This is a genomic window from Duganella sp. FT27W, from assembly GCF_009295655.1.
GTDB classification, from domain to species: Bacteria; Pseudomonadota; Gammaproteobacteria; order Burkholderiales; family Burkholderiaceae_D; genus Rugamonas; species Rugamonas zoogloeoides.
This window is the reverse complement of sequence record NZ_WHIV01000003.1, coordinates 633796-749138: the sequence shown is the minus strand read 5'-3', so window position 1 is coordinate 749138 and position 115343 is coordinate 633796. Positions and strand designations below refer to the sequence as shown.

The window sequence follows — 115343 nt, the reverse complement described above, 5'->3', positions numbered from 1 at the left end:
CGCCGTACAGGCGCGCGAAACCGGACACGTCGGCCGTCAGGGCCGCTGTGCCTGCCTCAGCCGCCGTTGCCGGTGCTGGTTCCGCTGCTGATTCTGGCAACATGCCTGCCGCCTTGAAGCGATCAGAGCTTGTTCTGGTAGACGTAGGCTTGCTGCTTGACGGCCGACTTCAGCTGGCGCTCCTGCTCGTCAAGCGAGATCGCCGGACGGTCCCACAGCAGGGCGCGGCCCTGTTGCTGACCAGCTTCGATCGCCGGATTCTTTGCTTTCAACTCTTTGATGAACAGCGTGTGGTCGGATTCGTACATCGAATGTTGTTTAGAGAGTTTCATATCGTCCGTATGAGTGGATTAGCAATGGCTATTTTACCGCGCCGCCGCGCCTCGGGGCGAATTTGATTATCGGCTGCGATCGGGCGGGACCTCAATGCAAAAAGCCGCACCGGTTGCGCGGGGCGGCTTTTCACTCACGGCACGAACAGATCGGCCGGGATTAGCGGACGACCGGACGTGCGTTAGGACGGTAGCAATCGGCTTTTGCAAGGCGGTTGTCGTGCTTGCCGGCGTGGGCAGCGGTTTGTGCTGGCGGCGTGGCAACGGCAGCGTCAACGCAGTTCACATCCTTGGTGTACTGGGCGCTGGCCATTTTGGCGTCCTGGCGGGTCTGGTAGCGTTGTTGCGGATCGGTCTGGGTGGCAGCGTGGCTCGGCAGGGTCGGGTGCAGTTCACCGGTGGTGGACGCGGCTTGCAGCGACGTGGTGCTGATCGGCGCGGCTTCCTGCGGGCTCAACTGGTTCGGCGTCAGCGCCGAATTTTGCGCAAAAACGCTGGCGCTCATGCACAGGGTGGCGATCAGGGCGGTCACTTTGGCGGTAGTCTTGGTGTTCATGTCAGCTCCTCTTGTTGCATTGAATGAGGCTTGATTATTTCATTCGACAGCAAGTTCAGCCGTAGGACACACGCTCATGCCCGCGTCGGACGGCAGGGCGCCGGGTTGCCATCCTGGTCCCATCGTAGCGTGATACCGCCCCTATCGCGCTTGCTGGCGCGATAGGGGCGGTCGAGGATGACCTCAGCACCCCGGGCTTACGGGCAGATACCCACCTTGTAATAGCCCTCGGCAGTCTGCGCCAGCGTGCTGCGGAAGAAAATGCTGGTCAGGCCCATCAGTTCGTTTGAACCATTGGCATAGGCCAGGCCGAACTTGTTGGTGGCGCGGCCTGCCTGGACGTGAGCGTAGTTGCTGGCGGTGACCGTGGTGCAGGTCCAGCCGCCGTTGCCGGTGCTGGTGGTGACCGTCAACGGCGCCGACTGCGCGCTCTCGCCGGCATTGCCTACCGACGTCACCGTGATGGTGTAGCTGGTGTTGGCAGTGAGGGCGCCGACGGTGTAACTGGTGCCAGCGACCGGCGACGACGTCACGCGCGAGCCATTCACGTACACGTTGTAGCCGGTGGCGGCGCCGGCGGCGTTCCAGGTCAGCGCCACGGTGGTGTCGGTGACAGCGCCGGCGGTGATGCCGGTGGGTGGCGTCAACGCCGGCTCGCTACCGACCGAGAACTGCGCGATATTGCAGGCAGCCGAGGTGCGGTTGGCAGTGTCGGTGGCGGTCACGGTGCCGCTGTAGTTGCCGGCGGCCAGGTTGTAGGTCTTGTTGAAGTTGGCGCCGCTGCCGGCGGTGTTGTCGTTGACGGCGGTGGGGCCGCTCAGCACCACCGTGTAGTTGCTGACGTTGCCGGTGGCCGCGCCGCTGACGCTGGCGCTGGTGGCGCTGATGGCGGCAGCCGAGCACGCTGTCATTTCCGGCCCGGTACTTTCACCGACGCGCAGGTTGTTCTTGTACCAGAAATCCATCACGAACGCCGGGTAGTTGACCTTGGTGTTGTCCACGAAGTTGACGTTCTGGCCGCCTTTGCCGGCCGGCCACGAGTGGCCCATGCCGGCCACCGTGATTTCGTGGGTGCGCACCTTGCCATTGCTGTCGCGGTAGGGGATGTTGGTGCCGCCGCCAGCAACGGTTTCCGCTGGCGCTGGTGTGAACGCGCCGCCATAGATCTTGCGCATCGCTTCCGTGGCAAGCGGGCCGTAGGCCTGGCCGACCGTGTAGTCAAACGTGCCCCAGATGGCGCCGGCGATCTGCGTGCTGAACTTGCTGGCGGCGCTGCCGGCCATCGCCTTGCAGCGCGATGCCGCGGTATCGGATGTGTAGCCGTTGGGCACGCTGCCGATCTGCAATGTAGTGGTCCCCGGTGTGGGGCCAGCGTTGATGCCCACGCCGGCAAACACGTCCGGCGCCAGGCAACCCATCACCATGGTCTGGCCACCGCCCGACGACAGCCCGGTCACGTACACCTGATTCGGATCGATCGCGTATTGCGGATCTTTCACGAAGCGGTCCACCAGGTCGAGCAGCACCTTGTCGTGGCCGCCGCTAGTACGGCTGTGGCTGGTATTCGCGTAGTCCCAGCAATGGTTGTAGTACACATTGCCGGTGGCGTTAGGCGCCAGGATCACGGCGCCATACTGGTCGCCCATGGCGGCCCAGTTGTAGCCGCCATCGTTGCCATTGATGACGTCGCCGGCAGCGGTCTGTTTGCAGCCGTGCAGGACCAGCACCAGCGCGCGCTTGCCGCCGATCTTGGGTTCGCTGGCTGGCCAGTAGAAGAAGCCGGTGAGATTGCCGCCGTTGGCGGTGTCGGCGGCCCAGGTTTGTTGCGCGCTCCACTTGCCGGGACCCGGTGTTGCGCTCCATGAGGGCCAGGCCCAGCATAGAAGGATACAGACGAGCGCGTGCCACAGCGTGCGCTGGAGGTGGTGAGTCATGATGGTCTCCGTTATAAAAAGAATGGTGTGCTAACCCAGCCAAAAGATGAATGGCTGAGGAAATATTAGTCCACGAAAATTTTCATACAAGCTCCCCCGTAGTTCTACTGTTGCGTGCGCGATTGGCGCAGCTCAACAAATTGCTGTAAAGGAGAAATTGAAAGCGAGCCTTATGGCATAAGGCGGCCTGAGCAGTTGGCGCATCTGTGGGACCATCATTTGGCGCCGGGTAGGTCTGGCTGGGACAGACGTTTACGTTTTGCTGCAGAGTGCGCTTGGATCGCAAGTCGGCATCTCAATTTCGGGTTGACTCTACCTTTGGAGTGGAGTCGCCGAGCAGTATTTCACAAGCGCTTGTTGAAATAAGTAGGAGGGTTACTCGTCCGCGAGTGGGAACGGTTCCTACCCGATTACTAGCCAGTGCTACCACGCGAGCGCGCGGCGCATCACCAGTGGCGGTGGTTCGAGCGGATTGGCGTGCGAGTATTCGAGTTCCTCGGCCAGCGCGAATTCGTACGACGCATAAAAATCCACGAGCTTGCGCTGGTCGGCGCGCACGGCCAGGCGCACTTCGTCCACGCCGCAGGCCAGGCCATGGTGGATCACCGCTTCAAGCAGGTGCTGCGACAGATTGTGACCGCGCCATGCCGGCAGCACGCCCATGCGGCACACCTCCCAGGTGCGGCTGCCGCCATCGAGCGGCAGCCAGCGCACGGAGCCTACCGGTTCATCATCGACCAATAAAACAAAGCCGCCGCCATCGCGCAGGTGGTCTGCAACAATGACGGCGGTTTCGCGGTGGCCGCTGGAAGTGACACTGACCTTGCCGGCCCACGCCGCGCGCGTGAGCGCGGCGATGAGCTGACTGTCTTCGTGGGTCGCTTCGCGGACGACAATCTTCATTTTAACGAATGCGCATGCCGGGTTCTGCGCCTGGCCATGGGTTCAAAATATAGATGCCCGGGTTGGCTTTTTCGTCCTTGGCCGATCCTGCCAGCACCATGCCTTCGGAGACACCGAACTTCATCTTGCGTGGCGCCAGGTTGGCCACCATCACGGTCAGCTTGCCCACCAGGTCTTCCGGCTGGTACATTGATTTGATGCCCGAGAAGACGTTGCGCAGGCGGCCTTCGCCCACGTCGAGCGTGAGGCGCAGCAGCTTGTCGGAACCGTCCACGTGTTCGCAGTTGACGATCTTTGCCACGCGCAGGTCGATCTTGACGAAATCGTCGATCGAGATCTGCGGCGCCAGTTCTTCCACGCCTTCAGGCATCGGCACCACCGGCGCGGCCACCGCAGGCGCGGCCTGCTTGGCGGGCTTCGCCGGTTTTTCAGCCGGAGCAGCTGCGGCTTGCTGATTTGGCGCGTCGAACAGGTCTTCGATCATCTTGGCATCGACGCGCGTCATCAGGTGCGTGTAGGCGCCGATGGTGCGGCCGAGCAGCGCTTGCGAGACAGCGCCGCTGGCAACATCGGTGTCAGCCCATACCAGCTGGCCGTCGTTCAGGAATTTCGCCACGTTGGCGGCCACGCCAGGCAGCACCGGCGACAGCAGGATGGTCAATTGGCGGAACAGGATCAGCGCCGCCGTGCACACGTCGTGCAATTCGGCCAGTTTGGCGTCGTCCTTGGCCAGGATCCACGGCTTGTTTTCGTCGACATACTGGTTGGTGATGTCGGCGATTTCCATGATTTCGCGCAGCGCCTTGCCGTACTCGCGGGCGTCGAAGTTGGCGGCGATATTGGCTTGCCGTTCCACGCCTTCAGGCGTGACCAGCGCGCGCTTGATCCACTCCTGTGCACCGGGCGACAGCGTGTCGGCCAGCTTGCCGTCGAATTTTTTGGCGATGAAACCGGCGCAGCGGCTGGCGATGTTGACGAACTTGCCAATCAAATCGCTGTTGACGCGGGCGACGAAATCGTCACCGGTGAAGTCCAGGTCTTCGACCTTGGAGTTGAGCTTGAAGGCAATGTAGTAGCGCAGCCATTCCGGGTTCATGCCGAGGTTCAGGTAGCGCAGCGGCGAGATACCGGTGCCGCGCGACTTCGACATTTTCTCGTTGTTGACGGTCAAGTGGCCGTGCACATTGACCTTGAGCTTGTCGATTACCGGGTGGCCGGCGAACTTCAGCATCGCGGGCCAGAACAGCAAGTGGAACGACACGATGTCCTTGCCGATGAAGTGGATCTGCTCGGTGGCCGGATCGTTGAGCAGCTCATTGAAGTCGATGCCCTGCTTGTCGCAGTAGTTTTTCAGGCTGGCCAGGTAGCCGACCGGCGCGTCGAGCCAGACGTAGAAGAATTTACCGGGTGCGTCGGGGATCGGAATGCCGAAGTACGGCGCATCGCGCGAGATGTCCCAGTCGGCCAGCTTTTCGCCGGACTCGCCCAGCCATTCGCTGACCTTGTTGACCATCTCCGGCTGCAAACGGCCCGGCGTGTTGAGCCAGTCCTTGAGGAACTGGTAGCAGCGCGGGTCGGACAGCTTGAAGAAGTACTGTTCCGAGTCTTTCAGTACCGGGGTGGCGTTGGTAAACACCGAGAACGGATTGATTAGTTCGGTAGGCTGGTAGGCCGCGCCGCACACTTCGCAGTTGTCGCCGTATTGATCCTTGGCGTGGCAGGTCGGGCACTCGCCCTTGATGTTGCGGTCGGCCAGGAACATGCCTTTGACCGGGTCGTAGAAGCGCGGCACGATCTTGGTCTGGATCAGGCCAGCTTCGCGCAGCTTGCGGTAGATGCCTTGCGACAGTTCGACGTTTTCCGGCGAGTCGGTCGAGTACCAGTTATCGAAAGCGATATGGAAGCCGTCGAGGTACTGGGCGCGGCCGGCGGCGATCTTGGCCACGAATTCCTGCGGCGTGATGCCTTCCTTTTCGGCGGCGATCATGATCGGCGTGCCGTGCGTATCGTCGGCGCCCACGAAGTGGACTACCCGTTGCGCTTCGCCGTCGCGCTGCATTCGCTGGAACCGTACCCAGATGTCGGCCTGGATGTACTCCATCATGTGGCCAATATGGAAAGCGGCGTTTGCGTAGGGCAGGGCAGTGGTGACGAACAGCTTGCGGGTCATGGTTGATGCACTTTGTGGGTGGAAAAGGAGCATTTTAACAGCGGTTCGGGTTGGCGGTCATCCCGCCGGACGGCCGGCCGAGGATTTTTGCCGCGATGCGCTAGAATGGGCGCATATTTCACGGAGAGCCTCATGAGTATCACAGTAGACGCAGTCAAAGCCGCCCTGTCGCAAGTTATTGACCCAAATACAACGAAAGATTTCGTCAGCGGCAAGGCCGTGAAAAATCTCAAAGTTGACAATGGCGACATTTCGCTCGACATCGAGCTCGGCTACCCCGCCAAAAGCCAGGTCGACAGCATCCGCCGCAACGTTATCGCCGCCTTGAAGGCCCTGCCTGGCGCCGGCAATATCAGCGTCGGTGTGAGCTCGAAGATCATTCCCCACAGCGTGCAGCGCGGCTTGAAGCTCATGCCCAATGTGAAAAACATCATTGCCGTCGCGTCGGGCAAGGGCGGCGTCGGTAAATCGACCACCGCCGTCAACCTGGCGCTGGCGCTGGCTGCCGAAGGCGCGTCGGTCGGCCTGCTCGACGCCGATATTTATGGACCGTCGCAGCCGATGATGCTGGGCGTGTCCGGCCGTCCGCAAACGGTCGATGGCAAGTCGATGGAGCCGATGGAAAACCACGGCGTGCAAGTGTCGTCGATCGGTTTCCTGATCGATCCGGACGAGCCGATGGTCTGGCGCGGTCCGATGGTCACGCAAGCGTTGCAGCAACTGCTGGAACAAACCAACTGGCGCGACCTCGACTACCTGATCGTCGATATGCCGCCAGGTACCGGTGACATCCAGTTGACGCTGTCGCAAAAAGTGCCTGTCACCGGCGCCGTCATCGTCACCACGCCGCAGGACATTGCGCTGCTCGACGCCCGCAAGGGCCTGAAAATGTTCGAGAAGGTCGGCATTCCGATCCTGGGCATCGTGGAAAACATGAGCACCCATATCTGCTCGAACTGCGGCCACGCGGAAGAAATTTTCGGCGCCGGCGGCGGCGAAAAGATGTGCAAGGATTTCAACGTGGACTTCCTCGGCGCGCTGCCGCTGACCATGTCGATCCGCGAGCAGGCCGATTCCGGCAAGCCGACCGTGGTGGCCGATCCCGATGGCCCGGTCGCGGCGATCTATAAAGACATCGCCCGCAAGATCGCGGTGCAGGTGGCGGAAAAGGCCAAGGATATGACCAGCAAGTTCCCGAGTATCGTTATCAAGAACGACTGATGATGCAGTGGCTGGCGGCGCCGCTCCGCCAGCCTTCAGCGGGATTTACCACGGCCATGCCACGCGGTTGCCCAACCCCTGCGTAACCGCCGCACTATATAGATATTCCCCCAGCACCAGGTCCTGCAACGCCAGCCCTGTCATATCGAACACCGTGACGTCGTTCTCCGCGCGCGTGAATGCGCCGCCGGTCAATACATCCCCCAGCTCCACGCATTCGGTATCCGCCGCCCACTGCATCTCGCCCAGCGCCAGCGCCTGTGTACGATCATCGGCCACCACGCGCGACCGTTCCAGCAAGCCCTCCGACAGTTCGCGCTTGCCGCGCGTATCGGCGCCTACGCAGGTGAAATGCGTGCCCGGCCGCACCGCATCGATACTGAATAGCGCACCGCCGCCCGGCGTGGCCGTGATGACGACGTCGCTGTTGGCCACCGCTAGATCTGCGTCTGGCGCGTGGCGTATGTTGCACATGTCGGACACGCTGCCCATGTTGCTCACGCTGGACACGTCGCCAACGCCGCGCATGTTGCGCTGGTCGGCCAGGGCAGCCTCGAACCGCGCATCCGGCTTGCCATCGCGCGACACGTAACGCACCGACGCCAGCGCGGGCAGGGCGCGCATGGCAGCTGCCACTTGGGCGCGGGCCTGCACGCCGGTGCCGAACACGGTCAGGCGGGTGCTGTCGGCGCGCGCCAGCAGCAGCGTTCCCAGTTCGCCGGCGGCGGCCGTGCGCGCGGTGGTGATGGCGTTGCCGTCCATCAGGCACAGCGGCCGGCCGGTGGCGGGATCAAACAGCATCACCGTGGCCTGGTGCGGTTCGCCACCGTGCAGCCGGTTGGCGGGCCAGAAGCCGGCCGCCTTGAAGCCCAGCAGGCGGCGCGCCGCCACGTCGCCGGACTTGATGCCGAATACACCGTCTGCCAGTTGTTCCCGCACCACCGGAAACACGCGTCCTTCGCGCCGGCTGTGCAGGGTAAAGGCGTCGCGCACCGCGTGCAGGGCGAGATCGGCGGTGAGCGGGGCGGCGATGGCGTCGCGGTCGAGCAGCAGCAATTGGGCGGTGTCGCGCATGATGGTTCCTGGTTGTCGATAGTGTTTGGCATTTTATCTAAAAATGGATAAACTGTCTTAAAAATCGACGAGGAGTGTACATGGAACTGAATCTGGAAACCCCGGCGCTGCTGCTGGACGAAGCGCGCATGCAGAACAATATGGCGCGCATGCAGGAGCGCATGAATCTTCTTGGCGTGGCATTCCGTCCGCATGTCAAAACCAGCAAGTGCCTGGAAGTAGCCAGGCGCCAGCTGGCGCTTGGTGCGCGCGGCATCACGGTGTCCACCTTGAAAGAGGCCGAGCAGTTTTTTGCGGCGGGTGTGGACGACATCCTGTACGCGGTGGCCATCGTGCCGAACAAGCTCGATCACGCACTGCGGCTGGTGCGCGCCGGGCTGCGCCTGACGTTGCTGGTGGAATCGGGCGCCATGGCTGCCGAGGTGGCGCGCCACGGCCTGGAGCATGGCGTGTGTTACGACGTGCTGATCGAAGTCGATACCGACGGCCACCGCTCCGGCATCGCCCCTGCTGACCCGCTGTTGCTGGACGTGGCAGCCGCCCTGACCGGCGGCGCGCGCTTCAAGGGCGTGATGACCCATGCCGGCAGCTCCTACGATCTGCGCACCCCCGAGGCGCTGGCCGCCATGGCCGAGCAGGAGCGCAGCCGCTGCGTCGATGCGGCCGAACGGCTGCGCGCGGCCGGCCATGTGTGCGAAGTGGTCAGCGTTGGCTCCACGCCCACCGCGCTGTCGGCCCGTCACCTCGATGGCGTGACCGAGGTGAGGGCGGGTGTGTACGTGTTCTTCGACCTGGTGATGGCTGGCGTGGGCGTGTGCGAAACCGGTGACATCGCCTTGTCCGTGCTGTGCACGGTGATCGGCCACCGCCCGCTTGAGGGCTGGATCATTACCGACGCCGGCTGGATGGCCATGAGTCGCGACCGCGGCACCCAGAAGCAGGCGCGCGATTATGGTTACGGCATGGTGTGCGATGCCGACGGCAACGCCATCGCCGAACTGGCATTCAGCCAGGCCAACCAGGAGCACGGCGTGTTGCAATGGACCGGTGACATCGTCGATCTGGCGGCGCGGTACCCGGTGGGCAGCAGCCTGCGTATCGTGCCCAATCACGCCTGCGCCACCGGCGCCCAGCACCCTTTCTATTATGTATTGCCGCAGGAGGGCGGTGTGCCGCGCAAATGGGAGCGTTTCAGCGGCTGGTGACGGAACCGCGTATCAAGGCTGTAAAATAGCGGTCTTTCTACCTCAGCTTTATTGATCCCGATGACCAACGCACCAGCCAAACCAGTCCGCACCCGTTTCGCCCCCAGCCCGACCGGCTATCTCCACCTGGGCGGCGCCCGCACGGCGCTGTACTCGTGGGCCTTCGCCCGCCACTTCGGCGGCACCTTTGTGCTGCGTATCGAAGACACCGACCTGGAGCGCTCCACGCCGGCAGCGGTGCAAGCCATCATCGAAGGCATGGAGTGGCTGGGCCTGGCCCACGACGAAGGCCCGTTCTACCAGATGCAGCGCATGGACCGCTACCGCGAAGTGCTGGCGCAGATGCTGGAAGCCGGCACCGCCTACCAGTGCTATTCGTCGCCCGAAGAAGTGGAAGCGATGCGCGAGCGCATGCGCGCCGCCGGTGAAAAGCCGCGCTACGACGGCACCTGGCGCCCGGAGCCGGGCAAGACCCTGCCGGCCATTCCCGAAGGCCGCAAGCCGGTGCTGCGCTTCAAGAACCCGCTCGATGGCGAAGTGACCTGGAACGATTTCGTCAAAGGCTCGATCACCATCGGTAACAAGGAACTGGACGACCTGGTGATCGCCCGCCCGGACGGCACGCCGACGTACAACTTCTGCGTGGCCATCGACGACCTCGACATGGAAATCAGCCACGTGCTGCGCGGCGACGACCATGTCAACAACACGCCGCGCCAGATCAACATCCTGCGCGCCATCGGCGCACCGCTACCGGAGTACGGCCACCTGCCGATGATCCTCGGTTCGGATGGCGCCAAGATGTCCAAGCGCAAGGACGCCGTCAACGTGATGGACTACCCGGCGCAAGGCTATCTGCCGGAAGCGATCCTGAACTACCTGGCGCGCCTGGGCTGGAGCCACGGCGACGAGGAAGTGTTCTCGATGGCGCAGATGATCGAATGGTTCGACGGTAGCCACCTGTCCAATTCCGCCGCACAGTTCAACATCGAAAAGCTGAACTGGCTGAACAACCACTATATCAAGCAGGCCGACAACGAACGCCTCGCTGCGCTGGCCAAACCGCGCATGCTGGACAACGGCGCCGAGTTCGACGGCGCGCCGGCGCTGGCGGTGGTGCTGGGCCTGATGAAGGAACGCACCAACACCGTCAACGAACTGGCCGACGCGTCGATGCTGTTCTTCCGCACGCCGCAGCCCGACGCTGCGCTGCTGACCCAGCACGTGACCGATGCCGTGAAGCCGGCGCTGGCGCAGTTTGCCGAGCGTTGCCAGACGGTGGAGTGGAACAAGGCCGCGCTGGCCGCCATGATCAAGGAAGTGCTGGCCGCGAACGGTTTGAAGATGCCGCAAATGGCCATGCCGCTGCGCCTGTTCCTGACCGGCCAGTTGCAGACGCCGGCGATCGACGCGGTGCTGGAAATCTTCGGTCGCGAGACCGTTGTGGCGCGCGTGGCGAAGTTCCTTTAATTATTAGTTGATTGCAGGGGCAAAGTTGCAAAAGGGTATTTGCATAATACGGAGCCTCTGCTATACTCTTGTCTCTCGCGCAAACGGGGGTATAGCTCAGCTGGGAGAGCGCTTGCATGGCATGCAAGAGGTCAGCGGTTCGATCCCGCTTACCTCCACCAGATTTGCAGAGATGATGTAGTAAAGTCAGTACCGTAGTGCCAGGGTCCCCATCGTCTAGAGGCCTAGGACATCACCCTTTCACGGTGAGTACGGGGGTTCGAATCCCCCTGGGGACGCCAGTTTCGCCAAAGCTGGTAGCAGTAAGTTGTTAGTGTTTTTGCGCCCGGGGGGTATAGCTCAGCTGGGAGAGCGCTTGCATGGCATGCAAGAGGTCAGCGGTTCGATCCCGCTTACCTCCACCAACAGCGCAAAAGCAGATGTAGTAAATGGTTTATATTGTTTTACCGTAGTGCCAAGGTCCCCATCGTCTAGAGGCCTAGGACATCACCCTTTCACGGTGAGTACGGGGGTTCGAATCCCCCTGGGGACGCCAGCTTGTTTGTGCTGGCAGTAGTAAAAAAGTAGATGTACGACAGAAGACTTTCTGCGCCCGGGGGGTATAGCTCAGCTGGGAGAGCGCTTGCATGGCATGCAAGAGGTCAGCGGTTCGATCCCGCTTACCTCCACCACTGCGTAGAGAGCACAGACACTGTCCCCATCGTCTAGAGGCCTAGGACATCACCCTTTCACGGTGAGTACGGGGGTTCGAATCCCCCTGGGGACGCCAGGTAGCAGTACAGCAAAGCCGCTCATCGAGCGGCTTTTTGCTTTTTAACTTTACGTGGTATTTTTGTTGAATTGAAAAAAACCAGCAAAAACAACGGTTTGTAGTTGCATTGAGCGCGGTACGCTGCTATGATTCGCGCCTTGGAAATGTCCCCATCGTCTAGAGGCCTAGGACATCACCCTTTCACGGTGAGTACGGGGGTTCGAATCCCCCTGGGGACGCCAGATATTTCCAAATATGTAGTGCAAGGCCAGTACGGACAGATTTCTGTCCCCATCGTCTAGAGGCCTAGGACATCACCCTTTCACGGTGAGTACGGGGGTTCGAATCCCCCTGGGGACGCCAGACAGCAACAAGAAAAAGCCGCCTCGTGCGGCTTTTTTTCATTCCGCCTTTCTTTATTCGCCTTATCCGCCACCATGACCATCCGCCTCGACCTGTTTTGCCGCGTTATCGACAACTATGGCGACATCGGCATCTGCTGGCGCCTGGCCCGCCAACTGCATGCCGAGCATGGCATCGCGGTGCGCTTGTGGGTGGACGACCTGGTCAGCTTCCGCCGCCTGCGCCCCGAAGTCGATACCGCAGCCGAAAACCAGATGGTGCAGGGCGTGGCCGTGCGCCACTGGCGCGACCAGGATGGCGTGTACACCGTGGACGACGTGGCCGATATCGTCATCGAATTTTTCGCCGTCGATCTGCCGCCATCTTATGTGGCCGCGATGGCGCAGTGCACACCGCGCCCCGTGTGGTTCAACCTCGAAGGGCTGACGGCGGAAGAATGGGTGGAGGGCTGTCACCGCCTGACGTCGCCGCATCCGCAACTGCCGTTGACCAAGCACTTTTTTTTCCCGGGGTTTACGGAGAAGACCGGCGGCTTGCCGCGCGAAGCGGCGCTGTTCGACTCGCGGCGCGCGTTCCTCGAAAATCCGGCGACTGCGGATGAATTTTTGCAGTCGCTCGGCGCCACGCCGGCCGAACTGGCCGCCACCCGCGTATCGCTGTTCTGCTACCCGTTCGCCCCGGTGGCGCCGCTGTTCGATGCGTGGCGCGATGGTGCTGAAGCCATCACCTGTTTCGTGCCCGAAGGCGTGGCGACCCAGGCGGTACAAGGCTTTCTTGGAACCGCCGCGATTGCCGGCGCGGCAGCTACACAGGGCAAGCTGACGGTGCGCGTGCTGCCGTTCGTGCCGCAGCCGGATTACGACCAGCTGCTGTGGGCGTGCGATGTGAACCTGGTGCGCGGCGAAGATTCCTGGGTGCGCGCGCAGTGGGCGGGCAAGCCGTTTGTGTGGCATATCTACGCGCAGGACGACAATTTGCACCACAAGAAATTGCGCGCCTTTTTGCAGCGCTACGCGGTGGGGCTCGATGCCGTGACGGCGTTTTCGCTGGCGTGGAACGGCGTCCACCTCCACGCCGACTGGCCCGCCCTGTGGCGCGGCCTGCGTGCGGAGACGCCGCAGATCGCCGCGCGCGCGGTGGCATGGGAGCAGCAGGTGGCCGCACACGGCGACCTGACTGCCAATCTGCTGGCTTTCGCGCAGTCGATCAGAGGTGCTTAAGCCACGGCCAAGATAGGCTGCGCCAGAAAACCCGGGTATAATGCCGGGTTAATCTCTAGAACATTTTTTACCCTGATCAATCGTGAGCTGATGGCCTTGCGCCCGGCGCAGATGATTTTTACGCAACTTAAATTTTTAAGTAAATTACTATGAAACCAGCAAAAGAAATTCGTGTCGGCAACATCATCATGGTCGATGCCAAGCCATTCATCGTGCTGCGCTCGGACGTCAACGGTTCGAGCCGCACCGGCTTCACCTACAAATGGAAGATGAAAAATCTTCTGACCAACAGCCCGCTGGAAAACGTGTTCCGCGGCGACGACAAGTTCGACGTCGTGGTTCTGGACAAAAAGCCAGTGACCTACTCGTACTTCGCCGATCCGCTGTACGTCTTCATGGACGCTGACTACGAACAGTACGAAATCGAAGAAGAAAACCTGGGCGACGCACTGAACTACCTGAAAGACGGTATGGAATGCGAAGCAGTTTTCTACGATGGCAAAGCCATCTCGGTTGAACTGCCAACCACCATCCAGCGTCAGATCGTGTACTCGGAGCCTGCAGTCAAGGGCAACACCTCGGGTAACGTACTGAAAGAAGCGCGCATCGAAAACGCCATCGAATCGAAGCAGTTCACGGTTCAAGTGCCACTGTTCGTGAGCCAGGACGACGTCATCGAAATCGACACCCGTACCAACGAATACAAAAAAATCGTTCGCAACTAATCGAGCGATCAAGCGCGAGCAATCGAGTAATCGAACGATCATCAGAAAAACGCCCTCCGGGGCGTTTTTTTTCGCCGGTACCGATAAGGCTTTGCTATATTCATGCAGCGCAGCAAATTCAATTGACAGGGGTGGGCATGGATCGCAGGCAGTTCGTTCGGATGGGCGTGGTGGCGGGAGCGACCGCAGGTGCGGTGGCAGGCAGCGGCAAGGCGCTGGCCGCAGTCAAGCCGACCAGTGGCGGCATTCTCGAAGCCGGCGTGCGTGAGCAACAGCAGCAAATGGAAGCAGGCAAGCTCACGTCGCACGCGCTCACCTCGCAGTACCTGGCCCGCATCCGCAACATCGACAAGGCCGGCCCGCGCATCAACGCCATCATCGAGGTCAATCCCGAAGCGCTCAAGCTGGCGCTGGAAATGGACCGCGAACGCACGGCCGGCCGGGTGCGCGGTCCGTTGCATGGCATCCCGGTTCTACTCAAGGACAACATCGCCACCGGCGACCGCATGAGCACCACTGCCGGATCGCTGGCGCTGGCCGGCGTGCGCGCCCGGCGCGACGCCCACGTGGCCGCGCAACTGCGTGCCGCCGGCGCCATCATCATCGGCAAAACCAATCTGAGCGAGTGGGCCAATATGCGCTCCACCCAGTCGGTGAGCGGCTGGAGCGCGCGCGGTGGCCTCACGCGCAATCCGTATGCGCTCGATCGCAATTGCAGCGGCTCGAGTTCCGGCTCGGGCGCGGCGATTGCCGCCGGCCTGGCCACGCTGGCCGTGGGCACCGAGACCGATGGTTCGATCGTCTCGCCGGCATCGATCTGCGGCGTGGTGGGCATCAAGCCGACCCTGGGCCTGGTGAGCCGCAGCGGCATCATCCCGATCGCCCATTCGCAGGACACGGCCGGGCCGATGGCGCGCACCGTGGCCGACGCGGCGGCGTTGCTGACCGCGCTCGCCGGCGCCGATCCGCGCGATGCGGCCACCCGCGAAACGAAGCCGGTCAATTACCTGGCCGCGCTGGAGCGCGGTGGCTTGCAGGGCAAGCGCCTGGGCGTGGCACGCAATTTCTTCGGCCGCAGCGTGGAGGTCGACGCCGTGATCGCCAAAGCGCTCGACGAGTTGAGCGCGCAGGGCGCAGTGCTGGTCGAGGTGGAAGTGCCCAACAGCGACGAGTATGGCGACTCCGAGACCGAGGTGCTGCTGTACGAATTCAAGGCAGGACTGGCGGCGTACCTGAAGGAATATGCGCCGCATGCGCAGGTGGCCAACATGGCCGACGTGATCGCTTTCAACCGCGCGCATGCGCAAGCAGAGATGCCGTACTTCGGCCAGGAGTACCTCGAACGCGCACAGGCCAAGGAAGGTCTGGACGCACCGGCCTACCGTGAAGCGCTGGCCAACAACGGCCGCTACGCGCGCACGGAAGGTATCGACCAGGTGATGAAGGAGCACAAGCTGGATGCGCTGGTGGCGCCCACCGGCGGCCTGGCCTGGCTGACGGATTTTATCAACGGCGACCATTACGGCGGCAGCTTCTCGTCGCCGGCGGCGGTGGCTGGCTACCCGCACATCACCGTGCCGGCAGGGCAGGTGCATGGCTTGCCGGTGGGGCTGTCGTTCGTGGGCGCGGCCTACAGCGAGGCGGCGCTGATCCGCATGGCGTATTCGTACGAACAAGCCACGCTGCACCGGCGCGCGCCGCAGTTCAAGGCCAGCGTTTCGCTGGCGGTGCGCTGAGTTTAGCGATGCAACACGTGGCGCAGCGTCGGTTCGATATTGCGCCGGTGGAGTTCGGCCACGATGTCTTCGAGCGTGGCGTGCTGCAGCAGCAGTCCTGACGCGTTGTCGTCATCGGCTGCCGGGGCTATGGTCGCGCTCTTGGCGGTGATCGCCTGGGCTGGCGCGGTTGCGTTGCCGGTTGCCGCTTGCAGCACCTGCATCGCATGCTCGAACTGTTCGGCGGTGATGCTGTCGAGACCATGCAGGAACGCGGCCTGCGCGCTGATCGGCGGCGGCATCTCCAGTCCCAGATCTTCGGCCAGCGACGCGCCCATGGCGGGGTTGATGAACGCGGCCCACAAGCCGCTGCGCTGGTGCAGGCAGGGCGGCAGTTCCACCACGGTGGCGCCGGGTGCCGCATCGAGGTCGGCGAAATATGCCTGGTGCAGCAGGGCGTGGAAGCGCTGAAGCCGCGCCAATGGTACCGGTTGCGCGAACGACAGCCACAGGTTGTACTTGTCGGCGCCGTTGACGCTGACCGCCGGCGCCGGCAATTTCAAATCCTGTTGCAGCGCGTTGGCCACGTCGCACAGCAGCAGCCAGTGCTGCTCGTCGGCGGCGCGCGGGAAATCGAGCGCCAGCGCGCGCGCCGTGGCGGTCGCCGTGCCGCCGTTGGTGGCAAGGTCGATGGCCAGGGTGGTGTTGGCGCGCAGGTGGTCTTCCAGCGCGGCGGTCACCGGGTACTGGTTGTCGGGGAGGTAGAGCCTTCTGAGCTCGGCGATGAGTTTTTCCATGATCGCTGCATTGTAGTTGATCGCGCCGCAGGTCCCGGTATTGATTACTCCACCTCGACCGGTGTGCGCCATTCCGTCAGATAGTGCTGCGGCGTCTTGCCCAGGATGCGGCGGAACATGGCGGTAAACGCGCTGGGACTCGCATACCCGAGTGCCGCCGCGATGGCGCCCACGCTGTGGCCTTGCGCCAGCCGGCCGAACGCCTCGGCCAGGTGTACCTGCTGCACCCACTGGCGGTAGTGCAGGCCGGTCTCCTGCGGGAATAGCCGGATCAGCGTGCGCGCGCTGGCGCCCACGTCGGCGGCATGATCCTCGATGGTGCGGGCGCTGCCCGGATCGGCCACGATGGCGTCGCACACGGCCACCAGGCGCCGGTCGCGCGGCCACGGGATTGCAATTGGCACCGTCTCCGCCGCTGCCAGTTCCGAGAGGATCAGCATGGCCAGGTGTTCGCCGCGGCCGGGAATCGGGTATTCGATCGGCTCTTCCAGCAGCGCCAGGATCAACTGCCGCAGCAGGGCGCTCACCTCGATCAGGCGGCAGGTGTTGCCGTAGCTGGCCGCCGCCGATGGTTCGATGTAGATGGTACGCATGGTTACCTTGCTCATCGAGGTCCAGTAGTGCACGACACCGGGCGGGATGAACAGCGCGCGACGCGGCGGCAGGATCCAGACACCGAGGTCCGTGTTCACCCGCATCAGTCCCGCCGTGGCGTACAGCAGCTGCGCGCGTTCGTGGCTGTGCGGCTTGACGGTGACGCCATGCTGTTCATCGCGCGCCATGGCAGTGACTACGCGCGGCACGCGCTGGTAGTCGCGGTGGTCGCTACTGCGTTCGGGAGGGGCCATTTGTCACCTTTTCGACGAAGATTGGAATATCCGGTGTTGCCGGCCATATTACACTTCCAGCTCTTCATAACAAGGTGTCTCCATGAACTCCACTGCTGCCACAGCCTCCGCGCCGCCACGAAGCGCGCCCGCTACCCAGTCCCAGACCGTCATGCAAATTCTCGGCGCGGTCGCTTTTGCGCACCTGCTCAACGATCTGGTGCAGGCCATGCTGCCGTCGATCTACCCGATGCTCAAGGCCGAATTCGGGCTGTCGTTCACCCAGGTCGGCCTGATCACGCTGACGTTCCAGTGCACCGCATCGCTACTGCAACCGTGGATCGGCCTGTACACCGACCGCCGTCCGATGCCTTACCTGCTGCCGGCCGGGATGGTGGCCACGTTCATCGGCGTGCTGATGATGGCGGTGGCGCACAGCTTCCCGGCGCTGCTGGTATCGGCCGCACTGATCGGCGTCGGTTCCTCGACCTTCCACCCCGAGGCGTCGCGCGTGGCGCGTACTGCGTCGGGCGGGCGTTTCGGCTTTGCGCAGTCGCTGTTCCAGGTCGGTGGCAACGTGGGTTCGGCGTTGGGTCCCGTGCTGGCCGCTGCCATCATTATCGGCCGTGGCCAGGGCAATATCGGCTGGTTCGCGGTGCTGGTCGGCGTGGCGTTCGCGGTGCTGGTGTACGTGAGCCGCTGGCACAGCGCCCACCTGGCCAGCTTGCCGCGCAAGAAGGCGGTCGTGGCGCAGTCGCCGCTGCCCAAGGCGCGCGTGTATGGCGCGCTGGCCGTGCTGGCGCTGCTGGTCTTCTCGAAGTACATTTATATGTCGAGCCTGAGCAGCTACTACACGTTCTACCTGATCGATAAATTCGGCGTGTCGGTGTCGTCGGCGCAGATGTATCTGTTCCTGTTCCTGGGGGCGGTGGCGGCAGGAACCTTCATGGGCGGCCCGATCGGCGACCGCATCGGCCGCAAGCGCGTGATCTGGATGTCGATCCTCGGTGCGGCGCCATTCACGCTGGCGTTGCCGTACGTGGACCTGTTCTGGACCGCAGTGCTGACGGTGGTGATCGGCTTCGTGATCTCGTCGGCGTTTTCCGCCATCGTGGTGTTCGCGCAGGAGCTCATGCCGGGCAAGGTGGGCATGATCGCGGGGATTTTCTTCGGTCTGATGTTCGGCGTGAGCGGCATCGGCGCGGCGGCCATGGGCCACATCGCCGACGTGGCCGGCATCGCCTACGTGTACAAACTGTGTTCGTACCTGCCGCTGTTGGGGATCCTGACGGTGCTGCTGCCGCATATCGAGCAGCACAAGCGCTGACGTAATAATGCCGGCTTGCGCCGGCATTATTTTTAAACCTCGATAAACCGCATCTTGAAGTTGCGGCCCTTGATGGCGCCGAAGTCGCCACCGAGCGGGTTGTTCTTGCTCAGCCGATCAAACGCCTCGTACGCTACCCGGCGGTCGAGCGCCACGTAGGTCTGGAACTCGAACACGTTGATCTTGCCCACCTGCTCCTTGCTCAGGCCCGCCTCGCCGGTGAGGGCGCCCAGCAGGTCGCCGGGACGCAGCTTGTCCTTTTTGCCGCCGCTGATCACCAGCGTCATCATCGGCGCCGGATCGACGCCGTAGTCGCCGCCGTCCAGGCTTTTCAGGTCGTACCATTCGACCGGCGCGCTCTGGTATTCCTCGATCAGCTTGACCCATTTTTTCTCGTTCGGCGCGCACAGCGACAGCGCCATGCCTTTTTCGCCGCCACGGCCGGTGCGGCCCACGCGGTGGATGTGCACTTCGGTGTCTTTCGAGACATCGACATTGATCACCGCTTCCAGGTTCGGGATATCGAGGCCGCGCGCGGCGACGTCGGTGGCCACCAGTACCGAGCAGCTGCGGTTGGCGAACAGCACCAGGATCTCGTCGCGCTCGCGCTGTTCCAGTTCGCCGTACAAGGCCAGCGCCGTGAAGCCCTGTTCGCGCAGGTGCTCGGTCAGTTCGCGGCACTGCACCTTGGTGTTGCAGAAGGCAATCGCCGACACCGGCTTGTAGTGGCCCAGCAGCGTGGCCACGGACTGGTTGCGGTTGTCGAAGCCGATCTCGAAGAACAGCTGCTCGATCTGGCTGTTGTCATGCTGCGCCTGCACCGTCACTTCGACCGGATCGACCAGGAAGGAATCGGTGGCGCGGCGGATGTCGTCCGGGTAGGTGGCCGAGAACAGCAAGGTCTGGCGGCGCTTCGGACAGGCACTGACGATGCCGGCGATTTCGTCGTAAAAGCCCATGTCGGTCATGCGGTCCGCCTCATCGAGCACCAGGGTTTCCACCTTGGACAGGTCGAGCGTGGCGCGACCCAGGTGGTCGCGCACGCGGCCTGGCGTGCCGACGATGATGTGGGCGCCATGTTCGAGCGAAGCGATTTGCGGGCGCATCGGCGAGCCGCCGGTGAGCACCAGCACCTTGACGTTGCCGGTGCTGCGCGCCAGGCGGCGCAGCTCATTGGCCACCTGGTCGGCCAGCTCGCGGGTAGGGCACAGCACCAGCGCCTGCACCGCGAACCACGCCGGATTGAGTTTATTCAGGATGCCCAGGCCAAAGGCGGCGGTCTTGCCGCTGCCGGTTTTCGCTTGCGCGATCAGGTCGCGGCCGGCGAGCACCGACGGCAGGCTTTGGGCCTGGATGGTGGTCATTTCCTTGTAGCCGAGCGTGTCGAGGTTTTCCAGCAGTGCGGGATTGAGCGCCAGGCTGGCGAAGGAGGTCGCGTCGTCTTGCTGATCGGGCGCGAAGGTGTCGGTGGATGTCATGGTGTCAGACCTGTTCAAAAAGGACGTTGGCACAGTCTAACAGGCTCCGTTCCGGCCCTGATGCTGTGTGAGGGAATGCTGAAGGTACTACTGGTAGAACTTAATCGGGTGCCCACACGGGCAGGCCGGTGAGATCGAGCTTGTCGTCGCGCACCCAGACCGGCAGGCCCGAGTTGTCGGTCGGCTCGAGCAGTTCGAGCTGTTCCTGCTTGAGGCCAGACCGGCGCGGACGTGGCGCTGGCGGCCGTTTGGCTTCCGGTTCGAGCGGCGCGGCCGGGCCGAAACCGGGCAGGTCGAACGTGGCGTTGTCTTTTTTATCTCTCATTGCGCAATCTCGTGCCCACGACGCATTTCCAAAAAGCGTCGCTCAAAACAAAAGCCCGGCTGCGAGAGTCGGGCTCAGTGAAGCGCGCAGTGTATCACAAAGCGCGTGGGCAAAAAACCTTTAGCGGAAGCTCAACGCGCCAGTCAAATCGCCTGGCGGCGTGGCGTGGTTGGCCGCAAACGCCTCGTTGCGCACCTTGAGCCCCTGCAGCAGCGGCAGGCCGTGCAGGCGCGTGATGAAGCGCAGGATCGACGTCGTATCGTAGAAGCTGTGATCGACCTGGCCCTTCTTCGAGAACGGCGAGATGACGATGGCCGGAATGCGCGAGCCCGGACCCCAGCGGTCGCCCTTGGGTGGCGCCACGTGGTCCCACCAGCCGCCGTTTTCATCGAACGTGATCACCACCACCATGTTGTTCCATTGCGGCGATTTTTTCAGGTGCTCGATCACGTTGGCGATGTGGGCGTCGCCCGATTCGATGTCCGAATAACCCGCGTGCAGGTTCAGGTTGCCCTGCGGTTTGTAGAACGTCACGGCTGGCAGCTTGCCGGCTACGGCTGCGGCGATGAATTTGTTCGAGATCGGGCTGTCACCGAGGCCGCCGTCGCGCAGGTGCTCGGCGCGCGCAGCGGTGCCGGGTGCGAACTGCTTGAAGTAGTTGAACGGCTGGTGGTGGAACTGGAAGTTAGGTTTGCTGCCGCCGCCCTTGCGATCGAGCGCCGCCTGCCAGCCGCCGCCATACCACGCCCAGCTCACGCCTTTGCGCGACAGCAGGTCGCCGATGGTGTCGTAGGTTTGCGGCGGCAGCGTGTTGGCGTCGGCCGGATCGGCAGCCAGCGGATCGCCGTCGTAGGCCGGGCGGATATAGCTGGGTTGATACGGCGGCGCCATGGTGTTGACCACGTAGCCGTCCGGCGTGATGGCGCCATCGTTGACGTAATGGGGTTTGCCGTCCAGCGCCGACTTGGGCGAGTCGGGTTTGACGGCCAGGCGCACGCCTTGCGGGCCGTCTTCGAGTACCGCGATTTTCTTTTTGGCGGCGGTGTCGGCGGCATTGAAGTATTCGTTGGCGCGGCCGGTGACCAGGAACTGGTGATTCATGTACGAGCCACCGAAGGCCGCCATGAAGAAGTTGTCGCACAGTGTGTACTGGCGCGCGATCTGCCACAGGTTGAGGTTTTTCGACGTCTCGCCGTAGTGGCCCATCACCAGCCCGCCGCTGTCGGCCCACGCGGCAAAGCCGTCGTTCTTGCCGCCGTTGATCTGCATCTGGTTGTTATAGAAGCGGTGCACCAGGTCGCGCGTGATGATCGCCTCGGGCAGCGGCTTGCCAGCCGTGTCGCTCAATTTGAACGGCGCGTTGGGCAGGTCCTTGATCTGGTCTTCCTTGATCAGGTAGTCGGTACCGCCGATGTTCTGCTGCTCGGGCACCATGCCGCCCCATACCTTGGGCAAGGTGGCAAGCACCGAACCATCGCGGTCGCGCTGCACATACGCGGCGGCCGGCACGTCGGACAGCGGCTGGGCGGTGCCGGGGAAGTCGGCGAACAGGTTGTTGAAGCTGCGGTTTTCCAGGTAGATCACGACCACGTTCTTGACGTTGGCCTTGAGCTTGGCGTCGAGCGGGCCCCTGGTGATGGCGGGCTTGGTGGCCGCTTCAGCCATCATGGGCAGGGTAGTAGCGATGCCGGTAGCGGCAGCAGCCTGGAAAATGCGCCGGCGTGAAGGGCTGGCGGGGGCATCCTGCTGTGCTGCCGTTGGTACTGCGCCCACTTGCTGGTCCTGATCGTTCACCGTTCACTCCTTCGAATTACTGAAAGGAATAATTGTGACAGTTTTGGCGGGATTTGGATATGTGACCGGGTTCATCCGGCTTTAATGTGCTTTGATTAGCGAAGATACTCGGGGCGCCAAAATGACACGGGCACCATGTGACCAGTCAGCATGGTATTGCTGGTTTCCATTTCGACGTAAATTTCGAAGAGCTGGACCGTGGCTGGGGTGAAGTGACCGAAGACGGTGCTGGCAAAGAAATGCGGTGCGTTGTGAATGCAGCAAACGTTCTGTCGAAGAAAATCATCAAGAGAAGCGCCACTCGCATCGGCGAAAAATCTCAGGAGGGAATTATGGAGCGTGGGGCTGGTTGCGGCAAGTAGTCCCAACTTCGATGAGAAGTTGGGGTGAGACAGGTCGAAACTGACGTGCATTACAAAGGTACTTGCAATGACAAAATTTCTTCCTTGGTCATTACGCGCCTCGGGCGTGGAATATCCGGCTTGGTGAACGCAGCGATCATTTCGGGCGTGAAGGGTACGCCATCAACGTAGACCACGCCATCGCGCTCCACGACAGTTACGTCATTACCGTAAGGTACGCGTTCCTCGCATACCTCGAATTGAGTGGGTGTCATGTTGAACTCCTGTATGGCTTGAATAAAAGCTGTATTGGCCGAGCCTGTTTTTAACGGGCAGTACACAGAGTTCAAGGCTAGCACATTGAGCCGGCTTGTGTAGAAAGCGAACATCCAAACGCAGAAAAACCGTTGATCTTCTGATGAAAATCAACGGTTTGCTGTATCTGGTTGCGGGGACAGGATTTGAACCTGTGACCTTCGGGTTATGAGCCCGACGAGCTGCCAGACTGCTCCACCCCGCGTCTGAGGCATGAATTATATACAGGTTCAGCCGATTGCGCAAGGACAGCTTTTCATGCTGCCCTGGAGTAAGGGTTTAGGCGGTTGCCAGGCGCCACAGCGATGTTACTTCGGCGGCGCGGGCTTTGTGCAGCGGATCGCTGGCGTCGGCGGCGCGCGGGTGGGTGGGGCGCACGTCGATGCGGTCCACTACCTTCAGGCCGGCTTCGGCGATCCACGCCAGCAACTCGGCGCGCGGGCGCAGGCCCAGGTGCTCGGCCAGGTCGGACAAGATCAGCCAGCCTTCGCCGCGCGGCGTCAGGTGTTCGGTCAGGCCGGCGAGGAAGCCGCGCAACATGCGGCTCTCTGGATCGTACACCGCGTGTTCGATGGCGGAACTCGGGCGGGCCGGCACCCACGGCGGGTTACACACGATCAGGGGCGCGCGGCCTTCGGGGAACAGGTCGGCCACTTTGAGCTCGATCTGCTGTTCGAGTTCCAGGCGTGTGATGTTTTCGCGGGCGCAGCTCAGCGCGCGCTGGTCCTGGTCGGTGCCGACTACGCGCTTGATGCCGCGCTGCGCCAGCACGGCCGACAGCACGCCGGTACCGATGCCGATGTCGAATGCCAGCGATGTATCGGATGGCAGCGGTGCCTCGGCCACCAGTTGCACGTACTCGCCACGCACGGGCGAGAACACGCCGTAGTACGGGTGGATGCGTGCGCCCAGCGCCGGAATCTCGACGCCGGTGCGGCGCCATTCGTGGGCGCCGATCACGCCCAGCAGCTCGCGCAGCGAGGCAACGAACGGTTCTTCGAATCGACCGTACGCTTCGTTGCAGGCCAGTTGCACGTCGGGTGCGCGGCGCAGCGGCAGCGTGTAGCCGTCTTCGAATGGCAACAGCAGCATGGCCAGGGTGCGGGCGCGTTGCGATTGGGCCTGGCGGTGCAGGTGGAATGCCTCGGTAGGCGTGGCCGGGGTTTTTGCCGGCTTGGCTTTCTTGGCGGGCTTGCTCTTGTGGTCGGCGCGGCGGGCCAGCGCCTGCAGCAGCTGGCGCGCGTTCTGGAAGTCGCCGCGCCACAGCAGTGCAGTGCCTTCGCACGCGAGGCGATACGCGACATCGGCGTTGGTGCGGTCGTCGGCGATGACCACGCGTTTTGGGGGCGGCATGCCCGCCTCGGAGCGCCAGCGGGCGCTGTGCTGCACGCCGTTTTCCTCCCAGTGGATTTGTTGCGGCGTAGGGGAGGCGGGGGTATTTGCGGACATGGCGGGCGATCGGTAAAGGTAATAAGCGGTAATAAGCGGATGGACGACGCAAGGCACGCAAAAAACGCCGGCGACGCGTTGCGTTCATCCGGCGTTGGCGTGGTTAGTGCGTGATACGGGTGCGTATTATACCGGGGCACGCGAGCAAGCCATCAGCGGGAAGCTAGCGGGCAGCTAGCGTGTCACCACCAGGCCGATGCCGGATCGTTAGCGGGCCGCAACCGGGATCGCTCGCGCGTCGATGCCGCGCTGTCAGCGCGCGGGCGTTTCCTCGGCCGGGGCGGTATCCGTTGTCGCAGCAGGCGTTGCTGCGGCAGCCGATGCTGCGGCAGCCGCTGCTGCGGCAGCCGATGCGTCCGGCACCGGTGCTTCGATCTGCGAGGTTGCCGCGTCAGGCTGTGTCTTGACCGGCATCGTCACGTCATCCACCGGCGCCTGCTCCCCGTAGGCGGCGGCCGATTTGGCCTTGTCGGCGGCCGAAGGCGCGGCGTAGGTGTCGGCGTTCTTGCTATCGACCAGGTTGAGCAGGCGCAGCGAGAGGCCGCGCAGGGTGTTGCGGTCAATATTGTCGCTGGTCTGGTCGGACTGGTCGCCGCTGCTGGACAGGGCCGACTGCAAATCGCGGCCGATCAGCTGGAACAGGTCGGCCAGCGTGCCGGGGAAATCGATATTCGGCACCTTGACGGTGGGCAGGTCGGCAAGATCGCTGCTCTGCGGCCTGGCGTCGGCCTTGTCGGCGGCGGGCTTGCCGGTCTGGCTGCCGGCGGCGGCATTGAGCTGGAAGTCGTATTTGACTTCCACTTCGAAGTCGAACTTGCGGCCGTCGGCGGTGGTGATGGTGCCCTTGCCGATGAAGTGCGAGCTGTCGGTCAGGCTCAAGCCGGCCAGCGTGCGCACGCCGTTGGCGTCGGACGTTTGCTGCACGCCCATCGCCACGCTGGACGAGGCTTCCAGGCTGGCCGAGTCGAAATCGATGGTGGCGCCCTTGGCGTCGTCGCCGAACAGCGCGTGGGTGAAGCTGCTGACAAAATCCTGCGCGAAATCGACGGTGGCATTGCCCAGCGAAGCCACGCGCTGCTGCATGTCCAGCGCGTTATTCGACAGCTTCGACAAGGTCGAGGCTTCGCCGGCCTTTTGCGTGGCAGGGGCGTTGGCGGTTTTACCCTCGGCCCGGGGACTGGCTGGATAGTAGTTTGCCGGCAGAGTGCGGGCGCCGAGTGCGGGGATGTTGGCCATGGCAGCTTCCGTTTGATAGTACTTCTATAACGGCCGGACTTTTCTGAACTTGAGGGTTTGCCGCTTTGTTAATGTTTAATGGTGGTGGGTCCAGCCTTCCGGCGCGGCCAGGTAGGAAGCCACGGCGTCTTTCTGGCCGATGGCGTGGTGCTTGACTTCACCGCATGGGCACACGCCCAGGTACGGCTGGATGTGCGAGCAGACCGACACTTTTTGCAGGCGTACCTGGACGGCCTTGGCGCACTTGGCGCATTTGAAGGTGAGGGTGCGTGGTGCTTTTAACATGATTAATCTGTGCAGGTTGGGACGAAAGGCGCGATTTTATCACTCACGCAGTCACATTGATGGTGGGCGCGGCGCCGGGTTCGATGGTGTAGCCGCGCTGCACGCGTTCACCTGGCGTGCCGTTGCCGCCATCCTGCTTTGCCAGTTCGGCCCTGGCCTGGGCTGCCATCTGCTGCGCCTGGGCGGCCACCGCGCGGTCGGCGCCGGAAGGATCGGCGGGTGCGGTGGCGGCGGCCTGGATCGAGGCCGCGCGGGCAATGGTTTCCTCGGGCGTGGCGCCGGGCGAGGTATCGATCTGCACCTCGCCGCCGATGGCGTAATTGACGCCGTTGGGGCCGCGCTGATAAGTGTAGGTGGCGCCGGAGATGGCCAGTCCTCCCGCTGCAGCCAGGTGGGCCTGCTCATGCTGGCGCACTTCGGTATCGCGTGCCTTGAGGTCTTCCACCATTTTGAGCGCCTCGGGCGTCAGGGTGGTGGTGCTGGAAGCGCCGGAGTCCTGCGACGTGGACGCCGCCGCAGGCGCGCCGGTGCGTGCCGGTGGCGTAAAACGCTCCGGCTGGCTGACGGCGGGGCTGATGGTGATGGCGCCTATGCTCATGGTGAACTCCCATGCAGGAGCTCAAATCATAGCACGGCTGAAAACTACACCACGCTGATGGTGCTGCGCCCGCCGGCAGCCGGCTGCACCAGGATCTTGGTCGAAATCCGCTCGGTCATTTCCTGCACGTGCGAGATCACGCCCACCTTGCGGCCCATCGCCTGCAAGCCGTCGAGGGCATCCATCGCCACCCGCAGGGTTTCGGCATCGAGGCTGCCGAAACCTTCGTCGATGAACAGCGATTCCACCCGCACCCGGTTCGATGATAGCGAGGCCAGTCCCAGCGCCAGCGCCAGCGAGACCAGGAACGATTCGCCGCCGGACAGCGAGTGTACCGAGCGCATTTCGCCGCCCATGTCCTGGTCGCGCACGAGCAGCGCCAGCGACGGGCTGGCCGGATTCTGGATCCGTTCGAGCTGGTAGCGGCGCGACAGGTGATTCAGGTGGGCGTTGGCGTAACCGAGCAGCACATCGAGCGTGAACTGCTGGGCGTAGTTGCGGAACTTCTTGCCGTCGGCGGAGCCGATCAAGTCGCTCATGCGCGACCAGCGCTGCTCGATCGCTTCCTGTTGCGCGATCTCGGCCAGCATCGATTGCGAACGCTGGCGCCTGGCGTCGTCCTGCGCCAGCACCAGTTGCACGGCGGCGGCGCTGTCCTGGGCGGCTTTGCGCTCGGCCAGCAAGGTGTTGAGGGCTGCGGCCAGCACGGTCACTGGCGCCGCTGCAGTGGCCAGCGGGTCGTCTGCTGCATCGGTGCCGGCATCGCTACCATCAGCGGTAACGCGCACCGGCGGCGCTGCCAGTTGGTGCTGCGCACGCTGGCGCTGGCGTTCGGCCAGCACCGTGGCCGCATTGTCGGCGGCGCGGTCGATGGCAGCCAGCGCCGTGCGTTCGACGTCGATGGCGGCCGGCGGTTGCGCCAGCAGTGCATGCAACTGGCCGAGATCTGCCACGCCGGCGTCGCTGTCGTTCGACGGCTGGCGTTGCTGAAAGTCGGTCAGCCATTGCGCCAGTTGCTGGCGGGCTGTGTCCGCTGCCGTGCGCAAGGTGCTCAACCGGTTGCCGGCCTGTGTTTGCGCCTCGTCGGCGCGCACCCGCGCTTGCGCAGCCTGCTGCGCTTCGTGCTGGCGGGTGGTCAGCAGTGCGCGCGCCTGCTCGATGGCGGCAGCCAGCATGTGTTCGACCGCGCCCACTTCGCGTCCGCCCCACAGCGCCATGCGCTGGTCCTGGGTTTCCTTCAGTGCGGCGTCGGCCTGGGCAAATGCATGGCGCACTCCCAGCGCGTCTTCGCCGGCACGGCTCACGGCGTCGTGCTGCGCCTTCATTTCGACGTCGAAGGTGGCCAGCGACGTGCTGCGCTGGTCATGGGCGTCGCGCTGCGCCAGCCATTGCCGGCTTTCGGCCTGGCGCGCCTCGTGGAAGCGTGCGGGGGCCGCGCTCCAGTCGTCCTTCCAGCCGTCGTTGGGCAGGTCGCCACCAGTAAATGCCGGGTCCAGGTCGGCCAGCAGGTCGCCCAGGGTTGCCATCACCTCGCCGCGCTGGTCTTCCAGCGCCTTGGCTTCGGCACTGGCCTGCGCCAGCGCGGTGCTGGCCTGCGCGGCGGTGTCGTGCAGCTGCTTCATGTCGGCCGCTGCCGCTTCGTAGGCTGCCTGCGCCTGGTCGCGCGTGATGCGGGCCGCGTTCATTGCCCGGTCCTGTTGTTCGATCGCCTGCAAATTGGCGCGGGCGGTGTCCAATTGCGCTGCGAACCAGTCGCGGCGCGCATGTTCGGCCGGTGGCGGCGCCGGGCTGTCGTCGGCCAGCAGCGGGTGGTCGCGCCAGGCGGCGCTGGCACGCTCCAGTGCCTGGGTCATGCCATCTGCTTCGGCTGTCAGCGCCGTCAATTGCTCGCCGCTGGCGTGCACGGTGGCGCGCTGCACGGCCTGCTGGTTGACGTTGACGTCGAACTGGCGGCGGCAGCGCGCCAGCTCCGCCTGCAGGCTGTCCAGCATGCCCTGCATGGCCGGATCGTTGTGGCGATACGGGTGATCGTGGGCGCCGCACACGGGGCACGGCGTGTCGTCGGTGAGCGTGGCACGCAGCTTTTCGACGGTTGCGCCCGACGCGGCTTGCGCCAGTGTCAACGAGCGTTCGGCCTGCGCCAGCGCGGCGGCCAGGCCGGTGCCTTCGTGCAGCGCCGTCGCCAGCAATTGTTCGGCGGTGGCGCTGGCGGTGCGCAGTTGCTGGCGCTGGGCCTCCAGATGGGTGTGGCGCTGCTGGCGCGTGTCCAGCTCGAACCACAGCTTTTCGGCGCTGGCCAGCAGCTCGCGGTGCTGCTGCCAGCCGCTGCGCGCGGTGTGCAACTGCTCGGCGTCGAAGGCGGCCAGCGCGGAGTTGGCGTCCTGGCGCCGCGCTTCCAGCGTTTCGAGCACGGTGGCCGATGTTGCCAGCCTGGCGGCGGCTTGCGCTTCGTCGTCGCGGTGGGCTTTGGCGGCGCGCTGCACGCGCGCCAGCTGGTCGCTCAGGCGTTCGACTTGGCCGGCGGCCTGACCGGCCTGCGCAAACAGCACATCCCAGCGGTCCCACGACTGCGCCAGGGTTTGCCATTGCCGGTGTTGCGCCAGCCACGTGGCGCCGGCTTCCACCTGCGCCTGCAGGCGGCGCCGTTCATCTTGCCGTGCTTGCAGCGCCGCCTTGGCGGTCGCTTCGGCGTGGTTGGCTGTTTCGCAGGCAGTCGAGGCCTGGCGCCAGGCCGGCAGCATCGCTTCCACGCGGGCATCGAGCGCCTTGGCCTGGTCGAGCTGCGGTCCGGCCGTGCGCTGCGCCTCTTCCGCTTGCTGCACTTGCACGGCGGCCTGCTGCTGGCCGGCGTTGGCGCGCTCCAGTTGCAGCGCGGCGTCGGCCATCGCCTGGGCGGCGGCGGCCAGTGCCGCTTCGGTGGCGGCGATGTCCGCTTCGATGCGGGCGATGTCATTGGCCAGCGGCCGCGCCGCCTGCACGGCGACCAGTTGGGCGAGGGCGGCGCGGCGTGGGCTGGCCGCTGCCACGTCTACCGCTGCCCGTTCGCACGCCTGGCGCGCGGCCAGTTCGTCCTGTTCCAGCTGTTCCGCCTGGCGATGCCAGCGCAGCTCCTGTTCCAGGTCGGCCTTGCGCTGTTCCAGCGCTTGCAATGTTGCGGTGGCGGCCACTGACTGCGCTTCGATCTCCGCGCGCTCGTCGGTGGAGAGCGGCTTCTGGTCGGCCAGGCGGGCGTTGAGTTTTTGCAGCGCCTGTTGTTCGAGCTTGGCGCGCTCGAAGGCGCGCATCGAAATCTCGGTATAGACGGTGCTGCCGGTGAGGGTTTCCAGCAGTTCGCCGCGCTCATTGTCTTCCGACTTGAGGAAGGCTGAAAACTCGTTTTGCGCCAGCAGCACGGCGCGCGTAAACTGCTCGAACGACAGGCCGATGCGGCGTTCGATCTCGCCTTTGACTTCGGTCTTGGTGGCGCCGATCGGCTGTAATGCCGGCAGCAGGTGCAAGGTCATGGCGGTCGGTTGCAGCGCGCCTTCCACCCGGGTGCGCGAGCGGCGCACGCTCCAGCGCGCGCGGTACGATGCGCCGTCGTTGCCGATGAAGTCCACTTCGGCGTAGCCGTCCGCGGTGCCGCGCCGCAGCAGCGTGCGCGTATCCTGGGTGGAGACCGTTTCGCTGCCCACGTCGGCCAGCATGCTGCGCCCCGACACCTTGAGCAGCCTTGGCGTGTCGTCGTACAGTGCCAGGCACAGGGCGTCGAGCAGGGTGCTCTTGCCGGCGCCGGTGGGCCCGCTGATGGCGAACAGGCCAGTGGAGGCGAGCGGCTCCTGCTCGAAGTCCACCGAAAATTCCCCTGCCAGCGACGCCAGGTTTTTACCGCCGATGCGCAAAATTCTCATGGCAGCATCAACTCCGCAAAGGCGCTCAACTGATCGGGCGGCGCCTCGTTGCCGAAGCGCTGCTGGTAAAGCTGGCGGAAGATGTCGTCGGGTTTCAGCTGTTCCAGGCGGTCGAGCGTCATCACTTCCGCATCGAGCACTGAGCCGCGCGCCGCACTCGACGTCTCGATCTTTGCCAGGCGCACCGGTTTGCCGTCCAGCGCCGCTTCGATGCGCGCGCGCAGGCCCGGTTCAGGTGCGTCGAGCCGTACCCGCACTTCCAGGAATGGCTGTTCTTCGGTAGGCGCGTCCGGCACGTCCAGCGCTGCCAGTTCTTCCAGCACCTGGCCGATCAATGCCGGCCTGGCCGGCACCCGCAGCAGTTGCACCGCGCGCGGAATGGCAATCGGCACGATTTCGCGCACCGCGTCGCCATCGAGATCGATGCGCAGCACCTGGTGCTGGTAGCCTACCTCGGCAAATGACAGCGGGATCGGGCTGCCGCAATAGCGGATGTGCTGTTGCTTGCCCACGGCCTGCGCCAGGTGCAAATGGCCCAGCGCCGCGTAGGCGATGGCCGGGTCGAAGATCCCGGCCGGCAGCATCTCGGTACCGCCGATGACGATGCGGCGTTCGGAGTCGGCCGACATCTGGCCATCGACCATGTGGCAGTGGCCCATGGCCACGATGGCCTGGCCGGGCTGGCGCCTGGTCAGCGCCAGTGCCAATGCCTGCTTGTAGAGCAGGGCGATGCCGGCCAGGTAGGGATCGGCCGCGCTGTCGGCGGTTTCGGCGTCGGCATCTGCCGCTTTGCGCGGCACGTCGCCGGGGCGCAGGAACGGCACGGCCAGGCACCACGCCTGCACCGAACCGTCGGCGCCGGTGAGCGGCAGCACCAGGGCTTCCAGGTCGATGGCGCCGTCCGCGTGGCGCTGCACGGCGCCGATCACGCGGGTGCCGTGCGCTTCGAGCAGCGGTCCGGGTGCTTCGAGGCGGCCCGGTGAATCATGGTTGCCGCCCACGACCACCAGGTTCAGGTGCGGCATGCGCTCTTTGGCGCGCTGCAGGAAGCGGTACAGCTGCTTTTGCGAGGCCGACGAAGGATTGGCGTTGTCGAAGATGTCGCCGGCGATCAGGAGCGCGTCCGCGCGCTCGGCCACGATGGTGTCGAGCAGCCAGTCGAGGAAGCGCTGGTGTTCGTAGTGACGTTCGAAATTGTGCAGGGATTGGCCAAGGTGCCAGTCGGAGGTGTGCAGCAGACGCATGAATTGAGAGTAAACAACCGGGAAAAACACAATATAGCGCATCCGGACTGTCAGCTACTTTGAAATCCTTATTAAAATAGTGACGGGCCGGATGTCCGGCCATCGATACTCACCGGGCAGAGGACCAATCTTGAGAAAAACGGAACCAGCATGATCCTGCCTCACGCGCCGGCCAACCTATTGAGTGCCGACGGCCAGCCGCTGCTGGGCCGCTATGCCGGCCAGACCGGTCATATCGATTGGGACGGCCTGGCGCCGCCGTACGCGCATGGCGCGCTGTGGCGCCGCCTGCACCACAAGCGCTGGCATTACGTGGCGCTGTGCACCGAGCGGGTGTTTTGCGGCGTGGCGATCGTCGACCTGGGCTGGACCAGCACCGCGTTCGCTTATGCGTTCGACCGCAACGACGGCGACATGCTGGCCAATTTTTCCGCTGACGGCCGCCTGGGCCGGCGCGGTCGGGTGGCCGACCATTCGGGCGGCGCCAGTTATTTCGAGTCGCCCAAGGGCCGCATCGCGCTCGAGCCGTCGGGCGCGGGCAGCTTTACGCTGTCGGTGGCGTGCGACCACCTGGAGATCGACGCCGAATTCGGCCCGCCCAACGCGCCGCTGTTGCTGGCTGTGGGCACGGTGGCCGGCGGCGCCGTGCATACCACGCAAAAATCATCGGGCATGCCGCTCAGCGGCGAAGTGCGTACCTGGCGCGAGGAATACGACCTGGCCGGCGGCGTGGCCAGTTTCGACTACTCCAACGGCCTGTTGGCGCGCAACACTGCGTGGCGCTGGGCCTCGGCGCACACGCTCGAACTGGGGTTCAACCTGCAGGCCGGCTATTTCGGCGCCAACGAGAACGCCCTGTGGCTCGACGGCCAGGTGCACGCGCTGGCGCCGGCCCGCTTCCTGTACGATGCAAAAGATCCGCTATCGACCTGGCATATTTTTACGGAAGACGATTTGCTCGAGCTGCACTTCACACCCGAGGGAGCGCGCCGCGACAACCGCAATAACCTGGTCGCAGCCAGCCGGTTTTTGCAACCGGTGGGCACGTTCACCGGCTGGGTGCGCAGCACGCCCGACGAGCCGAAACGCATCGTAACGCAAATGATGGGCGTGACCGAGGAGCACACGTCGCGCTGGTAGCAACTCACTGAAAAGGGCCGCATGAGCATCAAACATCTCGACCGCTTGCTGGCGCCCCGTTCCGTGGCTGTGATCGGCGCGTCCGGCAAGCCGCACCGCGTCGGCACCCGCGTGCTGGCCAACCTGGCTGCCGGCGGCTTTGCCGCGGCGGGGAAAATCTGGCCCGTCAATCCCAAGTACACCGAGTTGCACGGCATGCCGTGCTACGCGCGCGTGGCTGCGCTGCCCGAGGCGCCCGATCTGGCGATTATTTGCACGCCGATGGCCACCATCGTCGGCCTGATCGCCGAACTGGGCGCGCGCGGCACCCGCGCCGTCATTGTCATGACGGAAGTGAGCGGCCGGGCGCAGCGCCAGGCGTTATTGGACGCGGCACGCCCGCACCTGCTGCGCATCCTGGGGCCGGGCAGCATCGGCCTGCAAGCGCCGGCCCTGGGTCTCGACGCCAGCTTCACGCATGGGCCGGCGGGCGCGGGCAAGCTGGCGTTCGTGTCGCAAGCGGGGGCGCTGGCGGGGGCGGTGCTGGACTGGGCCGGCGAGCGCGGCATAGGCTTTTCGCAATTCGTCACGCTGGGCGACGATGTGGATGTCGATTTTGGCGACCTGCTCGACTACCTGGCCGCCGATGCCGGCACCGAGGCGATTTTGCTGTGCGTGGAAGACTTGCGCTCGGCCCGTAAATTCATGTCGGCCGGACGGCTTGCGGCGCGCGCCAAGCCGGTGATCGTGTTCAAGCTGGGGGCGCGCCAGGAGCTCGATGGCAGCGCGGACCTGGTGTTCGACGCCGCCATCCGCCGCGCCGGCATGTTGCGCGTGCACTCCACCGAAGATTTGTTCGATGCCGTGGCAACGCTGGCACGCCACCGTCCGCAGCGCGGCGAGCGACTGGCCGTGCTGACCAATGGCGCCAGCCTGGCGCTGGTCGCGGCCGATGCGCTGGCGGCAGGTGAACTGCGCCCGGCGCCGGTGTCGCCAGCTACCCGCAAGCGCCTGGCGCAGCAGGGGTTAGCGATTGCCGCCAGCAGTACTGCCAACTCGACCGCAAACTCGACGGCCAACCTGGCGATCAACCTGCCGGCCGATGCTCCGGTAGCGCAGTATGTGGCAGCGGCAGGAGCATTGCTGGCCGACGACCAGACCGACGCACTGCTGTTCCTGCACGCGCCCGCAGCGATGGTGACGAGCGACGCGGTTGCGCAGGCACTGGCGCCGCTATTCCAGGCCGGTGGCCGCAATGTGCTGTCCTGCTGGCTGGGCGGCGTCTCGGCAGCAAGCGCGCGGCGGCAGTTTGCCGACGCCGGCCTGCCCACGTTCGAGACGCCGGAGACGGCGGTCCACGGCTTTTTGCAGATGGCCCAATACCGCCGCAACCAGGCCTTGCTGATGGAAGTGCCGGCCGGGGTGCCGGGCACCGCCGCGCCGCCCCGTGCGGCAGCGCGCACGCTGGTCAAGGCGGCGCTGGCGACGCACCGCAAGGAACAGGAAAAAAACAAGGGGCCGGTGGTCCTCAGCGACGACGAGGCGCGCAGTCTGCTGGCCGCGTATGGCATCGCCCTGGCCACGCCGCAGCAGGCCGCGCTGGCCGGCCACACACCGGCGGCGGTGCGTATCGGGATCGGTATCGACCGCGTGTTCGGGCCGGTGGTGTTCTTCGGCCAGGGCGGGCTGGCGGCCGAGGGTTTGGCCGACCTCACGGCTGACCGCACGGCCGGGCTGCCGCCGCTGAACATGGTATTGGCGCGCGACATGGTGGGTCGTACCCGCATCTCGCGCCTGCTCGCGCAAGGCCAGACCGCCGCCGATGCCGAAGCGCTGGTGCGCACGCTGGTGCAGGTGGCCGACATGCTGACCGATGTGCCGGAGCTGGCGGAACTCGACCTCAACCCGGTGCTGGCGATCGGCGGCGCGGTGGTGGCGCTAAGCGCGCGCCTGCAACTGGCGGCGCCGCGCAGCCGCCGTACACTGGCGATCCGGCCGTATCCGCAGGAGCTGGAGCAAACGGTGGCGTGGAATGGCGGCGACATCGTGCTGCGGCCGATCCGGCCCGAGGACGCCGCGCAGCACCAGGCGTTTTTCCACGCGCTCGATGCCGACGACGTGCGGTTGCGGTTCTTCACCGCCATGCGCGAGTTGCCGCCGGCCCAACTGGCGCGCCTCACCCAGATCGATTACGACCGCGCCATGGCTTTCATCGCGACCCGGCCGCTTGCCGGTGGCGGCGCCGAAACCCTGGGCGTGGTGCGCGCGGTGCTTGACCCCGCCAGCCAGAGTGCCGAGTTCGCCATCATCATCCGGTCGGACCTGAAGGGAAAAGGGCTCGGCTACATCCTGCTCGGCAAGCTGGTCGATTACTTCCGCTCGCGCGGTACTGCCGAGATCGTTGGCGATGCGCTGGCCGAGAACCTCGGCGTGCAAAAACTGGTGCGCCATTTCGGCGGCGTGGTTTTGCCGCACCAGGAACCCGGCATGGTGCGTTTGCAACTGCCATTGAAGTAGATTTCGCCCGCAGACTGTTATATATTGGACATTCAATTCATGCACCGCGTTGGACCAGGTTTGTCTTGGGTCAAGGCGCAGGTGTCGGAATTATTTACACTTTCCACTTCCGCTCTCGCTGTCTCGCCATGGGCGCGCAACTTCAGTTTTGGGAGTCAGAATGTTAACAGCCACATATACCTTGGTTGCGCTGTCGGTGGAACAAGCCAGCGTCCGCCTCAGCCTGCAATCGTTCCAGCAATACGTCCGTAATACCTTGCTGCAGCAAAACAGCATCACGCTCTCGCAGCTCGAGTTCGCTTGCGAATCGCTGCACAAGCTCTACCAAGCATGTCACTGGCGCAAGACCGAAATGTACCTGATCCCCGCGCTGCGCCAGACCACCGAGCGTGCCGACCACCTGCTAGACGAACTCAACCGCCTGAACCAGTCGGCGCTCACCGCCATCCGCAACTTGCAGGAAAAGATGGGTATTTTTGCCGGTATGCAGGATTTTCGCGTCGAGCAAGTGTGCGACAGCATCGAAACTTTTTGTTCGTCCATGTTGAAGCGGCTGGAAAAGGAAGAACAGGAACTGTTTGCCATCGCCCGTGCGGCATTTGCCGGCGACACCTGGTTTTCCATCGCCAACCAATTGATGATGCACGACAAGCACCTGGAAGAAATGAAGCGCTGTGCCCCGGCCGCTGCCGCGCCACGTGCTGCGGTCCGCCAACTCACGGACGCCCAGATCACGATACCGGGGTTGCAGGTATTGCCGCTGGTGGACGATGACGAGGAAAAAGAGGACATGCAGCACACCCGGCCGGCACGATCGCGGCCGGCGGCACGCCACGGCTTGCTCGACGAAGCCATTGCCAAATAGCTTGCGCAACAGCCTGGCAAACTGAGACTGACCGCGTCGTCCCGTCAAGAATTACACGCCCGCTGCACGCCCGCCGGGCAAATTCCTTCTGCTTTGCTATGATGGTGGTTTATCCCACCTCCATAGCGCCCCATGTTCGATTTCATCTTTAAGCGCACTACCGCCCAAACCCAGGCCACGCCCAATGCTCCGGGCGCAGCGGCTGCGGGCGCCGCCGCCGCTGCGGCTGCGGATTCGACCAGCCGCCGCGACGAGCAGGCGCAACGCGCCGCCGCGCTGGCTGGCGACGAAGTGGGCGCCGTGGCCCTGATCCTGCAAAGCGAATTTGCCGGCGTGCGCCTGGCTGCCGCCGAACACGTGCAATCGCAGCCAGGACTGGAACAAGTGCTGGCCGCCATGCGCAATACCGACCGCCGCGTGGCCAAGCTGATGCAGGGCCGGCTCGACGCCATCCGCTACCAGCAGGCCGAGCTGCAAAAAGCCCAGGCCTGCCTCGAACAGGCCCAGCGCCTGCTGAAGGAAGAAAAGCTGACACCGAACCAGGTGGCCGAACTCGATCGCCAGTGGGCCATCACGTCGGCGGTGCCGGCCGTGGCCGAGCCGTATGCGACCGCCCGCGCAGCGCTGGCCGCACGCCTGGAAGCGCAAGTGGCGCTGCAGCGCAAGATCATCGATGCCATGGCCGTGGTGCGCCAGTTGCCGGATGCAGGACTGCCGGTGGACGAGTCCGAACAAACGCTGGCGCGCCACGCGGCCGACCTGGCCGACTACCAGCAGGCGCCCGAGCACGCGGCATTGCCACGCCATTTGCTGTCCGATTACAACCAGGCCCTCGAGCAGGCACGTACTGCGCTCGCTGCTGCCGGGCGCCGGGCTGCTGCAGCTGCTGTCACCGCCGTACCTGGCGGCGCTTCTGCTGGCGCTGCTCCCGACTCAACCGCGGCCTCCGGCGCCGACGCACCGGGCGCTACGGCAGCCGACACCCCAGCTACTGCGGCAGCCGATCCATCGGCCGCCAATGCCGCCGGTGCCGAAGCCAGCCCTGCTGCCACCGCCGCCGCTCCTGCGCCCAAGAAGGAACGCCCACCGAAGCCCCAGCAATCGAAGGAAGTGGAAAAGAAATTCCTCGAAACACTGGAGGCCATGGAAGCAGCCCTCGAGCAGGGCTTGCTGCACGCCGCTGCCGAGCACGACAAATGGCTCAAGGATCACAAGATCCGCCTGTCGCAACAGCAGACCGACCACCTGAACCATGTCCGTGCCGAACTCAAGCGCCTGGCCGACTGGGCCCGCTGGAGCGGCAATGTTTCGCGCGAGGAACTGGTCAAGGCCGTGGAAGAACTGCCGGTCCAGGGCCTGTCGATGAGCGAGCTGGCGCAAAAAGTGGGCAGCATGCGCGAACGCTGGAAGGAGCTCGACGCCGTCTCCGGCCACGCGCCCAAGGGCTTGTGGGAAAAGTTCGACGCCGCCTGTACTGCCGCCTACGCGCCGGCCGCCGCCCACTTCAAGCACCTGGCCGAGGAACGCCACGCCAACGCTGCCAAGGCGCAAGCGCTGATCGACGAGATCCGCGCCATGGCCGAGTCGGCCCATGACGGCGCCGACCTGAAAAACGTAGCCGCTGCCGTGCAGCGGCTGCGCCAGGTGTGGGGCCGCCTGGGCGCCATCGACCGCAAGGAAAAGCGCAAGCTCGACCAGGCATTCGACAAGGCCCTGGGCCAGTTGCAGGCGCCATTGTCCGAACAGCGCAAGATCGAAGCCGCCAAGCGCGAGGAACTGATTGCCGAAGCCGAACAGTTGCAGCCGGCCGACCGCCACACGCTCGACAAGCTGCGCCGTCTGCAGGAACGCTGGCAGGAGCTGGCCAAGGCGTTGCCGCTCGAGCGCAAGATCGAGCAGGCGCTGTGGCAGCGCTTCCGCACCGTGTGCGATGCGATTTTCGCCAAGCGCAAGGAAACCGCCCACGCTGCCGACCACGAGCGCAAAGCCCACCTGCATGCGCGCGAAGACCTCTGCAAGGCGCTGGAAACGGCCACCTTCAGCGGCGACGACAAAGCCCAACTGGCAGCCATCGCCCACACCCTGCGCGATGCGCAAACGGCGTGGAACGGCGCCGGCGTAGTGCCGCGCGCGGCCGAAGCCCGCATCAACGAGCGTTACCAGGCGGCAGTGGCCGGCGTGCAAGCGCAAGCCGACGCCATCAAGCGCCGTGCCGGCGCCGCCCAGGCCAATGCACTGCGCGACAAGCTGCGCCTGGTGCAGGCGCTGGAGCAGTCGATTGCAGGGCAGGGCGAGCAACTCGGTGCCGACGCCTGGCAAGCCCGCTGGACCGCGCTGCCGCCGCTTGGCGGCGACTACGACAAGGCGCTGCAAGGCCGCTTTGCGGCGGGCGTGACGGCCCTGGAAGCGGGACGCGAGTCGTACACCAGGCAGCTGGAAGCCAATCGCGCCAAGCTGCTTGACGAAGTGCTGCGCCTGGAGATCGTCGCCGGCGTCGATTCCGGCGCCGAGTTCGCGCGCGAGCGCCTGAAAATGCAGGTGGAAGTGCTGCAATCGTCGTTGAAATCCGGCCAGAAGCCGCTGTCGGCCACCGCCGCCTACCTGCAATTGTGCGCGATGCCGGCGCTGGCCGACGACCGCACCGTCAGCCGTATCGAGCAGCTGCTGCGCCGGATCGGCGGTTCGGAGCGGGCATGAGCGAGGGTAGTCAACTCAATCAGGTCCGGATCCAGACCGAAGACTTCGACCTGACCACGGAAGTGGCGCGCCTGCGCGCCGCCAATCCGAAGATCGGCGCGGTGGTGACGTTTGTCGGCGCGGTGCGCGACCTCAACGACGGCGCCTCCGTGGCCGAGATGGAGCTCGAACACTATCCTGGCATGACCGAACAGTCGATTGCGGCCATCATCGAGCAGGCCAGGGTGCGCTGGCCAACCTTCGGGGCGCTGGTGATCCACCGGGTGGGGCCGCTCAAGCCGCTCGACCAGATCGTGCTGGTGGCGGCCACGGCCGCGCACCGCGGCGAGGCCTTTGCCGCCTGCGAGTTCATCATCGATTATCTGAAGACCGACGCGCCGTTCTGGAAGAAGGAAGTCACGCCCGACGGCGCCCGGTGGGTCGATGCCCGCGTGAGCGACGACGCGGCGCTGGCCAAATGGCAGGGGGCCGCCTCTACCTGATGTTGTCAAATGGTTCTGGTCGCAGGTCTTGAAAAGTAGTCGTACAACCCTATCTGTGCGCTAACTCAAATCTATCGGAGCATCACCATGCGGCAAGATAAACTCACCACCAAACTCCAGGAAGCCTTGTCGGACTCGCAGAGCCTGGCAGTGGGCAATGACAACCAGTACATCGAGCCCAGCCACCTGCTGCTGGCGCTGTTGAACCAGGACGACGGCAGTGCCCGCTCAATCCTGCAGCGCGCCGGTGTCAACGTTGGCGGTCTTACCAAGTCGCTCAAGGATGCGCTCGACCGCAAGCCCAAGGTCTCGGGCACGGGCGGCGACGTCCAGGCCAGCCGCGAACTCGTTGGCGTACTCAACCTCGCCGACCGCGAAGCGCAAAAACGCGCGGACCAGTTCATTTCCAGCGAAATGGTGCTGCTCGCCCTCACCGAAGACAAGTCCGACGCTGGCACCCTGGCCCGTGAAAGCGGCCTGACGCGCAAGGCGCTGGAAGCGGCGATCGAGGCCGTGCGCGGCGGCGGCAAGGTCGATTCGCAAGAGGCCGAAGGCCAGCGCGAAGCCCTGAAAAAATACACGCTGGACCTGACCGAGCGCGCCCGCGCCGGCAAGCTCGATCCCGTGATCGGCCGCGACGATGAAATCCGCCGCGCGATCCAGGTCCTGCAACGCCGCAGCAAGAACAATCCGGTGCTGATCGGCGAACCCGGCGTGGGCAAGACCGCGATTGTCGAAGGCCTGGCGCAGCGCATCGTCAACAACGAAGTGCCCGACTCGCTCAAGGGCAAGCGCGTGCTCGCGCTCGACATGGCCGCGCTGGTGGCCGGCGCCAAGTACCGCGGCGAGTTCGAGGAGCGTCTCAAAACCGTGTTAAAAGAGCTGGCGATGGACGAAGGCCAGACCATCGTCTTCATCGACGAAATGCACACGATGGTCGGCGCCGGCAAGGCCGACGGCGCCATGGACGCGGGCAATATGCTCAAACCCGCGCTGGCCCGGGGCGAGCTGCACTGCGTGGGCGCCACCACGCTCGACGAGTACCGCAAGTACATCGAGAAGGACGCCGCGCTCGAACGCCGGTTCCAGAAAATCCTGGTCGATGAGCCGAGCGTGGAAGACACGATCGCCATCCTGCGCGGCTTGCAGGACAAGTACGAGCTGCACCACAAGGTCGCCATTTCGGACGCCGCCATCATTGCGGCGGCGGAACTGTCGCACCGGTACATCACCGACCGCTTCCTGCCCGACAAGGCGATCGACCTGATCGATGAGGCTGCGTCGAAAATCAAGATCGAGATCGACTCCAAGCCCGAGGTGATGGACAAGCTCGAACGCCGCCTGATCCAGCTGAAAATCGAGAAAGAAGCGGTCAAAAAGGAAAAGGACGAAGGCTCGCGCCGCCGCCTGGACCTGATCGAGGAAGAAATCGAGCGCCTGCAACGTGAACTGAACGACTACGAGGAAATCCTCAAGGCCGAAAAAGCAGTGGTGCAGGGCAGCACCCATATCAAGGAAGAGATCGAGCGCATCAAGCTGCAAATGGAGCAGGCCACGCGCGAGAGCAACTGGCAGCGCGTGTCCGAATTGCAATACGGCCGCCTGCCCGAGCTGGAAGCGGAACTGAAGCAGGCGGAAACGGCTGCGGCCAACGGCGTCTCTCTGGAAAAGAATACGCCGCCGAAGCAGCGCCTGCTGCGCACCGAGGTGGGCGCCGAAGAGATTGCCGAAGTGGTGTCACGCGCGACCGGGATTCCCGTCTCGCGCATGATGCAGGGCGAGCGCGACAAGCTGCTGCACATCGAGGAAAAACTGCACGAACGCGTGGTGGGCCAGGACGAGGCGATTTCGGCCGTGTCCGACGCCATCCGCCGCTCGCGCGCCGGCCTGTCCGATCCGAACCGGCCATACGGTTCGTTCATGTTCCTGGGGCCGACCGGCGTCGGTAAAACCGAACTGTCGAAAGCCTTGGCCGGTTTCCTGTTCGACACCGAGGAATCGATGATCCGCATCGACATGAGCGAGTTCATGGAGAAGCACTCGGTGGCCCGCCTGATCGGCGCGCCACCCGGTTACGTCGGTTACGACGAGGGCGGGTATCTCACCGAAGCCGTGCGCCGCAAGCCGTACAGCGTGATCCTGCTCGATGAAGTGGAAAAAGCGCACCCGGACGTGTTCAACGTGCTGCTGCAGGCGCTTGACGATGGCCGCATGACCGACGGCCAGGGCCGTACCGTGGATTTCAAAAACACGGTGATCATCATGACGTCCAACCTGGGCTCGCATAAAATCCAGGCGATGGAAGATTCCGATCCGTCAGTGGTCAAGCTGTCGGTGATGGCCGAGGTACGGTCGCACTTCCGCCCCGAGTTTATCAACCGGATCGACGAGATCGTGGTATTCCATGGCCTCGACGAGAAGAATATCGGCGCGATTGCCAAGATCCAGCTGGCGATCCTGGAAAAACGCCTGGGCAAGATGGACATGGCGCTCGAGATCACCGACGCTGCGCTGCAAAAGATCGCCGAGGCAGGCTACGATCCCGTGTATGGCGCCCGTCCGCTGAAACGCGCGATCCAGCAGCAGATCGAAAATCCGCTGTCCAAGCTGATTCTGCAAGGACGCTTCGGTCCGAAGGACGTGATTCACGTCGATGCGGAAAATGGCGAGCTGACGTTCAAGTAACAGGTAACGGCTGGCGTTCAGCCGTCATCCTCGCGCACGCGGGGATGGCGGCTTTCAGTACAACTTAGCTAAAAAACGCCGTCGGCGTACTGCCAAAGGTTTTCTTGAACATCGCCGAAAACGCCGACTGGCTCGCATAACCGAGCTGGGCTGCCACCTGCGACAGCGGCATGCCGCGCGCAATCAACGGCGCTGCGTGCGCCAGCCGTACCTGCTGGCGCCACTGCACAAAACTCATTCCCAGTTCGCGCTCGAACAACCGCGTCAAGGTCCGTTCGGATGCCCCCACCCGGCCCGCCCAATCCTGCAAGGTCAGCTCCACGCCCGGATCGTCGATCAGCGCATCGCACAGGGCTTTCAGCCGCTTGTCCATCGGCAGCGGCACGCGCATCGGCCGCACCGCGCAGCGCGTTACTTCATCGAGAATCATTTCGCTCAGCAGCCGTTCGCGGTCGGACTGCTCGTGCTCGTCGTGCTGCTCGAGTGCGGCGATCAGCTCGCGCAGCAGGTTCGATACGTGCACCACCTTGCAATCGTCGCCGGCAAACGGCGAGCGGCTCGCGTGTACGAACACCGGCCGCAGCAGCGTCGGTTCCAATACCGTCACCGTGTGCTCCATGTCGGGCGGGATCCAGATCGCCCGCTGCGGCGGCACGATCCAGCTGCTGTTGTTGGCGGTCACCCGCACCATGCCCTGCATGGCGTACGTGAACTGGCCGTACGGATGGTGATGCGGCAACAGCACCGCGTTGGCGGCCAGGTTGCGCCCGGCGATGGTGACTTGCCGTTGCAGGGTAGGGTAGACGCCTACCCGGTTGAACAGCGTGTGCGTGACGATCGGAGCTGGCATGGTGGCGAGGTTGTGGCGGAATCGCGCTAAAAGATGTCGTCCTATCTTAAATCAGACGGCGCGTTTCGGCCTACACTGGCGTTTCAAAATAGCAACAGGAGCGCACAATGGATGACAAACAATTATTCCGGCAAGACGCCCGGGTGATCAGCCTGGTCGGGCTGGCGCACGGCACTTCCCACTTTTATCACTTGATATTGGCGGCACTGATCCCGTGGCTCAAACCCGAGTTCAACCTGTCGTATGGCGAACTGGGCCTCTTGATGACGGTGTTTTTTGCCGTGTCCGGCGTGGGGCAGGCCATGGCGGGCTTCGTGGTGGACCGTTTCAGCGCGCGCGGGGTGCTGATGAGCGGCGTGGCGCTGCTCGGCCTGTCGGCGGTCGTGCTGTCGTCGGCGCAGAACTACGGCCAGTTGATGGCCGGCGCTTTCCTGGCTGGCTGCGGCAACTGCGTGTTCCACCCGGCCGACTACACTTTGCTCAACCAGCGCGTGTCAAAAAAACGGCTGGCGCATGGCTTCTCGGTGCACGGTATCAGCGGCAATATCGGCTGGGCGCTGTCGCCATTGTTCCTGACGTCGATGGCAGGCCGCACCGACTGGCGCACTGCGCTGCTGTGCGCGGCCGTGCTGCCGTTGTGCGTGCTGGCGCTGCTGCTCTGGAACCGCCACGCGCTGCGGCCGGAACCGGCGACCGCGCCCGCCACCGGCGCGGCAGTAGTCGCCGGAGCAAGTGCACTTGGCTTCCTGCGCCTGAAAGTGGTGTGGATGTGCTTTGCCTTCTTCGTGATTTCGGCGGTGGCCCTGGCTGGCGTGCAGACCTTTGCTTCCACCAGCCTGGTGAGCTTGTATGGCATGTCGCTGGCGTGGGCCACGTCGGCTTACACGTGTTTCATGCTGTCGTCGGCGGTGGGCATGGCGTACGGCGGTTTCCTCGGTGCAGGTAATGGCCGCCACGACCGCATCATCATCGGCGCTTTTGCGGCGGCAGCGGTGTTCGCGCTGATCCTGGCGGCAGCCGTGGTACCGGCCTGGATGGCGATTGTGCTGATGGGACTGGTGGGTTTTGCCACCGGTATAGCCGGCCCGTCGCGCGACCTGATGATACGGGGCGCGGCGCCAGCCAACGCCACCGGCCGCGTGTTCGGCGTGGTGTATTCGGGGCTGGACACGGGCCTGGCCATCGGTCCGCTGATGTTTGCGGCGTTGATGGATGCCGGCCATCCGGCTGGCGTGTTCGTCGGCATTGCCATCTTCCAGGCGCTGGTGATTTTTACCACGATTGGCGTGGGCAACAACAGCCGGTCCATGCTGGCGGCCAAGGCGGCGTGAGCTCGATCCGCTTGAAAAACCGTGAGTGTTGGGCGATTGCATCACTTTTAGGGATTATTTTTTAGATAAGTTCGGCTGTGGAACACAACCAAGGGCGCTTTTTGCGCCCTTTTTTCATCTGGCGGAAAATCAATTTCACATCGTGGGATTTCATGTGGGTTTGCAGCATCGACTTCTTTCATGCTGAGAAAAGCCTTTCCGTATCATGAAAAATGGTTTTTAGTATGTTGATTATTAAGGGATATATTTTAGTTATATGTCTTATAGAAGACTGCTCATGCGCTGCACAAAAAGGACTACTATAGTTCCAACAGCACGGCATTCTTTACCACCAAACTGAATCAACCTGAGGAGAACACCATGGCAACTCGTGAACAGCAAATCGCCGCCCTGCAACAGGACTGGGACACCAACCCACGTTGGAAGGGCGTTACCCGCACCTATACGGCGGAAGACGTAGTGCGCCTGCGCGGCTCGCTGCAGATCGAGCATACGCTGGCCAAGCGTGGCGCCGAAAAACTGTGGGACCTGGTCAACAACGAACCATTCGTCAACGCACTCGGCGCGCTGACCGGCAACCAGGCCATGCAGCAAGTCAAAGCCGGCCTGAAAGCGATCTATCTGTCCGGCTGGCAAGTGGCTGGCGACGCCAACGTGGCCGGCGAAATGTACCCGGACCAGTCGCTGTACCCGGCCAACTCGGTGCCACTGGTCGTGCGTCGCATTAACAACACCTTCCAGCGCGCCGACCAGATTCAATGGTCGGAAGGCAAGGACGACATCGATTACTTCGCACCGATCGTGGCCGACGCCGAAGCCGGTTTTGGCGGCGTGCTGAACGCCTACGAACTGATGAAGTCGATGATCGACGCGGGCGCCGCCGGCGTCCACTTCGAAGACCAGTTAGCCTCGGTCAAAAAATGCGGCCACATGGGCGGCAAAGTGCTGGTGCCCTCGCGCGAAGCCGTGGAAAAACTGACCGCCGCCCGCCTGGCAGCCGACGTGATGGGCACCTCCACCCTGGTGATCGCCCGTACCGATGCCGAAGCGGCCGACCTGCTGACGTCCGACGTTGACGAAAACGACCGTCCGTTCTGCACCGGCGAACGTACCGTGGAAGGCTTTTATAAAGTCAAACCGGGTATCGAGCAGGCGATTTCGCGGGCCCTGGCCTACGCACCGTACGCCGACCTGGTGTGGTGCGAAACCGGCAAGCCGGACCTGGCTTTTGCCAAGCAGTTCGCCGACGCCGTGCACGCCAAGTTCCCGGGCAAGATGCTGGCCTATAACTGCTCGCCATCGTTCAACTGGAAGAAAAACCTCGACGATGCCACCATCGCCAAGTTCCAGAAAGAGCTGGGCGCCATGGGTTATAAATTCCAGTTCATCACGCTGGCCGGCTTCCACGCGCTGAACTACGGCATGTTCAACCTGGCACACGGCTATGCCCGCAACCAGATGACGGCGTTCGTGGAATTGCAGGAAGCGGAATTCGCGGCTGCCGAGAAAGGCTTCACGGCCGTCAAGCACCAGCGCGAAGTCGGCACCGGCTACTTCGATGCCGTCACCCAGACCATCCAGAACGGCCAGTCGTCCACCACGGCGCTGCACGGCTCCACCGAGGACGAGCAATTCTTCGACAAAAAGGTCGCTTAACCAGTTTAAAACCCGCACGGTCAGCGGGGTCGGAGCCTGACAGGGTCCGACCCCGAGCGGTAAAGCCTGCTCCGCGTTATAAGCGCGGGGTGAGGGTTATTGCTTGTCGTGCTGTGCCTGCAAGGCTTCTTGCAGGCGCTTCTTCAATTCCGCGCCGTCGGTAATCGCGCCGGTGTCGTCCGCCACTTCCACGATGTGGGACTGAAAGTCTTTTAATATCACGTGCTCCGGCACGGTGTCTCCCGGTATCGCCCCCAGAATTTCTCCCTGATCGTCGGTCACGATGGTCATCTTCATGTTTACCTCCCCGTTGGTCAATTCGCCATCTTAGATTTGCGCGCTGCGCGCGCCTTGATGCAAACGAGGTACAACCGTTTTTGGGGCCGCGCCCGGTTCTGGTGGATAATGCGGGATTGCGCAGGCCAGTCTGCATTACCTATTTAGAAAGTCCCCACACATGTTCAGCTACCGCCACGCCTTTCACGCGGGAAATCACGCCGATGTATTGAAGCATTTCGTGACCATCCAGATGCTGCAATACCTGAATCAGAAAGACACCGCCTACACCTATATCGACACCCACTCGGGCGCCGGTGTGTATGCGCTCGACGGCGCTTTCGCCTCCAAGAACGCCGAGTACGACACCGGCATCGGCCCGCTGTGGGACTTGAAGGACATGCCGGCGCCGGTCAGGGAATACGTCGATCTGATCAAGGGCATGAATCCGAGCGGCAAGATGCGTCAGTATCCGGGCTCGCCGTTCATCGCCGACCTGGTGGCGCGCGAGCATGACCGCCTGCGCTTGTTCGAGCTGCATCCGGCCGACTTCAAGCTGCTGACCGATAACTTCCGCAAGCTCGACGAGCACGCCGCCCAGCAGGGCATCCGCCCGACCACGCGCGGCAAGCGCGTGCTGGTGACCAAGGGCGACGGCTTCCAGTCGCTCAAGGCGCTGCTGCCGCCGCCGTCGCGCCGCGCGCTGGTGCTGATCGACCCGCCGTATGAAGACAAACAGGACTACAAAAAGGTCAAGGACACGCTGGCCGAATCGCTGCTGCGCTTCCCGGGCGGCACGTACGCGGTCTGGTATCCGCTGCTGCAACGGATGGAATCGCGCGAATTCGCGGACAAGCTCAAGCAACTGCAATGCAACGACTGGCTCAACGTGGTGCTTACTACCCATACGCCGATGCCCGACGGTTTCGGCCTGCACAGCAGCGGCATGTTCATCCTGAACCCACCGTACACGCTCGAGCCGATGCTCAAGGAAGTGATGCCGTGGCTGGTCAAGGCGCTGGGCAAGGACAGTGGTGCGCGCTTTACGCTCGAGAGCGGCAAGCCGCTGCCGGTCGGTAAGTCGATCCGAACCCGCACGCCGCTGGCGCGTCCCGGCGCAGGCGAAGGCACTGCCGGCGGCCGTCCCGGCGGCACTGGTCGCCCCGGTGGCCGGCCGGGCGCCAGCACCAGCGCGCCGTTCAATGCCAAGCCCGGGTTTGGTAACAAGCCGGCGTTCGGCGCCAAGGCCGCCTCGTCAGGTTTGCCTGCCGAGACCAAGGCCGCCCCGGCAGGCAAACCTGGCGGCGCCAGGTCAGCCCCGGCCAGGCCAGCCCCGGCCCGGCCGACGGCCGCCAAGCCGACTGGCAGCGACCAGCCCGCAGTTGCACGCAACAACGGTCCGCGCCGGTCCGGCACGCGATAGGTTTTTAGTTGTCATTTTGGTAGCATTGGGTATAGTTGGGTATCCGCGGGCGCTGACGTCAGTTCAGCGCCTCGTTCCAGCACTTTAGCGGGGACCACGCAGCAGGTTTCGGGGTCTCCTGAGGGGATGTCCATGCTGTCAGCGACCGACCTGCCACCGTCCAGGCTTGCCGATAATTTCTTCCTGGCCCGCCAGCCCATCCTCAACCGGGGCCAGCGGCTGGTCGGTTACGAGTTGCTGTTCCGCGACGCCCACACCGCCAGCACCGCAGACTTTCGCGACGATGCATCCGCCACCGCCACGGTGATCGCCCACGCGTCCGAGCTGGGCATGGAACTGGTCGTGGGCGACCAGCTTGCCTTCGTCAATGTCGATGAAGTCGGCCTGATGAGCGACTTCATCCGCTTTCTGCCACACGACAAGGTCATCCTCGAAATCCTGGAAACCGTGGAAGCCACGCCTGCCGTGCTTGAACGCGTGCGCGAACTCAAGCGCGCCGGCTTTCGCTTTGCGCTTGACGACGTCATCGGCGAAACCGTGGACGTGCAAAAGCTGCAGCCGCTGTGCGACGTGATCAAGGTCGATATCAAGCAGATGAAACCCGGCACGTTGGCGGCGTTGACCAAGGTGCTGAAGAATCCGAAGCAAAAGCTGCTGGCTGAAAAGGTCGAGACGGTGGAAGAGTTCCGCCAGTGCATGGATCTCGGTTTTGAATACTTCCAGGGCTATTATTTTGCCCGTCCCGTCATCCTCAGCGGCAAAAAGATCTCGCCGTCGCAGCGCAGCGTGCTGCACTTGCTCGACCTGATCGATACCGATGCCAGCAGCCACGAGATCGAATCGATGGTCAAGCACGATGCGCTGATCACCCTAAACCTGCTGCGGCTGGTCAACACCCCGGCGGTGGGCACGCGCTACCGCATCAATTCGGTGGGGCACGCGTTGATGGTGTTGGGCCGGCGCCAATTGCGGCGCTGGCTGCAGATTTTGCTGTACGTAAAAAGCGGCGGCGCGCACGAGTTCACGTCGCCGCTGCTGCAACTGGCCACCACGCGCGGCAAAACCATTGAGCTGCTGGTCGAACACACGCGGCCCGGGCAGCGCACCAGTGCCGATATCGGCTTCACGGTGGGCGTGATGTCGCTGATGGATACGCTGTTTTCGATCCACATGCAGGAACTGCTCGACAGCGTGAACGTGCTCGACGAAGTGCGCACGGCGCTGCTGGAGCGGGCAGGGGACTACGGCGTGCTGCTGAGCCTGATCGAGAATATCGAGCGTGGGCGCGATACGGTGGCGCTGGGGCAGATGTTGGAGCAGATTGCCGTCAGACCGGCCGAGCTGTATGCGATACAGCTGGCGGCGATCGAGTGGGTGACGGAATACTCGCGCGGATTTTAATAAAAGACCTTACTGCCCCAACAATAAGAATACCGTCGGTTTCTTGTGAAAATCGGGCGCCTTGCCGCCAGCCAGCTGGCTTTTCCACTGCGCCCCGGTCTGGGTACGGATGGTTTCCGTCGCCAGACTCAAATCGGTGGCCACGCAAATCAGCGTGCCTGGCGTACAGGCGCCGACCAGGGCTTCCAGCATGGCCGTGTTGCGATACGGCGTTTCGATAAACAGCTGGGTCTGCTTTTCCTTGCGTGAACGGGTTTCCAGTTCCTTGATGCGGGCGCTGCGCTGGGCCGCATCGGTGGGCAGGTAGCCGTTGAAGGCGAAGCTTTGGCCGTTCAGGCCGCTTGCCATCACTGCCAGCAGCAACGACGACGGTCCCACCAGCGGCCGTACCGGGATGCCGTGCTGATGCGCCAGGCGCACCAAGTCGGCGCCGGGATCGGCCACGGCCGGCACGCCTGCTTCCGATACCAGCCCGCCATCGCGGCCGGCCAGCAACGGCGCCAGCAAGCCGGCCAGTGCCGCCGGCGGGGTATTCACGTTCAGCTCGGAGATCGTGATTTCCTGCAGCGGCTTGCTCAATGGATGGCTGGCGTTGACCAGCTTGAGGAAGGCACGCGCGGTCTTGGCGTTCTCGGCCACGAAGTAATCGAGCTGCGAGGTGATGTGCTGGACCTGTTCAGGCAGCACGGAGGCGAGCGCTTCGGTCTCGCCCAGGGTGTTTGGAATCAGAAATAAGGTGCCGGGCATGTTCAATTATCTAAAAAAGGAAATACCAAGATTGCGCAGCATGCCTGTCAGGGCGATCAAAGGCAAGCCGGTGAGGGCGGTGGGGTCTGTGCTGTCGATCCGTTCCAGGATGGCAATGCCGAGCCCCTCGTTCTTGGCGCTGCCGGCGCAGTCGTACGGCTGCTCGATACGCAGGTAGGCGTCGAGCTCGGCATCGGGCAGGTCGCGGAAGGTCACGCGGGTCTGGATGTCGGCCAGCTGGGCGGCGCTGTCGGGGTGCTCGGCGCGGCCATCCCACACGCACAGCGCGGTGTGGAATATCACCTCGCGCCCGCGCATTTTTTGCAACTGTGCCAGCGCGTTGGCATGGTTGCCGGGCTTGCCGATCTGTCCGTCGTCGAGCGTGGCCACCTGGTCGGAGCCGATCACGATGCTGCCCGGCAGTTTGGCGGCCACGGCCGCCGCTTTTTCGCGCGCCAGGCGCAGCGCGGTGGCGCTTGGCGTCTCGCCGGGCAGGGGGCTTTCGTCGATATCGGGCACGGCCACATCGAACGGCAAGTGCAGGCGCGAAAGCAGCTCCTTGCGGTAGGCGGAGCTCGATGCCAGCACCAGGTGTAACGGTAAACTTGATGTCATAGGGGGAATGTTATATGCTCTGTCGCCGGTGTTCGCTGATGCGCGCCGGACACATTAAAAACCGTAAAAATGCTCAAACAGCGTGTTAAGTCATGTTGCTTTTGACTTGCGGGTGAAAACCCTGCTATTATCGCAGGTTTTCCGGGGAATTTTTCTGTAATGAATGCTACGGTCATCGACGCTTTTGATTTTTGTCGTCACAATGGCAGCGAACACGGCGTAACGCCTGTTGCTCAAATGACCCGTCTGGCCAAGGACTGCGCTGACGCGTCCGGCGAGATTACCTGGAAGGTAGAAGGCGGCGCCGGCAAGATGGGCTACCCGCAGTTGACCCTGTCGGTTGCCGGCACGGTGCAACTGGTCTGCCAGCGGTGCCTGACGCCTTATGCCCACACCCTCGATTCGTCGACCGTGCTGGTGCTTGGTAAGGATGATCAGGAAGCCGACGAAATCGAAGAAATTATTGCTGACGAATCGATCGATGTGATCGTCGGCACCCGCAGCATGCTGGTGATGGACCTGGTGGAAGATGAAGCGTTGCTGGCCCTGCCGCAATCGCCGCGCCACGTGGTCTGCCCCGATGCCTCGCTGCTGGACAAGGCGAAAAGCGCCAAAATCTCGCCTTTCGAAGCACTCAAAGGCCTGAAGTAAGTCGGCATAGCCGCAATCCCGAATAAGCCGTTTTACAGATCGTGTTGTAAAGAACGTGTCATGCGCGTGCAGTAATCGAGTATTGGCAAGTTGTAGTAAAAGTAGTACCCGCATTTAACGTCGCCGGGCTGTATTGCCGGCGGGATACTCGATTCGCATGTATTTGCTGATCGATTGTGTTAAAATTTTAGAACTTATGTATTAGGAGTCATTAACATGGCAGTTCAACAGAACAAGAAGTCCCCTTCGAAGCGCGGTATGCACCGTTCGCACGATTTCCTGGTTGCTCCACAACTGGGTATCGAGCCAACCACCGGCGAAACCCACCTGCGTCACCACATCAGCCCTAACGGCTTCTACCGTGGTCGTAAAGTCCTGAAAACCAAAAACGACGAGTAATCGACGCTTTTGCTGGACACGGAAACAGGCGGTGCTGAGTTATTGAGCATCGCTTTTTCTTTTTTCATCGGCTGCAAACCACTTTTGCACACCGTCATGTTGATACGCCGGCCGTTACTGGTCCGCAGCTTGCCGCAGCTCGCCCCGGAAGGGCTGGAGCGTGGTACTGAACCCAAACAATGACAATCAAAATTTCTATCGACTGCATGGGCGGAGATCACGGTCCATCGGTCACCATTCCCGCAGCAATCTCCTTCGTCAACCGCGAACCAGACGCCGAGCTGATCCTGATCGGCCTCGAAGACGTCCTGCGCGCCGAACTTAAAAAACACCACGCCGACACCCATCCGCGCCTGTCCATCGTCCACGCTTCCGAGCAGGTGACCATGGACGACCCGCTGGAAGTGGCGTTACGCCGCAAAAAAGATTCGTCGATGCGCGTGGCGATCGAACAGGTCAAATCCGGCAAGGCCCAGGCTGCGGTCTCGGCCGGTAACACCGGCGCCCTGATGGCCGTGGCCCGCTATGTACTGAAAACCATGAGCGGCGTCGATCGCCCGGCGATCTGCTCGATCATGCCGAACCAGAAGAACGGCCCGACCTACATGCTCGACCTGGGCGCCAACGTCGATTGCGAACCGCATCACCTGCACCAGTTCGCCATCATGGGTTCGGTGCTGGTCTCGGCCATGGAAAACATCGAACGCCCGACCATCGGCCTGCTCAACGTGGGCACCGAGGACATCAAGGGCAACGAAGTGGTCAAGGCCACCGGCAAGCTGCTGCAGATCGATCACGAGCGCGGCGCCCTGAACTTCTTCGGCAACGTTGAAGGCAACGACATCTTCAAGGGCACCACCGACCTGGTGGTATGCGACGGCTTTACCGGCAACGTCACGCTCAAGGCAGTGGAGGGCGTGGCCCGCTTCTTCGCCGATACCGTCAAGACCGAATTCAAGCGCACGCCGCTGACCATCCTCAGCGCTTTGCTGGGCCGCGGCGCGCTCACTGCCATCAAGAACCGCTTGTCGCCATCGCGCTATAACGGCGCCAGCTTGCTCGGTTTGCGCGGCCTGGTGTTCAAGAGCCATGGCGGCGCCGACGCATATTCCTTTGAGTGGGCGATCAAGCGGGCGTATGATGCAGCCAAAAATGACGTGTTGCCGCACATTTCGACCCTGATCGCCGAGCTGATGCCGCGCAACACTGAAACGCCTGAGGCGGCTGCCGCACCCGCAGCCGCCCCCAGTGCCGCCGGCGTCGTTGCTGGCTAACTATCGAGTGGAATAGACGGCATGACCTTGTATAGCAAAATTATCGGCACCGGCAGCTACTTGCCGGCGCAACGTGTGACCAACCAGGACTTGGCCCAGCAACTGGCCGCCAAGGGCATCGAAACTTCCGACGAATGGATCGTATCGCGCAGCGGCATTTCGGCGCGCCACTTTGCCGCCGCCGACGAAAAATCGTCGGACCTGGCCGCCAACGCTGCCAAAAAGGCGCTGGAAATGGCGCGCCTGGCGCCCAACGATATCGATCTGATCATCGTTGCCAGCTCCACCCCCGACTTCTTCGGCAGCTTCCCCAGCACCGCCTGCATCGTCCAGCAAAAACTCGGCATCACCAACAATGGCGCGGCCGTCGATGTGCAGGCAGTGTGCAGCGGCTTCGTGTATGCGCTGTCCACGGCCGATGCGTTCATCCGTGCCGGCGTGCACAAGAATGTGCTGGTGATCGGCGCCGAAGTGTTTTCGCGCATCCTCAATTTCAACGACCGCACCACCTGCGTGCTGTTTGGCGACGGCGCCGGCGCCGTGGTGGTGACCGGTTCGGATGAGCCCGGCATCCTCGCCACCGCGCTGCACGCGGACGGCAGCCACTCGGGCATCCTGTGCATGCCCAATTCATTCAGCGGCGCTACCGCCGGCGAAGCCTACCTGTACATGGACGGTCCTGCGGTGTTCAAGCTGGCCGTTTCTGTACTGGAAAAAGTCGCGCACGAAGCGTTGAACAAGGCGGGCATGTCGGCTGACCAGATCGACTGGCTGGTGCCGCACCAGGCCAATATCCGCATCATGAACGGCACTGCCAAGAAAATGGGCCTGCCGCTGGACAAGATGGTGGTGACCGTCGATCAGCATGGCAACACGTCGGCCGCCTCGATCCCGCTGGCGCTGGACGCTGCCGTGCGCGACGGCCGCATCAAGAACGGCCACAACGTCATGATGGAAGGTGTGGGCGGTGGCTTTACCTGGGGCGCGGTACTGGCCACCATGAGTGGCTTGCCCGATACGCTGTAAGCGGCGACTTGTTGCACCAGAATTAGAGTTAGAGTTCTAACGGCTATACTTCAGGCCGACAAGAATTGATTCCCTTCGAATGGATGACGTATGACTAAATTTGCATTTGTATTCCCGGGCCAGGGCTCGCAGGCGATCGCCATGCTCGACGGCTTTGCCGGTAACCCGGTGGTGGCAGAAACCATCGCCGAAGCGTCAAGCGCGCTGGGCTTCGACCTCGGCAAGCTGATCGCCGAAGGTCCGAAGGAAGAGCTGGACCTCACCACCAACACCCAGCCGGTGATGCTCACCGCTGCCGTGGCCGTGTACCGCGCGTGGATCGCTGCGGGTGGCCCGGCGCCAACCATTGTTGCCGGCCACAGCCTGGGTGAATACTCGGCGCTGGTTGCTGCCGGCGTGATCGCGTTCAAGGACGCCGTGCCGCTGGTGCGCTTCCGCGCGCAGGCGATGCAGGAAGCCGTGCCGGTCGGACTCGGTACCATGGCTGTCGTGCTCGGTTTGTCGGACGACGACGTGCGCGCGGCCTGCGCCGAAGCCACCGCTGCCGTGTCGGACTCGGTGGTGGAAGCGGTCAACTTCAACGCCCCGGCGCAAGTCGTGATCGCCGGTCATACCGCTGCAGTCGAGCGCGCCTGCGATATCGCCAAGGCCAAGGGCGCCAAGCGCGCCATGAAGCTGCCGGTCTCGGCGCCGTTCCATTCGTCGCTGCTGAAACCTGCTTCGGATCGCCTGCGCGACTACCTAGCCGACCTGACCTTCTCGGCGCCGCAAATCCCGCTGATTAATAACGTCGATGTGGCCGTGCTCAACGACGTCGATGCGATCAAGGATGCACTGGTGCGCCAGGCCGCCGCGCCGGTGCGCTGGGTGGAAACCATGCAGCAGGTCGCTGCGCAAGGCATTACCCAGGTGATCGAATGCGGTCCGGGCAAGGTGCTGATGGGCTTGACCAAGCGCAGCGATGCGACGCTGGTGGGCGACGCCATCACCGACCAGGCCTCGCTGGAGCGCATCTTGACTTCGCTCAAGTAAGACTGCGGCGCAGGGTACTATCGTTTAGCACTAACTAGTTAGGACATACATGAATTTAGCAAATCAAGTGGCGCTGGTGACCGGCGCTTCGCGCGGCATCGGCAAGGCCATCGCCCAGGAACTGGCGCGCCAGGGTGCGCGCGTGATCGGCACCGCCACCACCGAAGCGGGCGCGGAAGCGATTTCCGCCTACCTGGCCGAAGTGGCAGCAGAAATCGGCGCCGAGGCCGGTAAAGGCCTGGTCCTGAACGTGACCGACGCCGAGCGCTGCGCGGCCGTCATCGACGAGATCACCAAAACGTACGGCGCGGTCGCCATCCTGGTCAACAATGCCGGCATTACCCAGGACAACCTGGCCATGCGCATGAAGGACGACGAGTGGGACAGCGTGATCGCTACCAACCTGTCCGCCGTCGGTCGCCTGTCGCGCGCCGTCTTGCGCGGCATGATGAAGGCCAAGGCTGGCCGCATCATCAACATCACGTCGGTGGTGGCCTCGTCCGGTAACCCGGGGCAGATGAATTACGCCGCTGCCAAGGCTGGCGTGGAGGGCATGGGCCGCGCGCTGGCGCGTGAAATCGGCAGCCGTAACATCACCGTCAACAGCGTGGCGCCGGGCTTTATCGATACCGACATGACCAAGTCGCTGGGCGATGACCAGCACGCTGCATTGCTCACGCAAATCCCGCTGGGACGCCTGGGCAAACCTGAAGATATTGCTGCTGCGGTCGCCTTTTTGGCCTCGCCGCAAGCGGCTTACATTACCGGCACCACGCTGCATGTGAATGGCGGTATGTATATGAACTGATGGGATTTCCCATCTTTTACCAGCGATTTCGGTGCACTTATGGGGAAACTCGTAGCAAACACCGAAATTAGTTTTTCAGTGCGCAAACCTGATAAAATGCGCGCTTTCCGTAACAAACAAATGGAGCCATAACATGTCGGATATCGAACAACGCGTTAAGAAAATCGTCGCAGAACAACTGGGCGTCGCAGAAGCGGACATCAAGATCGAATCCTCGTTCGTTGACGATCTGGGCGCTGACTCCCTGGACACCGTGGAACTGGTGATGGCCCTGGAAGACGAGTTCGAAATGGAAATCCCTGACGAACAAGCAGAAAAGATCACCACCGTGCAACAAGCCATCGACTACGCCACCGCGCACGTCAAGGCGTAATTGCCGCCCGATCGACTTTAGGAGAATCGCTTGAGAGGTTCTAAAAACCGTCGTGTTGTCATTACCGGCCTGGGCGCCGTTACCCCGATAGGCAACAATGTTGCCGATACCTGGGCAGCCGCACTCGAGGGCAAATCCGGCATTGCCACCATCACCAAGTTTGACGCACAAGCTTTCAGTACCCGTTTTGCCGGTGAAGTCAAAGGCTTCAATATCGAGGACTACATCTCGGCCAAGGAAGCGCGCCACATGGATACGTTTATCCATTACGGCATGGCGGCCGGCATCCAGGCGGTGCAGGATTCGGGTATCGAAGTGACCGACGCCAACGCCGATCGTATCGGTGTGATCATCGGTTCCGGCATCGGCGGTCTGCCGATGATCGAAGAGCAGAAGGAAGACTACGACAAGCGCGGTCCGCGCCGTATTTCGCCCTTCTTCGTGCCTGCCTCGATTATCAATATGATTTCGGGCAACCTGTCGATCAAGTACGGCATGCGCGGTCCTAATCTGTCGATCGTCACCGCTTGTACCACCGGCCTGCATTGCATTGGCGCTGCCGCTCGCATGATCGAGTATGGCGATGCCGACGTGATGATCGCCGGTGGCGCCGAGTCGACCGTTTCGCCGCTGGGTCTCGGTGGCTTTGCTTCGGCAAAAGCCCTGTCCGCGCGTAACGACGATCCGGCCACCGCATCCCGTCCATGGGATACGGACCGCGACGGCTTCGTGCTGGGCGAAGGCGCCGGCGTGATGGTCGTGGAAGAGTACGAACACGCCAAGGCACGCGGCGCCAAGATTTACGCCGAGCTGGTCGGCTTCGGCATGAGCGCCGATGCTTACCACATGACGTCGCCCCTGGAAGACGGTAGCGGTGGCAGCAAGTCGGCGCAAGCCGCGCTCGCCAACGCCGGCCTCAATCCGGACCAGGTGCAGTACGTGAACGCGCACGGCACCTCGACGCCGCAAGGCGACGTGGCCGAAGTGCAGGGCATCAAGCGCACGTTCGGCGACCACGCCAAAAAGCTGGTGGTCAATTCGACCAAGTCGATGACCGGCCACTTGCTCGGTGGCGCCGGCGGCCTGGAAGCAGTGTTTACGGTTTTGGCGGTGCACCACCAGGTGTCGCCGCCGACCATTAACATCTTCAACCAGGATCCGTCGTGCGATCTGGACTTCTGCGCCAATGTCGCCCGCGACATGAAGATCGAGTATGCAGTCAAAAACTCGTTCGGCTTCGGCGGAACGAATGGCAGCCTCGTCTTCGGCAAGATCTAAGTAGTAAAAAAGTTTAACTTTATGTTGAACTAAAACCGCGCCCGCCATGTCAAAGCATGGTGGGCGAGGATTCGGCGCTGGCATTCGCCAGCGCCTGAATTGCCCGGCCCCGCGCCGGCGCATCCAGTTTCACCGCTCCCCATCCGTGTAAATTTTTTGTGTTGTGTCTATCCGTGCTGCAGTCATGTCGATCGCGGTGTCCGTCATCGTTCGTCCCTCGCCTGGTTTGCGCTTGCTGCACGCCGGGTTGTGCTGTTGCGTGCTGGCGTCCGCCGCTGCCTGTCCCGGCGTGCTGGCGCCGCTGGCGTGCGTGGTGGCCGCTATCTGTGGCTATGTCTGCGGGCAACCATGCGGTATTGCAATGGCGGTTGATATAACCGCAGTCGGGCAATTCCGCACTGCGCTATACCAACATGCGGGAACGCCGCTGCGCCTGCTTGATGGCTCGACCGTGTGGCGCGGTTTGCTGCTGCTGCGCCTGGGTGGTGCGGATGGCAGCGTGCGGTCGGTGCTGGTGTTGCCCGATTGCGTAAGCGGGGCGGAGTTGCGCGCGTTGACGCTGGCCTGTCGGGCCGCCGCCGCGCGCAGTGAAATAAATGCGCCAACACTGTGAACTTCTTGCAGCGGGCTAACTCTATAGCATAAAGGGTTGCGGCGACGTTGCAGGCCACCGAGGAATTCCGGAGTGACGACAGAACGTGAGTGTGACCAGATGCTGGTCGACCGGGTCCGGGCCGGCGACAAGCAGGCGTTTGACATGTTGGTGGCCAAATATCAGCGCCGCCTCATGCGCCTGCTGTCGCGCATTGTGCACGACCCGGTGGAAGCCGAAGACGTGGTACAAGAGACGTTTATCAAGGCCTATCGCGCGTTGCGGCATTTTCGTGGCGATTCGGCCTTTTATACGTGGTTGTATCGCATAGGAATTAACACGGCCAAGAATTTTTTGGCGACGCAGGGCAGGCGCACGCCCACGTCGACGGAAACCGACGCCGAACATGCCGAGGGTTTTTCAGATGGCGATAATTTGCGCGACATCAATACGCCGGAATCCATGCTGGCCAGCAAGCAAATTGCCCAGACCGTCAATGCGGCCATGGACGCCTTGCCACTCGATTTACGGACTGCGATCGCCTTGCGCGAAATAGAAGGGCTCAGCTACGAAGAGATTTCCGATATCATGGCTTGCCCCATCGGCACGGTCCGCAGCCGTATCTTCCGTGCCCGAGAAGTCATCGCTGAAAAGTTAAAGCCTCTGCTCGATATGCCGGTTGACAAGCGCTGGTAAGGCAGGAATGATGGCATTGGCGCCCGGCAATTTGTCGGCTGTGGTGGCAATGTATTGACAGGCGGAGCAAGCGATGGATACCCATAAAAGACTGCACGAAAACATTTCGGCGCTGGCGGATGGCGAGCTGGCGCAGAGCGAGCAGGAACTTGCCTTCGCGGCGCTGGAAACCGCCGAGGGCCGGGCGGCCTGGCAGGCTTATCACCTGGTCGGCGACGTGCTGCGCGACAGCGCTCAAGGCGCGCTCAGCAGCGGGTTCCGTGCTGCGCTGGCGGCGCGCCTCGACAACGAGCCTGCGCACGAGCTCTCGCCGCTTGCGCCAGGCGCCACCGACCCTGCTGCGCCACCGTTTGCCGCCTCGGCCAACGGCGCTGCTGCCGCCCATGCCACCAATGCCACCAATGCCACCAATGCCACCAATGCCACCAATGTCACCAATGCCACCAATACCGCTACTGCCGCCACTGCCGCTGCGAATGCGCTCGCCACCAGCGCTGCCACCAGCGCCACGTCCCACGGCCAGGATGCCTCCAGCGCCGACGTAATCTTCCCTTAAGCCGTTTTATTTCTCCCTGCTCGTATAATTACCTGGTGTGCCGCGTGCGGGACTTTTATCCCGCCCTGTGCTAGCCTCATGGCGCGCGCCTCGCACCGCGACGCGTGCTGCCCTGCATTCCAGAACCTTTAGAGAACGATCTCCATGAAAAATAATTTGAAAAATAATTTATCTGTCGGCAGTAAAACTCTCTCCGCGCTGCTGGTCAGCGCAAGCGTTTGGATGTCGCCCGCCGTACTGGGCATGAGTCCGGCAGTGGCCGCCGCGCCGGTCACCGGCGCCGTGACGGGCTTGCCCGACTTTGCCGACTTGGTTGACCGCGTGGGTCCCGCCGTGGTCAATATTCGCACGACCGAGCTGGTCAAGCCGGGCGGCCGTGGCGAAGTCGGCGAAGACGAAATGGCCGAATTCATGCGCCGCTTCTTCGGCGGCGCCATGCCGGTGCCACCGCAAGGGCAGGGCCGCAAAGCCCCGCGCCGCACCCCGGTACCTGAAGAGGCAGTGCCGCGTGGCGTCGGCTCCGGTTTCATCCTGTCGGCCGACGGCTACGTGATGACCAATGCCCACGTGGTCGATGGTGCCGACGAAGTGTTCGTCACGCTGACCGACAAGCGCGAATTCAAGGCCAAGGTTCTGGGCGCGGACGCCCGCACCGACGTGGCCGTGCTGAAAATCGAAGGCGAAAAACTGCCATTCCTGCTGATGGGCGATTCCGACAAGATCCGCGTGGGCGAATGGGTGATCGCCATCGGCTCGCCGTTCAACCTGGAGAACACCGTCACCGCCGGCATCATCTCGGCCAAGCAGCGCGATACCGGCGACTACCTGGCGCTGATTCAGAGCGACGTGGCCGTCAACCCCGGCAATTCGGGTGGCCCGCTGATCAATATGCGCGGCGAAGTCATCGGCATCAATTCGCAGATCGCCACCCTGTCCGGCGCGTATAACGGCATTTCGTTTGCCGTGCCGATCGACGAGGCGATCCGCGTGTCCGAGCAACTCAAGAAGAGTGGCAAGGTCAGCCGTGGCCGTATCGGCGTGCAGATCACCGAAGTGAACAAGGAAGTGGCCGAGTCGCTGGGCCTGAAAAACGCCGAAGGCGCTGGCGTCGCCATGGTAGAGCCGGATGGTCCCGCCGACAAGGCCGGCCTCAAGCCGGGCGACATCATTCTGAAATTCAATGGCACGGCGATTACCCGCTCGTCGGACTTGCCACGCGTGGTCGGTGGCACCGCCATCGGCAGCAAGGCGACCATTACCGTGTGGCGCAAGGGGCAGCAACTGGACCTGCCGGTCAACGTGGTGGAAATGGACGCCGACAAGGCAGGCAAGGGCGCGACCGGTAAAGGCAAGGGAGGTAAAGCCGAGCCGGAGCAGGCCAAGGCCAATGCGCTGGGCTTGATCGTCACCGACCTGCCTGCCGATAAACGCAAGGAACTGGGCGTCGATGGCGGCGTGGTGGTGGCCGATGTCGATGGCGTGTCCGAAGCGGCTGGCCTCGACGAAGGCGATATCCTGCTGCAGCTGAACAATACCGCGATCAAGGACGCCAAGCAGTTCAACGCGCTGGTGGCCAAGCTCGATCCGAAGAAGCGCTCGGTGGTGCTGGTGCGCCGCGGCGACCAGACGCAGTTCATTTCGCTGCGTCCGAGCGAACTGGCCAAGTAAGTGATATTGCCACCGTCCGCCGGCGCGGGCGGTGGCTGCCCAGTAAGACTTCCATGCATTTCACTCTCTACTCCCGCAGCTATTGCCACCTGTGCCAGGACATGCACGACGCGCTGCTGAGCCTGCAACCACCGGGCATCACTTTTACGGTGGACGTGATCGACATCGACCAGGCTGGCGACCCGGCGCTGCTGGCCAGGTACGACGAACTGGTGCCGGTGCTGTTTGCCGACCTGGCTGGTCCCGAGCTGTGCCATTACCACCTCGACGAAGCCAAAATCCGCGCATTGCTGGTGAAATAGTCAAAATTCACGGCAAAAAGGCTGTGCTTTGTATAAGTCGGGCTTTCCACTCTGAAATCCGGTAAAATGCCGGGTATTACGTTTGGCAGTCCAAGGCGCTCGCCAGGGCAATCATGCCCAGCTTTGAGCGCTTTTTGTATTGCGCGCCGTGTTTTAGCGATGCGCGCACCCGTCGTTTCGACCTGTTTTTTGATTATTTGTTAATGAACAACATACGCAATTTCTCCATCATCGCCCACATCGACCACGGTAAATCGACCCTGGCCGACCGCATTATCCAGCTTTGCGGCGGCCTGTCCGACCGCGAGATGGAGGCGCAGGTGCTCGATTCGATGGACCTGGAACGCGAACGCGGCATTACCATCAAGGCCCAGACTGCGGCCCTGAAATACAAGGCGCGCGATGGCATCATCTACAACCTGAACCTGATCGATACGCCCGGCCACGTCGACTTCTCGTACGAAGTGTCGCGGTCGCTGTCGGCGTGCGAAGGCGCGCTGCTGGTGGTCGATGCTTCGCAAGGCGTGGAAGCGCAAACGGTTGCCAACTGCTACACCGCGCTCGACCTGGGCGTGGAAGTGGTGCCGGTCCTCAATAAAATCGACTTGCCGAACGCCGATCCGCCGACCGCGATCGCCGAGATCGAAGACGTGATCGGTATCGAAGCGGGCGACGCCGTCCATTGCTCCGCCAAGACCGGCCTGGGCGTGGAAGACGTGATCGAATCGATCATCGCCAAGGTACCGCCGCCGAAGGGCGATCCAGACGCGCCGCTGCAGGCGCTGATTGTCGACTCGTGGTACGACGCCTACGTGGGCGTGGTGATGCTGGTGCGCGTGATGAACGGCACCCTGAAACCAAAAGACAAGATCAAGCTGATGGCCACCGACTCGGTGCAACTGGTGGAAGACGTGGGCATTTTCGCGCCGCGTTCGCTGTCGCTGCCGCAACTGTCGGCCGGCCAGGTGGGCTTCATCATCGCCGGTATCAAGGAACTGAAGGTTGCCAAGGTGGGCGATACGGTTACCCTGGCCAACCGTCCGGCGCCGGCGCCGCTGCCTGGTTTCAAGGAAGTTCAGCCGCAAGTGTTTGCCGGCCTGTTCCCGGTGGAAGCGAACCAGTACGACGCGCTGCGCGACTCGCTGGAAAAGCTGAAACTGAACGATGCCGCGCTGATGTACGAGCCGGAAGTATCGCAGGCGCTGGGCTTCGGCTTCCGCTGCGGCTTCCTGGGCCTGTTGCACATGGAAATCGTGCAGGAGCGCCTCGAGCGCGAGTTCGACATGGACCTGATCACCACCGCGCCGACCGTGGTGTACGAGGTGGTGATGCGCGACAACAGCATCGTCAAGGTGGACAATCCATCGCGCATGCCCGAGCCGACCAAGATCAACGAAATTCGCGAACCGATCGTTACCGTCAACCTGTACATGCCGCAAGAATACGTGGGTTCGGTGATCACGCTGTGTATCGGCAAGCGCGGCGTGCAGATGGACATGAGCTACCACGGCCGCCAGGTCAAGCTGGTGTACGAAATGCCGATGGGCGAAATCGTGCTCGACTTCTTCGACAAGCTGAAATCGACCTCGCGCGGTTACGCGTCGATGGACTACGAGTTCAAGGAATACCGCGCGTCCGACGTGGTCAAGGTCGATATGCTGATCAACAGCGAGAAGGTCGATGCGCTGGCGATTATCGTTCACCGCTCGAACAGCGCCTATCGCGGCCGCCAGGTGGCTGCCAAGATGCGCGAACTGATTCCGCGCCAGATGTTCGACGTGGCGATCCAGGCCGCCATTGGCGTCAACGTGATCTCGCGTGAAAACGTCAAGGCACTGCGCAAGAACGTGCTGGCCAAGTGCTACGGCGGCGACATCAGCCGTAAAAAGAAACTGCTCGAGAAACAGAAAGCCGGTAAGAAACGCATGAAACAGGTGGGCTCGGTCGAGATTCCACAAGAAGCGTTCCTGGCAATCTTACAAGTGGATGATAAATGACCATGCAAGTGATTTTGGGTAACTTCGCGCTGATCCTGTTCGTGTTGATGGTGATCACCGGCGTGATCTGGTGTCTCGATGTGTTTGTCTTGGCCAAGCAGCGCCGCGCTGCCGCCAACCGCGCACTGGCCGAGTACGATGCACGCGCCGCCAAGCTCACCGCCGACGGCTACCAGGCCGACAACAACGTCAACCGCGCCGCGCTGGAAGCGAGCATCCTGCGCCAGCCGACTTGGGTGGAATACTCGGGCAGCTTCTTCCCGGTGATCGCGTTGGTATTCGTGCTGCGTTCGTTCCTGTACGAGCCGTTCAAGATCCCATCGTCATCGATGGTGCCGACCCTGGAAATTGGCGACCTGATCCTGGTGAACAAGTTTACTTACGGTATCCGCCTGCCGGTGTTGAACAAAAAAGTTATCCAGATCAACGATCCGCAGCGCGGCGATGTGATGGTGTTCAAGTATCCGCTGGACATGACCCAGGATTACATCAAGCGCGTGATTGGCGTGCCTGGTGATAAGATCACGTACGAGAACAAGAAGCTGACCGTGAACGGCGTGGCGGTGCAGTACACCGCGTTGCCGGACTACCTCGGTGGCGATGAGCAAAAGCAGCTCAGCTATAACAAGCAGTACCAGGAAGCACTGTCCGGCGTCAGCCACCGCATTCTCAACTTCGAGAACGCGCCTACGCTGAGTCTGCCGCAAGTGATGGACTTCCCGATGCGGCAAGAGTCGTGCACGTACACCTACGACAGCTTCACGTGCGTGGTGCCGGCCGGTCATTACTTCATGATGGGCGACAACCGCGACAACAGTACCGACAGCCGCTACTGGGGTTTTGTTCCGGACAAGAATATCGTCGGCAAGGCATTCTTTGTCTGGATGAACCTGAGCAACCTGAAGCGTATCGGCAGCATCAAATAAATTCACGGGCCTGCGGGCCGCACAGGGAGAGCTGAAATGCGAACACATCGGCAAAACGGCGTTTCCCTGACCGGGTTGATCCTGGTCCTGGCCGTGCTGGGCGTAGTGGCCGTGCTGGCCCTCAAGATCTTGCCCACGTACACGGAATATCGGGCGGTGAAGAATGCCATCGTGACGGCCAAGGCCGCCGGTGGCAATTCGGTGCCCGAGATCCGCAAGGCTTTCGATGCCAACGCGACCGTCGCTTACATCACCGCCATTTCCGGCAGCGACCTCACTATCGAGCGCGAGGGTGACGGCGTCGAGGTCAGCTTCGCCTACGAAAAGAAAATCCCGCTGGTCGGACCGGCCAGCCTGCTCCTGGAATACCAGGGCACTACCGCCGCAGCCGGCAAACCTCATTAAAAACCAGAAAACGAACCAATGAATCTTCAGTTATTGCAAACCCGTCTAGGCTATACGTTCCAGGATGCCGGCCTGCTGCAGCAGGCCTTGACCCACCGTAGCCATAGCAGCTTGCATAACGAACGCCTCGAGTTCCTTGGCGACTCCGTGCTCAACTGCGTCGTTGCCACGATTCTGTACGAGCGCTACACCACCATCGACGAGGGCGACCTGTCGCGCTTGCGCGCCAACCTGGTCAAGCAGCAGTCGCTGTTTGAAATCGCCCAGAAGCTCGAGCTGTCGCAGTTCCTGCGCCTGGGCGAGGGCGAGCTGAAATCGGGTGGCTTCCGCCGGCCGTCGATCCTGGCCGATACGCTCGAAGCGATCCTCGGAGCAATTTTCCTCGATGGCGGTTTCAATCCGGCCGCCGAGGCGATCCGCGCCTTCTATATCCCGATCCTCGACACGGTGGACCCGCAAACCCTGGGCAAGGACGCCAAGACCCTGCTGCAGGAATTCCTGCAAAGCCGGAAGATTTCGCTGCCGCTGTACAATGTGGTGGCCACCCACGGTGCCGCCCACAGCCAGGAATTCGAGATCGAGTGCCAGATTCCCAAGCTGGGCATCCAGCTGTTCGGTCGTGGCGGCAGCCGCCGCGCCGGCGAACAGGCCGCCGCCAAGCTGGCGCTGGAAGCGGCGCAGCAAGCGCTGTTGAAGACCCCGGCCGCAGTGCGCAAGGCCAAGCCGCGTGCCGCCCAGCTCAAGCTGGCCGGCATCGCCACCGTGCAAACCGATGACGATGCAGAGTCTGCACCATCGGCCAAGGCAGCCAACAAGTAACGACTTAAAAGAAACGATCATGACTACCGAAACGACCCCCGCCAACTTCCGCTGTGGCTATATCGCCATCGTCGGCCGCCCCAACGTGGGCAAATCGACTTTGATGAACACGCTGATCGGCGCCAAGGTCAGCATCACCTCGCGCAAGGCGCAAACCACGCGCCACCGCATCACCGGCATCATGACGTACGACGATGCCCAGTTCATTTACGTCGACACCCCGGGTTTTCAAACCCGCCACTCGAACGCGCTGAACAAGACGCTGAACAAGACGGTGACCAACACCCTGATTTCGTCGGACCTGATCCTGTACGTGATCGAGGCGGGCACGTTTGGCCCGGCCGACCAGCAAGTGATCGACCTGTTGCCGAAAGAGGTGCCGGTGGTATTGGTCATCAACAAATCGGACCGCGTGAAGGACAAGGCTGTGCTGTTGCCGTTCGCCCAGCAGGTGGCTGCCAAGTTCGATTTCGCCGCGATTGTGCCGGTGTCGGCCAAGCTGCGCTTCCAGCTTGAAGGGCTGCAAAACGAGATCAAGCGCTTCCTTCCCGAGAACGCGCCGATCTTCGGACCGGACGACATCACCGACCGCAGCGAGAAATTCCTGGCGTCCGAGATCGTGCGCGAAAAGCTGTTCCGCTTTGTCGGCGACGAACTGCCGTACACCAGCACCGTGCTGATCGAGCAATTCGAGCAGGAAGGCGACCTGCGCCGCGTGTTTGCCGCCATCCTGGTCGAGCGCGATACGCACAAATCGATGATCATCGGTAACAAGGGTGCACGCCTGAAGGAAGTCTCCACCCAGGCCCGCCTGGACATGGAAAAACTGTTCGGCGGCCCCGTGTACCTGGAAATCTGGGTCAAGGTCAAATCGGGCTGGGCCGATAACGAAGCGGGTCTACGCGCCTACGGCTACGAATAAATCCATGCCACCCGCCACGCCCGACGCCGCGCTCACCAGCGCGACCGCGTCACCGCAGCAGGCCGCGCCTGACGCGCAGGGCGGGGTGGTGCTCGCGCCCGTCGCGGAAACGCCTCCCAAACGTCCGCGCGCTCCTGCACGCGAGCGCACCATCGGCACCAAGGTCGCCGGCCAACCGGCCTTCGTGCTGCACAGCTATCCCTACAAAGAAACCAGCCTGATCATCGATCTGTTCACGCGCGACTTCGGCCGCGTGGCGCTGATCGCCAAGGGCGCCAAGCGGCCGCACTCGCAATTGCGCGGCGTGCTGCAAACTTTCCAGCCGCTGTCGTCGAGCTGGGTGGGCAAGTCCGAGCTGCGTACCCTGACCGACGCCGAATGGGTCGGTGGCATGCTGCCGCTGGAAAAGACCGCGCTGTTGTGCGGCTTTTATCTGAACGAACTGCTGGTCAAACTGCTGGCCCGCGACGACGCCCACCCGGCGCTGTTCGACCATTACGTCTCCACCCTCAACCAGCTCGCCCACAACGAACCGGCCACCATCGTCTTGCGAAAATTCGAACGGGCCTTACTTAAGGAGACAGGGGTGGCGGCGGACCTGGGGCGTTGCACCAGCACGCGCGCCCCGGTGCAGGCCGACGTGACGTACGTGGTGGACCCCGAGCGCGGACCGCGCCCCGAGCGCGCGTCGGACCCGTGGCCGCGCGTGGCGGGCAAAACCCTGCTCGACATGGAGCGCGAGGATTACCAGGACGCCGCCACGCAGTCGCAGAGCAAGCAGCTGATGCGCTTCCTGGTGGCGCACCACCTGAACGGCGCGCCATTGAATACCCGGCAGATTCTCGTCGATCTGTCACAATTATAAGAACCCTGATTACTCTATAAACGGTATAGAACGAATGAGCTTCCTGCACCCTTCCGGCACCATCATCGACCTCGGCGTCAACATCGACCACGTGGCCACTCTGCGCAACGCGCGCGGCACCAGGTACCCGGACCCGATCCGCGCCGCGCTGCTGGCCGAGCAGGCCGGCGCCGACTGCATCACCCTGCACCTGCGCGAAGACCGCCGCCACATCAAGGACGCCGACGTCATCGCACTGGCGCCCCAGCTGCTCACGCGCATGAACCTGGAAGCGGCCGTAACGCAGGAGATGATCGACTTCGCCTGCAAAATCCGCCCGGCCGACGTATGCCTGGTACCGGAAAAACGCACCGAAGTGACCACTGAAGGCGGCCTCGATGTGGCTGGCAATTTCAACGCGGTGCAGGCGGCAGTCAAGCAATTGCAGGCGGAAGGCATCCGCGTGAGCCTGTTCATCGACGCCGATGAAGCACAAATGGACGCCACCATCGCCGCCGGCGCGCCCGTCATCGAGCTGCACACGGGCCGCTATGCCGATACCGAAGGCGCCGAGCAAGAGGCCGAACTGGAACGCGTGCGGCGCGGCGTGCTGTATGGCGCCTCGAAAGGTCTGAAAGTCAATGCCGGCCATGGCCTGCACTACACCAATGTGCAGGCAATTGCCGCCATCCCCGACATCGCGGAACTGAACATCGGCCACGCCATCGTTGCCCACTCGGTGTTCGTCGGCTGGGAAAACGCCGTGCGCGAGATGAAGGCGATCATGGTGTCCACCCGCCTGGGCCGAAAATGATCTACGGGATCGGCACCGACATCTGCAAGATCCCGCGCATCGAAGCGGCCCTGGAGCGCCATGGCGACCGCTTCGCGCAAAAGATCCTGGGACCGCAGGAGATGGAAAAATATTTGGCGCGCAAGGCCAAGAACCCGGTGCGCGGTATCCGTTTTGTCGCCACGCGCTTTGCGGCCAAGGAAGCATTTGCCAAGGCGATCGGTCTCGGCATCCGCATGCCGATGACCTGGCCGGCGGCGCAGATGCTCAATGCCCCCAGCGGCAAGCCGATGATCGTGTGCAGCGGCGTGCTCAAGGAATTCATGGACAAGCATCGGCTTACCACGCAGGTGACGGTGAGCGATGAGGCGGAATATGCAGTGGCATTCGTGATCGTGGAGCAGGCGAAAATTGACTGACCAGGTAGTCCCCAACAACGTACCCCCGGTGCCAACGCCGGACCCGCGCGAGCAAGTGCTGGCCACCGTTGCCAAGCTGCCGAATTTGCCGGGCGTGTACCGCTACTTCGACGCCGAGGACAAGGTCCTTTACGTCGGCAAGGCGCGCGACCTCAAAAAACGCGTGTCGAGCTACTTCCAGAAAAAACTGGCCAGCCCGCGCATCGCCATGATGGTCGAGCGCATCGCGCGGCTGGAAACCACGGTCACGCACAGCGAGGCCGAGGCGCTGATCCTCGAGAACAACCTGATCAAGGCGCTGAGTCCGCGCTTCAACATCCTGTTCCGCGACGATAAATCGTACCCGTACCTGAAGATCACCGGCGGCGATGCGCCGCGCATGGTGTATTACCGTGGCGCGGTGGACCGCAAGAACCAGTATTTCGGTCCGTTCCCCAGCTCGTGGGCGGTCAAGGAATCGATGCAGATCCTGCAGAAGGTGTTCCAGATCCGCACCTGCGAAGACAGCGTGTATGCCAACCGCACGCGCCCGTGCCTGCTCAACCAGATCGGCCGTTGCAGCGGCCCGTGCGTGGACCTGATCAGCAAGGAAGACTACCAGCTCGATGTCGATAACGCCGCGCGTTTTTTGCGTGGCCGCCAGAGCGAAGTGCTGGCCGACCTCGAAGCGAAAATGCATGCGTATGCGTCTGATCTCAAGTTCGAGCAGGCGGCCGCCGTGCGCAACCAGATCCAGTCGCTCTCGCGCGTGCTGCACCAGCAGAGCATGGAAACCGTGGGCGACGCCGACGTCGACATCATCGCCGTGCTGGTGCAGGGCGGGCGCGCCTGCGTCAACCTGGCGATGGTGCGCGGCGGCCGCCACCTCGGTGACCGCGCCTACTTCCCCACGCACGTGAGCGACGCCGAGGCGATTGCGGAAGAGCCGATCGAAGTGGAGGTGCTGGCCGCGTTCCTGGCGCAGCACTACGCCGACAAGTTCATCCCCGGCATCCTGATCCTCAACATCGAGTTCGACCACCCTGCGCTGATCCAGGCCTTGCAGGAGCAGTGCGGCCACCGCATCAACCTGATCTTCCAGCCGCAGGATCAGCGCCGCAAATGGCTGGAGCTGGCGCAAAAGGGCGCGCAGATTTCGCTGGCGCGCCTGCTGTCGGAACAAGGCTCGCAGCAGTCGCGCACGCGCGCGCTGGTCGATGCGCTGTCGCTGGAACCGGAAGACATCGACACCTTGCGCGTGGAATGCTTCGACATCAGCCACACCATGGGCGAGGCCACGCAGGCGTCGTGCGTGGTGTTCCATCATCACCAGATGCAGAACGGCGAATACCGCCGCTACAACATCAACGACATCACGCCCGGCGACGATTACGCGGCGATGCGGCAAGTGCTGTTCCGCCGCTACGAAAAAGTGGCCAACGGCGACGGCGTGATGCCCGACGTGGTGCTGATCGACGGCGGCAAGGGGCAAATCGAAATGGCGCGCCAGGTATTCTCCGAGCTGGGCCTCGACATCAGCCTGATCGTCGGCGTGGCCAAGGGGGAAGGGCGCCGCGTGGGCCTGGAGACCTTGATGTTCGTCGATGGCCGGCCGGCGCAGGAACTGGGCAAGGAATCGGCGGCACTGATGCTGGTCGCGCAAATCCGCGACGAGGCGCACCGCTTCGCCATCACCGGCATGCGCGCCAAGCGCGCCAAGACGCGGCAGACGTCGCGCCTGGAAGAAATCGAAGGCATCGGCGCCAAGCGCCGCCAGCGTTTGCTGGCGCGCTTCGGCGGACTGCGCGGGGTAGTCAATGCGAGCGTGGAAGACCTGAAACAGGTCGAGGGCATTTCCAGTGCGCTGGCCGAAGAGATTTACAAGCAACTGCATTAACGGCGCTGCGTAACGTGCTGGTTTAATACACGGTGGCAAGGTAGACTAGCGGCGCTTTTACACAATTCCCATGGTCGTACTTATTTAGCAAGTTTATGCCCCTTCGTCATGCCATTTAATATCCCGATTCTGTTGACCTGGTTGCGCGTGGCGCTCATTCCGCTGGTGGTGGGCGTCTACTATCTGCCAACGTCGGTGCTGCCGGTGGCCGATCAGAATCTGGCGGCCACGCTGGTGTTCATCATCGCTGCCGTCACCGACTGGTTCGACGGCTTCCTGGCCCGCCGCTGGAACCAGACCTCGGCCTTTGGCGCCTTCCTCGATCCGGTAGCGGACAAGCTGATGGTGGCCGGTGCCCTGATCGTGCTGGTGCAACTGGACCGTGCCAACGCCGTCATCGCGTTCGTGATCATCGGCCGCGAAATCGCCATCTCGGCGCTGCGCGAATGGATGGCGCAGATCGGCGCCTCGAAATCGGTCGCGGTCAGCTCGATCGGCAAGATCAAGACCACCGCGCAAATGGCCGCCATCCCGCTGCTGCTGTACCACGACGTATTATTTGGCGCCATCGACACGCAGTTCTGGGGCGCGCGCTTCCTCGAAGTGGCGGCGGTGCTGACCGTGTGGTCGATGTTCTACTACATGCGCCTGGCGTGGCCGATGATCAAGGAAAAGGGCGGCCACCTGTAAAAAGAGCTAAACCGTTTTCAATCTTTTTTGTTCAACAAGGTTTTTGCCATTGACAGCCCGTCCAGATCCTCTATAATGCTGGCCTGTTGTTGATGACAGCGACGCGGGAGTAGCTCAGTTGGTAGAGCGCAACCTTGCCAAGGTTGAGGTCGAGAGTTCGAGACTCTTCTCCCGCTCCAGTTGCAAAGCTGGTGGTTGTTACAGGTAGTACTGGTAATAACGATAGCGAGCTGTTAGAATGTTTGACTCCAAATGCGGGAGTAGCTCAGTTGGTAGAGCGCAACCTTGCCAAGGTTGAGGTCGAGAGTTCGAGACTCTTCTCCCGCTCCAGTTTCCCCGGAAGCTGATTGGACGCAGTAGCAAGTGAAATAAAACGCAGTACAGTATCACCTCCTATGCGGGAGTAGCTCAGTTGGTAGAGCGCAACCTTGCCAAGGTTGAGGTCGAGAGTTCGAGACTCTTCTCCCGCTCCAGAATTCGGAGCACAGCACATAACCGGCTGTGTTCTCGTATCAAGTCTTCCTCCGGCGAGGTAGCAAAGCGGTTATGCAGCGGCCTGCAAAGCCGTCTAGGTCGGTTCGACTCCGATCCTCGCCTCCATAAAATCAAGTACTTAGCGTCAATCAAACAAACTGAGCATGGTTTGTCACCTCTCAAAAAAAGCGGTGCACCTCTCGTTGCAGCGGCCATCTGGCCTTCGCACGTTCGAGCGGCGACCGTATGATTGACGTATGGCCTACGTCAAAAAAACACCATCCGGTACCTACCAGCTCTGCATCCGTAACCGTCTGCTGCCCAAGACTTTATGGGCCACATTCGGTTCAAAGGCAGAGGCGGAGTCGTATGGCCAGCAGCTCGAAGCGTTGTTAAAGCAGGGCATCATTCCATCCACGCTGCTCGAGCGCCCCATGCCGAAGCAGGAAATCTGGACGGTCACGCGGTGCATCGTCGAGTATCAGCGGCACAGTGCGCTGGCGCTCTCCGAGGTCAAGCTGCTGGACACGATCCAGCCCCAGCTTGCCACCGTGGCGACCGGTTACCTCAACTATGACTGGGCCGAAAGCTGGATATGCAGCATGAAGCGCGACGCGAACTTGTCGCCGTAAACGATCCGGCACCGCCAAGGGGCGTTGGTTGACTGCCGGGGCGTTGGTGGTGATGCCTGCGGTCAAGCGATTGATCAAGCCTGCAATGCCCTTTCGGTGCAATTTACTGACGGCGCGGGAGTAGTCGTCGATATTCATCGATATGGATCGACGTTCCTGAAATTCCTCGGGTGGGATAAGCCGGACTTGACGCTACTTGGTGTGGCCAGAGGAGGACAGACTTTTGGCTACAACATGGAGTACAACGGTCAGTGCTCACCGAAGGGGGAGATCGTGCGATGTCGTGCGGAAAGCTTTAATACGACAACCGTCACCCATGAGGTTGGGCATCACTTCGGCATCTGGCACGGCGGGCAACACAATCCCGACATCGGCAGCGTCATGTTCAGTTATGATCCTCCGAACCGCGGAACTAAGCTGAACTGGAATGATGTGCAGCAGTTGCTAAAGATTAGCAAGCCTAAATGATAAGGCCAGTGATATGAGATCGACAAATCGGTGCGGGCGTCTTCCGAGGCTTCTAATTGGTTTGCCGCTGCTGGTTGCCACCCTGACATGGTTGGGAGTGGAAACCAAGTTGCATTGGGCCGAGAAGGCGCAGCTAGAGGCACACAACGCGCGATTCGCTTGCTGGGTAAGCGTCAGTGCAAGTTGTCCTGCGTCTTCAATCGGAATTGAGGACGCCATTGCATGCCCGCTGGTGGAAGAGGAATGTCGGGCGCGCGGCTTCGATGCTGCTGCGGACAATTCGGATACTGAGTACACACGTTGGCAGCAATGTTCCGTATGGGCGAGGCTAACCCTGATAGCTGTGAGTCTGGCAACGGTCGTCGCATGGGGCTGTCGCGTGCTGTTTCGTCGAAAACGTAGTGGGACACCATATTTCCGATGCGGAAATTGAAGCACGCCTGAAGGATTCGCGTACGAGTGCAGAAGAGCGAAAGCGCTTGACGAAAGAGCAAAAAGCGCGCGGCAAACGAAATAAGGACGAGGATAGCCGCAAGAAATGCCCATAATCCTAATTGGAGGCAATTATGCTTTGTTGTGCACACGCGATTTTCTACTTCAAGCTTTGTGATGAAAAACAAGATACGTTTCTTATCCATGAAAATGTCTATTTGATTGATGCAGATGATATTGATCATGCCACGCAGTCTGCAATTCGGATCGCTAAGGGGAGCGAGGATCTCAGCGAGGACGGGCACCTTGAACTTAACGAAAAGAAGGCTACATACGTCTTTGCTGGTCTCCGAAAAGTCATTGAAGTGGAGTCTAGTCCAGGCCCGATAAATGCGTCTGGGCTGGTTGGATTGGAGTTGACGTATTCGGAGTACGAGGTGGATGGCTTGGACCAAGTCTTCGCTCTTGCCCGTGGAGAAATGGTTGAAGTTCTCTACAGGGAGTAATGGGCAATACAGAAAAGCACGGGGTCAAGGCTACGAAGCGGACACGGGCCTAAGCCGTCACCAACCCGCTGCTTCGCGCGTGGGTGCTGGGACGGCTTCTTTTTTAGCTGCTAGGAAAAAGCAGCATGTCAACGGCGATTAAAAACTGATACAGCACCGCGATCCAGTGCTCGGGCGCCTTGCTGCTGGGCGCCGGCCTGTGCGGCATCGCCCTGATCAATCCCGAACGTTCGACCCGGCGCCTGGCGCGCAGCGTTGCCGCCCCCGCCAGCTAATCGAGCGCCGGCGCAGTGCTGGCATTTTTTTTCATGAAGAAACCACCATGTACCAGACACTGATAGACAGCAGCACCTTGCACCGCTTGCTCGACGCCGCCGGCGCCAACCCGCCGTTGCTGTTCGACTGCTGTGGTTGTTGCGCTGGCTGGGCCACGACGCGGTGGCGGTGCTCGATGGCGGCTGGCAGGCGTGGCAGGCAGAAGGGCTGCCAACCGCGAACGCGGCGCCGGTGGAGGCAATCCCCGGCGATTTTCACGCCGCCATCTTGCCAGCGACGGTCGATGCCGGGCAAGTGCTGGGCAACCTGGGGCAGGGGGCCTTCCTGGTGATCGACGCCCGCAGCGCCGAGCGTTTCCATGGCGGCGCCAGCCCCTTCGATACCGTTGCCGGTCATATTCCCGGGGCACGCAACCGCTTCTTCAAGGACAACCTCGACGCCCAAGGATACTTCAAGGACGGCGCCGCGTTGCGCGCCGATTTCCTGGCCGTGCTGGCAGACTATTCGCCCGCCGAAGTCGTGCTGCAATGCGGTTCCGGCGTGACGGCCTGCCACAATGCCCTGGCACTGGAGGTGGCAGGCCTGCCCGGCGCCCGGCTGTATCCTGGCTCGTGGAGCGAATGGACGGCGGACCGGGCGCGGCCGGTCGCACGACCGCTGGGGTGAGCTTGACACCGATGCTGTAGGCGAAACGATCACCATCATGAGTGGGGGAAGAGGGTAAAGTTTTTTGAAATGCACTAATATCTCAGTGGCATTGGGCACTTCCGCCCCAACGGTCCTCCCCACTTTTCCCTGATACCCATGACCATTCTTCCTCGCGCGCTCGGCAAGCGCACCATCGGGCTGCTGGCGGCCGTGATCGTGCTGGGTACTACTATCCCGGCCCGGCGCCGCCGCCGACCAGCAGCGTATTCCCAAGCTCGACCACATTCTGTACGGCGCATCGTATTACAACGAGTACGTACCCGCCGCGATCCGCCAGCAGCGGTTGAAGAAGGACGTGGCGTTGATGAAGGCGGCCGGCTTGAACGTGGTACGGATGGGCGAGTCCAGCTGGGGGCGGTGGGAGCCTGCCGATGGCAAGTTCGACTTCGCCTGGATGGACGAGGTGGTGGCGGAAATGGGCAAGGCCGGCATCCAGGTCATCATGGGCACGCCCACGTACTCGATCCCGGTGTGGATGTACGCCAAGCACCCGGGCATGCTGGCGCGCCCGCTGGGCGGCGGCGACACCGGCTACGGCATGCGCCAGAACATGAATATCGACGATCCCGATTATCGCCGGTACGCCGAACGCATCATCGTCGCGCTGGTGCGCCACTACAAGGATAATCCCCACGTGATCGGCTGGCAGCTCGATAACGAGACCAGCGCTTACGGTTCAGCGAACGCCTCCGTGCACCGCGAGTTCGTCACCTGGTTGCAGGCCAAGTTCAAGACCACGGCGGCCCTCAACGAAGCATGGCTGCTCAACTACTGGGGCCAGCAGGTGGATAGCTGGGAGAATTTCCCGACCCGCGATTTTGCCAACAGCACCGGCTACAAGCTCGACTGGGCACGCTTCCAGCAGTGGCGTGCGTCGCGCTTCATCGGCTGGCAGGCGGACCTGGTGCGGCGCGCTGCCCGGTCCGACCAGTTCGTCTATCAGAACAACGCCAGCCTGAGCCGCGCGGAAGTCAATGCCTACGACATGACCCGTCCGCTCGATGTGGCCGGCAACGACGTGTATTTCAACTGGCAGGACGAATACGATGGCCGCCACCAGACCTTGCAGGGCAACCTGGCGCGCGGCGCCAAGGGCCGCAATTTCTTCGTGGCCGAGACTACCGGCCAGGCCCAGGGCTGGGATGCCGTCAAGCAGATCCCGCCCTACGATGGCCAGATGTACCAGGACGTGTTTGCCAACATCGGCAACGGCGCCAACCTGCACATGTACTGGCACTGGTCCTCGCTCAACGCGGGCCAGGAAATCTACTGGAAGGGCGTGCTGGGCCACGACCATGAGCCGAACCGCATCTACGCCGAAGTGGCGCGCACCGGCAACGACCTGAAAAAGGTCGGCGCCGCGCTGGTGGACCTGAAAAAAGACAACCGCGTGGCCGTGCTGTACTCCACCGACTCGAACAACGCGCTGACCTTCATGCCGTTCGATAAATGGACCAAGCCGCTGCCGCCGAGCTTTCACGCCGACGGCTACCGCCGCATCTTCGAGCGCGTCAACGCCGCCCTGTACCAGGCGAAGGTGGAAACCGACATCGTGTTTGCCGATGCGCCGGATTTTTCAAAGTACAAGCTGCTCATCGTGCTCGCCCTGTACATTGCCGACGACGCGCTGCTGCAAAAAATCTCGGATTTCGTGCAGCAGGGCGGCCACGTGATCATGACCTTCAAAAGCGGCGAGGCCAACGAGAATTTCATGGTGCGCTGGCATACCGCACCCGGACCGCTGCGCCAGGCCGCCGGTTTCAAATACCAGGAAACCTCGACCCTGCTCAAACCGCTGAAGCTGAAGGGTGACCCGTTCGAGGTGGGGGACGGCAATACCGTGGAGACCATTGCCGAGTTGCTGCAACTGGAAACCGCGCAGGCGCTGGCTTACTACGACCACCCGTTCTTCGGCCGCTACCCGGCGGTCACGCGCAACCAGTACGGCAAGGGTTCGCTGCTGTACCAGGGCACCGAGCTTGGCGAGGCGCAGCAACTGGCCGTCCTCAAGGAAGAACTCAAACGCATCGGCCTGTACGGACCCGACCAGGAATTGCCGCCAGCGGTGCAGATCAAGCACGCAACGTCCAAGGCGGGCAAGAAACTGCACTTTTACTTCAATTACTCCGCCGCTGCCGTCAATGTCGGCTACCGCTATGGCAAGGGCACGGAGATGCTGGCGGGCGCGCCGGTCCAGGCGCAACAGGACCTTGCGCTGGCGCCGTGGGGCGTGGCCATCGTCGCCGAAGACTGAGAGCATTGCGGCGCCACGCATCCGCCGTGGCACCCCCCGGGCCGCACGCTTAATGTGCGGCCGATCATCAACATGACTAATTCAATTCCCGTTGTTTTATAAGCACTAACAAGTAGTCAACCCGAGTAAAAGTTTGTACACTGAAACGGTAATATATTAGTGTTTATGTGTATAGCACCGATGTGTTTCGATGTGTCCCCCTTGGCCGGCCACCGCCCGGTGGCCGGTATTTTTTCGCCAGGGACGGCCAGGCAGCAACAGCCAACCCGCGCCATCAGAGCGCTGGAGCACAACACCAGGAGACGAGATGAAAACCAACCACACAGCACCGTTGCCCCGTACCGCCCTCAACCTCGCGGTCGCCTCGGCATTGGTCTTGATGGCACCGCAGCACGCCGCCGCCCAGCAAGCCCCCGCGCAACCGGTGCAAACCGATGCCGACGCCGTCGTATCACGGGTATTGGTGGTAGGCACCCGCAAATCCGAACAGACGTCGAACGACGAGAAAAAGCACGCGCGCACGGCCAAGGACACCATCGTCGCCGACGACGTCGGTTCGTTCCCGGACCGTAACGTGGCCGAAGCGATCTCGCGCATTGCCGGCGTCTCGCTCGACCGCAACGACTTCGGCGAAGGCGATACCGTCAGCGTGCGCGGCAATACGGCGGACCTGACCCGCGTTGAAATCGACGGCATCGGCGTGGTATCGGGTGGTGGCACCGACTTGAACGGCGGCGGCGAAGGCCGCGGCGTGGCGCTGGCCGACATGCCGGCCGAACTGATTGCCAGCGTGGACGTGGTAAAGGGCGCCACTGCCGACATGACCGAAGGCTCGCTGGGCGGCAGCATCATCATCAAGACCCGCACCGGCCTCGATTTCGCCAAGCAGACCATCGTCGCCCGCGTGGCCGCCGAGCAGAATACACTGGCCAAAAAATGGACGCCCAGCCTGAACTTCATCTTTGCCGACAAATACCTGGGCGGCCGGCTCGGCATCGTTGCGAACATCACCAAGACCGACGCCCGCAACGAGGCGCACGGCGTGTCGCAAAACAGCGGCGCCACCGGCAGCTACCAGCGCGTGATCGACTTCGATAACTCTCCGGAAAAAACCTTCAGCTACACCCCGAGTGCGCTGTCGCAAAGCGACGCTGCATCGACCACGCCGCTGGCCAGCTGGGCGCGCAATGCCGCCTCGGGCGGCGGCCGCCTGAACTCCCTGTCGCCGCTGGAAATTCTGACCCGCTCGGCGGCGGCGCAAACCAAGGACCAGTGCTACGCCAGCATGCCGCTGCTGGTGGACGCCGACGTGCGGGGCTTGTCGTCTGCCGATGGCAGCCGCGCGCGCAACCAGCGCATCAACGAACTGCGCACCTGCCTGGGCCAGTGGAACGATTACTCGCCGTACCTGCTGCGTAACACCATCCGGCGCCAGCGCGACGAACGCCTGAACACCGACCTGCGCATGGACTTCAAGGTGAACAACAATCTCACCGTGTACGGTAAATTCAACCGCAACGAGCGCACGCTGGAAGAAGATATCCTCAACCTGAGCCTGGGCGACATCGGCTACAACGCCACCGGCAGCTTTACCGACAGCGCGGTGGTGAACGGGCGCACCGTGCGCGCCCCGGTGGCCAACTCCGGCTACTACTTCTTCAATACGCCCACCAATGCCGGCAGCAGCTCCACCTACCGGGGCCTGACCAACGGCCAGATGGTCAACATCATCCCGTCGTCGGTGAAGGTGGACGCCAACCACCACCTGGTGGGCTACACGCTGGCCAACGGCACCGCCAACACCGACCAGATCCTCACCCAGCTGAAAAACATCACCAAGACCGCCATCGTGGGCGGCACCTGGCGCAGCGACGGCTTGCGCGCGGAATTCCTCGGCGGGCGCACCAAGTCGGACTTCTATCGCTACGGCTGGCGTTCGAGCATCAGCACCAGCTACGGCCCGGTCGATGTGGCGGTGAGCCCGGTGGGCCTGTGGACGCATACCCCGGTCAACCCGAATTTCAACCAGGGCGACCCGGCCAACTACGGCCAGCTCAGTTCTGCGGGGGCCGGCATGCCGCTGCGCACCCCGGGTACGCTCGGCACCGCGCTCACGCTCGACAATCCGCGCTTCAATGCCATGAAGGAGGATATCTTCAAGACCGACCTGACCTACGCCATGGGCAAGCATGTGTCGTTCCTGCAGAACCTGAAATTCGGCGTCAATTATCGCAAGCAGAACAGCCAGTCCAATACCAGCGGCGGCCTTGTGGTCAGCACCAACCCGTCGGTCACCGTGCCCGACGTGGCGATCCGCAGCTTCTTCTACGGCTGCCAGGATACGCCGGCATCGCTGGGCACCGCGAACGCCTGCAAATATGGCGTCAATCCCGCCGCCACGGCAATCGCCAATCCGCGCGACGGCAAGGACGTGAGCATCGTCATGACGCCCACCGATTACAACAACCTGATCGCGCAAGTGCTCACGCGCCAGACCAATCCGTTCTTCGCCGGCGCCAAGGACCGTCCGAACACGCTGGTCAACAGCTGGACCGAGCTCGATCTGCGCAAGCTGTGGCAGCTGACCGGCGTGACCAATATGAACCCGCTCGACTGCCTGCGCGCATGCACTGGCACCGACGGCAAGGTGTATGCGCAACCGATCAACGAGGTGACGGAGAAGGTGACGGCCGGCTACCTGTCCACCGACTTCGCGTTCGACCGCTTTCCGTTCACCGAGCGTACTTTACCGTTCGGGCTGGAGCTGGAAGGGAACTTCGGCTGGCGCTACGTCAAGACCAACGTCAAGGGCACCAGCTCCACCACGTTCCAGGCGGTGACGCCCAACCCGGCCGGCGGCACGGTCACGTCGGCGTTCCGCCGCAACAGCGCGCTCGAACGCGACACCACCGACTTCATGCCGATCCTGAACCTGTCGCTGTGGCCGATCAAGGATGAACTGGTGCTGCGCTACAACCGCTCCAAGCAGATCGCCCGGGCGCCGGCCAGCCGCCTCACCGGATCGTCGGTGGTGTGCACCAACGACTACACCGACATCGACAGCGGCGAGGACGATGACGGCGGCACCATGAACTGCTCGGGTGTGATGGGCAACCCGGGCCTGCGTCCGCAGACCAATCTCAATCAGAACCTGTCGCTGGAATGGTATCCGAACCGCGACACCGTGCTCGGGGCTTCCACCTTCGTGTCCAAGGGTATCGTCGGTGCGGCGCAGCGCGTCAACGTGGTCAGCAAACCGTTTGCGGGCAGCGGCGAGAAAGATCCGCTGGGCGCCTCGCTGGAAGACGTGCAGTTCTCGTACTCGACCTGGGAAAACGGCCCCGCGCTCAAGAAGCGCGGCGTGGAGCTGACTGCCAAGACCGCGTTCACGTTCCTGCCGTCGGTGCTGCGCTACACCGGCATCAGCGCCAACTACACGCGGCTGCGCGCCACCAGCCTGGAAGGCCAGATTGTCGACCTGATGACGGGCGTGGCGCTGGAACCGGTGGGCCAGCAAAAGTATTCGTGGAACTCGTCGCTCTGGTATGACGATGGCGCGCTGCAAATGCGGGTGGCGCTGCAAGTGGTGACCGCCACCTTCAGCCGCATCGCCAGTGACGACAGCTTCTCGAACTTCCCGGCCACGTCGATCGCCTCACCAGGCGGCCTGCCGTATCAGCCGGGCGCCCCGGTGTTCCGCGACGGTCGCCGCTTCATCGACGCCAAGATCGGCTACAAGTTCAAGAACGGCGTGGAGATCTTCGCCGAGGCGCGCAACCTGGGCAAATCGACCGTGACCACCTCGCAAGGATCGTTCGCACCGTTTGCCGACGGCGTGCCGTCGCTGAACGGCTACACCTATGGCGGCGCGCGCTACCTGGTGGGGTTGGTGGCGCGGTACTGAGGCGCCTGATAACTGAACCGGAATACTGGAAATCCGCAACCTGGCTCGACACGCAATCTTCGTGACGGATCAGTGCGGCGCTGGCGCCGCAGTTCAACCCGATGCTAGTATCTACCCTTGGTCTCCCCGAAGAAAAGCTTGCGCCAACGGGAAGGATGAGTCTGGCATGAAAGAAGCCCACAACATCGAATGGAAGCAGTCCTGGCGGGATGAATACCTGAGGTGGATCTGCGGCTTCGCCAATGCCGATGGCGGTACGCTGGTCATCGGCAAGGGCGACAGCGGCGAGGTAGTGGGCGTGGCCAATGCATCGAGGCTGCTCGAAGACATCCCCAACAAGGTGCGCGATATCCTCGGCATTGTGGTGGCGGTGAATCTGCACACGCAAGATGGGCTCGACTGGCTGGAAATCGTGGTCGATCCCTATCCGAGTCCGATCAGCTACAAGGGCGAATACCACTTGCGCAGCGGCAGCACCAAGCAGGAGCTGCGTGGCGCTGCGCTGGACCGCTTTTTGCTGCGCAAACTGGGCAGGCATTGGGACGGTGTGCCGGTGCCTCATGTGGGCATGACGGACCTGGCGCCCGGTGCCATGCTGGCGTTCCGCAAGCTGGCGACCAAGAGTGGCCGCCTGACTTCGGAATCGCTGAACGAGGGCGATGCAGCGCTACTGGATAAGTTGCACTTGACCGAGGGGCACTATCTCAAGCGTGCCGCCACGCTGCTGTTCCATGCCGACCCTGAAAAGTTCACGACCGGCGCCTGCGTGAAAATCGGCTTCTTCCGCACCGATTCCGATTTGCTGTACCACGATCTGATCGAAGGCGACCTGTTTACACAAGTGGAAAAAACGCTCGACCTGCTGCTGACCAAGTACCTGCGGGCCGGGATTTCATACCAGGGTGCGCAGCGGCTGGAACGTTTTCCACTACCCGAGGCGGCTTTGCGCGAGGCCGTGATCAACGCCATCGCGCATAAGGACTACGGGGCTGCGATTCCTACCCAGATCAGCGTCTACGATCACAAGCTGATCATCTGGAACGCCGGTCTGCTGCCGCCGGACTGGTCGCTGGCACGGCTGATGGGCAAGCACTCGTCGCAACCGGCCAATCCGGACATTGCCCGCACCCTGTTCCTGGCGGGATTGATCGAATCGTGGGGGCGTGGGATCGATCTGATTCGCCGGGCGTGTGTTGCTGAAGGCACACCGGCGCCCAGGTTTGATTGTGACAGCACTGGGTTTTGGGTGGAGTTTCCGTTCTTGCAGACGGGGGGGAAATCATCGGGAGGCGCGGGCGAAGGAAAAAAGACTTCGGTTAAAACGCCTGTTAAAACGCCTGTTAAAACGCCTGTTAAAACGCCTGTTAAAACGGCGGAAGCCATCCTGTTATTTCTTGCAAAAAACCCAACTGTGAAGCTGGCGCAAGTGGCTGCCGGAATCGGTAAATCGCTCAGCGCGGTCCAGCGGGCCAGCGCCAAACTGGTCAAGGAAGGCAAGCTCAAATATGTCGGCCCGCAGAAGGGGGGCCATTGGAAAGTGTTGAGTTGAAATCAGCACGCAGGCTGGTAACGCTGGGCGCCATCTAGTATTGATGAGCCGAGCTTATAAGACTCTTCACATTTCACCTGCTATTCGCACGCTACGTTAGCCGCTAGAGTAGGACATTCACCCGGCCGAAAAGGAATCCGCATGAATGCCAGCGCAATCAAATTCACCCGCCGCGAGATGCTCAAGGCCGGCGTCGCCGCAGCCAGGAAGGCCAAGCGATGAAGTTCACCACGCCCGCAACCACCAACCCGATCGACCGCCTGAAGGTGGTGGGCCAACCCACCGTCCGCATCGACGGCCCGCTCAAGACCACCGGCACCGCGCCGTATGCCTACGAGCAGCGCGAACCGTCCGCCGGCGCCGCCTATGGCTACGTGGTGGGTGCTGCCATCGCCAGGGGCCGCATCGTCGCGCTCGATGTGGCCCGGGCGCGCGCCGCGCCGGGCGTGCTGGCCGTGATCACGGCGCAGGACGCGGGCCAACTCGATGTGGGTGGCTTTTACGTGGCGCGCGCGCTGGCCGGCCCGGACATCCAGCACTACCACCAGGCCGTGGCGCTGGTGGTGGCCGAGACGTTCGAGCAGGCCCGCGCGGCGGCGCAACTGGTGCAGCCGCGCTACGCGGCGACGGCGGGCGCGTTCGACCTGGCGGCCGAGCGCGAGAAAATCCCCGCGTCCGCACCGGTGCCGCCCGCGCGCGCGTCGGCCGTGGGCGACTTCGCCGGCGCTTTTGCCAATGCCGAGGTAACGGTGGACCAGATGTACACCACGCCGCACCATGCCCACGCCATGCTGGAACCGCACGCCACCATCGCCGCCTGGGACGGTGACAAGCTCACCCTGTGGACCGCGATCCAGCTGGTGGGCTGGGGACTGCGCGACATCGCCAAGATACTCGGCATACCAGAGGAGAACGTGCGCATCGTCGCGCCCTACATTGGCGGCGGTTTCGGCGGCAAGGGTTCGATCCTCAGCGATGCCGTGCTGGCGGCGCTGGCCGCGAAGCGCGTGGGCCGGCCGGTGAAGGTGACGCTGCAACGTCCGCTCATGTTCAACAACACCACGCACCGGGCCTCGACCATCCAGCGCATCCGCCTGGGCGCTACCAAAGCGGGGATGCTCACCGCCATCGGCCACGAAAGCTGGTCGGGCAACCTGGGCGACCGTCCCGAAGCATCGACTGCGCCCACGCGGCTGCTGTACGCGGGCGCCAACCGCATGACCAGGCTGGTGGTGGCGCACCTCGATCTGCCCGAAGCGAGCGCCATGCGCGCACCGGGCGAAATGCCGGGCATGATGACACTGGAAATCGCCATGGACGAACTGGCGGAAAAACTGGGCATGGACCCGGTGGCACTGCGGGTACTGAACGACACCCAGGTCGATCCGGAGTCGCCAGACAAGCCGTTTTCGCAACGCCAGCTGGTGGCGTGCCTGCAGCGTGGCGCCGAACAATTCGGCTGGGGTCGCCGCAGCGCCAGGCCGGCAACCCGGCGCGAAGGGCGCTGGCTGATCGGCATGGGCATGGCGTCCGCCATCCGTGGCGCGCCGGTCGTAAAATCGGCCGCACGCGTGCGGCTGGCAAAGAACGGCCGGCTCACGGTGGAAACCGACATGACCGATATCGGCACCGGCACCTACACCATCCTGGCGCAAACGGCGGCCGAGATGCTGGGCGTTGGACTCGACCAGGTGGACGTGCGCCTGGGCGATTCGCGCTTTCCGCAAGGCGCCGGCTCCGGTGGCCAGTTTGGCGCAGCGTCGTCGACGGCAGGCGTGTACGCGGCCTGCGTCAAGCTGCGCGAGCAGGTGGCCGCGCGGCTGGGATATAACGGCAGCGACGTCGAATTTGCCAACGGCCGCGTGCGCGCCGGCGGCAACAGCCGTCCCTTGCTTGATGCAGTGGCCGCCGGCGAGCTGGCCGGCGAGGACGCCATGGAATACGGCGACCTGTCCAAGCGCTTTGCCCAGCAAACCTTCGGCGCCCATTTCGTCGAGGTGGCGGTGGATGCCGACACCGGCGAAATCCGCATCCGCCGCATGCTGGCCGTGTGCGCGGCCGGGCGCATCATCAACCCCACTGCAGCGCGCAGCCAGATCATCGGCGCCATGACCATGGGCGCTGGCGCGGCGCTGATGGAAGACCTGGTGGTGGACAAGCGCGCCGGCTACTTCGTCAACCACGACCTGGCCGGCTACGAAGTGCCGGTCCACGCCGACATCCCGCACCAGGACGTGGTGTTCCTCGACGAAGTGGACGCCACCGCCGGCCCGCTCAAGGCCAAGGGAGTGGGAGAGCTGGGCATTACCGGCGTGCCGGCGGCCATCGCCAACGCGGTATATAACGCCACCGGCATCCGCGTGCGCGATTACCCGATCACGCTCGACAAGCTGCTGGATCGCTTGCCGTGACAGGATGGGGCGGCAGCGCTGCAATCCACCGCAGCGCGCCGAGCGACGGCATGAACAGGTACTCGCCGCCGCGCAGCCGGTTGAACGTGGTCACGCCGTCGATGCGGCGTCGCACCGGTTGCTGCGGGATGGTGAACGTGCCCGGCGCCTCGTGCAGACCCACCACCGGATCGCGTTCGGTACCGAGATCGATGAAGTTGCCACGATTGATCCATTCCTGCTGCAGGAACTCGATGGTGTCGTAGGCGCGCGCGCTGATGAAGATGAAGTAGATGCCGCGCTCGCCGTTGTCGTCCTGCGCGGTGAGCTCGCGGCGCCACTTGGGACCGTACGTGGACGAGCGCCGGATGATGCGGTGGATATTGACGTCGGTGAGGATGGACAGCTGGCTGTCGCGCGGATTGAGGCGGCGCATGTGCGATGCATGTGGGCAGACCAGCCCGCGAGGGTCTTGCGAGAAATCGAAGCCGTTGTTGCGCTGCGGGTCGGCGCCCAGCGCCGGATCGTCATGTTCGGGCGCCAGCGGCAGCGGCGCGCCGCTGCGCCAGCGTCCCACCAGCTTGGCGGCCAGCAGTTCTTCCTGCTCCTCGGACTGCGCCTGGCTGCGGACGAAATCGTTGAATGCGCCCGCCTGGCTTTCGTACTTGCGCAGCACCACGAACGAGCCGTTGCGGCCCAGTTCCGGCGGCTCGGGCATGGCGACCGGCTTGCCCGTCTCGCTGTTCTCGCCCAGAATGAATTCACCGGCCGCAATGGCGCGCTCCTGGCCTGGCAGCGGTTCCACGCCGCTGCCGGCCACCAGCGGCTGCGAGATCGAATCGCGGAAGCCGAACGGGTTTTTCGCTTCTTCGTCGGCGCCGAACGCGTGCTGGCCGATCAGCGTCACGCCGCTCGAGCGGTCCAGTTCAGCCATGGCCTTGTCCAGCGCTACCGCCAGCGCGGCATCGTCGCGCGCGTAAATGGTCAGGGCGATGTGGCAGGCGCCGGGTGCGAACGCATCGTCCCAGTGTTCGGGGGCGTTGCTGCCGGTGTCGCGCAGCTGTTCGGCGCGTTGCGCCATCCCTTGCTGGAATGGCAGCGGAAAGCTGTCGAGCGAATCTTGCGGCACGCCCAGCGCCTTCAGGCCCTGGAAGCTGATCGCAAGGCCCATCCAGGCATCGCGGTCGTCGGTCCAGCCGGCGGCCGACGGCACGTGGTCGGCCATGCGGCGCAGCAGGTCGCGGCCGCCGGCGGCGTCATCAATGTGCAGCATCGCGTGCACGCCCACGTACGGCTCGGGGCGCGAGCGCAGGATCAGGGCCTGGATGTCGTCGAGTGCCAGCGTGGTTTTATCGCCGATGATCCGGGTCCTGAGGTCGGTCAGTATGCTCATCAGTAATCGACTCCCTCTGGCTGGCTGATGGCCGCGCCCAGCTTTTCGAGCGCAGCGCGCGTGGCCTCGTCCTGCGGCGGATTGGCGCCCATCTCGTCGAGGAAGGCGGTCAGTGCGCGATCCATGCGCTGGAAGCGGCGCGTATCGACCACGGTCACCTGCGGGTTGGCGACGAACCAGCCGGCGGCATCGATCTGGTGGCCGGCGATGAAGTCTTTTACGCTCGGACTGTCGATGCCGGGCCAGCCTTCGATATTGGTAAACAACAGGTCCATCAGTTCGGGAATCTTGGTGGCGAAGTCATTGATGTAGCTATCCCAGTCGCCGTCATAGGTGGTGGCAAACAGGATGCGGGTGTCGTTGTCAAAAAAGACGAAGCGCATGTCGTGCAGGGTGGACACGCGCTGGGCGCCATCCATATTGCCGTTGGTGAGATCGAAAATGCGGCGCAGGCGCTCGGCGCCGCCGGGCTTGAGCGGCGCAATCGCAGTGAGCTCCGACACATTGCCCGACTGCTTGCCCGCGCGGCCGGCCGAATTGGCGGTGCCCTTCAAGTCGGGATTGTGCTTGCGCACCATGGCCTCCAAGGCGATTTTCGCCAGGTGCGGCGCGTCGTGTGCGACCGCGTCGATACGGCGGCGGATTGCCTCGAGCTTCGTTTCGTCGAGCAGGCGCGGGTCGCCCGTGTGTTCATTCGGATTGGTCATGATGGGGCCTTTAGTCGGGGATGTCGGAGGCTTGAACTGGTTCCACGCGCGGACGCGCGTTCATGGCGTGGCGGAACGCGGAGGAACGCTCATACGCCACGCGGCGCACGCGCATGATGGCGCCGAGCGGCTGGTGCGCGGCCACGCCATTCCACGGGTTGAACGACAGGCTGTCGTCACCGTACACCTGCCGTGCCGGATGCGCGGTGGACTGCGGCGCGAAGCGCAAGGTGGCGACTGGGACGTGCGGCGACAGTTCCTCGGGCCAGGCGATGGCCGCGTCTTCGACCGGCATGCGCTCGAGGTCCGCACACAGCTGCACCGACAGCGTGTACTCTGCGCCCTGCGTGGCGAAGTGTTCGGCGATCGCTTCGCGCATGCCGGCGTAGCCGATGTCGTCGATGTTCTTGCCGTGCAGTGCGCGCACGTTGCCGGACGATGGCGCGATCGACAGCTTGGCGATATGGTCGCCATAGCGCAGCGCGGCCTGGGTGTGGTACGTCTCGCCCAGCGGATGGTGGTTGTCGCGCGCCAGCCCGTCAAGGGTGGCGCCGGGTGTGCCGCCCAGGCTTTCCAGCACCTGCTTGGCGCCGTGCGCGGTGCCGGCCACCAGGCGCTGGAACGTGTCCGGCGCCTGGGCGTTGGCTTCCAGCAGTCCGAGCATGCGCTTGTACTTCGGCAGCGTGCCGAAGGCCAGGGCTGGGAAGTTCACCATCAGGAAATCCTGGTTGTGTCCTTCGATGTCGGCCACCAGGCGCTCGCCATCGACGCCGATGATCTTGAAGGCAAAGCCGCGCGCGGCCGGAATTTCGTCGGAATGAATGTCGCTGGGCGCCGACGACAGCCGCGCCACGATGGCGTACGTGCGCGGCACCGCGAACACGCCCTGGCGCAGCGCGGGCGGCAGGTTGTCATGGACGACCAGTTCGCCCTTGAGCAAGCCGTTGGACTTGGCATGGGCGTCGCGGATTGCGTGGCGATGACGCTCGAAAGCGCAGCGCGACGACGCGGCCATCTGCTCGACGATGCTGGCGATCAGTTGCTGCTCGTCGGGATCGATGACCTCGACGTCGGGAGTAAATCGGATGGGTGTCACGGAAACCTCGGCATTGAAAACAAAATAAAAGAACGACGGTGCTTTTTTATTTTATTAAAATACCATTGTTTTGCCGAGGTGGGCGGTACGATTGAGTGTGCTTGAGTCGTTTAACTACTGAGATCGAGCACGATCTTGCCGCGTGTGCGTCCGCCTTCCGACAGCGCGAACGCCTGCCTGACGGCAGCCAGCGGCAACACCGTGGCCACGTACGGCCGCAGTTTGTCCGTCTCCACCAGCGCGCGGATCGACGCCAGTTGCGCGGCGTCGGGCCGGCACTGCACGCGCGCCACGCCCACGCCGCGCTGGTGGTCCGCGTCGGCGGGAAACGCCACCGACGTCACCAGGAATCCGCCTGGCTTGAGCGTAGCGAAGGCGCGCTGGAAGGTCTCGCCACCGACCGTATCGAACACCACGTCCATGTCGCGCGCCGCCTCCTCGAACGGCTGCGCCGTATAGTCGATAAATTCGTCGGCACCGAGTCCACGCACGAACTGCTCGTTCGGTGCGGACGCCATCGCTGTCACGTGGGCGCCGGCCGCCCTGGCCAGTTGCACCGCCAGCGAGCCGACGCCGCCCGCGCCGCTGGTGATCAGGATGCGCTGGCCGGCGGCCAGCCCGGCCAGGTCGAACATGGCCTGCCATGCGGTCAGCGCTCCGAGCGGCACGGCGGCTGCCGCGATGAAGTCGAGGTTGGCGGGTTTGTGCGCCAGCTGATCCGCAGTGGCCACCACGTAGTCGGCAAAAGCGCCGGTCCTGACGATGCCGTAGACGGCGTCCCCCGCGTGGAACCGTTCGACGCCGGCGCCCACCGCCGCCACCGTCCCGCTCAATTCTCCGCCCAGGTGGATCGGCAGCGTCATGCCCATGCGCTGACCGGCGCCACTGCGGATCTTCCAGTCCACCGGGTTGACGCCTGCCGCATGGACCTTGATCAGGATCTCGCCCGGTTGTGGCTCCGGACGGGCGATGTCGATGATGCTTACTACGCTGTTGTCGCCGTATTCGTTGATTACGACTGCTTTCATAGTCCTGCTCCTGTGGGGTGATGGGTTCTCAAACACTGCTTGCCATGATAGGTGAACGGCTTTACGATGTGCCGCCAACCGGCATCGCTCACAGGCCAATCGATGCAAACACCCTATCAACCGCCATATGCGCTCGAACGCGGCTTCAAACCGCGCGGCGGCGGCGCGCCGATGCACGCGCACGATGAAGCGCAACTGACCTTTGCCGCCGCCGGCATGGTGCAGGTGCACACCGAGGCGGGCCGCTGGCTGGTGCCCGCCCAACTGGGCGTGTGGATTCCTGCTGGCGTGATGCACCGGGTGGAGGTGCTCACCGATGCCGAGCTGTGGATGGTGCATTGGGAACCCGCGGCCGCGCATGCGTGGGCGCCGCCAGCGCCGCTCGACCGCACGTTTGCGCTGCGCGTGACGCCGCTGATGCGCGCCTTGCTCGAGACGGCTTTTGGCGCCGCTGCGATGGGTCAGACTACCTCGCAGAAGACCGAACTGGTGGTCAGGTTGATGCTGCACGAGCTGACCGCCACCGCGCATGCGCCCACGTTTTTGCCGATGCCCACCAGCGCCGCAGGCCAGCGCATTGCTGCAGTCGCTGCAAGTGATTACCGCAACGCGCTGGGCGTGAACGAAGTGGCGGCGCGCGCCGCCACCTCGGTGCGCACGCTGAGCCGGCTGTTCATGGCGGAAACCGGGCTGACCTTCAAATTGTGGCGCCAGCGCGCGCGGATCGTCCAGGCGATGGACCGTTTGGGACGCGGCAAGACCATCGGCCAGGTAGCGTCGGAGCTGGGCTTCTCCAGTACCGCCTCGTTCTCGTGCGCGTTTCGCCAGGTGACCGACATGACGCCCACCGCCTTTGTGGGCGCCCCTGGTTGATGGCAGCAGCCTGCCGCCAGGTCAGGCTTTGACGGCGAGGAATTCGCCTTTCCCGACCGGCACCAAGCTGGTCGTAAAACCGCTGTCGGCGCGGACGGCGGCGGTGAAGTCGGCCATATCCTGCGGGTGCGACGTGGCGTTATCGACCACCAGCAAACCGCCCGGTCGCAACACGCGTTGCAGTTCCGGCCACCAGGCGAGATAAGCGCTGCGCAGCGAATCAAGGAACAGCAGGTCGTAAGCACCATCGTCCAGTTCGCGCAGGATCGCGCCGGCGTCGCCCTCGCGCTGGTCGATGCGGGCAGCCAGGCCGGCGCGCGCGAAATTGTCGCGTGCCAGGACGATCTTCGCGGGTGAACGTTCCACGGTCGTCACGGTACCGGTGGCGCCGGCGGCATCGGCCAGCCACAGCGTCGAATACCCGTTGGAAGTGCCGATTTCCAGGATGCGGCGCGCGCCCATGGTCTTTACAAGGACGGCGAGAAATTCGCCTGTGTCCGGCGTGATGTTGAGCATGCGGGTGTTATGTTTGGCGGCATCGCTGTCGTGCGTGTCGCCAAACGTTGCCAGTTCGTCGAGCAGGGTGGTCAACTGTGCGTCCATTGCGGTCTCCTGTGAGGTGGGTCTGAAAGTGCCCGGGAAGTCATGCTGCCACAAAGTGTCCGGCATCGCCATGGCGCGGGCACCAGCGTGCGGTCATTCGATTGCCGCCGACTGCTGCGCAATGAACTCCCGGAACCACGACTGCGCCGGATGCCGGTCGCTGCGCCGGTGCCACAGCAGGTGGAATACCATCGCAGGCAAGGCTACCGGTGGCGCGCACAGCGCCAGCCTGTGGTGGGCCAGCGCGTGCAGCGCCACCCGTTCGAGCAGTGTGGCGGCCATGCCGGTGCGCGCTACCACTTCGGGCACGGCAAAGACATGCGGCACGGTCAGGGCCAACTGGCGCTGCAAGCCCAGTTGAGCCAGCGCCTGGTCTACGATACCGTGCAGTTGTCCCTCGGGCGACACCAGCACGTGCTTGAAAGCGAGATAGGTGGGCAGGTCCATCGGGCCCGCTGCCGCCGGATGGTCGGCCGCGAAGATGGTGACAAATTCGTCGCGCAGCAGCGGGCGGGTGAGTATGCGACCGTCGGTAGCGGTGGGCGCCACACCGATGGCGGCGTCGATCAGGCCCGCGTCGAGCAGGTCGACAGCGGCATCGCGGTCGTTGAAGGCCACCACGTTGAGCATCGCGCCCGGCATGGCCCGTTGCAGCGCCTCCAGCAGCGCTGGCAGCAGGATCTGCGTCGGGTAATCCTGCAATCCCAGCTTGAACGTGACGGTCGCCGCCTGCGGATCGAACGCCGGTGGAGAGAACATCGCTGCTTCGATCATGGTCAGCGCCTGGGCGACGGGAATGGCCAGGTCGCGCGCGCGCGGCGTGGGCAGCAACCCGTCGGCACTGCGCTGGAACAGCGGGTCGCCCAGCAGCGTGCGCAGGCGCGATAGCGCAGCGCTCATTGCCGGCTGACTCACGCCCACCCGGGCCGCCGCCCGCGTGACGTTGCGCTCGTTGATCAGCGCGTCGAAGGCGACGAGCAAGTTCAGATCGATGCCATGAAAATCCATAAAACGAATAATTCTTTATAAAGGTTATTTGTTGGACTGATTGTAGGGCAAAGTCCACACTGGCGCTTCGCAAATCATCCCGGTAAGCCCATCATGACCACTTCAACCGACTTCTCCCCTCAACTGCGCGCCGAGCGCCTTGCCGTCGAAACCCTGTACCGTGCGTTCAGCGAGCAAACGCCCGACCTGGTCGATGCAGTACTGGCGTCCGACTGGGACGACATTCCGCTGGCGCCCGGCCAGGCGCCCGGACCGGCGGGCGTCAAAACCATCATCCGCATGCTCGGCGCGGCGTTCCCGGACGTGCAGATCACCGTCCACGACATGGTCCAGCAACCGGGCAAGGTTGGCGTGCGCGCCGAGATTTCCGGCACCCACCTGGGTGAACTGTTCGGCATCGCGCCGACCGGCAAGCAAGTGAACTTCCGGCTGCACGAGTTTCACACGCTGGCCGGTGGCGTGATTACCACGACATGGCATATGGAGGACTGGTTCGGCCTGTTCATGCAGCTGGGCCGCTTTCCGCCTGCTTGAAGTACCCGCAGATAAAGTTCGCGGATACCTTGGGGCTCACCAGCCGCCGCTAGCAGGGTTAGCGCGAGCCTTGCGTGCCCAGCATCAGTCTAAACGCCTTCAACGCCGCCGGATGGTAGATGGTGGCGTGGGTTTCGGTGGGCCAGCTCTCGAAGTCAAAGTGAAGGTTTTCCGTCTCGCCGAACGTCGCTGCAAGCACCGGCTGGTCAATGAACGACTGGCCATCTGCGCTCGAGCCGATGTATAAATTCTTCTGACGGCTCAACGTCAGCGGTTGCGCGGAAACCTGTTTGAGCAGCGCGCCATCGTTCCACCACAGGCTGGGATCGAGCGCGATATAGGTGTCGAACAAATCAGGCTCGCGCACCAGCGTCTCGACCACGAACAGGCCTCCCAGCGATTCGCCCACGATCGCCCGTTCCGCCGTGACCCGGTAACGCCGCGCCACCTGCGGCATCAGTTCGTTGCGGATGAAATCGCGAAAAGCCTGTGAACCCCCGACGCGCGGCGCGATGCTGCGGTCTTTTGCGACAGCAGTCGGACCGGTCAGATCGCGGCGCCGCTCTGTGTTTTCAACGCCAACCAGCAAAAAGGCGCGCATGGTCATGTTCGCGGCGCCCACCTGCAACAAACCGGCGACGTGCAAAAAATCCTCGGTCAGGCCGCCGTCCGGCATATATAGCACCGGCAGCGCCGCATCGGCAGGAACGCCCGCCGGACGATAAACATTGATGCGCCGCTTTTCCCCCAACACTTGCGAATCGATGAACCAGGTCTCGCCAATGACCAGTGGCGTTGATTCCGGCAGCGCTGGTGCGGCTGCGGCCGGTCCGAAGCACATGCATGTGACGAACAGAAGGGTTAATGCCCTGAACAAGTTAGTAGCCTGATTGGTGGTGTCAGTCGCCGATATTCGGAGGTAGAGACTTGTTAGCTTCATGGTTCTTTGAATGGTGATGGCGTGTCGGGAAGGTAGGGATTTGAGAAAATATTCGACGCTCGGCAAGGGCTTATAGGGACGCATCCATACCTCCGAAGTTGGCGCGCCACCTGTAGAACGTTGCCGTGCTTATGGCATGCTAGCGGCATAGCTCCGGGATCGGGGAGCCGGCTTCGGCCTGCTTCAGGATGGCGATCATTTGCAGGGGGGATTACCACCGTGCAAAAGATCGATAATGATATTACTGTCTAAAAGGACACGCATGCTCATTCGTCGCGCATTTCGCGTTCAAACTGCAATGCATCAAGCGGCAAAACATCCTTGCCCTTCAGCAGGCCGAACGCGGCTTCGATGGCTTGATCTAGCTGTGCCTTGGCGCTTTGCGTGGGGGCGGCGGTAATGGATGCTTCGGTGCGTTTTTTCTTTCGCGACGTGGGGGCGTCAACTGTTATTCCAGTTGCTCGTGTGAGTGCCGTCATGATTCACCTCTCTGAACATGTGCGGTTAGTCTACTCTAATGGATCGACCATGTCGCGCCCTCACACCCCACCCAACACCGGCAACGGCGTCACCGTCACCTGCACATCGAGATCCTGCCGGCCGCCACCGAGCACGATGCCGCGCATCGGGGTGACGTCGCTGAAGTCGCGGCCCCAGCCCAGCGTGATGTGTTCGTGCTGGACCAGGCAGCGGTTGGTCGGGTCGAAATCGACCCAGCCCAGCGCCGGGCAATATACCGAGACCCACGCGTGCGACGCGTCGGCGCCTACCAGGCGCGGCTTGCCTTCGGGCGGATGGGTGAGGATGTAGCCGCTGATGTAGCGCGCTGGCAGGCCGATGCTGCGCAGGCAGCCGATCATCAGTTGGGCAAAATCCTGGCATACGCCGCGTCGGCCGCTCAGCACCTGTTCCAGCGGTGTCGAAATCTCGGTGGCCTTGCTGTCGAATTCAAAGTCGTCGAAGATGCGCCGGGTCAGGTCGAGCGCCGCGTCAAGCTGGGGCCGGCCCGGGGTGAAGCTCACGCGCGCATAGGCTTCCAGTGCCGGGAACCAGTGCACGTGCGGCGACGCATACAGGTAGCGGCACGCCTCCAGCGTGGTAGCGCTCTTTTCCTTGCCCATCATGTCGCGCACGCTCTCCCATGGCAGCGAGGCCGCGATCTTTGCCAGGGTGGGGCGCGCGCGCAGCAGCACGGTCGATTCGGCATGCACCAGCAGGCTGTCGTGCGGCACCGTGAGCGCCACGTGGCGCACGGTGTTGCCGAAATAATCGAGGCCGTCGCGGCCTTCGGAGACCACCGGGTCGAGCCAGATCAGGTGCGACTCGGTATGCTGCCAGGCGAACGGGCGCGGCGTCATGTGCAGGTACTGCTGCGACAGCGAGACCGTGCTTTGATACTGGTAGCGCGTCTCGTGGACCACGCGGTACCGGGCGCAGGCTACGGCGCCGACCGGCCACTCATGCGTCGTCCCCGTCATGATGTACGCTTCCTTTGCCGGTCATTGTCGGTGTAGCTGAAAAACTGCACGCTGATATGTTCGGACAGTGCCGCGCTGGCGAGCTGGATCCGGCTCAGCAAGGCGGTCAGCATGACGTTGCCGTGGGTAAGGTCGGTGCAGGGCGTGAGGGCGCTCAATTCGGTGCGCAAGGGCGCCAGCAGGTCGGCGCCGCAGGGACCGTGGGTGTGGGCGATGCGGCGCAGCGTGCCGAGGATGCCGTCGATCTGGAACAGCACCGAGCGCGGATTGCTCTCGTCGCACAGCAGCAGGTCCAGCACCGGCAGCCACTCGGGCTGGGCGCGATAGCGGGCGCGGTAGGTGATGATGCTGTCGGACAGTTCGAGCAGCCATTCGAGGTTGCCATCCTGGTCCATCGCCAGTGCGCGCTGCAGCACTTCGCACTGGAATTGCAGCCGTTCCAGGCGGCGGCCGATCGACATGAAACGCCAACCGAGGTCGCGCGTCATGCCGTCGAGCGCAAAACCGGCCAGCATCATCAGCGAGGCGGCGGCGTCGTCGAGGATGGTCATCGCGGCCGACTGCGACGGCCGTTCGCCGGGGTGCACCGCCGGCTGCACCATGCGGTTCAGGGCGCGCCAGTTATCGACCGAAAAACGTTCGTGCAGCTGGCCGGCCACGCGGTGCAGCTGGCGCTGCTGGCGTGCCAGTCCGGGCACGTCGGGCGACACCACCGCCAGCAGCAGGGCCGCTTCGATTTCGGCATCGCTGAAGATGGTAGTGGGCGCCGCAATGGTTTGCGTCTGCGTCATCCCGCCCAGCGATTGCGACTGTGCCTGGGCTGGCGCCGGCTTCCTGGCCGCGTCGAGCAGCTGGAAGTGGATGCACAACGCCTCCACGGTGGCCCACTCGGCGCCGCGCTGGTCGAAGCGGACATTGAACAGGAAGTGCAGCGCCACCCGCAGCAGGCGGCCGATATTGTCGCAGCGTTCGGCGTGGCGGCCGTACCAGAGCAGGTTTTCCGCCACCCGGCTCGACAAATTGGTGTCTTCGCGCACCAGGTTGTCGCTGGTGATGCTGCGGTGCTGGGGACGGTGCACTTCCACCCGGGTGCGGGCCTGCACCCAGGTGTCCTTGCTGGCGCCGCCCATGTGCATGGTCAGCACGCGCGCATCGTGGCCGGTGGCCACCCGGGTCAGGCCGCCCGGCATCACCACGTAGCCGTTGGGCGTGGCGCAGGCGAACACGCGCAGACCGACGGCGCGCGCCTGCAAGCCGGATGTGAGGCCGCCTTTCCACACCGGCGCCTGCGACAGCCGCACCACTTCCTGGGCGATGAAATTGTTCGGGTCGGCGCGCAGCCCGGCGATAAAGGCTTCGCGCGCGGTGCCATCGAGGTCGCGGCCGAACACGGCCGACTGCGGGCGTTGCGCAAAACTGGGCTTGATTACCAGCCGGTCGAGCTTTTCGATCACTGCTTCCAGTGCGGCCGGCTCGCCGCACCACCAGGTGGCCACCGACGGCATTTTTAACGGTTCGCCCAGCAGGCGGCGCGACAGCGCCGGCAGGAAGCCGAGCAGGGCGCCCGATTCCAGCAGGCTGGATCCGAGGCTGTTGGCCACTACCACGTTGCCGCGCCGCGCCGCTTGCGTGAGGCCCGCCACGCCCAGCATCGAGCTGTCCAGTTCCAGCGGATCGCACGCTTCGTCGTCCACCCGGCGCAGGATCACATGCACGCGCTGCAGGCCGGCCAGGGTTTTCAGATAGACCACGCCGTCGCGCACGGTGAGGTCGCCGCCTTCCACCAGCGCCAGGCCCAGGTAGCGCGCAAGATAGGCTTGTTCGTAATAGCTGGCGGTGCGCGGACCGGCAGTGAGCAGCACGATCAGCGGCACGTCGCCGTCGCGCAGCGGCGCGGGCTTGTCGCCGCTGGCGGCGCACAGGCGGCCCCAGTGCAGCAGGCTGTCATGCATGGTACGGAAGAACTGCGACAGCGGCTGCACTTTGAGTTCGCGCAGCAGGTCGGGGAAGGTGGGCGAGATGATGGCGCGGTTTTCCAGCGCGTAGCCGGCACCCGACGGCGCTTGCGTGCGGTCGGCCACCACCCACCAGCGGCCATCGGGCGCGCGCGCCAGGTCCACCGCGTAGAAGTGCAGCGCGACGTTGTCGTGGTGGCGGATATCGTGGCATGGGCGCAGAAAGCCCGCGTGGCCGTGGATCAGCGCCGGCGGCAGCAGGCCTTCGCGCAACATCTGCTGCTTGCCGTAGACGTCACCGAGGATCTGGTTGAGCAGGGTGGCGCGCTGGATCACGGCCGCTTCGATCACGCTCCATTCGTCGGGCGGCAGGATCAGCGGCAGGGCGTTCAAATCCCATGGCCGCTGGCGGCCGTCGCGGTCGGCCGGCACGTTGTAGGTCACGCCGTTTTCCCGCACCTGGCGCTGCACCATCTCGTTGCGCTGGCGCATCATGCCTGGCGCTTCGTGCGCCAGGTTGTCCAGCATTGCGCGCCAGTGCGCGCGCGGCACCCTGGCCGCGTCCAGCATTTCGTCGAAGCTGTCGGGCGCGGCCAGGTAATGGGCTAGAAGGGGAGATGGCATGGGCGCGCGTACTACATGGAAAGCAGGTTAAGCGATTGCTGGACCGAAACAATAGGTCAATACGGCTGCCAGCGCAAGTCCAGGGTCATCGGGAAGCTCGGATTGTGTGCCTCTTTCATCACAGTCATCGGGCCCGGCGTGTGGCCATGCGGCCAGAAGCGCGCAAACCGGCGTGCTTCGGCAGCGTTGGCGTTGACCGGCGAGCCGACCTCGCTGCGCCCGCCCGGGTGCACCACGTGGTAGGTGCAACCGCCGATGGCACGGCCGCTCCAGGTATCGACCAGGTCGAACGTCAGTGGCGCCTGCACGCGGATGCTCGGGTGCAGCGCCGACCACGGGCTCCACGCGCGGAAGCGCACGCCGGCTACATATTCGCCCGGCACGCCGGTCGGATGCAGCGGCAGCATGCGGCCGTTGCAGGCCACGATGTGGCGGCCGTCGGTCAGGCCGCGCACCAGCAGCTGCATGCGTTCCACCGACGAATCGACGTACCGCGCGGTGCCGCCGCCGGTGACTTCCTCGCCCAGCACATTCCACGGCTCGATGGCCTGGCGCAGCTCCATTTCCACGCCTTCATAGACCACGGTGCCGAAGCGGGGGAAGCGGAATTCGATGAACGGCTCGAACCAGTGTTCCTCGAACTCGTAGCCCGAAGCACGCAAGTCGCGCGCCACGTCGCGGATATCCTGCGCCACGAAATGCGGCAGCATCCAGCGGTCGTGCAGCGCCGTACCCCAGTGCACCAGCTTGGCCTGGAACGGCTGGCGCCAGAAGCGCGCCACCAGTGCGCGCAGCAGCAACATTTGCAGCAAGCTCATACGCTCATGCGGCGGCATTTCGAAGGCGCGGAATTCCACCAGGCCCAGGCGACCGGTGGGACCGTCCGGCGAATACAGCTTGTCGATCGAGAATTCGGAGCGGTGCGTATTACCGGTCAGATCGACCAGCATATTACGCAGCAGGCGATCGACCATCCACGGCTTGTCGCCGTCGTGCATGGTCGGCAGCACTTGGTCCATCTGCTGGAAGGCGATGGCCAGCTCGTACAGGTTGTCGTCGCGCGCTTCATCGACGCGCGGCGCCTGGCTGGTCGGTCCGATGAAGGTGCCGGAGAACAGGTACGACAATGCCGGGTGCACCTGCCAGTACGTGATCAGGCTTTTCAGCAGGTCGGGCCGGCGCAGCATCGGGCTGTCTTCGGCCGTGGCGCCGCCCAGCGTGGCGTGGTTGCCGCCGCCGGTGCCGGTGTGGCGGCCGTCGAGCATGAATTTTTCGGTGCCCAGGCGCGTCAGGCGCGCTTCCTGGTACAGCGTGGACATGTTATAGACCAACTCATTCCAGCTGGCCGCCGGATGGATGTTCACCTCGATCACGCCGGGATCGGGCGTCACGCTGAGCAGCTTGATGCGCGGGTCGCGCGGCGGCGCATAGCCTTCGAGGCGCAGCTTGAACTTCAGTCTGGACGCGGTGTTTTCCACGGCCGACACCAGCGCCAGGTAGTCCTCGATGCGTTTGAGCGGCGGCATGAAGACGTGCAGGCGGCCGCCGCGCACTTCCACGCACAGCGCGGTGTGGATCACATCGCGGGCGGCGGGGTCTTGCGGCGTGCGCGCCTTGGCCTGTTCGGCCGACTTGCCGGCGGCCAGGCCCAGTACCGGGCGCTTCTCTTTTTTGGTGACCGGCAGCGCGCCGCGCGGGGAAAACGGATCGACATCGAACTCGAGGTCGGCCTCGCGCTCTTCCGGTAGTACCCACGGCAGCGTGGACAGCGGCAGGCGCAGGCCCATCGGCGAATCGCCTTCGAGCAGATACAGGTGCTCGCGGCGCAGCGGCCAGGCCGACGTGCGCCAGTTGGTGCCCAGCATGACCGACGGATCGTAGTCGGCCGCTTTCAACGGCAGCACGTAGCCGGCTACCTGGCCCAGGCCGCGCTCGAGCAGGCGCGCCAGGCGGCGCCGCTCTTCCGGTGATTTCAGGTCAGCCTGCAGAGGATCGATATTGCGCGGCAGGGCTTGCTCGCGCTGGGTTTGCAGCAGCACGTCCTCGTAGGCGGCAATGGGGCTGTTGGCGGGCAGGCGCAGGGTCTTCGTCAGTTCGGCGATGAAGCTGGCCGCTTCGTCGCTGCCGTAGCCATCGTTGACGTGATCGTCGGAGAACAGCGACGCGTCGAACCACATCGGCTGGCCATCGACGCGCCAGAAGATATTCAATGCCCAGCGCGGCAGCGGCTCGCCCGGGTACCATTTGCCCTGGCCGTAGTGCAGCATGCCGCCGGGGGCAAAGTGGTTTTTCAGGCGGTGCATCAGGTTGCCGGCCAGCTCGCGCTTCTTGTCGCCGTGGGCCAGCGTGTTCCATTCGGCGCCGTCCATGTCGTCAATCGAGACAAAGGTCGGCTCGCCGCCTTGCGTCAGGCGCACGTCCTGGCGCTTGAGGTCGGCATCGACCTGCTGACCCAGCTGGTCGATCTTGTGCCAATCGGCTTCCGAATACGGTTTGGTCACGCGCGGGTCTTCGTGGATGCGGGTGACCGTCATCTCGTGGAAGAACGTCACTTCAGCCTGGTCGGTATAGCCGCTGACCGGCGCAGCCGACGACGGCATCGCCGTGCAGGCCAGCGGAATATGGCCTTCGCTGGCCAGCATGCCGGAGGTGGGGTCGAGACCGATCCAGCCGGCGCCGGGGATGTACACCTCGGTCCACGCGTGCAGGTCGGTAAAGTCTTCGGCCGCGCCGCTGGGGCCGTCCAGCGCTTCCTGGTCGGCGCGCAGCTGGATCAGGTAGCCGGACACGAAACGTGCCGCCAGCCCCAGTTCACGCAGGATCTGCACCAGCAGCCAGCCGGTGTCGCGGCATGAGCCCGACCGTTTTTCCAGCGTGTCTTCCGGCGTCTGCACGCCCGGTTCCATGCGCAGCAGGTACGCGATATCGAGCTGCAGGCGCTGGTTAATCGCCACCAGGAAGTCGTTGGTGAGGATCGGTTCTGCCAGCAGCGCGGTGCGGGCCGACGCCACCCATTCTTTCAGCAGCGGGCCGGCCGCTTCGGTGCGCAGGTAGGGACTCAGTTCGGAAGTCAGTTGTTCCGGGTAGGCGAAAGGGAACTTCTCGGCATATTTTTCAACAAAGAAATCGAACGGGTTGATGACCGTCATGTCGGCCACCAGGTCCACCGTGAAGTCGAGGACGTCGGTTTTTTCCTGGAAGACAAAACGGCCAATGTAATTGCCGTACGGGTCTTGCTGCCAGTTGATGAAGTGGTCTTCGGGCTGTACCGTCAGCGAGTACGACAAGATCGGTGTGCGCGCGTGCGGAGCCGGGCGCAAGCGTACTTCGTGCGGCGACAGGTTGACCAGGCGGTCATAACGGTAACTGGTCTTGTGGTGCAGCGCGATACGGATAGCCATGCGGAATGCCTTTTCGATGTGGGCGCGACCTGGTTCATCGCGATGTGCTTAAGTAAGCATGATTCATACCTGAAATCTCAGCGTAACACGCCGCACACCGCAGGCACGTTTCTTGATAATAGTGTCGATGCTAAGATGCGTGCACCGTGTTCACCTCGGCGCATCCGGCAACGTGCGCCATTATGGTGCAGACCACTTCGATATTGAAAGAGATACTCCCCATGTGGCTGCGTACTGCCTGCAAACTTGCATTCACCCTGGACGGCCCCACGCCGTTTATCCTGATGCTGCGCGCGCGCAGCGGCGCCCAGCAATGGGTGGCGCGCGAGTCCTATACGCTCACGCCGAGTGTGCCGGTGGTGGAGTTTACCGATATGTATGGCAACCTGTGCCAGCGCGTGGTGGCGCCGGCCGGCGAATTTTCGATCGAGACATCGGCCGACGTGATGACCGCCGACGAGATCGACGTGGCGCCCGGGGCGCCGTTCGACGCGGTGCAGCACCTGCCCGACGCCGTGCTGACCTTCCTGCTATCGAGCCGCTATTGCGAATCCGAGCAGTTCACCACCATGGCGAACGAAATCGTTGCCGATGTGGCGCCCGGTTACGACCAGGTAGCCGCGATCAGCGACTGGATCCGGCGCGAGGTGCGTTTCGATCCCAATACGCTGTATGGCCAGATGACCGCGACCGAGGTCAACCTGCGGCGCGAAGGCGTGTGCCGCGACTTGGCGCACCTTGGCATTGCCCTGTGCCGCAGCCTGTGCATTCCGGCGCGCATGGTGGTGGGATATTTGCATGACCTGGTGCCGATGGACCAGCATGCCTGGTTCGAAGCCTGGGTGGGCGGCCGCTGGTACACCTTCGATCCCACCCAGGACACCGCGCGCGGCGGCCGTGTCACGCTCGCTTACGGACACGACGCCGCCGACGTGGCGATCTTCAACCAGTTTGGGCCAGCGTCGCCACCGGTGCTGATGCAGGTATCGGTGGAGCTGCTGGACGCGCCTGCTTGATGCCGGTGGTTTTGTAGGAAGCAACCACCTTGTGGACGAAGGTCAGCTTCTCCAGCACCGGCGTGCTGAGCTTGAACGGATACGAGTCCGGCATGCCGATGCTGCGATTCAGACTGTTGAGCACGTAAGTCAGCGCGAACCAGTCGGAGATGGTGTCGTCAAAGGTGTCCAGCCTGGTCGGCAAGGTGACGCCATCGAGCGACGGCTCGTCGGCCTTGGCGGGCTTGAGCGACAGGCCGCACGAGTGCGCGGTTTCCAGCGTATCGATCATGTGCAGGTAGTGGGCCCAGGTTTCGGCCCAGTCTTCCCACGGGTGCGAGCTGGCATAGCTGCTGACGAAACGCTCTTCCCAGTCGGCCACCGGGCCATTCTCGTAATGGCGCTTGAGCGCTTCGCTGTAATCGGCGCGCTCGTCGCCGAACAGGGTGCGGAAGCTGTCGATCCACGGCGTATCGACCACCAGCCGGTCGAAATAATAATGGCCGCTCTCGTGGCGGAAATGCCCGAGCAGCGTGCGGTAGCGCTCGTGCATCTGCTCGCGTGTGCGTTCCCGCTCGGCCGGATCGGCTTCGGCGATGTTCAGGGTGATCAGGCCGTCGTCGTGGCCCGTCATCACGCATTCGTCGGGGGTGGCGCCGTCTTCCAGGAACTGGAATGCCAGGCCGGTTTCGGGCGCATCTTCTTTCGAGTCCGGCGTCAGGTTGAGCGCGGCCAGCGAGAACAGCAGGCGGCGCTTGGCGGTTTCCAGGCGTGACCAGAGAATGTGGTTCTTTTCCGACGACAGGGCAGGAATAACCACCGTCAGCTGGCAAGACTCGCACAGATCGTGCGCGTCGTCGGCCGGTATCATCCAATTGCACACATTGTGTTCCACGTAGTTGCTGCACTGTTTATACAGCTTGCCGGCGTCTTTCTTGTTCAGACTGCTCCACAGGCCGTTGTCGGCCGGTTCGTAGGCGTTGATGGTGCGCAGTGCCGGCTCGAAGCCGAGCATGCTCTCGCAGTTGGAACAGTGGGTATTTTCGAAAAACACTTGCTGGGAACATTTGTCGCAATGAAACGTTTTCATGGGGCACCGGGTTGAGAGAGGTTGTGAGGGTTTTGTTATTGTAGTTTCACAATCTACCAGCAAAATTGGCAGTGCAATGGTCGTGTAAGACTATGCCTCGCAATCGTGCGCGGGGTGCGCCATCAGTCAGTTTTCAACGTGCCCGCCTGCTCGGCGTCCCTGAACGCCGCCGCGTCGCCCGCCATCATTTCTTCGAGTTCCAGGCGGCCCTTGCGGGTGATCGACACCATTTCGTCCTGGTCTTGCTGGTGCGGGTACACTTCCAGCAGGGTTTTCAGGTTGTGGTTGCGGAAGATGCGCGTGGCCTGCTCCGCGCGTTCGGTGCTGAAGCCCAGTTGTTGCAGCACCTTGCCGCCCAGTTGCAGCGATGCCTCGAAGGTTTCGCGTTCGATCAGCGTCACCCCACGGTCGAGCAGCGCGTAGTAGTGCGACACGTTGCGGGCGCGCGCCAGGATGGTCAGGGCCGGGTAGCGCTCGCGCACGGCATCGACCAATTCGAGGCTCTCGTCCACGGTGTCGATGGCGATCACCAGCGCGCTGGCCTTGCCGATGCCGGCCGCTTCCAGCAGGTCGATGCGGGTGGCGTCGCCATAAAAGACTTCGTAGCCGAACTTGCGCAGCAGTTCGATCTGGTCGGGGTCGTGGTCGAGCACGGTCACGCCGATGCGGTTGGCCGACAGCAGGCGGCCGATGATCTGGCCGAAGCGCCCGAAGCCGGCGATGATCACCGGGTTCTCCACCGCGATCTGGTCCGCTTCGCGTTTCTTCTTTGCCGTACGCAGGCGCGGCGCCACCACCCTGTCGTGCAGCAGGAGCAGCAGCGGCGTGGCCACCATCGACAGCGTGACCACGAGCACCAGCAGGGCGGACGTGGCGGGCGGCAGCACCTTGGCGTCAACGGCCGTGCCGAAAACGACGAAGGCGAATTCGCCGCCCTGCGACATCAGCATCGCAAAGAACAGGCGCTGGCCGCGCGGGATGTCGAACCAGAACGACAGCCCGTACAACATGCCGCCCTTGATCAGCAGCAGCGCGCAGGTCAGGCCCAGCACCAGCCACGGCTGCGCCAGCAGCAGGCCGAAGTCGGCCGACATGCCCACCGCCATGAAGAACAGTCCCAGTAGCAGGCCCTTGAACGGTTCCAGGTCGCTGATCAGTTGGTGGCGGTACTCGGAGTCGGCCAGCAGCACGCCGGCGGTGAACGTGCCGAGCGCCAGCGACAGGCCCACCCATTCCATCAGCAGGCAAATGCCGATGATGAGCAGCAGCGCAAAGCCGGTAAACAATTCGCGCAGGCCGGTGCGGGCCAGGTAGCGCATCACCGGATTGACCAGGAAGCGTCCGCACGCGATCAGGGTGAGCAGCACGGCCAGCAGCTTGACGGCCTTCATCCAGCCCTGCTCGTCGTGGTCGGCGACCACGCCGGCCATGGCCAGCAGCGGCACCAGCGCGATCATCGGGATGGCGGCGATATCCTGCAACAGCAAGATGGAGAAGCTGGCCGACCCGGCCGGGCTCGGTAACAGCTTGCGCTCGCCCAGCGTGGCCAGCACGATGGCGGTGGACGAGAGCGAGAGCGCCAGGCCGGCGACCAGCGCGATATGCCAGTCGATGCCGCAGGCAATCGCCACGCCGGCCAATGCAGCGCTGACAGTGAGCACCTGCAAACCACCCCAGCCGAAGATGGGACGGCGCAGCGACCACAGCTTTCTGGGTTCGAGTTCGAGGCCGATCAGGAACAGCATCAGCACCACGCCGAATTCGGAGATGCTGAGCACGTCCTCGACATTGCCGATCAGGGACAGGCCCCAGGGACCGATGATGGCGCCGGCTGCGAGATAGCCGAGCACGGCGCCCATGCCGGCGCGCTTGGCCAGCGGCACCAGCACCACGGCCGCTACCAGGTAAAACACCATGTGGAGCAGGAAGCCGTGGCTCATGAGAAGGAGGAGGAGAGGTTGTTCATCGGATCAGTATCGCATCCGGCGACTACCGCCGTCCATCCTCCAGTAGGGTTACAGGGTTACACGCCGACCATCGACACTGCCTTGGTGTTCAGGTAAGCCTCCAGCGCCTCCGGGCCGCCTTCCGAACCGTAGCCCGAATCCTTGACGCCGCCAAACGGCATCTCGGCGCTGGGCGTGGCCGGCTGGTTAATCCACAACATGCCCACTTCGACGTTGTGCATCAGCTGGTGGGCATTCTTGATCGAGCGGGTGAACGCATAACCGGCCAGGCCGAACGGCAGGCGGTTCGATTCGGCGATCGCCTCGTCCAGGGTGTCGAAGCCACGGATGGCCGCGACCGGGCCGAACGGTTCGTCGTTGAACACGCTGGCGTTCAAGGGCACGTCGGCCAGGATGGTGGGCGCGAAGAAATTGCCTTCGGTGCCCACGCGCTGGCCGCCGGTCGCCACGTTGGCGCCCTTGGCGCGGGCATCGTCCACCAGTTGCGTCATGGCGGTCACGCGGCGCGGGTTGGCCAGCGGACCCAGGGTGGTGCCGGCGTCAAGACCGTTGCCGAGCTTCAGGCCTTCGGCATGGGCAACCATGGCGCGGGTGAACTCGGCCTTGATGCTGTTATGCACCAGGAAGCGGGTAGGCGATACGCACACTTGGCCGGCATTGCGGAACTTGGCGCCGCCGGCCGCTTCCACGGCCAGCGCCACGTCGGCGTCCTCGGCAATAATGACCGGCGCATGGCCGCCCAGTTCCATGGTCACGCGCTTCATGTGGGCGCCAGCCAGCGCGGCCAGCTGCTTGCCCACCGGGGTGGAACCGGTGAAGGTCACCTTGCGGATCACCGGATGCGGGATCAGGTAGCCGGAAATCTCGGCCGGGTCGCCGAATACCAGGCCCACGGTGCCGGGTGGCACGCCGGCATCGACAAAACATTGCAGCAGCGCGGCAGGCGAGGCCGGGGTTTCCTCGGGCGCCTTGCACAAGAACGAGCAGCCGGTGGCCAGCGAAGCGGCCAGCTTGCGCACGATCTGGTTGATCGGGAAGTTCCACGGCGTGAACGCCGCAACCGGGCCGACCGGCTCTTTCAATACCAGTTGCTGGGCGGCCGGGTTGCGCGCCGGCACGATGCGGCCATAGACGCGCATGCCTTCGGCGGCAAACCAGTCGATGATGTCGGCGCCGGCGGTGGCTTCGGCCTTGGCCTGGGCCAGCGGCTTGCCTTGCTCCTGGGTGAGCAGGCGGCCGATCTCGTCGGCGCGTTCGCGCAGCAGGCTCGCGGCCTTGCGCATGATGGCGGCGCGCTCGAAGGCCGGTACTTTGCGCCAGGCGTCGAAACCGCGCTGGGCTGCTTCCAGTGCGCGGTCGAGGTCGGCGATGCTGGCATGCGCCACGGTGCCGATGGCCTGGCCGGTAGCTGGATTGATGACGGGAATGGTCTTGCCGCCGGTGGCGTCTTGCCACTCATTGGCGATCAAAAGGCGGGTATCGGGGTAGCTGATGGTGGTCATTGTCTGGGATCTCCGGGCAGAATGAGTTGATACGGGCGCATTGCCACGCATGGTGGTGGCTACGCGAGCGACCTCTACTTTGCCAGAAAATCAGAAACCGGGTACGACCTGCCCCTCGTCGGGCGAAGAGGGACTGGGCCGGTGGAACTCCGGACCGGCCAGCACCCGCAGCGCCGTAAAGCGATCGACACCGTGGGTGAGCATGAACTCCAGCGCCGGTCCTACGCCTTCCTTGGAAGCCACGTCGAGGCCGGTGTCGACGACTTCTACGGGGCCGTCATGACGGCGTTCGATGGTGGGAAAGTGGTCGTTATGGGTCATGGCGGTACTCTCTGCCAAAATTTCAGCATAACGCTTAGCGGCAGCTCGCTCCGTTGACTCGCGCACGTATGGCGCAAGGTAGCCGAACCCGGGAGCGGCAATGGTACACTTGCCTAAAAACACTGATATTTGAAAGACTACCGCTTGGACCAGGATCCGACCCCGCAAAGCCGCGCCGCGCTCGAAGCGCAACTGGCGCTCCACCAGGCCCAGCGCCTGGCCCTGTTCGAGGCGATCGACGACGGCTTTTGCATCATCCGCTTCATTGACGGCCCGCACGGCCCGATGAGCGACTACATCCATATCGAAGCCAATTCCGGTTACGAGCGCCACACCGGCATCGCCGACATCGTCGGCAAGCGCCTGCGCGACATCGACCCCGACAATGCCCAAATCTGGCTCGACCTCTACGGCAAGGTGCTGGAGACGGGGGAGCCGGCCCGCTTCGAGCAGGAGTTCCAGGCCGTTGGCCGCTTTATCGAAGTATCGGCCCGGCGCGTGGGGCCTAAAGAGATGCGCCAGGTATCGGTGCTGTTCCGCGATATTACGGCGCGCAAGAAAACCGAAACCGCGCTGGCCGAAAACGTCGAGCGTGTGCAGCTGGCGCTGGCGGCCGGCGCCATCATCGGCACCTGGTTCTGGGATTTGCCGTCCGATAAATTCAGCGTGGACGAGGGCTTTGCCAATGCCTTCGGCTTCGATCCGGCCAAGGGCCGCTCTGGCCTCAGCCTGGCGGAAGTGGTGGAAACCGTGCACCCCGACGACCGCGACGGCCTGGCCACCGCCATCAACGAAGTGATCGCACGCGGCGGCGCCTACGCCCACCAGTACCGCACCCGCCGCCTGGACGGCAATTATTACTGGCTGGAAGCGAATGGCCGGGTAGAGCTGGCGCCGGACGGCACCGGCAGCAAATTCCCCGGCGTGCTGATCGATATCGAGGGCCGCCGCGCCGTCGAAGCCGAACGCGATCGCGCCATCGCCGCACTGCGCACGCTGACCGACACGCTCGAACAGCGCGTGGAGCAGCGCACGGCGGCGCTGGTCGAAGCCGAGGCCGCCTTGCGCCAGGCACAGAAGATGGACGCGGTGGGCCAGTTGACCGGCGGTTTGGCACATGATTTCAACAACATCCTGGCCGGCATCAGCGGCAGCCTGGAATTGCTGAAGATTCGCCTGGCGCAAGGCCGCATTGCCGATGTCGAGCGTCATCTGGGCAGCGCGCAGGCAGCAGTCAAGCGTGCCGCCGCGCTGACCCAGCGCCTGCTGGCATTTTCGCGCCGGCAAACGCTGGACCCCAAGCCGTCGTGCCTGGCCCGCGTGGTGGCCGGCATGCGTGACCTGATTTCCGGCAGCGTGGGTCCCGGCATAGCGCTCGAGACCGGCATTGCGGACGACCTGTGGTGTACCTTCGTGGACGTGGGCCAGCTTGAAAATGCCCTGCTGAACCTGTGCATCAACGCGCGCGACGCCATGCCCGGCGGCGGCACCATCGCCATCCGCGCCGACAACTTGCAACTGGATCAGGCTGCGGCGGCCAAGCGCGGCCTGGCCGCCGGCGATTACGTGGCCCTGAGCGTCGGCGACAACGGCGTGGGCATGACTGCCGACGTCATCGCCCGCGCCTTCGAGCCGTTCTTTACCACCAAACCGATGGGGCAGGGCACGGGCCTGGGCCTGTCGATGGTGTATGGCTTTGCCGGCCAGTCCGGCGGCGCGGTGCGCATCTATTCGGCGCCGGGCGAGGGCACCGAGGTGTGCCTGTACCTGCCACGCCACGCGGGCCAGGCCCAATCGCACGAGATCGCCGTCGATTCGCCTTCATTGCCGGCCGCGTCAAGCCGCAGGAAAATCCTGCTGGTCGATGACGAACCGCTGGTGCGCGGCGTGGCGGTCGAGGTGCTAGGCGACCTCGGGTACGAGGTGCTGGAGGCCGACGATGGCCCCTCGGCCTTGCGGGTGTTTTCCAAGCACCCCGACATCGATGCGCTGGTCACCGACGTCGGCATGCCCAACGGCATGAACGGCCGCCAGCTTGCCGACGCTATCCGCGTCCAGCGTCCCGGCCTGGCGATCCTGTTCATCACCGGCTACGCCGAGTACACGGTGCTCAACCACGGCGACCTCGACCACGGCATGCAGATCCTGACCAAGCCTTTTACTGCCGACAGTCTGGCGCAGCGGGTGGGGGAATTGCTCCATCAGGGCAAGCGCTGAAACCCTTCGGCCTTGACCACCCACTGGCCATCGCGCGGGAATCCCGGCGCATTGCCTGCCGGCGCGCCATCCCAGCCGCCGGCCATCAGGGCAACGGCTGCCAGCAGCGCGCCGTTGCCGGGCAGGTACACGGGCAGGTTGGTATTGGTGTTGTGGCCGGCGCCCGTGTAGCGGTTGTTGGGACCGTCCGTTTTGAGCAGCACGTCCACCGCCGCCTGCGTTTCGCCCAGGCGCGCCGCCGTCATGGCGATCATCGGGTAGTCCCAGCCCCAGATCTTGGTTTTCCAGTCCCAGGTGGACAGCACCGCGTGCAGGGTGCGGCGCATGGTGTCGCGGTCCACGCCATCGCCGGGCAACTGGCCCAGCGCCATCAGGAACGACGGGTGGTCGTGGCGGCTGTCCACGTTGTCCCAGGTATCCGGGTTTGATTCCAGCGCCACGTATTTGCCGTCCTTGACCGGAAGTTGCGACAGGTGCGTGCGCTTTTGCTCCCAGCCGGCGTCGCGCGCCAGGCCCAGGCGTTCGCGCCACTGCTGGGCGATTTCCAGGCCACGGGCCCAGTAGCTGAGCTCGTACGATGGATTCATGCTGGTGCGCTGGTCGTAGATTTCCTGCGCGATCCATAGCGGCGGGCCCAGCACATAGCGCTGGCCCGCTGCTTCCCAGTGCAGCATGGCAGCCATGCCTTCGGCGGTATCGAACACCAGTTCGCGATAGCGCGCCAGCGTGGCCGGGGTGGGATCGGCGCGGTACAGCAGCTCGGCCAGGTGGATCGGGTGCGGCTGGTTCCAGACAATCAGCGGATTGCCGCCGGGACTTTCGCGCCCGCCGGGACCGGTCATCTTCATCCAGCGGGCACCGGTCAAACCACGCTCTTGCGCCGCGGCGCGCGCGGCGGGCAGGGTGCGCTGGTACCACGACAAAGTGCGGGCAGTGAACTCCGGGCGGCCCCATAGTGCGAAGTGGGCCGTGTGCCACCACACCATTTCGGTGTGGTGCTTGCCGTACCACGTGGACGTGGTCAGTCCGCTTTCCGAGGCCGGCAAGGTATCGCCCATCTGCACGGCGGTCAGGTATTGCGACAGCACCACGCGGCGCTCCAGCTCCGGCGCGCGCGGGTCGAGGCTGCCGGCAAAGTCGACGGCCGCGCCTTGCTGCCAGAACCGCTGCCAGTGGCGGGCGCTGGTCTCGAACACGGTGGCCGCATCGGGCGCCTGCGCCACGCCGTTCTCGGTGAAGGCGATGGTGAGGTCCAGCGACTCGCCGTCCGCCGGGGCGATCTGCAGGACGTGCGGCGCCGGATGGGTGATGACGAGCCTGGCACTGCTGGCCACGGTCATCGCATAGCGGGCGCCGTCGCGCCGGTGTTCGACCACCAGCTTGCGGCCGGTCTGTTCCAGCACCGTGCTGCGGTGCGCCTCGGGCTGGGTAAAATCGAGTGGCGGATTGTGGTGGGTTGTGGTGCGCGCGTAACCGAGGGGCAGGGCGATGCGCACCGCCAGCCGGCCTTGTTGCAGCAGCGGCGACCTGACCGCCAGGGCCAGCGCATCGCTGTCCGGAGCGACCGCGCTGCGCACGCTGACGGGCTGGCCCAGCAGCGTCACCTTGCTCTGCAAGCGGCCTTGCCACAGGTCGAGGCGCTGGTCGATCCGGGTGATGTCGGTGCTGGTGATGGCGCGCGCGTCCTTGCCGGTGAGGACCAGGCCGATGCGCGGCAGCGGCTGCGTGTGCGGATTTTCACGCAGCCACTGGCCGGCAGGCGACTTGGCGTTGGTCGGATAGCCCACCGTGCGGCCATGGGCCGTGTAATCGACATTGGCGTCGGCCAGCGTGTAGCCGGCCAGATTGGCGTCCTGGTGCCACGACCAGCGCGCTTGCGTTTCAAGCGGTATGCCCTGCGCGTGGTACAGGTCGGGCAACGTCTGCAGCCCGGTGACGTCGGCCGTAAAGGCAAAGCGCCCGTTGCCCACGGTGAGCGGCGTCTGCGGATCGATCGCACGCAACTGCGGATCATGACGCGCGACGACTGCCTGGCGGTCGATCGGGGGCGCGGGTGTGGCGGCGGCAGCGAGGCCGGGGGCGAGGGTTAGCAGGTACAGGCAGGCGAGATGCTGTAAGTTCATAGTGGCTTTTAATGTTGGATAGTGGTTGCCGGCTTACATGCCAACGATAGCAAACTGCTTTGCTGCTTTCGCGTAGCCTGGCGTTTCGATCAGCGGCGTGAATATTGACTGCGTGATTTTTGCCTCGGCTCGATCGAAGAGCATCACTGCCTTGCCCAAGGTCGCGTGCCGTGAGGCATAGATGAATCCGTCGTACCTGGCGGGATTATTGAACACAGCAAGCGCCCACTGCTGGGGAACGCCGTAGCTGCTGGTCCCGGTGAGATCGCCGTGGCCACTGAGCTTTTTAAGCAGAGCTCCCGTCAAATTGAGCAGAAGCAGGCTGTCACCGGTAAAGCGATAAACGTAACTGTTTTGCAAAACAGTATTGGCGATCAAGAATTTGCCGTCGATCGGCATCTGATCGTGCAAGATCGACTCGGCCATCGCCACTTCAAGTGTATAGCCGAGATAGCATGCGCCGTATTCCGCTTTATTGAATTTCCATCCTGGTGCATCAAAGCGGTTGCCTCCGCTGCGTCCGAAATACGGCTCACCGAAGGAATAACCGCTAATCCGGTAGAGCCGTTGCGGCAAGACGCGGCTGGCCCGCCATTTTTCAGTGGACAAGATGCGCGGTGGTGGAGCAATGGGCAACGCCGTCACGTTACCGCCCCCGGAACGCCAAAGCAGCAGCCATGAGGTGGTTGATATCGACATCGCCATCATTGAGCGCTGCAACCGGTGAGCGGCCGTCAAGGGACAATTTCGGAGTGACAAAAAACTGCCACTTGCTGGGGCCTGGCAAGTCGCCCAATGCCTTGGATATTTTCTCAAGGATGCGGCGTTTTTGCTTGTCGGTGACAAAGAACGCCGGATACAACTGGGTACCGGAGGGGCCATCGACAAAGAACATGCGGTGTTCTTTGACTGCCTTGCTCAACGCCTGGCGCGAGATGCCTAGCGGAGCCAGGACATTGGCAGACGTCAGTAACAGACCTTCGTCCAGTTGCCGTTGACGGTAATCCAGGCTTTGCTTGTCCAGTCGCGCGGTGAACTCGTGGTTGGCTTGCAAGGCCGCGGTGCTGGCCTTGTCTTGCCTCGATGGCTTAGTCGGTTCATGCCGTTCCAGCAGCGCCTGGATCTTGTTCAGGGCGATATCGGGGAAATCGGTATTGAGTATCGACCACGGATTTTTCGATGGCTTGTTTTGCGCGTTATAGGTACTGGTATGCTGGCGCAGCTTGATGACCATAAAGCCTTTGCCGAGGTCGAGGGTTTGTTCGACGTCGTCGGCGAACAGCACGGGATTACTTTTCAGCGCGGTAGTGGACATGGCATGCTCCTCCTGATAATTTAGTCTACTTCAATTTCATGCGATGTCAACCCAGTCAACCTGTTGCGATAGAATGGACCATCCCATCGGCCAGGAGCTACCATGCCCCACACCACCGAAGACGCGGTCCTGATCCTGGTCGACATCCAGCAGCGCCTGCTGCCCAGTATTGCCGATGGCGACGCCATGGTGCGCGAGGCTTTGCGGTTGGCGCAGATCGCGCGGTTGCTGGACGTGCCTGTCATCGGCACCGAGCAAAATCCCGCTGCCCTTGGCCCGAACCTGCCCGAACTCAAGGCGCTGTGCCACACCACGCTGGCCAAGCACCACTTCGACGCCTGCCGCGACGGGCTGGTGGCGGCATTGCCGCCGGGGCGGCGCCATGCCATTGTGGCTGGCAGCGAGGCCCATGTGTGCGTGCTGCAAACGGCGTTCGGCTTGCAGGCGGCGGGGCTGGATGTGACGGTGGTGATCGACGCCATCGGCTCGCGCACCGACCGCAACCGGCAGGCCGCCGTGGCCCGACTGGCTGCCGCCGGAATTACCTGCGCCAGCGTGGAAATGGTGGCCTTTGAATGGCTGGAGACGTGCCGCCATCCGCGTTTTCGCGAAGTGCTGGCGCTGATCAGGTAATGACTGGTTCGCCTGTCACGCCTGCCGCACGTGAATGCACGACTAAGTTGATACTAAGTCGGCGACTTTACAATCACCGTGCTTCAGGTATATTACGCACAATGTTGCACCTAGAAAACTGTCAGCAGGGTGACTGTTTTGTCACCTGTTTGTTATTATTCATGGCTGATATTCACAGCTGACTGTCCCTACAATCTGTACTGAAAGGAAACGAATATGGCTATTAGTCTGCAAAAAGGCGGCAACGTTAATCTGAGCAAGGAAGCTCCCGGCCTGACCAAGGTTGTGATCGGCCTGGGCTGGGATCCGCGCTCGTCCGATGGCTCCGCATTCGACCTCGACGGTAGCGCCTTCCTGCTCAAGACCGACGGCAAAGTGCGTGGCGACTCCGACTTCATCTTCTACAACAACCTGAAATCCACCGACGGCTCGATCGTGCACACCGGCGACAACCAGACCGGCCAGGGCGACGGCGACGACGAATCTCTCAACGTCGACCTGTCCGCGATTCCTGCCGATATCGACCGCGTCTCGTTCTGCGTCACCATCCACGAAGCCGACGCGCGCCGCCAGAACTTCGGCATGGTCGGTAAAGCCTACATCCGTTGCCTGAACGCCGCCAACAGCGTCGAACTGGCCCGCTACGACCTGTCCGAAGACGGCTCCACCGAAACCGCGATGATTTTCGGCGAACTGTATCGCCACGGCGGCGACTGGAAATTCCGCGCCATCGGCCAGGGTTTCAAGGGCGGCCTCGGTCCCCTCGCACGTTCGTTCGGCGTCAACGCTTAAATACCATCCGGCAGGAGCGCCATGGAACAAATTTCCAAAGGGGGACGCGTTACCTTGGCGCCCGCCATCGCCGACCGGGTATTTCATGCCGAATTTTCGGCGCAGGGCCTGGCGCTCGATGTGGCCAGCTTTGCACTCGATGCCAACGGCAAGCTGGTCGGTGAGCCGTACATGACTTTCTTTAATCAGCCCGCCACGCCATGTGGCGGGGTGCTTGTCGGTAACGGACTGGCCGGCGGTCACCGATTTACCTTTAACCTGGCGCGTCTGCCTGCCAAGGTCGAGCGGGTGGTGATCACCGCCAGCATCGACGGCCCCGGCGTGATGTCGCAACTGCAGTCCGGCTACCTGCGGCTGCTGGCCGGCGACACAGAATTCGTGCGCTTTGCCTTTACCGGCGCCGACTTTGTATCCGAACGGGCGCTGATGGTCGGCGAGATTTATCGCCGCAACGGCGCGTGGCGCTTCATGGCGTCGGGCCAGGGTTTCGATGGCGGCCTTGATGTGCTGGTGCGCCATTTTGGCGGCACGGTCGATGAGACGCCCGCACCTGCACCTGCTGCCGTCAAAGCTGGCGTGGACCTGGAAAAACGCTTGCAACAGCAGGCGCCGCAGCTGGTCAGCCTGGTCAAGTCGGCCAGCGTTTCGCTGCAAAAAGTGGGGCTGCAAAGCCACCGCGCCCGCGTGTGCCTGGTACTCGATATTTCCGGTTCGATGAGCATGTTGTACAAGCGCGGCCTGGTGCAGCAGTTTGCCGAGCGCATCCTGGCGCTGGGCTGCAAGTTCGACGATGACGGCGAGATCGATGTGTTCCTGTTCGGTCGCAACGTCCACCACGTCGATCCCATGGGCATCGGTAACTTTGCCGGTTTCGTGCAAAACACCATCAACCGCCATCCGCTCGAAGGCGACACCCGCTATGGCGCCGCGCTCGAAGCCGTGCGCCGCTTCTATTTCCCGGACGGCGCCGGCGGCGAACGCAGCAAGCCGCAGCGCGCAGAGTTACCCGTGTACGTGATGTTCGTCACCGACGGCGGCACGTCCGACCAGGGCCTGGCCGAGCGCCAGGTGCGCTGGTCCAGTCACGAGGCCATCTTCTGGCAATTCATGGGCATCGGCAAGGGACGCAAATCGAAGAGCCGCAAGCTCTCGAGCTTTGCCGACTCCGATTTCCCGTTCCTGGAAAGCCTCGACGAATTGCCGGGCCGCCTGGTGGACAACGCCAACTATTTTTCGGTCGCGTCGCCCGACGAATATACCGACGCCGAACTGTATGATTTACTGATGGCCGAATACCCGGACTGGCTCAAGGCCGCCCGGCGCGTCGGCCTGATCGCTTAACCCTCTAAAAACAACTACCATGCCTACCTTTACCGTCACCGGGGACGTCGATCCCTTCCTCCACGTGGCGCTGCGCCGTGGCGAAAAAATCTATTGCGAATCCGACGCGATGGTCATGATGGAAACCAATCTCGACCTCAAGGGTCGCATGACTGGCGGCATCATGGGTTCGATCATGCGGCGCATGGCCAATGGCGAATCATTCTTCCAGCAGCATATCGAAGCCGTGCGCGGCGACGGCGACTGCCTGCTCTCGCCCACGCTGCCCGGCGCCATGCAGGTGGTCGATATCGGCCCCGCCAGTTACACCCTCAACGACGGCGCCTTTGTGGCCGCGTCCGACGGCGTGGAACTCAAAACGCGCACCCAGAGCCTGGGCAACGCCCTGTTCGCGCAGTCGGGCGGCTTTTTCGTGATGGAGGCGACCGGCCGCGGCCAGGTGGTGGTGTCGGGCTTCGGCTCGATGTTCCAGCTCGACGTGGTGCCGGGCAAGGACGTCATCATCGACAACTCGCACGTGGTGTGCTGGGACAGCACGCTGCGCTACGAAATCAGCGTCACCACCGGCAGCACCGGTGGCGGCATCGGCGGCATGATCGGCAATATGATCAACAGCCAGACCAGCGGCGAAGGCATCGTGCTGCGCTTTAGCGGCACCGGCAAAATTCACATCTGCTCGCGTAACCGCACCGGCTTTCTCGAGTGGATGAAGAAGGAGGTCAGCGGCCGCTGAGCCTCATCGCAGTACGCATCGCAATCAGCGCGCGCAGGGCACTAGCCCTTGCGCGCAAGCATTTGGTAACATTGCTCCTTTATTCGAACTTTAATTCGCATTCCGAACTTATTCGGGTGCGGGTTCACCATGAGCATGGCAATGACACCAACTGCACTACTTACTTCCGCTGCTACGGTTGCGGCCCTGGCCTGCGCAACCGAGGCCAGCGCCGCCGAGTCCAACGTCACGTTGTACGGCGCCGTCGATGCCGCGCTGGCCTACACTTCCAATCAGCAGGGCCACGCCAGCCGCTACATGCGCAGCGGTAACAAGGACGGCAGCCGCTTCGGTCTGCGCGGCAGCGAAGACCTCGGTGGCGGCAGGGAGCTGCTCTTCACACTGGAGGCAGGCTTCAACCTCGACGACGGCAGCTCGGCTCAGGCCGGCAGCCTGTTCAATCGCCAGGCCTATGTCGGCATCGCCGACCAGCGCCTCGGCACCGTGATTGCCGGGCGCCAGTACGCGCCGTACTTCACCTTTATGA

The 115343-nt window shown here is 63.3% G+C and carries 98 protein-coding genes, 13 tRNA genes and 3 pseudogenes (2 of these 114 only partly in view); 70 read left to right on the top strand and 44 right to left on the bottom strand.

The annotated features are described in order from the left end of the window. The 6 genes from F8197_RS15155 to metG form a co-directional block, all read right to left on the bottom strand. Nucleotides 1-103: the beginning of a ScpA family protein gene (locus F8197_RS15155; protein ID WP_152882563.1), read on the bottom strand. 752 nt of this gene lie to the left of the window's left edge; only the first 103 of its 855 coding nucleotides appear in the window; its start codon is at nt 101-103; the stop codon falls past the left edge of the window. 19 nt (nt 104-122) lie between these two features. Then, the gene (locus F8197_RS15150) at nt 123-332 is read right to left on the bottom strand and encodes a DUF3460 family protein (protein WP_152882561.1); all 210 of its coding nucleotides are present in this window, start codon (nt 330-332) and stop codon (nt 123-125) included. 160 nt (nt 333-492) lie between these two features. Continuing rightward, nucleotides 493-888 carry a hypothetical protein gene (locus F8197_RS15145; RefSeq protein WP_056143927.1) on the bottom strand — a complete coding sequence of 132 codons (396 nt, stop codon included), beginning with the start codon at nt 886-888 and terminating at the stop codon, nt 493-495. A 197-nt stretch (nt 889-1085) separates the two neighbouring features. After that, nucleotides 1086-2822, bottom strand: coding sequence for a PHB depolymerase family esterase (locus F8197_RS15140; protein ID WP_152882559.1), 1737 nt, complete (start codon nt 2820-2822; stop codon nt 1086-1088). 423 nt (nt 2823-3245) lie between these two features. Beyond that, complete coding sequence (locus F8197_RS15135) at nt 3246-3725, bottom strand: GNAT family N-acetyltransferase (RefSeq protein WP_056143932.1); 480 nt, start codon at nt 3723-3725, stop codon at nt 3246-3248. 1 nt (nt 3726) lies between these two features. Then, entirely contained in the window at nt 3727-5895 is a 2169-nt protein-coding gene (gene metG / locus F8197_RS15130; RefSeq protein WP_229214498.1) for a methionine--tRNA ligase, read from the bottom strand. A 132-nt stretch (nt 5896-6027) separates the two neighbouring features. Between metG and apbC the strand changes: the two genes are divergently transcribed. Continuing rightward, nucleotides 6028-7116 (top strand): iron-sulfur cluster carrier protein ApbC, encoded by a 1089-nt coding sequence (gene apbC, locus F8197_RS15125; RefSeq protein WP_019920209.1) that lies wholly within the window; start codon nt 6028-6030, stop codon nt 7114-7116. Between the two features lie 45 nt (nt 7117-7161). On the opposite strand, the gene F8197_RS15120 is transcribed toward apbC, so the two are convergent. Further along, nucleotides 7162-8190, bottom strand: coding sequence for an ornithine cyclodeaminase family protein (locus F8197_RS15120; protein WP_152882555.1), 1029 nt, complete (start codon nt 8188-8190; stop codon nt 7162-7164). Nucleotides 8191-8270: 80 nt separating this feature from the next. Between F8197_RS15120 and F8197_RS15115 the strand changes: the two genes are divergently transcribed. The 13 genes from F8197_RS15115 to F8197_RS15055 all read left to right on the top strand — a co-directional run bounded on the left by F8197_RS15115 (nt 8271) and on the right by F8197_RS15055 (nt 15660). Next, complete coding sequence (locus F8197_RS15115; RefSeq protein ID WP_152882554.1) at nt 8271-9395, top strand: alanine racemase; 1125 nt, start codon at nt 8271-8273, stop codon at nt 9393-9395. A gap of 60 nt (nt 9396-9455) precedes the next feature. Continuing rightward, complete coding sequence (gltX, locus tag F8197_RS15110) at nt 9456-10865, top strand: glutamate--tRNA ligase (RefSeq protein ID WP_056143947.1); 1410 nt, start codon at nt 9456-9458, stop codon at nt 10863-10865. Nucleotides 10866-10950: 85 nt separating this feature from the next. After that, a tRNA-Ala gene (locus F8197_RS15105) sits at nt 10951-11026 on the top strand. A 44-nt stretch (nt 11027-11070) separates the two neighbouring features. Beyond that, nucleotides 11071-11146, top strand: a tRNA-Glu gene (locus F8197_RS15100). Nucleotides 11147-11193: 47 nt separating this feature from the next. Next, nucleotides 11194-11269: transfer RNA gene (locus tag F8197_RS15095), tRNA-Ala, on the top strand. A gap of 55 nt (nt 11270-11324) precedes the next feature. Continuing rightward, nucleotides 11325-11400: transfer RNA gene (locus tag F8197_RS15090), tRNA-Glu, on the top strand. A 60-nt stretch (nt 11401-11460) separates the two neighbouring features. Continuing rightward, nucleotides 11461-11536, top strand: a tRNA-Ala gene (locus F8197_RS15085). A gap of 22 nt (nt 11537-11558) precedes the next feature. Further along, nucleotides 11559-11634 (top strand) — tRNA-Glu (locus F8197_RS15080). A 148-nt stretch (nt 11635-11782) separates the two neighbouring features. Then, nucleotides 11783-11858, top strand: a tRNA-Glu gene (locus F8197_RS15075). A 45-nt stretch (nt 11859-11903) separates the two neighbouring features. Beyond that, a tRNA-Glu gene (locus F8197_RS15070) sits at nt 11904-11979 on the top strand. A 74-nt stretch (nt 11980-12053) separates the two neighbouring features. Then, on the top strand, nt 12054-13199 hold the full coding sequence (earP, locus tag F8197_RS15065; RefSeq protein ID WP_152882552.1) for an elongation factor P maturation arginine rhamnosyltransferase EarP: 1146 nt from the start codon (nt 12054-12056) through the stop codon (nt 13197-13199). A gap of 149 nt (nt 13200-13348) precedes the next feature. Further along, complete coding sequence (locus F8197_RS15060) at nt 13349-13924, top strand: elongation factor P (protein WP_019920204.1); 576 nt, start codon at nt 13349-13351, stop codon at nt 13922-13924. A gap of 137 nt (nt 13925-14061) precedes the next feature. Further along, entirely contained in the window at nt 14062-15660 is a 1599-nt protein-coding gene (locus F8197_RS15055) for an amidase (protein ID WP_152882550.1), read from the top strand. 2 nt (nt 15661-15662) lie between these two features. On the opposite strand, the gene F8197_RS15050 is transcribed toward F8197_RS15055, so the two are convergent. Both F8197_RS15050 and F8197_RS15045 read right to left on the bottom strand, forming a co-directional pair. Then, nucleotides 15663-16436 (bottom strand): hypothetical protein, encoded by a 774-nt coding sequence (locus F8197_RS15050; RefSeq protein WP_152882548.1) that lies wholly within the window; start codon nt 16434-16436, stop codon nt 15663-15665. A gap of 44 nt (nt 16437-16480) precedes the next feature. Then, entirely contained in the window at nt 16481-17284 is an 804-nt protein-coding gene (locus tag F8197_RS15045) for a helix-turn-helix domain-containing protein (RefSeq protein ID WP_152882546.1), read from the bottom strand. Between the two features lie 151 nt (nt 17285-17435). Here F8197_RS15045 and F8197_RS15040 point away from each other — a divergent pair, with 151 nt between their 5' ends. After that, nucleotides 17436-18590, top strand: coding sequence for an MFS transporter (locus F8197_RS15040; RefSeq protein WP_373996902.1), 1155 nt, complete (start codon nt 17436-17438; stop codon nt 18588-18590). A gap of 32 nt (nt 18591-18622) precedes the next feature. Here the strand turns inward: F8197_RS15040 and dbpA are convergent, their stop codons facing one another. The 3 genes from dbpA to F8197_RS15025 form a co-directional block, all read right to left on the bottom strand. Further along, nucleotides 18623-20068: an ATP-dependent RNA helicase DbpA gene (gene dbpA / locus F8197_RS15035; protein ID WP_152882543.1), complete on the bottom strand. Its 1446-nt coding sequence runs from the start codon at nt 20066-20068 to the stop codon at nt 18623-18625. A gap of 100 nt (nt 20069-20168) precedes the next feature. Continuing rightward, entirely contained in the window at nt 20169-20393 is a 225-nt protein-coding gene (locus tag F8197_RS15030) for a hypothetical protein (RefSeq protein WP_019920197.1), read from the bottom strand. Between the two features lie 120 nt (nt 20394-20513). Continuing rightward, a complete protein-coding gene (locus tag F8197_RS15025; RefSeq protein ID WP_373996885.1) occupies nt 20514-22187 on the bottom strand; it encodes an acid phosphatase in 1674 nt (557 codons plus the stop codon). A gap of 137 nt (nt 22188-22324) precedes the next feature. On the opposite strand from F8197_RS15025, the gene F8197_RS15020 reads away from it, so the two are divergent. Beyond that, nucleotides 22325-22549, top strand: a complete 225-nt coding sequence (locus F8197_RS15020) for a hypothetical protein (RefSeq protein ID WP_152882541.1) — start codon at nt 22325-22327, stop codon at nt 22547-22549. A gap of 50 nt (nt 22550-22599) precedes the next feature. On the opposite strand, the gene F8197_RS15015 is transcribed toward F8197_RS15020, so the two are convergent. The 8 genes from F8197_RS15015 to F8197_RS14980 form a co-directional block, all read right to left on the bottom strand. After that, nucleotides 22600-22803: a hypothetical protein gene (locus tag F8197_RS15015; protein WP_152882539.1), complete on the bottom strand. Its 204-nt coding sequence runs from the start codon at nt 22801-22803 to the stop codon at nt 22600-22602. A 168-nt stretch (nt 22804-22971) separates the two neighbouring features. After that, nucleotides 22972-23048: transfer RNA gene (locus F8197_RS15010), tRNA-Met, on the bottom strand. Between the two features lie 74 nt (nt 23049-23122). Then, complete coding sequence (locus F8197_RS15005; RefSeq protein WP_152882538.1) at nt 23123-24292, bottom strand: class I SAM-dependent methyltransferase; 1170 nt, start codon at nt 24290-24292, stop codon at nt 23123-23125. A gap of 252 nt (nt 24293-24544) precedes the next feature. Further along, a complete protein-coding gene (locus F8197_RS15000) occupies nt 24545-25528 on the bottom strand; it encodes a hypothetical protein (protein WP_193333441.1) in 984 nt (327 codons plus the stop codon). Nucleotides 25529-25603: 75 nt separating this feature from the next. Then, the gene (locus tag F8197_RS14995) at nt 25604-25813 is read right to left on the bottom strand and encodes a hypothetical protein (RefSeq protein WP_152882537.1); all 210 of its coding nucleotides are present in this window, start codon (nt 25811-25813) and stop codon (nt 25604-25606) included. Between the two features lie 43 nt (nt 25814-25856). Then, nucleotides 25857-26411, bottom strand: coding sequence for a putative metalloprotease CJM1_0395 family protein (locus F8197_RS14990; protein ID WP_152882535.1), 555 nt, complete (start codon nt 26409-26411; stop codon nt 25857-25859). Between the two features lie 44 nt (nt 26412-26455). After that, nucleotides 26456-30301, bottom strand: coding sequence for an AAA family ATPase (locus F8197_RS14985; RefSeq protein ID WP_193333440.1), 3846 nt, complete (start codon nt 30299-30301; stop codon nt 26456-26458). Continuing rightward, a complete protein-coding gene (locus tag F8197_RS14980) occupies nt 30298-31545 on the bottom strand; it encodes an exonuclease SbcCD subunit D C-terminal domain-containing protein (RefSeq protein ID WP_152882534.1) in 1248 nt (415 codons plus the stop codon). Before F8197_RS14980 ends, F8197_RS14985 begins: the two co-directional genes overlap by 4 nt. 150 nt (nt 31546-31695) lie before the next feature. Here F8197_RS14980 and F8197_RS14975 point away from each other — a divergent pair, with 150 nt between their 5' ends. From F8197_RS14975 to clpB, 6 genes are all read left to right on the top strand, one after another. Continuing rightward, the gene (locus F8197_RS14975; protein ID WP_152882532.1) at nt 31696-32685 is read left to right on the top strand and encodes a DUF2804 domain-containing protein; all 990 of its coding nucleotides are present in this window, start codon (nt 31696-31698) and stop codon (nt 32683-32685) included. A gap of 21 nt (nt 32686-32706) precedes the next feature. Next, nucleotides 32707-35181 (top strand): bifunctional acetate--CoA ligase family protein/GNAT family N-acetyltransferase, encoded by a 2475-nt coding sequence (locus F8197_RS14970; RefSeq protein WP_152882530.1) that lies wholly within the window; start codon nt 32707-32709, stop codon nt 35179-35181. Between the two features lie 160 nt (nt 35182-35341). Further along, a complete protein-coding gene (locus F8197_RS14965) occupies nt 35342-36046 on the top strand; it encodes a hypothetical protein (RefSeq protein ID WP_152882528.1) in 705 nt (234 codons plus the stop codon). A 132-nt stretch (nt 36047-36178) separates the two neighbouring features. Then, nucleotides 36179-38743, top strand: a complete 2565-nt coding sequence (locus F8197_RS14960) for a DUF349 domain-containing protein (RefSeq protein WP_152882526.1) — start codon at nt 36179-36181, stop codon at nt 38741-38743. Continuing rightward, the gene (locus tag F8197_RS14955; RefSeq protein ID WP_152882525.1) at nt 38740-39225 is read left to right on the top strand and encodes a molybdenum cofactor biosynthesis protein MoaE; all 486 of its coding nucleotides are present in this window, start codon (nt 38740-38742) and stop codon (nt 39223-39225) included. Before F8197_RS14960 ends, F8197_RS14955 begins: the two co-directional genes overlap by 4 nt. Before the next feature lie 87 nt (nt 39226-39312). Beyond that, nucleotides 39313-41910 carry an ATP-dependent chaperone ClpB gene (gene clpB / locus F8197_RS14950; RefSeq protein ID WP_056143993.1) on the top strand — a complete coding sequence of 866 codons (2598 nt, stop codon included), beginning with the start codon at nt 39313-39315 and terminating at the stop codon, nt 41908-41910. 64 nt (nt 41911-41974) lie between these two features. Here the strand turns inward: clpB and F8197_RS14945 are convergent, their stop codons facing one another. Continuing rightward, nucleotides 41975-42760, bottom strand: coding sequence for a helix-turn-helix domain-containing protein (locus F8197_RS14945; RefSeq protein ID WP_056144706.1), 786 nt, complete (start codon nt 42758-42760; stop codon nt 41975-41977). A gap of 107 nt (nt 42761-42867) precedes the next feature. On the opposite strand from F8197_RS14945, the gene F8197_RS14940 reads away from it, so the two are divergent. Beyond that, nucleotides 42868-44091, top strand: coding sequence for an MFS transporter (locus F8197_RS14940; RefSeq protein WP_152882523.1), 1224 nt, complete (start codon nt 42868-42870; stop codon nt 44089-44091). Nucleotides 44092-44138: 47 nt separating this feature from the next. Here the strand turns inward: F8197_RS14940 and F8197_RS29170 are convergent, their stop codons facing one another. After that, nucleotides 44139-44273 (bottom strand): hypothetical protein, encoded by a 135-nt coding sequence (locus F8197_RS29170; protein ID WP_255472966.1) that lies wholly within the window; start codon nt 44271-44273, stop codon nt 44139-44141. Between the two features lie 178 nt (nt 44274-44451). Here F8197_RS29170 and aceA point away from each other — a divergent pair, with 178 nt between their 5' ends. Continuing rightward, nucleotides 44452-45747 carry an isocitrate lyase gene (aceA, locus tag F8197_RS14935; RefSeq protein ID WP_070246162.1) on the top strand — a complete coding sequence of 432 codons (1296 nt, stop codon included), beginning with the start codon at nt 44452-44454 and terminating at the stop codon, nt 45745-45747. 96 nt (nt 45748-45843) lie between these two features. Here aceA and F8197_RS14930 read toward each other — a convergent pair whose 3' ends face one another. After that, the gene (locus F8197_RS14930; RefSeq protein ID WP_152882521.1) at nt 45844-46044 is read right to left on the bottom strand and encodes a hypothetical protein; all 201 of its coding nucleotides are present in this window, start codon (nt 46042-46044) and stop codon (nt 45844-45846) included. 220 nt (nt 46045-46264) lie between these two features. Here F8197_RS14930 and F8197_RS14925 point away from each other — a divergent pair, with 220 nt between their 5' ends. Together F8197_RS14925 and F8197_RS29095 are read left to right on the top strand one after the other, a co-directional pair. Next, nucleotides 46265-47446, top strand: coding sequence for a 23S rRNA (adenine(2030)-N(6))-methyltransferase RlmJ (locus tag F8197_RS14925; RefSeq protein WP_373996884.1), 1182 nt, complete (start codon nt 46265-46267; stop codon nt 47444-47446). Nucleotides 47447-47572: 126 nt separating this feature from the next. Beyond that, a pseudogene (locus tag F8197_RS29095) lies at nt 47573-48415 on the top strand (EAL and HDOD domain-containing protein); the annotation flags it as partial. Nucleotides 48416-48856: 441 nt separating this feature from the next. Here the strand turns inward: F8197_RS29095 and F8197_RS14915 are convergent. Together F8197_RS14915 and F8197_RS14910 are read right to left on the bottom strand one after the other, a co-directional pair. After that, nucleotides 48857-49594, bottom strand: a complete 738-nt coding sequence (locus tag F8197_RS14915) for an SAM-dependent methyltransferase (protein WP_152882516.1) — start codon at nt 49592-49594, stop codon at nt 48857-48859. 6 nt (nt 49595-49600) lie between these two features. Next, entirely contained in the window at nt 49601-50209 is a 609-nt protein-coding gene (locus F8197_RS14910; RefSeq protein WP_152882514.1) for a Maf-like protein, read from the bottom strand. Between the two features lie 159 nt (nt 50210-50368). Between F8197_RS14910 and F8197_RS14905 the strand changes: the two genes are divergently transcribed. The 35 genes and pseudogenes from F8197_RS14905 to paoC all read left to right on the top strand — a co-directional run bounded on the left by F8197_RS14905 (nt 50369) and on the right by paoC (nt 84169). Next, nucleotides 50369-50860: a DUF177 domain-containing protein gene (locus tag F8197_RS14905; RefSeq protein ID WP_152882512.1), complete on the top strand. Its 492-nt coding sequence runs from the start codon at nt 50369-50371 to the stop codon at nt 50858-50860. Nucleotides 50861-51076: 216 nt separating this feature from the next. Further along, nucleotides 51077-51259 carry a 50S ribosomal protein L32 gene (gene rpmF, locus F8197_RS14900; RefSeq protein WP_008449924.1) on the top strand — a complete coding sequence of 61 codons (183 nt, stop codon included), beginning with the start codon at nt 51077-51079 and terminating at the stop codon, nt 51257-51259. Between the two features lie 179 nt (nt 51260-51438). Next, entirely contained in the window at nt 51439-52533 is a 1095-nt protein-coding gene (gene plsX / locus F8197_RS14895; RefSeq protein WP_056144013.1) for a phosphate acyltransferase PlsX, read from the top strand. A 21-nt stretch (nt 52534-52554) separates the two neighbouring features. Then, complete coding sequence (locus F8197_RS14890; protein ID WP_019920172.1) at nt 52555-53559, top strand: beta-ketoacyl-ACP synthase III; 1005 nt, start codon at nt 52555-52557, stop codon at nt 53557-53559. A gap of 90 nt (nt 53560-53649) precedes the next feature. Then, on the top strand, nt 53650-54591 hold the full coding sequence (gene fabD, locus F8197_RS14885; RefSeq protein WP_152882510.1) for an ACP S-malonyltransferase: 942 nt from the start codon (nt 53650-53652) through the stop codon (nt 54589-54591). Nucleotides 54592-54640: 49 nt separating this feature from the next. Then, nucleotides 54641-55399 (top strand): 3-oxoacyl-ACP reductase FabG, encoded by a 759-nt coding sequence (gene fabG, locus F8197_RS14880; protein WP_152882508.1) that lies wholly within the window; start codon nt 54641-54643, stop codon nt 55397-55399. 133 nt (nt 55400-55532) lie between these two features. Next, on the top strand, nt 55533-55772 hold the full coding sequence (gene acpP / locus F8197_RS14875) for an acyl carrier protein (RefSeq protein ID WP_008449912.1): 240 nt from the start codon (nt 55533-55535) through the stop codon (nt 55770-55772). Between the two features lie 30 nt (nt 55773-55802). Next, on the top strand, nt 55803-57050 hold the full coding sequence (fabF, locus tag F8197_RS14870; RefSeq protein WP_019920169.1) for a beta-ketoacyl-ACP synthase II: 1248 nt from the start codon (nt 55803-55805) through the stop codon (nt 57048-57050). 184 nt (nt 57051-57234) lie between these two features. Further along, entirely contained in the window at nt 57235-57663 is a 429-nt protein-coding gene (locus tag F8197_RS14865; RefSeq protein WP_152882506.1) for a hypothetical protein, read from the top strand. A 72-nt stretch (nt 57664-57735) separates the two neighbouring features. After that, on the top strand, nt 57736-58338 hold the full coding sequence (gene rpoE, locus F8197_RS14860) for an RNA polymerase sigma factor RpoE (RefSeq protein ID WP_373996883.1): 603 nt from the start codon (nt 57736-57738) through the stop codon (nt 58336-58338). A gap of 73 nt (nt 58339-58411) precedes the next feature. Continuing rightward, on the top strand, nt 58412-58894 hold the full coding sequence (locus F8197_RS14855; RefSeq protein WP_152882504.1) for a sigma-E factor negative regulatory protein: 483 nt from the start codon (nt 58412-58414) through the stop codon (nt 58892-58894). Between the two features lie 222 nt (nt 58895-59116). Continuing rightward, nucleotides 59117-60562, top strand: a complete 1446-nt coding sequence (locus F8197_RS14850; RefSeq protein ID WP_056144025.1) for a Do family serine endopeptidase — start codon at nt 59117-59119, stop codon at nt 60560-60562. A gap of 53 nt (nt 60563-60615) precedes the next feature. Then, nucleotides 60616-60864 (top strand): glutaredoxin family protein, encoded by a 249-nt coding sequence (locus F8197_RS14845; protein ID WP_152882502.1) that lies wholly within the window; start codon nt 60616-60618, stop codon nt 60862-60864. A gap of 203 nt (nt 60865-61067) precedes the next feature. Further along, entirely contained in the window at nt 61068-62861 is a 1794-nt protein-coding gene (lepA, locus tag F8197_RS14840) for a translation elongation factor 4 (protein ID WP_026636970.1), read from the top strand. Continuing rightward, nucleotides 62858-63787, top strand: a complete 930-nt coding sequence (gene lepB / locus F8197_RS14835; RefSeq protein WP_056144029.1) for a signal peptidase I — start codon at nt 62858-62860, stop codon at nt 63785-63787. The genes lepA and lepB overlap by 4 nt, the downstream gene beginning before the upstream one ends. 36 nt (nt 63788-63823) lie before the next feature. Continuing rightward, the gene (locus F8197_RS14830) at nt 63824-64192 is read left to right on the top strand and encodes a DUF4845 domain-containing protein (protein WP_193333439.1); all 369 of its coding nucleotides are present in this window, start codon (nt 63824-63826) and stop codon (nt 64190-64192) included. An 18-nt stretch (nt 64193-64210) separates the two neighbouring features. Beyond that, nucleotides 64211-65011, top strand: a complete 801-nt coding sequence (rnc, locus tag F8197_RS14825) for a ribonuclease III (protein ID WP_026636969.1) — start codon at nt 64211-64213, stop codon at nt 65009-65011. A 19-nt stretch (nt 65012-65030) separates the two neighbouring features. Beyond that, nucleotides 65031-65933 carry a GTPase Era gene (era, locus tag F8197_RS14820; protein ID WP_019920159.1) on the top strand — a complete coding sequence of 301 codons (903 nt, stop codon included), beginning with the start codon at nt 65031-65033 and terminating at the stop codon, nt 65931-65933. A gap of 4 nt (nt 65934-65937) precedes the next feature. Then, nucleotides 65938-66798, top strand: a complete 861-nt coding sequence (gene recO / locus F8197_RS14815; protein WP_152882501.1) for a DNA repair protein RecO — start codon at nt 65938-65940, stop codon at nt 66796-66798. Between the two features lie 34 nt (nt 66799-66832). Further along, nucleotides 66833-67591 carry a pyridoxine 5'-phosphate synthase gene (gene pdxJ, locus F8197_RS14810; RefSeq protein ID WP_056144045.1) on the top strand — a complete coding sequence of 253 codons (759 nt, stop codon included), beginning with the start codon at nt 66833-66835 and terminating at the stop codon, nt 67589-67591. Further along, on the top strand, nt 67588-67989 hold the full coding sequence (acpS, locus tag F8197_RS14805; protein WP_019920156.1) for a holo-ACP synthase: 402 nt from the start codon (nt 67588-67590) through the stop codon (nt 67987-67989). The genes pdxJ and acpS overlap by 4 nt, the downstream gene beginning before the upstream one ends. Before the next feature lie 28 nt (nt 67990-68017). Beyond that, nucleotides 68018-69865 (top strand): excinuclease ABC subunit UvrC, encoded by a 1848-nt coding sequence (gene uvrC / locus F8197_RS14800; protein ID WP_373996901.1) that lies wholly within the window; start codon nt 68018-68020, stop codon nt 69863-69865. Between the two features lie 108 nt (nt 69866-69973). Further along, nucleotides 69974-70555 (top strand): CDP-diacylglycerol--glycerol-3-phosphate 3-phosphatidyltransferase, encoded by a 582-nt coding sequence (gene pgsA / locus F8197_RS14795; protein WP_019920154.1) that lies wholly within the window; start codon nt 69974-69976, stop codon nt 70553-70555. Between the two features lie 103 nt (nt 70556-70658). Next, nucleotides 70659-70734 (top strand) — tRNA-Gly (locus tag F8197_RS14790). A gap of 75 nt (nt 70735-70809) precedes the next feature. Continuing rightward, a tRNA-Gly gene (locus tag F8197_RS14785) sits at nt 70810-70885 on the top strand. Nucleotides 70886-70952: 67 nt separating this feature from the next. Beyond that, nucleotides 70953-71028: transfer RNA gene (locus F8197_RS14780), tRNA-Gly, on the top strand. A gap of 53 nt (nt 71029-71081) precedes the next feature. After that, a tRNA-Cys gene (locus tag F8197_RS14775) sits at nt 71082-71155 on the top strand. Between the two features lie 131 nt (nt 71156-71286). Beyond that, nucleotides 71287-71661, top strand: coding sequence for a hypothetical protein (locus F8197_RS14770; RefSeq protein ID WP_152882497.1), 375 nt, complete (start codon nt 71287-71289; stop codon nt 71659-71661). 96 nt (nt 71662-71757) lie between these two features. Next, nucleotides 71758-72129 (top strand): hypothetical protein, encoded by a 372-nt coding sequence (locus tag F8197_RS14765; RefSeq protein WP_152882495.1) that lies wholly within the window; start codon nt 71758-71760, stop codon nt 72127-72129. A gap of 554 nt (nt 72130-72683) precedes the next feature. Further along, nucleotides 72684-73067, top strand: a complete 384-nt coding sequence (locus F8197_RS14760; protein WP_227012259.1) for a hypothetical protein — start codon at nt 72684-72686, stop codon at nt 73065-73067. Between the two features lie 387 nt (nt 73068-73454). Further along, nucleotides 73455-74009, top strand: a pseudogene (locus tag F8197_RS14755) (sulfurtransferase); the annotation flags it as partial. A gap of 346 nt (nt 74010-74355) precedes the next feature. Next, the gene (locus F8197_RS14750) at nt 74356-76305 is read left to right on the top strand and encodes a beta-galactosidase (protein ID WP_229214506.1); all 1950 of its coding nucleotides are present in this window, start codon (nt 74356-74358) and stop codon (nt 76303-76305) included. A 307-nt stretch (nt 76306-76612) separates the two neighbouring features. Further along, nucleotides 76613-80209, top strand: a complete 3597-nt coding sequence (locus F8197_RS14745) for a TonB-dependent receptor (protein ID WP_193333438.1) — start codon at nt 76613-76615, stop codon at nt 80207-80209. Between the two features lie 166 nt (nt 80210-80375). Further along, nucleotides 80376-81758, top strand: a complete 1383-nt coding sequence (locus tag F8197_RS14740; RefSeq protein WP_152882490.1) for an ATP-binding protein — start codon at nt 80376-80378, stop codon at nt 81756-81758. 218 nt (nt 81759-81976) lie between these two features. Next, nucleotides 81977-84169 carry an aldehyde oxidoreductase molybdenum-binding subunit PaoC gene (paoC, locus tag F8197_RS14735; RefSeq protein WP_152882488.1) on the top strand — a complete coding sequence of 731 codons (2193 nt, stop codon included), beginning with the start codon at nt 81977-81979 and terminating at the stop codon, nt 84167-84169. Here the strand turns inward: paoC and F8197_RS14730 are convergent. The 4 genes from F8197_RS14730 to F8197_RS14715 all read right to left on the bottom strand — a co-directional run bounded on the left by F8197_RS14730 (nt 84135) and on the right by F8197_RS14715 (nt 88372). Beyond that, nucleotides 84135-85541 (bottom strand): Dyp-type peroxidase, encoded by a 1407-nt coding sequence (locus F8197_RS14730; protein WP_152882486.1) that lies wholly within the window; start codon nt 85539-85541, stop codon nt 84135-84137. The genes paoC and F8197_RS14730 overlap by 35 nt on opposite strands. Then, complete coding sequence (locus F8197_RS14725) at nt 85541-86248, bottom strand: hypothetical protein (protein WP_152882485.1); 708 nt, start codon at nt 86246-86248, stop codon at nt 85541-85543. Before F8197_RS14725 ends, F8197_RS14730 begins: the two co-directional genes overlap by 1 nt. A 10-nt stretch (nt 86249-86258) precedes the next feature. After that, nucleotides 86259-87344: a catalase family protein gene (locus tag F8197_RS14720; protein ID WP_373996882.1), complete on the bottom strand. Its 1086-nt coding sequence runs from the start codon at nt 87342-87344 to the stop codon at nt 86259-86261. 110 nt (nt 87345-87454) lie between these two features. Beyond that, nucleotides 87455-88372: an NADP-dependent oxidoreductase gene (locus F8197_RS14715; protein ID WP_152882483.1), complete on the bottom strand. Its 918-nt coding sequence runs from the start codon at nt 88370-88372 to the stop codon at nt 87455-87457. Between the two features lie 102 nt (nt 88373-88474). Here F8197_RS14715 and F8197_RS14710 point away from each other — a divergent pair, with 102 nt between their 5' ends. Beyond that, entirely contained in the window at nt 88475-89245 is a 771-nt protein-coding gene (locus F8197_RS14710) for a helix-turn-helix transcriptional regulator (protein ID WP_152882481.1), read from the top strand. A gap of 21 nt (nt 89246-89266) precedes the next feature. Here the strand turns inward: F8197_RS14710 and F8197_RS14705 are convergent, their stop codons facing one another. Next, nucleotides 89267-89848 carry an O-methyltransferase gene (locus F8197_RS14705; protein ID WP_152882479.1) on the bottom strand — a complete coding sequence of 194 codons (582 nt, stop codon included), beginning with the start codon at nt 89846-89848 and terminating at the stop codon, nt 89267-89269. Nucleotides 89849-89941: 93 nt separating this feature from the next. After that, the gene (locus tag F8197_RS14700; protein WP_152882477.1) at nt 89942-90856 is read right to left on the bottom strand and encodes a LysR family transcriptional regulator; all 915 of its coding nucleotides are present in this window, start codon (nt 90854-90856) and stop codon (nt 89942-89944) included. Between the two features lie 93 nt (nt 90857-90949). Between F8197_RS14700 and F8197_RS14695 the strand changes: the two genes are divergently transcribed. Then, nucleotides 90950-91390: an ester cyclase gene (locus tag F8197_RS14695; RefSeq protein WP_152882476.1), complete on the top strand. Its 441-nt coding sequence runs from the start codon at nt 90950-90952 to the stop codon at nt 91388-91390. Nucleotides 91391-91448: 58 nt separating this feature from the next. Here the strand turns inward: F8197_RS14695 and F8197_RS14690 are convergent, their stop codons facing one another. The 6 genes and pseudogenes from F8197_RS14690 to F8197_RS14665 all read right to left on the bottom strand — a co-directional run bounded on the left by F8197_RS14690 (nt 91449) and on the right by F8197_RS14665 (nt 99788). Then, nucleotides 91449-92414 (bottom strand): alpha/beta hydrolase, encoded by a 966-nt coding sequence (locus F8197_RS14690; protein WP_227012258.1) that lies wholly within the window; start codon nt 92412-92414, stop codon nt 91449-91451. After that, nucleotides 92404-92529 (bottom strand): annotated as a pseudogene (locus F8197_RS14685) (transposase); the annotation flags it as partial. The gene F8197_RS14690 and the pseudogene F8197_RS14685, both read right to left, overlap by 11 nt. 67 nt (nt 92530-92596) lie before the next feature. After that, nucleotides 92597-92809 carry a hypothetical protein gene (locus tag F8197_RS14680; RefSeq protein WP_152882474.1) on the bottom strand — a complete coding sequence of 71 codons (213 nt, stop codon included), beginning with the start codon at nt 92807-92809 and terminating at the stop codon, nt 92597-92599. A 60-nt stretch (nt 92810-92869) separates the two neighbouring features. After that, the gene (locus F8197_RS14675; RefSeq protein ID WP_152882472.1) at nt 92870-93808 is read right to left on the bottom strand and encodes a transglutaminase family protein; all 939 of its coding nucleotides are present in this window, start codon (nt 93806-93808) and stop codon (nt 92870-92872) included. Further along, nucleotides 93805-96387: a circularly permuted type 2 ATP-grasp protein gene (locus tag F8197_RS14670; protein ID WP_193333437.1), complete on the bottom strand. Its 2583-nt coding sequence runs from the start codon at nt 96385-96387 to the stop codon at nt 93805-93807. Before F8197_RS14670 ends, F8197_RS14675 begins: the two co-directional genes overlap by 4 nt. Before the next feature lie 56 nt (nt 96388-96443). Next, nucleotides 96444-99788 carry a DUF2126 domain-containing protein gene (locus tag F8197_RS14665; RefSeq protein ID WP_152882470.1) on the bottom strand — a complete coding sequence of 1115 codons (3345 nt, stop codon included), beginning with the start codon at nt 99786-99788 and terminating at the stop codon, nt 96444-96446. A gap of 221 nt (nt 99789-100009) precedes the next feature. Between F8197_RS14665 and F8197_RS14660 the strand changes: the two genes are divergently transcribed. After that, nucleotides 100010-100804, top strand: coding sequence for a transglutaminase family protein (locus F8197_RS14660; protein WP_152882468.1), 795 nt, complete (start codon nt 100010-100012; stop codon nt 100802-100804). Here F8197_RS14660 and F8197_RS14655 read toward each other — a convergent pair. From F8197_RS14655 to F8197_RS14640, 4 genes are all read right to left on the bottom strand, one after another. Beyond that, on the bottom strand, nt 100731-101873 hold the full coding sequence (locus F8197_RS14655; RefSeq protein ID WP_152882467.1) for a putative zinc-binding metallopeptidase: 1143 nt from the start codon (nt 101871-101873) through the stop codon (nt 100731-100733). The genes F8197_RS14660 and F8197_RS14655 overlap by 74 nt on opposite strands. A gap of 122 nt (nt 101874-101995) precedes the next feature. Then, nucleotides 101996-103813: a glutathione-regulated potassium-efflux system protein KefC gene (kefC, locus tag F8197_RS14650; RefSeq protein WP_152882465.1), complete on the bottom strand. Its 1818-nt coding sequence runs from the start codon at nt 103811-103813 to the stop codon at nt 101996-101998. 83 nt (nt 103814-103896) lie between these two features. After that, a complete protein-coding gene (locus F8197_RS14645) occupies nt 103897-105342 on the bottom strand; it encodes an NAD-dependent succinate-semialdehyde dehydrogenase (protein ID WP_152882464.1) in 1446 nt (481 codons plus the stop codon). Between the two features lie 90 nt (nt 105343-105432). Then, entirely contained in the window at nt 105433-105681 is a 249-nt protein-coding gene (locus F8197_RS14640; RefSeq protein ID WP_152882462.1) for a hypothetical protein, read from the bottom strand. A gap of 126 nt (nt 105682-105807) precedes the next feature. On the opposite strand from F8197_RS14640, the gene F8197_RS14635 reads away from it, so the two are divergent. Beyond that, entirely contained in the window at nt 105808-107880 is a 2073-nt protein-coding gene (locus F8197_RS14635) for a hybrid sensor histidine kinase/response regulator (RefSeq protein ID WP_227012257.1), read from the top strand. Here F8197_RS14635 and F8197_RS14630 read toward each other — a convergent pair. From F8197_RS14630 to F8197_RS28600, 3 genes are read right to left on the bottom strand one after another with little or no spacing between them, the layout of a single operon-like run. Further along, nucleotides 107865-110003, bottom strand: a complete 2139-nt coding sequence (locus tag F8197_RS14630; protein WP_152882460.1) for a hypothetical protein — start codon at nt 110001-110003, stop codon at nt 107865-107867. The genes F8197_RS14635 and F8197_RS14630 overlap by 16 nt on opposite strands. Nucleotides 110004-110036: 33 nt before the next feature. After that, the gene (locus F8197_RS14625) at nt 110037-110711 is read right to left on the bottom strand and encodes an RES family NAD+ phosphorylase (RefSeq protein WP_193333436.1); all 675 of its coding nucleotides are present in this window, start codon (nt 110709-110711) and stop codon (nt 110037-110039) included. Further along, a complete protein-coding gene (locus F8197_RS28600) occupies nt 110650-111288 on the bottom strand; it encodes a hypothetical protein (protein ID WP_227012256.1) in 639 nt (212 codons plus the stop codon). Before F8197_RS28600 ends, F8197_RS14625 begins: the two co-directional genes overlap by 62 nt. A 132-nt stretch (nt 111289-111420) precedes the next feature. On the opposite strand from F8197_RS28600, the gene F8197_RS14620 reads away from it, so the two are divergent. The 5 genes from F8197_RS14620 to F8197_RS14600 form a co-directional block, all read left to right on the top strand. Beyond that, on the top strand, nt 111421-111951 hold the full coding sequence (locus tag F8197_RS14620; protein ID WP_152882457.1) for an isochorismatase family protein: 531 nt from the start codon (nt 111421-111423) through the stop codon (nt 111949-111951). A 216-nt stretch (nt 111952-112167) separates the two neighbouring features. Beyond that, nucleotides 112168-112743, top strand: a complete 576-nt coding sequence (locus F8197_RS14615) for a TerD family protein (protein ID WP_056144161.1) — start codon at nt 112168-112170, stop codon at nt 112741-112743. 21 nt (nt 112744-112764) lie between these two features. Then, nucleotides 112765-114084, top strand: coding sequence for a VWA domain-containing protein (locus F8197_RS14610; RefSeq protein WP_152882456.1), 1320 nt, complete (start codon nt 112765-112767; stop codon nt 114082-114084). A 19-nt stretch (nt 114085-114103) separates the two neighbouring features. Continuing rightward, a complete protein-coding gene (locus F8197_RS14605) occupies nt 114104-114817 on the top strand; it encodes a TIGR00266 family protein (RefSeq protein WP_019922255.1) in 714 nt (237 codons plus the stop codon). A gap of 141 nt (nt 114818-114958) precedes the next feature. Continuing rightward, on the top strand, nt 114959-115343 hold the start of the coding sequence (locus F8197_RS14600) for a porin (protein WP_152882454.1). The gene runs 791 nt beyond the window's last position; the window shows 385 of its 1176 coding nt (coding positions 1-385); the start codon lies at nt 114959-114961; its stop codon lies beyond the right edge, outside the window.

Excerpts from the sequence above, each read along its gene's own strand:
- F8197_RS15060 (WP_019920204.1), top strand. The coding sequence starts at position 13,349 with ATGAAACCAGCAAAAGAAATTCGTGTCGGCAACATCATCATGGTCGAT.
- F8197_RS14615 (WP_056144161.1), top strand. The coding sequence starts at position 112,168 with ATGGCTATTAGTCTGCAAAAAGGCGGCAACGTTAATCTGAGCAAGGAA.
- F8197_RS15040 (WP_373996902.1), top strand. The coding sequence starts at position 17,436 with ATGCAAATTCTCGGCGCGGTCGCTTTTGCGCACCTGCTCAACGATCTG.
- recO (WP_152882501.1), top strand. The coding sequence starts at position 65,938 with ATGCCACCCGCCACGCCCGACGCCGCGCTCACCAGCGCGACCGCGTCA.
- F8197_RS14910 (WP_152882514.1), bottom strand. The coding sequence starts at position 50,209 with ATGACATCAAGTTTACCGTTACACCTGGTGCTGGCATCGAGCTCCGCC.
- F8197_RS15145 (WP_056143927.1), bottom strand. The coding sequence starts at position 888 with ATGAACACCAAGACTACCGCCAAAGTGACCGCCCTGATCGCCACCCTG.
- F8197_RS14690 (WP_227012258.1), bottom strand. The coding sequence starts at position 92,414 with ATGCGTCCCTATAAGCCCTTGCCGAGCGTCGAATATTTTCTCAAATCC.
- F8197_RS14700 (WP_152882477.1), bottom strand. The coding sequence starts at position 90,856 with ATGGATTTTCATGGCATCGATCTGAACTTGCTCGTCGCCTTCGACGCG.
- F8197_RS14965 (WP_152882528.1), top strand. The coding sequence starts at position 35,342 with ATGTTAACAGCCACATATACCTTGGTTGCGCTGTCGGTGGAACAAGCC.
- F8197_RS14855 (WP_152882504.1), top strand. The coding sequence starts at position 58,412 with ATGGATACCCATAAAAGACTGCACGAAAACATTTCGGCGCTGGCGGAT.
- F8197_RS14975 (WP_152882532.1), top strand. The coding sequence starts at position 31,696 with ATGATCCTGCCTCACGCGCCGGCCAACCTATTGAGTGCCGACGGCCAG.
- rpmF (WP_008449924.1), top strand. The coding sequence starts at position 51,077 with ATGGCAGTTCAACAGAACAAGAAGTCCCCTTCGAAGCGCGGTATGCAC.
- F8197_RS14715 (WP_152882483.1), bottom strand. The coding sequence starts at position 88,372 with ATGAAAGCAGTCGTAATCAACGAATACGGCGACAACAGCGTAGTAAGC.
- F8197_RS15030 (WP_019920197.1), bottom strand. The coding sequence starts at position 20,393 with ATGAGAGATAAAAAAGACAACGCCACGTTCGACCTGCCCGGTTTCGGC.
- plsX (WP_056144013.1), top strand. The coding sequence starts at position 51,439 with ATGACAATCAAAATTTCTATCGACTGCATGGGCGGAGATCACGGTCCA.
- clpB (WP_056143993.1), top strand. The coding sequence starts at position 39,313 with ATGCGGCAAGATAAACTCACCACCAAACTCCAGGAAGCCTTGTCGGAC.
- F8197_RS14940 (WP_152882523.1), top strand. The coding sequence starts at position 42,868 with ATGGATGACAAACAATTATTCCGGCAAGACGCCCGGGTGATCAGCCTG.
- pdxJ (WP_056144045.1), top strand. The coding sequence starts at position 66,833 with ATGAGCTTCCTGCACCCTTCCGGCACCATCATCGACCTCGGCGTCAAC.
- F8197_RS14620 (WP_152882457.1), top strand. The coding sequence starts at position 111,421 with ATGCCCCACACCACCGAAGACGCGGTCCTGATCCTGGTCGACATCCAG.
- F8197_RS15115 (WP_152882554.1), top strand. The coding sequence starts at position 8,271 with ATGGAACTGAATCTGGAAACCCCGGCGCTGCTGCTGGACGAAGCGCGC.
- paoC (WP_152882488.1), top strand. The coding sequence starts at position 81,977 with ATGAAGTTCACCACGCCCGCAACCACCAACCCGATCGACCGCCTGAAG.
- F8197_RS15005 (WP_152882538.1), bottom strand. The coding sequence starts at position 24,292 with ATGTCCGCAAATACCCCCGCCTCCCCTACGCCGCAACAAATCCACTGG.
- F8197_RS14645 (WP_152882464.1), bottom strand. The coding sequence starts at position 105,342 with ATGACCACCATCAGCTACCCCGATACCCGCCTTTTGATCGCCAATGAG.
- lepA (WP_026636970.1), top strand. The coding sequence starts at position 61,068 with ATGAACAACATACGCAATTTCTCCATCATCGCCCACATCGACCACGGT.
- F8197_RS14915 (WP_152882516.1), bottom strand. The coding sequence starts at position 49,594 with ATGCCCGGCACCTTATTTCTGATTCCAAACACCCTGGGCGAGACCGAA.
- F8197_RS14675 (WP_152882472.1), bottom strand. The coding sequence starts at position 93,808 with ATGACGGGGACGACGCATGAGTGGCCGGTCGGCGCCGTAGCCTGCGCC.
- F8197_RS15120 (WP_152882555.1), bottom strand. The coding sequence starts at position 8,190 with ATGCGCGACACCGCCCAATTGCTGCTGCTCGACCGCGACGCCATCGCC.
- fabD (WP_152882510.1), top strand. The coding sequence starts at position 53,650 with ATGACTAAATTTGCATTTGTATTCCCGGGCCAGGGCTCGCAGGCGATC.
- F8197_RS14695 (WP_152882476.1), top strand. The coding sequence starts at position 90,950 with ATGACCACTTCAACCGACTTCTCCCCTCAACTGCGCGCCGAGCGCCTT.
- acpP (WP_008449912.1), top strand. The coding sequence starts at position 55,533 with ATGTCGGATATCGAACAACGCGTTAAGAAAATCGTCGCAGAACAACTG.
- F8197_RS14660 (WP_152882468.1), top strand. The coding sequence starts at position 100,010 with ATGTGGCTGCGTACTGCCTGCAAACTTGCATTCACCCTGGACGGCCCC.
- F8197_RS14960 (WP_152882526.1), top strand. The coding sequence starts at position 36,179 with ATGTTCGATTTCATCTTTAAGCGCACTACCGCCCAAACCCAGGCCACG.
- metG (WP_229214498.1), bottom strand. The coding sequence starts at position 5,895 with ATGACCCGCAAGCTGTTCGTCACCACTGCCCTGCCCTACGCAAACGCC.
- F8197_RS14750 (WP_229214506.1), top strand. The coding sequence starts at position 74,356 with ATGAAGGCGGCCGGCTTGAACGTGGTACGGATGGGCGAGTCCAGCTGG.
- rnc (WP_026636969.1), top strand. The coding sequence starts at position 64,211 with ATGAATCTTCAGTTATTGCAAACCCGTCTAGGCTATACGTTCCAGGAT.
- F8197_RS14745 (WP_193333438.1), top strand. The coding sequence starts at position 76,613 with ATGAAAACCAACCACACAGCACCGTTGCCCCGTACCGCCCTCAACCTC.
- dbpA (WP_152882543.1), bottom strand. The coding sequence starts at position 20,068 with ATGACATCCACCGACACCTTCGCGCCCGATCAGCAAGACGACGCGACC.
- F8197_RS14770 (WP_152882497.1), top strand. The coding sequence starts at position 71,287 with ATGGCCTACGTCAAAAAAACACCATCCGGTACCTACCAGCTCTGCATC.
- F8197_RS14985 (WP_193333440.1), bottom strand. The coding sequence starts at position 30,301 with ATGAGAATTTTGCGCATCGGCGGTAAAAACCTGGCGTCGCTGGCAGGG.
- F8197_RS14945 (WP_056144706.1), bottom strand. The coding sequence starts at position 42,760 with ATGCCAGCTCCGATCGTCACGCACACGCTGTTCAACCGGGTAGGCGTC.
- F8197_RS14955 (WP_152882525.1), top strand. The coding sequence starts at position 38,740 with ATGAGCGAGGGTAGTCAACTCAATCAGGTCCGGATCCAGACCGAAGAC.
- F8197_RS14850 (WP_056144025.1), top strand. The coding sequence starts at position 59,117 with ATGTCGCCCGCCGTACTGGGCATGAGTCCGGCAGTGGCCGCCGCGCCG.
- F8197_RS15000 (WP_193333441.1), bottom strand. The coding sequence starts at position 25,528 with ATGGCCAACATCCCCGCACTCGGCGCCCGCACTCTGCCGGCAAACTAC.
- F8197_RS14665 (WP_152882470.1), bottom strand. The coding sequence starts at position 99,788 with ATGGCTATCCGTATCGCGCTGCACCACAAGACCAGTTACCGTTATGAC.
- F8197_RS14710 (WP_152882481.1), top strand. The coding sequence starts at position 88,475 with ATGCAAACACCCTATCAACCGCCATATGCGCTCGAACGCGGCTTCAAA.
- F8197_RS15055 (WP_152882550.1), top strand. The coding sequence starts at position 14,062 with ATGGATCGCAGGCAGTTCGTTCGGATGGGCGTGGTGGCGGGAGCGACC.
- F8197_RS14705 (WP_152882479.1), bottom strand. The coding sequence starts at position 89,848 with ATGGACGCACAGTTGACCACCCTGCTCGACGAACTGGCAACGTTTGGC.
- F8197_RS14730 (WP_152882486.1), bottom strand. The coding sequence starts at position 85,541 with ATGAGCATACTGACCGACCTCAGGACCCGGATCATCGGCGATAAAACC.
- F8197_RS14605 (WP_019922255.1), top strand. The coding sequence starts at position 114,104 with ATGCCTACCTTTACCGTCACCGGGGACGTCGATCCCTTCCTCCACGTG.
- gltX (WP_056143947.1), top strand. The coding sequence starts at position 9,456 with ATGACCAACGCACCAGCCAAACCAGTCCGCACCCGTTTCGCCCCCAGC.
- F8197_RS14830 (WP_193333439.1), top strand. The coding sequence starts at position 63,824 with ATGCGAACACATCGGCAAAACGGCGTTTCCCTGACCGGGTTGATCCTG.
- pgsA (WP_019920154.1), top strand. The coding sequence starts at position 69,974 with ATGCCATTTAATATCCCGATTCTGTTGACCTGGTTGCGCGTGGCGCTC.
- lepB (WP_056144029.1), top strand. The coding sequence starts at position 62,858 with ATGACCATGCAAGTGATTTTGGGTAACTTCGCGCTGATCCTGTTCGTG.
- F8197_RS15045 (WP_152882546.1), bottom strand. The coding sequence starts at position 17,284 with ATGGCCCCTCCCGAACGCAGTAGCGACCACCGCGACTACCAGCGCGTG.
- F8197_RS14930 (WP_152882521.1), bottom strand. The coding sequence starts at position 46,044 with ATGAAGATGACCATCGTGACCGACGATCAGGGAGAAATTCTGGGGGCG.
- F8197_RS29170 (WP_255472966.1), bottom strand. The coding sequence starts at position 44,273 with ATGAAAGAAGTCGATGCTGCAAACCCACATGAAATCCCACGATGTGAA.
- era (WP_019920159.1), top strand. The coding sequence starts at position 65,031 with ATGACTACCGAAACGACCCCCGCCAACTTCCGCTGTGGCTATATCGCC.
- F8197_RS14845 (WP_152882502.1), top strand. The coding sequence starts at position 60,616 with ATGCATTTCACTCTCTACTCCCGCAGCTATTGCCACCTGTGCCAGGAC.
- earP (WP_152882552.1), top strand. The coding sequence starts at position 12,054 with ATGACCATCCGCCTCGACCTGTTTTGCCGCGTTATCGACAACTATGGC.
- F8197_RS14630 (WP_152882460.1), bottom strand. The coding sequence starts at position 110,003 with ATGAACTTACAGCATCTCGCCTGCCTGTACCTGCTAACCCTCGCCCCC.
- F8197_RS14725 (WP_152882485.1), bottom strand. The coding sequence starts at position 86,248 with ATGACCAATCCGAATGAACACACGGGCGACCCGCGCCTGCTCGACGAA.
- aceA (WP_070246162.1), top strand. The coding sequence starts at position 44,452 with ATGGCAACTCGTGAACAGCAAATCGCCGCCCTGCAACAGGACTGGGAC.
- F8197_RS14610 (WP_152882456.1), top strand. The coding sequence starts at position 112,765 with ATGGAACAAATTTCCAAAGGGGGACGCGTTACCTTGGCGCCCGCCATC.
- fabG (WP_152882508.1), top strand. The coding sequence starts at position 54,641 with ATGAATTTAGCAAATCAAGTGGCGCTGGTGACCGGCGCTTCGCGCGGC.
- F8197_RS14625 (WP_193333436.1), bottom strand. The coding sequence starts at position 110,711 with ATGATGGCGATGTCGATATCAACCACCTCATGGCTGCTGCTTTGGCGT.
- F8197_RS14680 (WP_152882474.1), bottom strand. The coding sequence starts at position 92,809 with ATGACGGCACTCACACGAGCAACTGGAATAACAGTTGACGCCCCCACG.
- F8197_RS15150 (WP_152882561.1), bottom strand. The coding sequence starts at position 332 with ATGAAACTCTCTAAACAACATTCGATGTACGAATCCGACCACACGCTG.
- F8197_RS15015 (WP_152882539.1), bottom strand. The coding sequence starts at position 22,803 with ATGACACCCACTCAATTCGAGGTATGCGAGGAACGCGTACCTTACGGT.
- F8197_RS14970 (WP_152882530.1), top strand. The coding sequence starts at position 32,707 with ATGAGCATCAAACATCTCGACCGCTTGCTGGCGCCCCGTTCCGTGGCT.
- F8197_RS14655 (WP_152882467.1), bottom strand. The coding sequence starts at position 101,873 with ATGAAAACGTTTCATTGCGACAAATGTTCCCAGCAAGTGTTTTTCGAA.
- F8197_RS14865 (WP_152882506.1), top strand. The coding sequence starts at position 57,235 with ATGTCGATCGCGGTGTCCGTCATCGTTCGTCCCTCGCCTGGTTTGCGC.
- F8197_RS14990 (WP_152882535.1), bottom strand. The coding sequence starts at position 26,411 with ATGAGCATAGGCGCCATCACCATCAGCCCCGCCGTCAGCCAGCCGGAG.
- kefC (WP_152882465.1), bottom strand. The coding sequence starts at position 103,813 with ATGAGCCACGGCTTCCTGCTCCACATGGTGTTTTACCTGGTAGCGGCC.
- F8197_RS15050 (WP_152882548.1), bottom strand. The coding sequence starts at position 16,436 with ATGGAAAAACTCATCGCCGAGCTCAGAAGGCTCTACCTCCCCGACAAC.
- F8197_RS14670 (WP_193333437.1), bottom strand. The coding sequence starts at position 96,387 with ATGCCATCTCCCCTTCTAGCCCATTACCTGGCCGCGCCCGACAGCTTC.
- F8197_RS14740 (WP_152882490.1), top strand. The coding sequence starts at position 80,376 with ATGAAAGAAGCCCACAACATCGAATGGAAGCAGTCCTGGCGGGATGAA.
- F8197_RS15140 (WP_152882559.1), bottom strand. The coding sequence starts at position 2,822 with ATGACTCACCACCTCCAGCGCACGCTGTGGCACGCGCTCGTCTGTATC.
- F8197_RS14890 (WP_019920172.1), top strand. The coding sequence starts at position 52,555 with ATGACCTTGTATAGCAAAATTATCGGCACCGGCAGCTACTTGCCGGCG.
- F8197_RS14995 (WP_152882537.1), bottom strand. The coding sequence starts at position 25,813 with ATGTTAAAAGCACCACGCACCCTCACCTTCAAATGCGCCAAGTGCGCC.
- F8197_RS15135 (WP_056143932.1), bottom strand. The coding sequence starts at position 3,725 with ATGAAGATTGTCGTCCGCGAAGCGACCCACGAAGACAGTCAGCTCATC.
- apbC (WP_019920209.1), top strand. The coding sequence starts at position 6,028 with ATGAGTATCACAGTAGACGCAGTCAAAGCCGCCCTGTCGCAAGTTATT.
- acpS (WP_019920156.1), top strand. The coding sequence starts at position 67,588 with ATGATCTACGGGATCGGCACCGACATCTGCAAGATCCCGCGCATCGAA.
- F8197_RS14905 (WP_152882512.1), top strand. The coding sequence starts at position 50,369 with ATGAATGCTACGGTCATCGACGCTTTTGATTTTTGTCGTCACAATGGC.
- F8197_RS14980 (WP_152882534.1), bottom strand. The coding sequence starts at position 31,545 with ATGCGTCTGCTGCACACCTCCGACTGGCACCTTGGCCAATCCCTGCAC.